At 57.9% G+C, this 115,343-nt stretch carries 94 protein-coding genes, 2 tRNA genes and 1 other RNA gene (1 of these 97 running past the window's edge); 36 read left to right on the forward strand and 61 right to left on the reverse strand.

Annotation, left to right across the window (positions count from 1 at the left end):
- Nucleotides 1–252 precede the first annotated feature (252 nt).
- The 9 genes from msrQ to mrcB all read right to left on the reverse strand — a co-directional run bounded on the left by msrQ (nt 253) and on the right by mrcB (nt 10,084).
- The gene (msrQ, locus tag JQ845_RS19500) at nt 253–867 is read right to left on the reverse strand and encodes a protein-methionine-sulfoxide reductase heme-binding subunit MsrQ (protein WP_003439721.1); all 615 of its coding nucleotides are present in this window, start codon (nt 865–867) and stop codon (nt 253–255) included.
- Nucleotides 867–1,880, reverse strand: coding sequence for a protein-methionine-sulfoxide reductase catalytic subunit MsrP (gene msrP / locus JQ845_RS19505; protein ID WP_203009371.1), 1,014 nt, complete (start codon nt 1,878–1,880; stop codon nt 867–869). The genes msrQ and msrP overlap by 1 nt, the downstream gene beginning before the upstream one ends.
- A gap of 63 nt (nt 1,881–1,943) precedes the next feature.
- Nucleotides 1,944–2,801 carry a CDP-diacylglycerol--serine O-phosphatidyltransferase gene (gene pssA / locus JQ845_RS19510; protein ID WP_003439714.1) on the reverse strand — a complete coding sequence of 286 codons (858 nt, stop codon included), beginning with the start codon at nt 2,799–2,801 and terminating at the stop codon, nt 1,944–1,946.
- Nucleotides 2,802–2,946: 145 nt separating this feature from the next.
- Nucleotides 2,947–3,963 (reverse strand): ketol-acid reductoisomerase, encoded by a 1,017-nt coding sequence (gene ilvC / locus JQ845_RS19515; RefSeq protein ID WP_003439711.1) that lies wholly within the window; start codon nt 3,961–3,963, stop codon nt 2,947–2,949.
- Between the two features lie 50 nt (nt 3,964–4,013).
- A complete protein-coding gene (ilvN, locus tag JQ845_RS19520) occupies nt 4,014–4,505 on the reverse strand; it encodes an acetolactate synthase small subunit (protein ID WP_003439709.1) in 492 nt (163 codons plus the stop codon).
- Nucleotides 4,506–4,507: 2 nt separating this feature from the next.
- Nucleotides 4,508–6,232, reverse strand: a complete 1,725-nt coding sequence (locus tag JQ845_RS19525) for an acetolactate synthase 3 large subunit (RefSeq protein ID WP_010656977.1) — start codon at nt 6,230–6,232, stop codon at nt 4,508–4,510.
- A 432-nt stretch (nt 6,233–6,664) separates the two neighbouring features.
- Complete coding sequence (locus JQ845_RS19530) at nt 6,665–6,994, reverse strand: YqcC family protein (protein WP_010656976.1); 330 nt, start codon at nt 6,992–6,994, stop codon at nt 6,665–6,667.
- On the reverse strand, nt 6,994–7,743 hold the full coding sequence (locus tag JQ845_RS19535; protein WP_003439704.1) for a tetratricopeptide repeat protein: 750 nt from the start codon (nt 7,741–7,743) through the stop codon (nt 6,994–6,996). Before JQ845_RS19535 ends, JQ845_RS19530 begins: the two co-directional genes overlap by 1 nt.
- A 16-nt stretch (nt 7,744–7,759) precedes the next feature.
- Nucleotides 7,760–10,084 carry a penicillin-binding protein 1B gene (gene mrcB / locus JQ845_RS19540; RefSeq protein ID WP_003439701.1) on the reverse strand — a complete coding sequence of 775 codons (2,325 nt, stop codon included), beginning with the start codon at nt 10,082–10,084 and terminating at the stop codon, nt 7,760–7,762.
- 117 nt (nt 10,085–10,201) lie between these two features.
- On the opposite strand from mrcB, the gene JQ845_RS19545 reads away from it, so the two are divergent.
- The 3 genes from JQ845_RS19545 to JQ845_RS19555 all read left to right on the forward strand — a co-directional run bounded on the left by JQ845_RS19545 (nt 10,202) and on the right by JQ845_RS19555 (nt 12,710).
- Entirely contained in the window at nt 10,202–11,758 is a 1,557-nt protein-coding gene (locus JQ845_RS19545) for a bifunctional aminoglycoside phosphotransferase/ATP-binding protein (RefSeq protein ID WP_003439699.1), read from the forward strand.
- Between the two features lie 90 nt (nt 11,759–11,848).
- The gene (locus tag JQ845_RS19550) at nt 11,849–12,190 is read left to right on the forward strand and encodes a pentapeptide repeat-containing protein (RefSeq protein WP_161719559.1); all 342 of its coding nucleotides are present in this window, start codon (nt 11,849–11,851) and stop codon (nt 12,188–12,190) included.
- A 247-nt stretch (nt 12,191–12,437) separates the two neighbouring features.
- Nucleotides 12,438–12,710, forward strand: coding sequence for a TfoX/Sxy family protein (locus JQ845_RS19555; protein ID WP_003439695.1), 273 nt, complete (start codon nt 12,438–12,440; stop codon nt 12,708–12,710).
- 233 nt (nt 12,711–12,943) lie between these two features.
- Here JQ845_RS19555 and JQ845_RS19560 read toward each other — a convergent pair whose 3' ends face one another.
- From JQ845_RS19560 to JQ845_RS19570, 3 genes are read right to left on the reverse strand one after another with little or no spacing between them, the layout of a single operon-like run.
- Nucleotides 12,944–13,828, reverse strand: a complete 885-nt coding sequence (locus tag JQ845_RS19560) for a heme ABC transporter ATP-binding protein (RefSeq protein WP_413242960.1) — start codon at nt 13,826–13,828, stop codon at nt 12,944–12,946.
- Nucleotides 13,711–14,694 carry a FecCD family ABC transporter permease gene (locus JQ845_RS19565; protein ID WP_165439510.1) on the reverse strand — a complete coding sequence of 328 codons (984 nt, stop codon included), beginning with the start codon at nt 14,692–14,694 and terminating at the stop codon, nt 13,711–13,713. The genes JQ845_RS19560 and JQ845_RS19565 overlap by 118 nt, the downstream gene beginning before the upstream one ends.
- A 50-nt stretch (nt 14,695–14,744) precedes the next feature.
- Complete coding sequence (locus JQ845_RS19570; RefSeq protein WP_203009372.1) at nt 14,745–15,620, reverse strand: heme/hemin ABC transporter substrate-binding protein; 876 nt, start codon at nt 15,618–15,620, stop codon at nt 14,745–14,747.
- 175 nt (nt 15,621–15,795) lie between these two features.
- Here JQ845_RS19570 and JQ845_RS19575 point away from each other — a divergent pair, with 175 nt between their 5' ends.
- Nucleotides 15,796–16,134 (forward strand): Rieske (2Fe-2S) protein, encoded by a 339-nt coding sequence (locus JQ845_RS19575; protein WP_003439680.1) that lies wholly within the window; start codon nt 15,796–15,798, stop codon nt 16,132–16,134.
- Here JQ845_RS19575 and sfsA read toward each other — a convergent pair.
- Together sfsA and JQ845_RS19585 are read right to left on the reverse strand one after the other, a co-directional pair.
- The gene (gene sfsA, locus JQ845_RS19580; protein WP_161719563.1) at nt 16,117–16,824 is read right to left on the reverse strand and encodes a DNA/RNA nuclease SfsA; all 708 of its coding nucleotides are present in this window, start codon (nt 16,822–16,824) and stop codon (nt 16,117–16,119) included. The genes JQ845_RS19575 and sfsA overlap by 18 nt on opposite strands.
- A complete protein-coding gene (locus JQ845_RS19585; protein ID WP_003439674.1) occupies nt 16,824–17,996 on the reverse strand; it encodes a pyridoxal phosphate-dependent aminotransferase in 1,173 nt (390 codons plus the stop codon). The genes sfsA and JQ845_RS19585 overlap by 1 nt, the downstream gene beginning before the upstream one ends.
- A 322-nt stretch (nt 17,997–18,318) precedes the next feature.
- Between JQ845_RS19585 and dksA the strand changes: the two genes are divergently transcribed.
- From dksA to JQ845_RS19655, 14 genes are all read left to right on the forward strand, one after another.
- Complete coding sequence (dksA, locus tag JQ845_RS19590) at nt 18,319–18,759, forward strand: RNA polymerase-binding protein DksA (protein ID WP_003439669.1); 441 nt, start codon at nt 18,319–18,321, stop codon at nt 18,757–18,759.
- 174 nt (nt 18,760–18,933) lie between these two features.
- Entirely contained in the window at nt 18,934–19,830 is an 897-nt protein-coding gene (gene gluQRS, locus JQ845_RS19595; RefSeq protein WP_202211029.1) for a tRNA glutamyl-Q(34) synthetase GluQRS, read from the forward strand.
- A gap of 78 nt (nt 19,831–19,908) precedes the next feature.
- A complete protein-coding gene (locus tag JQ845_RS19600) occupies nt 19,909–20,085 on the forward strand; it encodes a hypothetical protein (RefSeq protein ID WP_003176118.1) in 177 nt (58 codons plus the stop codon).
- The gene (locus JQ845_RS19605; RefSeq protein WP_029612818.1) at nt 20,069–23,023 is read left to right on the forward strand and encodes a sensor histidine kinase; all 2,955 of its coding nucleotides are present in this window, start codon (nt 20,069–20,071) and stop codon (nt 23,021–23,023) included. The genes JQ845_RS19600 and JQ845_RS19605 overlap by 17 nt, the downstream gene beginning before the upstream one ends.
- 22 nt (nt 23,024–23,045) lie before the next feature.
- Nucleotides 23,046–24,479: a sigma-54-dependent transcriptional regulator gene (locus JQ845_RS19610; RefSeq protein ID WP_003439663.1), complete on the forward strand. Its 1,434-nt coding sequence runs from the start codon at nt 23,046–23,048 to the stop codon at nt 24,477–24,479.
- Nucleotides 24,480–25,214: 735 nt separating this feature from the next.
- Nucleotides 25,215–26,609, forward strand: coding sequence for a polynucleotide adenylyltransferase PcnB (locus tag JQ845_RS19615; RefSeq protein ID WP_003439661.1), 1,395 nt, complete (start codon nt 25,215–25,217; stop codon nt 26,607–26,609).
- A gap of 3 nt (nt 26,610–26,612) precedes the next feature.
- A complete protein-coding gene (folK, locus tag JQ845_RS19620) occupies nt 26,613–27,098 on the forward strand; it encodes a 2-amino-4-hydroxy-6-hydroxymethyldihydropteridine diphosphokinase (RefSeq protein ID WP_203009373.1) in 486 nt (161 codons plus the stop codon).
- 218 nt (nt 27,099–27,316) lie between these two features.
- Entirely contained in the window at nt 27,317–28,117 is an 801-nt protein-coding gene (gene panB / locus JQ845_RS19625) for a 3-methyl-2-oxobutanoate hydroxymethyltransferase (RefSeq protein ID WP_003439657.1), read from the forward strand.
- Entirely contained in the window at nt 28,114–28,974 is an 861-nt protein-coding gene (panC, locus tag JQ845_RS19630) for a pantoate--beta-alanine ligase (RefSeq protein WP_003439655.1), read from the forward strand. The genes panB and panC overlap by 4 nt, the downstream gene beginning before the upstream one ends.
- 243 nt (nt 28,975–29,217) lie before the next feature.
- Entirely contained in the window at nt 29,218–30,882 is a 1,665-nt protein-coding gene (gene pgi, locus JQ845_RS19635) for a glucose-6-phosphate isomerase (RefSeq protein WP_003439653.1), read from the forward strand.
- A gap of 88 nt (nt 30,883–30,970) precedes the next feature.
- Nucleotides 30,971–31,840, forward strand: coding sequence for an oxygenase MpaB family protein (locus JQ845_RS19640; protein WP_203009374.1), 870 nt, complete (start codon nt 30,971–30,973; stop codon nt 31,838–31,840).
- Between the two features lie 137 nt (nt 31,841–31,977).
- The gene (locus JQ845_RS19645) at nt 31,978–33,159 is read left to right on the forward strand and encodes an acetyl-CoA C-acetyltransferase (RefSeq protein ID WP_203009375.1); all 1,182 of its coding nucleotides are present in this window, start codon (nt 31,978–31,980) and stop codon (nt 33,157–33,159) included.
- 133 nt (nt 33,160–33,292) lie between these two features.
- Nucleotides 33,293–34,306, forward strand: a complete 1,014-nt coding sequence (locus JQ845_RS19650) for a class I SAM-dependent rRNA methyltransferase (protein WP_203009376.1) — start codon at nt 33,293–33,295, stop codon at nt 34,304–34,306.
- 107 nt (nt 34,307–34,413) lie between these two features.
- Nucleotides 34,414–37,338: a DUF748 domain-containing protein gene (locus JQ845_RS19655; protein WP_003439645.1), complete on the forward strand. Its 2,925-nt coding sequence runs from the start codon at nt 34,414–34,416 to the stop codon at nt 37,336–37,338.
- Between the two features lie 256 nt (nt 37,339–37,594).
- Here the strand turns inward: JQ845_RS19655 and JQ845_RS19660 are convergent, their stop codons facing one another.
- The 16 genes from JQ845_RS19660 to rlmE form a co-directional block, all read right to left on the reverse strand.
- A complete protein-coding gene (locus tag JQ845_RS19660; protein ID WP_003439643.1) occupies nt 37,595–37,948 on the reverse strand; it encodes a BON domain-containing protein in 354 nt (117 codons plus the stop codon).
- A 290-nt stretch (nt 37,949–38,238) separates the two neighbouring features.
- A complete protein-coding gene (gene pnp / locus JQ845_RS19665) occupies nt 38,239–40,344 on the reverse strand; it encodes a polyribonucleotide nucleotidyltransferase (protein ID WP_203009377.1) in 2,106 nt (701 codons plus the stop codon).
- A gap of 223 nt (nt 40,345–40,567) precedes the next feature.
- The gene (gene rpsO, locus JQ845_RS19670) at nt 40,568–40,837 is read right to left on the reverse strand and encodes a 30S ribosomal protein S15 (RefSeq protein ID WP_003439639.1); all 270 of its coding nucleotides are present in this window, start codon (nt 40,835–40,837) and stop codon (nt 40,568–40,570) included.
- 162 nt (nt 40,838–40,999) lie between these two features.
- Nucleotides 41,000–41,917 (reverse strand): tRNA pseudouridine(55) synthase TruB, encoded by a 918-nt coding sequence (gene truB, locus JQ845_RS19675; protein WP_003439625.1) that lies wholly within the window; start codon nt 41,915–41,917, stop codon nt 41,000–41,002.
- A gap of 3 nt (nt 41,918–41,920) precedes the next feature.
- Nucleotides 41,921–42,322 carry a 30S ribosome-binding factor RbfA gene (rbfA, locus tag JQ845_RS19680; protein WP_003439623.1) on the reverse strand — a complete coding sequence of 134 codons (402 nt, stop codon included), beginning with the start codon at nt 42,320–42,322 and terminating at the stop codon, nt 41,921–41,923.
- A gap of 158 nt (nt 42,323–42,480) precedes the next feature.
- Complete coding sequence (infB, locus tag JQ845_RS19685) at nt 42,481–44,988, reverse strand: translation initiation factor IF-2 (protein WP_003439621.1); 2,508 nt, start codon at nt 44,986–44,988, stop codon at nt 42,481–42,483.
- Between the two features lie 27 nt (nt 44,989–45,015).
- Nucleotides 45,016–46,497, reverse strand: coding sequence for a transcription termination factor NusA (nusA, locus tag JQ845_RS19690; RefSeq protein ID WP_003439619.1), 1,482 nt, complete (start codon nt 46,495–46,497; stop codon nt 45,016–45,018).
- 47 nt (nt 46,498–46,544) lie between these two features.
- Nucleotides 46,545–47,003, reverse strand: a complete 459-nt coding sequence (gene rimP, locus JQ845_RS19695) for a ribosome maturation factor RimP (RefSeq protein WP_003439616.1) — start codon at nt 47,001–47,003, stop codon at nt 46,545–46,547.
- Between the two features lie 141 nt (nt 47,004–47,144).
- Nucleotides 47,145–47,221: transfer RNA gene (locus JQ845_RS19700), tRNA-Met, on the reverse strand.
- A gap of 96 nt (nt 47,222–47,317) precedes the next feature.
- Nucleotides 47,318–47,403 (reverse strand) — tRNA-Leu (locus tag JQ845_RS19705).
- A gap of 29 nt (nt 47,404–47,432) precedes the next feature.
- Nucleotides 47,433–47,816 carry a preprotein translocase subunit SecG gene (secG, locus tag JQ845_RS19710; RefSeq protein ID WP_003439612.1) on the reverse strand — a complete coding sequence of 128 codons (384 nt, stop codon included), beginning with the start codon at nt 47,814–47,816 and terminating at the stop codon, nt 47,433–47,435.
- Nucleotides 47,817–47,818: 2 nt separating this feature from the next.
- Nucleotides 47,819–48,574 (reverse strand): triose-phosphate isomerase, encoded by a 756-nt coding sequence (gene tpiA, locus JQ845_RS19715; RefSeq protein ID WP_003439609.1) that lies wholly within the window; start codon nt 48,572–48,574, stop codon nt 47,819–47,821.
- A 66-nt stretch (nt 48,575–48,640) separates the two neighbouring features.
- Nucleotides 48,641–49,978 (reverse strand): phosphoglucosamine mutase, encoded by a 1,338-nt coding sequence (gene glmM / locus JQ845_RS19720; RefSeq protein WP_003439606.1) that lies wholly within the window; start codon nt 49,976–49,978, stop codon nt 48,641–48,643.
- Between the two features lie 16 nt (nt 49,979–49,994).
- Nucleotides 49,995–50,846, reverse strand: coding sequence for a dihydropteroate synthase (gene folP, locus JQ845_RS19725; RefSeq protein ID WP_203009378.1), 852 nt, complete (start codon nt 50,844–50,846; stop codon nt 49,995–49,997).
- 8 nt (nt 50,847–50,854) lie between these two features.
- Complete coding sequence (gene ftsH / locus JQ845_RS19730; RefSeq protein WP_003439601.1) at nt 50,855–52,762, reverse strand: ATP-dependent zinc metalloprotease FtsH; 1,908 nt, start codon at nt 52,760–52,762, stop codon at nt 50,855–50,857.
- 191 nt (nt 52,763–52,953) lie between these two features.
- Entirely contained in the window at nt 52,954–53,604 is a 651-nt protein-coding gene (gene rlmE / locus JQ845_RS19735) for a 23S rRNA (uridine(2552)-2'-O)-methyltransferase RlmE (protein WP_003439598.1), read from the reverse strand.
- A 106-nt stretch (nt 53,605–53,710) separates the two neighbouring features.
- On the opposite strand from rlmE, the gene yhbY reads away from it, so the two are divergent.
- Complete coding sequence (gene yhbY / locus JQ845_RS19740) at nt 53,711–54,019, forward strand: ribosome assembly RNA-binding protein YhbY (RefSeq protein WP_003439595.1); 309 nt, start codon at nt 53,711–53,713, stop codon at nt 54,017–54,019.
- 305 nt (nt 54,020–54,324) lie between these two features.
- Here yhbY and greA read toward each other — a convergent pair whose 3' ends face one another.
- From greA to grpE, 7 genes are all read right to left on the reverse strand, one after another.
- Nucleotides 54,325–54,801, reverse strand: a complete 477-nt coding sequence (gene greA, locus JQ845_RS19745; protein ID WP_003439592.1) for a transcription elongation factor GreA — start codon at nt 54,799–54,801, stop codon at nt 54,325–54,327.
- Entirely contained in the window at nt 54,798–58,019 is a 3,222-nt protein-coding gene (gene carB / locus JQ845_RS19750; protein ID WP_003439590.1) for a carbamoyl-phosphate synthase large subunit, read from the reverse strand. Before carB ends, greA begins: the two co-directional genes overlap by 4 nt.
- A 114-nt stretch (nt 58,020–58,133) precedes the next feature.
- Nucleotides 58,134–59,270, reverse strand: a complete 1,137-nt coding sequence (carA, locus tag JQ845_RS19755; protein ID WP_003439586.1) for a glutamine-hydrolyzing carbamoyl-phosphate synthase small subunit — start codon at nt 59,268–59,270, stop codon at nt 58,134–58,136.
- Nucleotides 59,271–59,529: 259 nt separating this feature from the next.
- Nucleotides 59,530–60,336 (reverse strand): 4-hydroxy-tetrahydrodipicolinate reductase, encoded by an 807-nt coding sequence (dapB, locus tag JQ845_RS19760; RefSeq protein ID WP_203009379.1) that lies wholly within the window; start codon nt 60,334–60,336, stop codon nt 59,530–59,532.
- 10 nt (nt 60,337–60,346) lie between these two features.
- Nucleotides 60,347–61,471 carry a molecular chaperone DnaJ gene (gene dnaJ, locus JQ845_RS19765; protein WP_003439584.1) on the reverse strand — a complete coding sequence of 375 codons (1,125 nt, stop codon included), beginning with the start codon at nt 61,469–61,471 and terminating at the stop codon, nt 60,347–60,349.
- Between the two features lie 321 nt (nt 61,472–61,792).
- Nucleotides 61,793–63,706 (reverse strand): molecular chaperone DnaK, encoded by a 1,914-nt coding sequence (dnaK, locus tag JQ845_RS19770; RefSeq protein WP_003439583.1) that lies wholly within the window; start codon nt 63,704–63,706, stop codon nt 61,793–61,795.
- 100 nt (nt 63,707–63,806) lie between these two features.
- The gene (grpE, locus tag JQ845_RS19775; RefSeq protein WP_203009380.1) at nt 63,807–64,373 is read right to left on the reverse strand and encodes a nucleotide exchange factor GrpE; all 567 of its coding nucleotides are present in this window, start codon (nt 64,371–64,373) and stop codon (nt 63,807–63,809) included.
- Nucleotides 64,374–64,626: 253 nt separating this feature from the next.
- Between grpE and recN the strand changes: the two genes are divergently transcribed.
- Complete coding sequence (gene recN, locus JQ845_RS19780; RefSeq protein WP_203009381.1) at nt 64,627–66,309, forward strand: DNA repair protein RecN; 1,683 nt, start codon at nt 64,627–64,629, stop codon at nt 66,307–66,309.
- Between the two features lie 96 nt (nt 66,310–66,405).
- Here the strand turns inward: recN and fur are convergent, their stop codons facing one another.
- Entirely contained in the window at nt 66,406–66,819 is a 414-nt protein-coding gene (gene fur, locus JQ845_RS19785) for a ferric iron uptake transcriptional regulator (protein WP_003439580.1), read from the reverse strand.
- Nucleotides 66,820–66,916: 97 nt separating this feature from the next.
- On the opposite strand from fur, the gene JQ845_RS19790 reads away from it, so the two are divergent.
- Nucleotides 66,917–67,450: an outer membrane protein assembly factor BamE gene (locus JQ845_RS19790; RefSeq protein ID WP_003439579.1), complete on the forward strand. Its 534-nt coding sequence runs from the start codon at nt 66,917–66,919 to the stop codon at nt 67,448–67,450.
- A gap of 56 nt (nt 67,451–67,506) precedes the next feature.
- Here JQ845_RS19790 and JQ845_RS19795 read toward each other — a convergent pair whose 3' ends face one another.
- From JQ845_RS19795 to JQ845_RS19805, 3 genes are read right to left on the reverse strand one after another with little or no spacing between them, the layout of a single operon-like run.
- Nucleotides 67,507–67,812: an RnfH family protein gene (locus tag JQ845_RS19795; RefSeq protein ID WP_003439578.1), complete on the reverse strand. Its 306-nt coding sequence runs from the start codon at nt 67,810–67,812 to the stop codon at nt 67,507–67,509.
- A gap of 5 nt (nt 67,813–67,817) precedes the next feature.
- Nucleotides 67,818–68,252: a type II toxin-antitoxin system RatA family toxin gene (locus tag JQ845_RS19800; RefSeq protein WP_003439577.1), complete on the reverse strand. Its 435-nt coding sequence runs from the start codon at nt 68,250–68,252 to the stop codon at nt 67,818–67,820.
- A 7-nt stretch (nt 68,253–68,259) separates the two neighbouring features.
- Nucleotides 68,260–69,663 (reverse strand): sodium-dependent transporter, encoded by a 1,404-nt coding sequence (locus JQ845_RS19805; protein WP_003439573.1) that lies wholly within the window; start codon nt 69,661–69,663, stop codon nt 68,260–68,262.
- A 140-nt stretch (nt 69,664–69,803) separates the two neighbouring features.
- Between JQ845_RS19805 and smpB the strand changes: the two genes are divergently transcribed.
- Nucleotides 69,804–70,286: an SsrA-binding protein SmpB gene (gene smpB / locus JQ845_RS19810; protein WP_003439570.1), complete on the forward strand. Its 483-nt coding sequence runs from the start codon at nt 69,804–69,806 to the stop codon at nt 70,284–70,286.
- A gap of 60 nt (nt 70,287–70,346) precedes the next feature.
- Here smpB and JQ845_RS19815 read toward each other — a convergent pair whose 3' ends face one another.
- Nucleotides 70,347–71,114, reverse strand: coding sequence for a GntR family transcriptional regulator (locus JQ845_RS19815; RefSeq protein ID WP_003439567.1), 768 nt, complete (start codon nt 71,112–71,114; stop codon nt 70,347–70,349).
- 252 nt (nt 71,115–71,366) lie between these two features.
- On the opposite strand from JQ845_RS19815, the gene JQ845_RS19820 reads away from it, so the two are divergent.
- The 7 genes from JQ845_RS19820 (at nt 71,367) to ssrA (ending at nt 79,949) form a co-directional block, all read left to right on the forward strand.
- Nucleotides 71,367–73,061: a lactate permease LctP family transporter gene (locus JQ845_RS19820; protein ID WP_010656956.1), complete on the forward strand. Its 1,695-nt coding sequence runs from the start codon at nt 71,367–71,369 to the stop codon at nt 73,059–73,061.
- A 139-nt stretch (nt 73,062–73,200) separates the two neighbouring features.
- Nucleotides 73,201–74,025, forward strand: a complete 825-nt coding sequence (locus JQ845_RS19825) for a (Fe-S)-binding protein (protein WP_003439562.1) — start codon at nt 73,201–73,203, stop codon at nt 74,023–74,025.
- A complete protein-coding gene (locus JQ845_RS19830) occupies nt 74,022–75,482 on the forward strand; it encodes a LutB/LldF family L-lactate oxidation iron-sulfur protein (protein WP_003439560.1) in 1,461 nt (486 codons plus the stop codon). The genes JQ845_RS19825 and JQ845_RS19830 overlap by 4 nt, the downstream gene beginning before the upstream one ends.
- Entirely contained in the window at nt 75,479–76,150 is a 672-nt protein-coding gene (locus tag JQ845_RS19835) for a LutC/YkgG family protein (RefSeq protein WP_010656955.1), read from the forward strand. Before JQ845_RS19830 ends, JQ845_RS19835 begins: the two co-directional genes overlap by 4 nt.
- The gene (locus JQ845_RS19840) at nt 76,147–78,951 is read left to right on the forward strand and encodes an FAD-binding and (Fe-S)-binding domain-containing protein (protein ID WP_203009382.1); all 2,805 of its coding nucleotides are present in this window, start codon (nt 76,147–76,149) and stop codon (nt 78,949–78,951) included. Before JQ845_RS19835 ends, JQ845_RS19840 begins: the two co-directional genes overlap by 4 nt.
- A gap of 230 nt (nt 78,952–79,181) precedes the next feature.
- Nucleotides 79,182–79,481: a hypothetical protein gene (locus JQ845_RS19845; protein WP_003439557.1), complete on the forward strand. Its 300-nt coding sequence runs from the start codon at nt 79,182–79,184 to the stop codon at nt 79,479–79,481.
- Nucleotides 79,482–79,557: 76 nt separating this feature from the next.
- Nucleotides 79,558–79,949: a transfer-messenger RNA gene (ssrA, locus tag JQ845_RS19850) on the forward strand.
- 132 nt (nt 79,950–80,081) lie between these two features.
- Here the strand turns inward: ssrA and JQ845_RS19855 are convergent.
- Nucleotides 80,082–80,855, reverse strand: a complete 774-nt coding sequence (locus tag JQ845_RS19855) for an AraC family transcriptional regulator (RefSeq protein ID WP_003439496.1) — start codon at nt 80,853–80,855, stop codon at nt 80,082–80,084.
- Between the two features lie 373 nt (nt 80,856–81,228).
- Here JQ845_RS19855 and JQ845_RS19860 point away from each other — a divergent pair, with 373 nt between their 5' ends.
- The 5 genes from JQ845_RS19860 (at nt 81,229) to JQ845_RS19880 (ending at nt 87,847) form a co-directional block, all read left to right on the forward strand.
- Nucleotides 81,229–82,866 (forward strand): APC family permease, encoded by a 1,638-nt coding sequence (locus JQ845_RS19860; protein ID WP_010656950.1) that lies wholly within the window; start codon nt 81,229–81,231, stop codon nt 82,864–82,866.
- A gap of 43 nt (nt 82,867–82,909) precedes the next feature.
- Complete coding sequence (locus JQ845_RS19865; RefSeq protein WP_003439482.1) at nt 82,910–83,836, forward strand: 4-hydroxyproline epimerase; 927 nt, start codon at nt 82,910–82,912, stop codon at nt 83,834–83,836.
- A gap of 77 nt (nt 83,837–83,913) precedes the next feature.
- Nucleotides 83,914–84,861, forward strand: coding sequence for a dihydrodipicolinate synthase family protein (locus tag JQ845_RS19870; RefSeq protein ID WP_003439474.1), 948 nt, complete (start codon nt 83,914–83,916; stop codon nt 84,859–84,861).
- A 118-nt stretch (nt 84,862–84,979) separates the two neighbouring features.
- Nucleotides 84,980–86,557 carry an aldehyde dehydrogenase (NADP(+)) gene (locus tag JQ845_RS19875; RefSeq protein WP_003439471.1) on the forward strand — a complete coding sequence of 526 codons (1,578 nt, stop codon included), beginning with the start codon at nt 84,980–84,982 and terminating at the stop codon, nt 86,555–86,557.
- Nucleotides 86,558–86,560: 3 nt separating this feature from the next.
- Nucleotides 86,561–87,847, forward strand: coding sequence for an NAD(P)/FAD-dependent oxidoreductase (locus JQ845_RS19880; RefSeq protein WP_003439468.1), 1,287 nt, complete (start codon nt 86,561–86,563; stop codon nt 87,845–87,847).
- 189 nt (nt 87,848–88,036) lie between these two features.
- On the opposite strand, the gene JQ845_RS19885 is transcribed toward JQ845_RS19880, so the two are convergent.
- The 3 genes from JQ845_RS19885 to JQ845_RS19895 form a co-directional block, all read right to left on the reverse strand.
- Nucleotides 88,037–89,344 (reverse strand): OprD family porin, encoded by a 1,308-nt coding sequence (locus tag JQ845_RS19885; protein WP_203009383.1) that lies wholly within the window; start codon nt 89,342–89,344, stop codon nt 88,037–88,039.
- Between the two features lie 248 nt (nt 89,345–89,592).
- Complete coding sequence (locus JQ845_RS19890) at nt 89,593–90,999, reverse strand: YfcC family protein (protein WP_010656946.1); 1,407 nt, start codon at nt 90,997–90,999, stop codon at nt 89,593–89,595.
- Nucleotides 91,000–91,027: 28 nt separating this feature from the next.
- On the reverse strand, nt 91,028–92,152 hold the full coding sequence (locus JQ845_RS19895; RefSeq protein WP_203009384.1) for a M20 family metallopeptidase: 1,125 nt from the start codon (nt 92,150–92,152) through the stop codon (nt 91,028–91,030).
- 123 nt (nt 92,153–92,275) lie between these two features.
- Between JQ845_RS19895 and JQ845_RS19900 the strand changes: the two genes are divergently transcribed.
- The gene (locus JQ845_RS19900; protein ID WP_003439457.1) at nt 92,276–93,199 is read left to right on the forward strand and encodes a LysR family transcriptional regulator; all 924 of its coding nucleotides are present in this window, start codon (nt 92,276–92,278) and stop codon (nt 93,197–93,199) included.
- 179 nt (nt 93,200–93,378) lie between these two features.
- Here the strand turns inward: JQ845_RS19900 and garD are convergent, their stop codons facing one another.
- From garD to JQ845_RS19955, 11 genes are all read right to left on the reverse strand, one after another.
- Entirely contained in the window at nt 93,379–94,932 is a 1,554-nt protein-coding gene (gene garD / locus JQ845_RS19905; protein ID WP_010656944.1) for a galactarate dehydratase, read from the reverse strand.
- An 11-nt stretch (nt 94,933–94,943) separates the two neighbouring features.
- Nucleotides 94,944–96,308 (reverse strand): MFS transporter, encoded by a 1,365-nt coding sequence (locus JQ845_RS19910; RefSeq protein WP_003439453.1) that lies wholly within the window; start codon nt 96,306–96,308, stop codon nt 94,944–94,946.
- A gap of 155 nt (nt 96,309–96,463) precedes the next feature.
- Nucleotides 96,464–97,375, reverse strand: a complete 912-nt coding sequence (gene kdgD, locus JQ845_RS19915) for a 5-dehydro-4-deoxyglucarate dehydratase (protein ID WP_003439451.1) — start codon at nt 97,373–97,375, stop codon at nt 96,464–96,466.
- 375 nt (nt 97,376–97,750) lie between these two features.
- Nucleotides 97,751–98,497: a FadR/GntR family transcriptional regulator gene (locus JQ845_RS19920; protein WP_003439449.1), complete on the reverse strand. Its 747-nt coding sequence runs from the start codon at nt 98,495–98,497 to the stop codon at nt 97,751–97,753.
- A gap of 112 nt (nt 98,498–98,609) precedes the next feature.
- Nucleotides 98,610–99,386, reverse strand: coding sequence for a TorF family putative porin (locus JQ845_RS19925; RefSeq protein ID WP_127196835.1), 777 nt, complete (start codon nt 99,384–99,386; stop codon nt 98,610–98,612).
- A 94-nt stretch (nt 99,387–99,480) separates the two neighbouring features.
- Nucleotides 99,481–101,223, reverse strand: coding sequence for an amidohydrolase (locus JQ845_RS19930; protein ID WP_003439446.1), 1,743 nt, complete (start codon nt 101,221–101,223; stop codon nt 99,481–99,483).
- 77 nt (nt 101,224–101,300) lie between these two features.
- Nucleotides 101,301–102,599: an NAD(P)/FAD-dependent oxidoreductase gene (locus tag JQ845_RS19935; protein ID WP_203009385.1), complete on the reverse strand. Its 1,299-nt coding sequence runs from the start codon at nt 102,597–102,599 to the stop codon at nt 101,301–101,303.
- A gap of 51 nt (nt 102,600–102,650) precedes the next feature.
- A complete protein-coding gene (locus tag JQ845_RS19940) occupies nt 102,651–103,739 on the reverse strand; it encodes a polyamine ABC transporter substrate-binding protein (RefSeq protein WP_003439441.1) in 1,089 nt (362 codons plus the stop codon).
- 53 nt (nt 103,740–103,792) lie between these two features.
- The gene (locus JQ845_RS19945) at nt 103,793–105,151 is read right to left on the reverse strand and encodes a glutamine synthetase family protein (protein WP_010656940.1); all 1,359 of its coding nucleotides are present in this window, start codon (nt 105,149–105,151) and stop codon (nt 103,793–103,795) included.
- A gap of 150 nt (nt 105,152–105,301) precedes the next feature.
- Nucleotides 105,302–106,180 (reverse strand): helix-turn-helix domain-containing protein, encoded by an 879-nt coding sequence (locus tag JQ845_RS19950; RefSeq protein WP_010656939.1) that lies wholly within the window; start codon nt 106,178–106,180, stop codon nt 105,302–105,304.
- A gap of 973 nt (nt 106,181–107,153) precedes the next feature.
- Nucleotides 107,154–107,636: an Lrp/AsnC family transcriptional regulator gene (locus tag JQ845_RS19955; protein WP_010657261.1), complete on the reverse strand. Its 483-nt coding sequence runs from the start codon at nt 107,634–107,636 to the stop codon at nt 107,154–107,156.
- A 136-nt stretch (nt 107,637–107,772) separates the two neighbouring features.
- On the opposite strand from JQ845_RS19955, the gene JQ845_RS19960 reads away from it, so the two are divergent.
- Complete coding sequence (locus JQ845_RS19960; RefSeq protein WP_010657262.1) at nt 107,773–108,399, forward strand: LysE family translocator; 627 nt, start codon at nt 107,773–107,775, stop codon at nt 108,397–108,399.
- Between the two features lie 22 nt (nt 108,400–108,421).
- Here JQ845_RS19960 and JQ845_RS19965 read toward each other — a convergent pair whose 3' ends face one another.
- The 4 genes from JQ845_RS19965 to JQ845_RS19980 all read right to left on the reverse strand — a co-directional run.
- Entirely contained in the window at nt 108,422–113,110 is a 4,689-nt protein-coding gene (locus tag JQ845_RS19965) for an AAA domain-containing protein (RefSeq protein ID WP_203009386.1), read from the reverse strand.
- 242 nt (nt 113,111–113,352) lie between these two features.
- A complete protein-coding gene (locus JQ845_RS19970) occupies nt 113,353–113,931 on the reverse strand; it encodes a TerD family protein (protein WP_003439429.1) in 579 nt (192 codons plus the stop codon).
- Between the two features lie 37 nt (nt 113,932–113,968).
- Entirely contained in the window at nt 113,969–114,544 is a 576-nt protein-coding gene (locus JQ845_RS19975) for a TerD family protein (RefSeq protein WP_003439428.1), read from the reverse strand.
- A 26-nt stretch (nt 114,545–114,570) separates the two neighbouring features.
- On the reverse strand, nt 114,571–115,343 hold the 3' portion of the coding sequence (locus JQ845_RS19980) for a TerC/Alx family metal homeostasis membrane protein (protein ID WP_003439426.1). The gene runs 271 nt beyond the window's last position; only the last 773 of its 1,044 coding nucleotides appear in the window; its start codon lies beyond the right edge, outside the window; its stop codon occupies nt 114,571–114,573.

Consider the following 115,343-nt stretch of genomic DNA (forward strand, 5'->3'; position numbering starts at 1 on the left):
TATTTTCAGATGTTTTCAAAGTTTCCCTTGTAACATCAACCACTTGCGCTTTCGATCTCTCGTTAGCGGGAGGCGAATTCTACAGCGTTACACGCTGCTGTCAACACCTCATTTCCTGCTTCGATGATTTGAAGCTGACACTGCCGAAGAACCATCCAACTCATTGAAACTCAAGGAGTTTTCCGTTTCGACTGCGCCGGAAGTGGGCGAATTATAGGCCGTTGGAATTCTGAGTCAAGGACTAATTCAGATTCAGGCCACCGATACCGGTTTCTTCTTATATAGACGAGGAATTCGACGCATCACTGCAGGTATGCGCAGCAGCAGCAGACATATACCTATAGAGGCATAGATCGACCATTCCTTGAGGTCAGCCCGCACAATCCAGAGCATATGCAGCAAACCAAGCCCCAAAACCACATAGACCAGACGATGGAGCTTCTTCCAGCGCACACCCAAACGCCTCTGGCTGTAGCGATTTGAAGTCACCGCCAATACCAGCAAACACAGAAACCCCAGACTCCCGACAATAATGTAAGGCCGCTTGCGCAATTCCACGCCCAGCTGCGACCAGTCGAACCCCAACACGAAGGTCAAATAGGCACACAGGTGCAAGACTACATACGCAAAACACCACAAACCCAATTGACGGCGCACTGCAATCCAGCCTGCCCAGCCCGTGAGCTTCTGCATCGGCGTCATGCATAGCGTCACCAACAGCAGAATCAGCGTCCCCAATCCAAGCCGATCGACCAGCACCTTCCCCGGATCAGGCCCCAAAGCCAAACTCCAGGCTTCATACAGCCAAAACAGGGGCCAGACAGCAGCAGCAATAAAGACACTTACACGCCACAGACCTAGTCGCATCAATAGTTCTTCCTGAGGTCGAGACCGGTATATAAAGAAGCAACTTCATCGGCATACCCGTTGAACATCCGGGTATCACGCACATTCGGACTAAACAGGCTGCTCGGCAAACGCCGCTCACGCGCCTGAGTCCAGCGCGGATGATCGACTTGCGGATTCACATTGGCATAGAAACCGTATTCATCAGCAGCAATGCTTTGCCATGTGGTCTTTGGCTGCTCTTCGACCAGACTGATCCGCACAATCGACTTAACGCTTTTGAAGCCATACTTCCAGGGCACCACCAAACGCAACGGTGCGCCATTTTGATTGGGCAACTCGCGCCCATACATGCCCACCGCCAGTATCGCCAACGGATTCATCGCCTCATCCAGCCGCAAGCCTTCAACATAGGGCCAGTCAATCAACGCAAATCCCGAGCGCTGCCCCGGCATGACCTTTGGGTCCTGCAAGGTTTCAAAACTTATGTATCTGGCTTTGGAGGTCGGCTCCACTTGCTTGAGCAATGCAGAGATTGGAAAACCGATCCACGGGATCACCATTGACCACGCTTCAACGCAGCGTAATCGGTAAATCCGCTCCTCCAACTGATAAGGCTTCATAAAGTCTTCAAGGGCGTATCGCCCAGGCTTGCCCACCTCGCCATCCACCACCACCGTCCAGGGCTCTGTTTTCAAAGCGCCCGCGTTCTGAGCAGGATCTCCCTTGTCAGTGCCGAACTCGTAAAAGTTGTTGTAGTGGGTTGCATCCTTGAATGGCGTGATCGCCTCGTCCTTGACCGTGATTGCCTGCCACTTGGTCTGCGGCAGCTTCTCGGCAAACCAGCCCGGCGTCTTGCCCGGTTCTACACCGGCATAGCGGCCTGCATCATCTGCATTCGCCCAGCGCGGAATTGCACCCACAGCCAATCCGGCAAGGGAGCTACCCAGTAGTGCACGACGGGACAAATAGAAGGGTTCAGGCGTAACGTCCGACTCTTTGCAGTCGGACGCTTTAGGCAGCTTGATGAGCATGACAACTCCGTAGTATTGGAGGACTGATGCACCAATAGACTACGGAGTTCGGGAGAAATTACATCACTCTGCTGCTTTGTTACGGCGCAGACGCAACAAATACTGGATCGGTCCCGAGGCCGCATAGGCCAGGAAAGCCAGCAACAAGATGCGCGGCGGATCGCTGAACACAACAGCGAATACCAGGACTACAGCCAGGATCGCAACAAAAGGAACGCGCCCTTTCAAATCCAGCTCTTTAAAGCTGTTGTACTTGATGTTACTGACCATCAGCATGCCCGCGGCAGCTACCAGCAAGGCCACCAGGAACGACATTTTCGAACCCTGGATTCCGTAATCGCTGAACGCCCAGACAATACCCGCGACCACACCCGCCGCAGCCGGACTTGCCAGACCAATGAAGTAACGCTTGTCAGCCGTTCCGACCTGCGTGTTGAAACGCGCCAGACGCAACGCGGCACCAGCTACATAGATGAAGGCGACCATCCAGCCGACCTTGCCCATATCCCCCAGCGCCCAACCAAAAGCCAGCAAGGCAGGAGCAACACCAAAGGCAACCATGTCGGACAAGGAGTCGTATTCGGCCCCAAACGCACTTTCGGTATTCGTCATACGGGCCACACGGCCATCAAGACCATCCAGCACCATCGCTACAAAAATCGCGATAGCGGCAAAAGCAAAATACTTGCTGGCACCAGCAGCATCACCTGCACTCATTGCGCTTTGAGCGCTCATGGAGTTGATGATGGAATAAAAGCCGGCGAAAAGGTTCGCCGTAGTGAACAGGTTCGGCAGCAGATAGATACCACGATGCCGGACTTTGCGACCTTCAGCGTCATGCCCTTCTTCGACATGCTCATCGATAGGCAGCAGGCTATCGGCGTCAGAAGCCTGTTTTGGCTCTTCGGGACGTTCGCTCATGGACATTACCTTGCAACGATATGGAAAGTTTCAGTAGAGGCTTGCAGACCGAGACCGACCCGCAAACTATCCTGCTTTATACCAGAAGCCGCCGCTTAAACGAAAAAACGCGGCCTAGGCCGCGTTTTCTCTATAGGTTTTTTGCTTAGTTCTTGTCTTTGTCGACGATTTTGTTCGCGCCGATCCAAGGCATCATCGAGCGCAATTGGCCACCGATGACTTCGATACCATGGGCAGCGTTGTTACGACGCTTGGCGGTCATCGACGGGTAGCCAGTAGCACCCTCGCTGATGAACATCTTGGCATATTCACCATCCTGAATGCGCTTCAGAGCGTTGCGCATTGCCTGACGGGATTCAGCGTTGATGATTTCCGGGCCAGTGACGTACTCGCCGTACTCGGCGTTGTTGGAGATCGAGTAGTTCATGTTGGCGATACCGCCTTCGTACATGAGGTCAACGATCAACTTCAACTCGTGCAAGCACTCGAAGTAAGCCATTTCCGGGGCATAGCCCGCTTCAACCAGGGTTTCAAAGCCGGCTTTGACCAGCTCGACAGTACCGCCACACAGAACCGCCTGCTCACCGAACAGGTCAGTTTCAGTCTCGTCCTTGAAGGTCGTTTCGATGATGCCGGTACGACCGCCACCCACGCCCGCGGCGTAAGACAGTGCAACGTTTTTGGCGTTGCCGGATGCGTCCTGGTAGATCGCGATCAGGTCGGGAATACCGCCGCCCTTGACGAACTCGGAGCGCACAGTATGGCCCGGTGCTTTTGGCGCAATCATGATCACGTCAAGGTCAGCACGCGGAACAACCTGGTTGTAGTGGATCGCGAAGCCGTGGGAGAAGGCCAGTGTTGCGCCCTTCTTGATGTTCGGCTCGATTTCGTCCTTGTACAGCGCCGACTGGAACTCGTCCGGGGTCAGGATCATGACCAGGTCGGCAGCAGCAACAGCGCTGGCAACGTCAGTAACTTTCAGGCCATGAGCTTCGGCCTTGGCCACAGTGGCCGAACCTTTACGCAGACCAACAGTAACGTCTACGCCGGAGTCTTTCAGGTTGCACGCCTGGGCGTGACCCTGGGAGCCGTAACCGATAATGGCTACTTTCTTGCCCTGGATGATCGAAAGGTCGCAGTCTTTGTCGTAATAAACTTTCATGATTTTCCCTTATATCCAGGCCATTCAGGCCATTTACTAATTGTTAGTTATTAGATGCTGAGTACTTTGTCGCCGCGAGCGATGCCCGTGACGCCACTACGAACCGTTTCCAGGATCGACGCGGTACCAATCGACTGAATGAAGCTGTCGAGCTTGTCACTTGTACCGGTCAATTGCACGGTATACACACTGGCGCTGACATCAACGATCTGGCCACGGAAAATATCCGTAGTACGTTTAATCTCTGCGCGCTGTGCACCGGTAGCCTTGATCTTGACCAGCATCAACTCACGCTCGATGTGAGCGCTCTCCGACAGATCGACCAGCTTGACCACTTCGATCAGCTTGTTCAGGTTTTTGGTGATTTGTTCGATGACTTCATCGTGACCGACAGTGGTCAGCGTCAGACGCGACAAGGTCGGGTCTTCAGTCGGCGCCACGGTCAGGCTTTCGATGTTGTAGTTACGTTGCGAGAACAGACCGACAACGCGAGACAGGGCACCGGGTTCGTTTTCAAGAAGCAGGGAAATAATGTGCCGCATGATTAAGTACGCTCCGTCTTGCTCAGCCACATGTCGCGCATGGAGCCGTCTTTGATCTGCATCGGGTAAACGTGCTCACTGGTATCGACCTGGATATCCAGGAACACCAGGCGATCTTTCATGGCGAAGGCTTCTTCCATCTTCGGCTTCAGATCTTTCAGATCAGTGATGCGGATGCCCACATGCCCATACGCTTCAGCCAGCTTGACGAAGTCAGGCAGCGATTCCATATAGGAGTGCGAGTGGCGACTGCCGTAGTTCATGTCCTGCCACTGACGAACCATGCCAAGAACGCCATTGTTCAGGCTGATGATTTTTACTGGCAGGTCATACTGCAGGCAAGTCGACAATTCCTGAATGTTCATCTGAATACTGCCCTCGCCTGTCACGCAAGCAACGTCAGCGTCAGGAAAACTCAGTTTCACACCCATAGCTGCCGGGAAGCCGAACCCCATCGTGCCCAGGCCGCCGGAGTTGATCCAGCGATTAGGCTTGTTGAAGCGGTAATATTGAGCAGCGAACATCTGGTGCTGACCCACATCGGACGTTACATAAGCGTCGCCCTTGGTGACTTCGCAGAGCATTTCGATCACAGCTTGTGGCTTGATCTTGCTGCCGTCGCCCTTGTCATAAGGGAACAAACCTTTATCACCGCGCCACTCGTCGATCTGTTTCCACCAGCTGTTAACCGCTTCAGCATCCGGTTTCTCGCCAATGTCCTTGAGGATCGCGACCATTTCGCTCATCACGCTCTCCACCGGACCTACAATCGGCACGTCTGCCTTGATGGTCTTGGAGATGGATGCCGGATCGATATCCACATGGATGATCTTGGCGTTCGGGCAGAACTTGGAAGGGCCGTTGATAACACGGTCGTCAAAGCGCGCACCCACTGCCAGAATCACGTCAGCGTTATGCATCGCCATGTTGGCCGTGTAGCTGCCATGCATGCCGAGCATGCCGACAAACTGACGATCAGTGCCAGGGTATGCACCCAGGCCCATCAGCGTGTTGGTCACCGGCACGTTGAGCATTTTGGCCAGTTCGGTCAAAGGTGCTGAACCGCCGCCCAGGATAACGCCGCCGCCTGCGTACAGAATCGGACGCTTGGCCGCCAGAAGCATCTCGGCTGCCTTGCGGATTTGCCCCGAGTGCCCGCGCACTGCCGGGCTGTAAGAACGCAATTTGGCTTTTTTCGGGAAAACGTATTCAAACTTTTCAGCCGGATTGGTCATATCTTTAGGGATATCGACCACGACCGGGCCAGGACGGCCGGATTGTGCGAGGTAGAACGCCTTTTTCATGACCTCCGGGATTTCCGAAGCATGCTTGATCATAAAGCTGTGCTTCACGATGGGCCGGGAGATACCGATCATGTCGGTTTCCTGGAAGGCATCGGTTCCGACCATGGTGCTGGGCACCTGACCGGAAATGATCACCATCGGGATGGAGTCCATGTAGGCGGTTGCAATACCGGTAATGGCGTTGGTCGCACCCGGCCCGGAAGTCACCAGTACTACACCGGCTTTACCGGTAGCACGGGCATAGCCGTCAGCCATATGGGTTGCCGCCTGTTCGTGGCGAACCAGGATGTGGGTAACGTCCGGCTCTTTGAACAGCGCGTCGTATACGTGAAGGAGAGCACCGCCCGGGTACCCGTAGATATATTTGACACCTTCGTCGCGCAAAAAGCGGACGAGCATCTCACCGCCAGATAAAAGCTCCACGTTGTTCACCTCTAAAACGCCAGAATACCGTCCACAAAAATGCGAACGGGTCTTAATAGGTTTACTTTTCAGCAGAGCATGAGCGACGGTGGTCGCCGACTACGTCAGCACTGACTGAGCAAGTATTGGGAGCGCCCCAAATGTTGCGGGGTTTTCCCACCCAGCGCGAGGTAACGCGTTGCGGGTGTAACAAGTCGGCGCGGGTGTGCGCCTCATGATCTGCTGAGAGAGCCTGCTTCTGGCAGTCCCTCTACAGCGGACTTTCGATTCTTCTGTTTCAGCCCCCCCAAGTCAAGCAGTAATTGCGCTTTTTTCCATCAAAGCGCATGAGAACGTAGAAGAATCTGGCTTGAGGAGGGATAAAACTCGCCTGAATGGCGCAAAGTGGTAGAAATATGCGCAAGACTGCCGAAAAAGTCGGCAGTCAGGCAATTAACCAGCGCTGACAATCAGTTGGTCGAACTTTTTCAGCGCTGAGCGCAGACCCAGACTCTCTTGCGGCCTGTCGGCATAAACCATCTCGGCCATCTCCAGAATCCCCGACACCTTTGGCAGAGGCAGATCCTGCTCCAGGATTTGTTTCATCCTTGTCAGGAAAATCCACTGCAACCACTGATGAAAGTCCAGGGTATCAACGGAAAATGGCTCAACGCTGCTCAAGGCTTCGGAGCCGGGGGACACTTCATCCCACCAGCCCTGCAAGCGCAATTCACGTTCAATAAGCAGCAACTGGTCGGCAATCGACGCGAAACGTGGATCCATCAGAGACTCACCTTGGCTTTTTGACGGGCCAGTGCCGCGCCAGCCGCGTCGCCCTGCTTCTCACGGGCCTGGGCAATCAAGCCCCACAGGCTTGCCTGCAAGTCCGGACGTCCATTGGCAAAGGTCAGACCGCGACGGGCAAACTGCTCTGCCTGAGCGGCATCGCCCTGGGCCATACGGACCTGGGCCAGACGATAAAGCACCTGCGGTTCACGCGGCGCCACACGTTGCGCCCGCTCCAGACTCGACGAAGCGCCATTGAGGTCACCACTGGCCTGCTGCTGCTGAGCAGTGGTCAGCAGCGCCAATACCGGGCCATCCAGCTGCTCATCGGCAGCCAGTGCGCCACTGCTGGACGGAATGCCGGAAGGAACGCCGCTCGGGATGATCGGTGCCGGGGCACTGTACGCAGTGTTTGGCGTATAGCTGCCAGTACTGATGGGCGCGGCAGCCGGGCCCGGGGTAATAGGCCCCGGAGTAAAGGGCTGGCTGCTGATCGGTGTCGAGACGCTAGCCCCGCCACCCGGGATCATTACCACCACGCCCGAATCCTCGGTAATCGTCCGCGGTTGCGCAGCCCGTTGCGCAGTAGCCTGTGGATAATTATTCGCCGTACGCTGGGACGAAACACGCTCGCTGTTCGATACCGGCACACCGGAGTCGACCACAGGGATCGAACCCTGTGGCACGCTGGCGCAACCATTGAGCAAAGCCAGGGCTGAAACAGCCGGAATCCACCACTTATTCACGTCAAACCCTCTTTGCTTAATTCAACCAGCCTTTGACCCAATCCATCACGGCATCGCCCGTCGCAGGCGCCTGGGCGCCACAACTGGCCCCCGCAGGTGGCTCACTGCCGCGAATATACGGCATCTGCACCGCGCCCGGGCAGCTTGCATCAGAGCCCTGCCCTGTATGCGGATCGATCCAGGCCTGAACAATGTTATCGGGCTGCGGCATGTCCAGCGGCAACGGATCGGCTTTATTCATAAAGCTGGTCCATACCTGCAAGGCGCCAGTGGCTCCGGTGAACGGCGTCTTGCCATTGTCATCGCGCCCCAGCCAGACCACTGCCAGCAAATCCTGGCTAAAGCCTGCAAACCAGCTGTCACGGGAATCGTTACTGGTACCGGTCTTGCCCGCCAGCGCCAGGCTTCGAGGCAGCACGTTATAAACCGAGCGCCCCGTACCTTCGCGCATGACATGTTGCATTGCATTCTGGATCAGGTAGATCGAACCCGGATCGAAGCGCTGCTGGATCTGAAACGGATAGCGTTTGAGCGGCTCACCTTCTGCCGTCAGGACACTGCGGATCCCGCGCATAGGCGTATTGAAGCCGCCGTTGGCCAGCGTCTGATACATCGTTGCCACTTCCATCGGACTCAGCGCGCCAGCCCCCAGCAACATGGACGGGAAAGCCGGAAACTCGCGTTCGACGCCAAGTCGCGCCAGGGTCTTGAGCACATTAGGCACGCCAACTTCCTGACCCAACCGGACTGTGCCCAGGTTGTAGGAGTTCATCATCGACTGATACAGAAAAACCGTCCCGTGAGAGCGACGGTCATAGTTCTGCGGCTTCCATACCTGCCCATCCGCCCCCTTGATCGACAGCGGATCATCCGACAGCCAACTGGTCAGGGTGTACTGGCTAGGGCGCTCAAGGGCAGTGAGGTATACCGCCGGCTTGATTAGCGAGCCAATGGGACGCACAGCATCCAGCGCGCGGTTAAAGCCCGCGTAGCCAGGTACGCGACTGCCAATAAGTGCCTGAACTTCGCCGGTTTCCGGGTTGGTCACCACCATCGCCGCTTCGACTTCATCCGAGCCTTTACGCCCGGTAAGGCGTTTGAAGGTCTCACCGACGGCAGCTTCCGACTTCATTTGCAGGATCGGGTCGAAGCTGGTGAAAATGCGCAGCCCCTCTTCGGTCAAGTCTTCGTCGCGATAATCCTCGCGCAGCTGACGCTTGACCAAATCCAGGAAGCCCGGGAATGAACTGTCTGCAAGGCTGCCGCGCTTGGTCACGCCCAGTGGCATTTTCTTGGCTGCTGCCACCTGTTCAGCTGTCGCCACGCCCTGCTGTTCCAGCAAGTCGAGCACCAGATTGCGCCGCTCCAGCGCACGCTCAGGGTAACGACGCGGGTTATAGGCTGAAGGCCCTTTGACCATCCCCACCAACAAGGCCACTTGATGCAACTTGAGCTCGGCCAGCGGCTGGCTGAAGAAGAACTGACTGGCCAGACCAAAGCCGTGCACTGCGCGCTGTCCGTCCTGACCGACGAATACTTCGTTCAGATACGCTTCCAGAATCTCACGCTTGTCGTAGTGCAACTCCAGCAGCAGCGCCATCATGGCTTCGGTCAGTTTACGACTCAGGCTGCGCTCGTTGGTCAGGTAGAAGTTTTTGACCAGCTGTTGGGTCAGGGTACTGCCGCCCTGACGCATTTGACCGGATGACGTGTTCACCCACATCGCACGGGCGATCGATTTCGGCGACACACCAAAGTGATGATAGAAGTCCCGATCTTCCACGGTTACCAGCGTATCAAGCAGGAACGGTGGCACTTGATCAATATTGATCAGGATACGATCTTCAAGATTCTTCGGATAAAGGCCGCCAATCAGTAATGGTTCAAGGCGCACCACAGGCAACTTGGAACCGTTGGTCGCCGAAAGCCCGGCAACGTAGTCGCCAGAGAACCGCACCCGAACCTGCTGGGCTTGCTCGGTCCCTTCATAAAACTGGAACCCGCGCGTGTTGAGATCAACCGTATTGCCGTTAACCGCAGCAATACCGGGGCCACTGACCGCGCTTTCGCGGCGATAGCCCAGTGCATCGAGCTCTGTGAGGAAGTCGGTCTTGCTCAGCTTCTGGCCGACGAACAGCTCCAGCGGGCGGGCATAAACCTTGGCCGGAATGGTCCAGCGCTTGCCGGAGAACTTCTCCTGCACGACAGCATCGAGGTACATGGCAAAACCTGCCAGCACCACCAGGCCAACCAGACTGAGCTTGAGAGCCCAGCCCAGCCAAGGGCGCAGGCCGCCAGAAGGACGTTTTTTACGGGAACGAGGAGATCGGGTACGAGTCATGGCGCGAGATTATACGCACTTTGTTCATGTTCAACATGCGCAGCCCGGCGGTTTGCACTACCGCTGTCAGCAGCCATAATGGCGACCATTAATTTTCTAAACCTTGAAGGATCAACCGTGAGCCAGAACCTGATTGCCGCCCTGAAGAACCCGGACCTCTACCCGCATGAAGTCGATGGATTTCAGGTTATCGAGACGCACATCTCCTGGGTCATCCTCACCGGACCTTATGCCTACAAGATGAAAAAACCGGTCAATTTCGGCTTTCTTGATTTCACCGAGCTCAGCGCCCGCGAGCACTTCTGTAATGAAGAGTTGCGTCTTAACCAGCGCCTGACTGAAGGCCTGTACCTCGACGTACTGCCGATTACCGGTACCCCTGAAGCCCCCGTCCTGGGAGGCGAAGGTCCGGCGCTGGAATACGTGCTGAAAATGCGCCAGTTCCCGCAAAGCCAGTTGCTCAGCACATTGCAAGCCAATAGCGAACTGACTGCTGCCCATATCGACGAAATGGCCCAACAGATCGCCCGCTTCCACAGCCAGGCGCCTCTGGTTCCCCAGGAACACTACCAGGGCACGCCAGAAGCAGTGATGGATCCGGTTCGCCAGAATTTCGAGCAGATTCGCCCATTCCTTTCAGACAAAGCTGACTTGCTGCAGCTGGACGCGCTACAAGCCTGGGCAGAGGCAAGTTTCACCCGCCTGAAACCGCTCATCGAACAGCGCAAGACCGAAGGCTTTATCCGTGAATGCCACGGTGATATTCACCTGGGCAACGCCACCATCATTGATGGCAAGGTCGTGATCTTCGACTGCATTGAATTCAATGAGCCCTTCCGCTTTACCGATGTGTATGCCGATACCGCTTTTTTGGCGATGGACCTTGAGGACCGTGGCCTGAAGTCCCTGGCTCGACGTTTTGTCAGCCAGTATCTGGAATTGACCGGCGACTACCAGGGGCTTGAGCTGCTGAACTTCTACAAAGCCTACCGCGCACTGGTTCGTGCCAAAGTCAGCCTGTTCAGCATGCCTGCCGAAGCCAGCCCGGTTCAACGTAAAGCCACGTTGCAGCAATATCGCAAGTACGCCAACCTGGCGGAAAGCTACAGCACGATTCCTTCTCGCTTCCTGACTATTACCCACGGCGTATCCGCTGTAGGCAAAAGCTCTGTGGCCATGCGTCTGGTCGAGTCCCTGGGGGCTATTCGTTTACGTTCTGACGTTGTGCGCAAGCAACTGTTCGGCCAGCAAACCGCCGAAAATGCGGTAGGCGACGGTATTTACAACGCAGACGCCAGCGTTGCGACCTACAACAAGCTCCACGAACTGGCCGGGACCGTGCTGCGGGCAGGTTTCCCCGTGGTCATTGACGCCACCTATCTCAAGCGCGAGCAGCGCGATGCCGCCGCCAAAGTGGCAGAGGCCACCGGCGTGCCATGCCTGATCCTCGATTGCACCGCGCCGGACGCAGTGATCGAAGGCTGGCTGGCACATCGTAAAAGCATTGGTACCGACCCCTCCGACGCGACCCTGGAAGTGGTCAAGGCACAACAAGCCAGCCGCGAGGCGTTGAGCGCTGATGAAATTCTGCGCAGCAAGCGGGTTGAAACCCACAACAGCAAAAGCCTCGACACTCTGATTGCTGACATCCGTCAGCGCCTGCCAGGCCTGTAACTGCTCGGGCGTGCCGTGCATCCATAAAGGTTTCACGGCACGCCAGTAGTGGCACTATAGTGTCACTCAATTCCTGCAGGAGGCACCCTGATGAGCCGCCCTACATTGCTGAGTTCGGCGCTCTATGCGCTGCTCCACGAAGACGACATCGACGGCTTCAACCAGCAGCGACCTGCCGGTCCTGTCGACATGCGCGGCGGAGACTTTCGCGGACTGGATTTACGCGAGCTGAATGCCGATACCGTGGATTTTACCGATGGCTACTTCCGTTCAGCCGACCTGCGCGGCCTGGATTTGCGTAACGCCTGTATTGAAGGGGCCAGCCTGGCGCACGCACAAATTTCGGGGGCGTACTTTCCGGTAGAACTGACGGCAGATGAGATTCTGATGTCAGTTAAGCTCGGCACCCGCCTGCGCTATCGCACCAGGTAAAGCAAATACGACACCTGCCTCTGGCCCTATCACAGCTGTCGACCGGGCAAGTCCATTCGATTCAAACGCTCTGCCCTCTGCCTCACAAGTCGGTGCAGACATTCCTTTAGCGCAATCCGTACGCCTCGTCTCTGGCTGCTAGTTCCAAAAACGACTATAGAACGGCGATTTTTCCGCCTAGCGCTACACTCTGTAGGAATCGTTTCGTCCCGTAAACGCTGAGCTCACGCCGTCGCAAGGAGGGCTGATGAACGATGAACTCCAGCATTTGAAAAATCTTGGAAAAACGTCGTCGCAATGGCTACACGCAGTGGGCATTCACAACGCTTCGGATTTGAAGCGCTTGGGTGCTGCCAATGCTTATCGGGCGGTCAAGGCCCGGGGCTTCAGAGCCTCAAAAGTGCTGCTGTACGCAATAGAAGGGGCATTACAGGATGTTCACTGGAACGATATTCCCGCAGAACGCAAAGAGGCGCTGAATCGGCAGGTGGAGCTTTTATCGGCTGGCAACAAAGGCTGAAACGACCATTTACAAAGACTTCCAGAAAAGCCAATAAACAGTTGTTGACATGGAAATGAGAATTGTTATGATTACGCCATCTGGTCGCGAGACCAGTCGATCTTCTGAAAGGCCCTTGGTTCGGACTCTCAGAAAATCTCCTCATCAGGCTAATCACGGTTATTTGACCCGGCTCTTGCCGGGTCTTTTTTTGCCTGTAAAAAAGCGCCTGGCCAGGCTCCTGACGCCCTCTGTCAACGGGCAATAATGACCGGGTGCCCAAGCTCGGGGTGTGGCTGCACAAGCACTTCCAGACCGAATACGGCCTTGAGCAACTCGGGCTGCAACACCACCTGCGGGCAATCCAGCGCACGCGGCCGCCCCTGTTCGAGCAAAAGCAGACGGTCGCAATAACGCGCGGCCAGATTCAAGTCATGCAGGATGATCAACACTGCCGCGCCGCGATCGGCAAAGGCACGAATCGCCTTCAGCGTCGTGTGTTGATGCAAGGGGTCGAGCATTGAGGTCGGCTCATCGAGCAACAGCGTCTGGCCGCTTTGCCCCGGCCATAATTGCGCCAGCACCCGTGCCAGATGTACCCGCTGGCGCTCCCCTCCCGATAACGCCAGATAACTGCGCCCCGTCAAATGCTCAACATCCGCGGCGTGCAAGGCGGCCAGAATAATCTCGGTGTCACGAACGCGCCCGGTCTGATGCGGCAATCGGCCCATGCCCACCACCTCCTCGACACGAAAAGCAAAATCCAGGGTCGAGGTTTGCGGTAACACAGCAAGGCGCTGTGCCCGCTCTGCGCCCTTCCATTGACTCAAGTGCTGCCGGTCCAGCCAGACCTGCCCGGCGGTTGGCGCCAGCTCACCACACAACGCCGCCAGCAATGTGCTTTTACCTGCACCATTGGGCCCTAGCACCCCCAGCACTTCGCCCGGACGCACATCAAGGGTGACATCAGCCAGGACAACTTTTTGAGCGCGATGAATCTGCAAACCTTCTGTGCGCAGCATCAGTGGCGGCCCCGCAGCAGTAGATAAAGAAAGAAAGGAGCCCCGAGAAACGCAGTCACAATCCCGATTGGCAGCTCTGCGGGGGCCATGGCCAGCCGGGCGATCAGGTCGGCGAATAACAGCAGTGTCGCTCCCGCCAGCACGGACGCAGGCAATAGAACCCGATGATCGGGGCCGGCCAGCAATCGCACCAGGTGCGGCACCACCAACCCAATAAAGCCGATCATGCCTGCCGCGGCGACCGCAGCACCGACCCCAAGGGCCGTGCAAAACACCAGTTCGCGCTTCAGGCCTTCAACATTGATCCCCAAATGACTGGCTTCAGACTCGCCAAGCAACAATGCATTGAGCGCACTGGCCCGGCGCGGCAGCCACAAGGCAACCCCCAGGGTGACAAACAATAATGGCCATAGCCGCGTGTAACTGGCGCCATTGAGGCTGCCCAGATTCCAGAATGTCAGCGTACGCAACGTCGCATCATCGGCCAGATAGGTGAACAGCCCTACCGCAGAGCCCGCCAGCGCCGTCAGCGCGATACCCGCCAGCAACATGACCGCAACATTGGTCTGACCGTTGCGCCGTCCCAGCCGGTACACCAGCGCCGTAACCCCCAGACCTCCCAGAAACGCGCACAGCGACAACAGATACGGCGCAAAAAATTCCGGCAGGCCGCCAAAAGCAGCACCACCGACAATCGCGATCGCCGCCCCCAGCGCCGCCCCACTGGAAACACCGACCAAACCGGGATCAGCCAGCGGGTTACGAAACAGCCCCTGCATGGCCACACCCGACAGCGCCAGCACTCCGCCAACCGCCAGCCCCAATAACGTCCGGGGTAGACGGATCTGCCCCAGAATCAACTCGGCCTGCTCCAGCCCCTCGCCTTGAACCGGTAGGCCGACCAATCGCAGTGCGGCCCGTAAAGTGTCAAATAACGGCAGGCTCACAGGCCCCAGCGCCAGCGATAACCAGATCGCCAACAAACACAACGCACTCAGGCCAATGAACAAGGTGCGAGGCTTGACCAGTGTCCTCATGGATTAACTGCACCTTCAGGGTAAAACTCAGCCGTCAGCTGCTTCAAACTGGCCGGCAGACGCGGCCCCAGGCCGCCCACCAGCAGCGTCGGGTCCAACTCGTAGACCCGACCGTTTTTGGCTGCTCGGATCGAAGCCAGAATCGGGTTTTCTTTCATCAGTGCTTTGCGGGCCTGTTCGCCGGTCAGGCTACGGTCTGCGAATACCAGGACCTGCGGATTCAACCCGGCCAGCGCCTCGACCGAAAACGGCTTGTAGCCCGTGTGGGTGGCAAGGTTATGTCCGCCCGCCTGAGTCAGCAGCCAGTCCGCGGCCGTATCCTTGCCGGCGATCAAAGGCTTGCCGCCCGCATTCCCCAACAGCAACAGCACTCCGGGTGCCTCGTGAAGCGCTTTGATCCGGGTGACTTGCTGCTGATGCGTCTGCAGTTGCTGCTGGTAATCCTCGAACAGGTGTGCGGCTTGCGCTTCGTCACCCAACAGGCGCCCCAAGTGCTTGAGCGTAGCCTCCAGGCTTGCCAGGTCGGCCTGCGCCGAGAACATCTCAACCGGCACACCGGCACTGCGTATCTGCGCCAGAACGGGCGGCGGGCCCATTTCGTCGGTGCCTATCAACACATCCGGTTTCAAACTCAGAATCCCTTCTGCCGAGAGCTGACGTTGATAGCCGATGCTGGGGAGCGATTTAAGTGATTCAGGATGTTGGCTGGTGGTATCGACCCCAACCAATTTAGACTCAGCGCCCAATGCACTGACCCACTCAGAGAGTGCACCGCCAGCACTGACCCAGCGTTGTGGCAACTCGCCAGCCATGCCGGCATGACTGATCATCAGGCCTGCACAAAGCGTAATCAGGCGGGTACTCAAGCGCATACAGTGGGGTTCCTTGCTAAAGAGGGCTTAGGGCGGCAACACAATTGCCACACCGTGGAAACAGTAGATCGCAGAGCAAAGGGCTATTTGATAATTGTTTGCATTTGCACGTCAACCTCTAACCCGCTCTAACCCGCGCCATCGACCAATGGTTTAGGTGCGATTAAGGATAGTCATGAAGTTTTTATGCCCCTCGCAGACGCTGACTGAAGGTAGCAGCCGCGGCTTCGAGCACAATGGCACGCGCCTGTTCGCAATTCGCCGCGACGGCCAGGTATATGCCTACAAAAACCGTTGCCCGCATCGCGGTGTGCCTCTGGAATGGCAACCGGACCAATTCCTCGATGCCAGCGCCAGTCTGATCCAGTGCGCCACCCACGCCGCACTGTTTTTGATAGAAACGGGTGAATGCGTTGCCGGGCCTTGCGCCGGGCAATCCTTGACTGCCATTGACTGCCACGAGGACAGTCAGGGCATCTGGATCACCCTGCAGGCCTCAGAGGATGACCTCTAGGCGACGATCAACCACCACGGCATCGGACGTCAGGCTCACACCATAAGCCAGCACCTGTACCCCGGCAGCGACTGCCTCGCGCAATGCGGCTGCGTAGCCCGGGTCGATTTCTTCAGCCGGGCGTACCGCGTCGATTCCCGTGAGATTGACGCAATACAGCTGCACCGCACGTACGCCCTGGCGGGCCAGAGTCGCCAGCTCACGTAAATGCTTGGCGCCACGTTGCGTTACGGCATCCGGAAAAGCCGCTACCGGCGAGTCGTCAAATCCCAGGGTGACACTTTTAACTTCGACAAAGGCATAGCCGTCGGGGTACTCCAGCCGAAAATCAATCCGGCTGTTTTCCTGCCCGTAAGCCACTTCACGCTTGAGCGCGGTGAAGCCATTGAGCTCTGTAATCACCCCCGCCAGCAGTGCTTCCTCGATCAAGCGATTGGCGCGCCCGGTGTTCACGCACGCCAGGCGTCCTTGCGGGGTTTGACTGATTTCCCAGGTCCCGGGAAGCTTGCGCTTGGGATCGTTGGAGCGACTGAACCAGACTTGCCCGCCCTCGACCATGCAATTGAGCATCGAACCGGTATTCGGACAATGGATGGTGATCAACTCGCCCGCAGTCGTTTCGATATCGGCCAGAAAGCGTTTGTATCGCTTGAGCAAACGCCCTTCTTCCAGCGCCGGAGAAAAGCGCATCAGCCTTTCCAGCTCTGCAGGCCACGAGCCAGCCGCTCAACGGCTTCCTGCAAGCGCGGCAGGCTTTGGGTGTAGGCAAAACGGACGTGGTGACCTGACTGGAAACGACCAAAATCCAGGCCCGGAGTAATGGCCACGTGCTCCGTTTCAAGGAAGTGCCGGCAAAATGCGAAGGCATCCCCACCAAACGCGCTGATATCGGCATACAGGTAAAACGCACCTTCCGGCTCTACGGCGATACCGAACCCCAGCTCTCGCAGCGCCGGTAGCAAAAAGTCGCGACGACGCCCGAATTCTGCCCGGCGCTCTTCCAGAATTGCCAGCGTTTGCGGCTCAAAGCAGGCCAGCGCAGCATACTGGGCCATGCTCGGAGCACTGATGTAGAGGTTCTGCGCCAGCTTTTCCAGGTCAGCCACAGCTTCCGGCGGCGCGACCAGCCACCCCAGCCGCCAGCCGGTCATACCGAAATACTTGGAGAAACTGTTGAGCACAAACGCACTGTCATCAACTTCCAGCACGCTGGCCGCATCACAGCCATAGGTCAGGCCGTGATAGATCTCGTCCACCACCAAATGCCCGTTACGCGCCTTGATTGCTGCCGATAACGAGGCCAGCTCATCACGGCTCAAAATCGTGCCGGTGGGGTTCGCCGGGGAAGCCACCAGCGCCCCGACACTGTCCTGGTCCCAATAGCGCTCAACCAAATCGGCTGTCAGTTGATAACGCACCTCCGGACCGACAGGTACGAGTTGCGCCGCCCCTTCAACCAGACGCAGGAAGTGTCGGTTACACGGATAGCCCGGGTCGGCAAGCAGCCAGTGCTTGCCCGGATCCACCAGCAGGCTGCTGGCCAAAAGCAAGGCTCCGGAACCACCAGGGGTAATCAAAATGCGTGAAGAGTCGATGTCCAGACCGTAACGCTGCTGGTAAAACCCGGAAATGGCTTCGCGCAGTTCCGGCAAGCCGCGGGCCGCGGTGTAGCGGGTTTTACCCGCGGCCAGCGCCGCCTGGCCGGCAGCAATGATCGGCTCAGCAGTGGTGAAGTCCGGCTCACCAATTTCCAGGTGAATCACATCGTGCCCCGCCGCCTGCAACTCGTTGGCACGCGCCAGCAATGCCATTACGTGAAACGGTTCGATCGCGCGACTGCGCGCACTGTAAGACTGAGCCATGAGCCTGCCTTCCTGGGTAAGCAAAAGCCCGATTCTACCCAAGCGCCGCCGCAAGGGAGAGTTAAATAGGCTCTTAGATTGCCAGTCAGTAGAACCAATCAGCGCAAGCATCGGTCATAGCTCGGCTAAAATTAATATTCAGCCACTAATCTCAAGCATCACAGGCTCTGCACATGGCCACTGGCAACGGGCTAGACAACCGGGAGTAGCGCGGCCCGATTTGATCTGGTAAGTTCGCCCGCTTGCAGCCGCAGGGCCGGCAGGTGTCGGTGATGTTGCAATCCTGCGCAATGGATTAGAAGAATGAGAGGCGGTCCATTTCATGCCCACACAAGCTAAGCAACAGAATAGTCAACTCAGCGGTTTCGAACCGTACGTTGAAAAGAAGGGCGAAGAGTACATGGGCGAACCCATGCGCAAACACTTCACCAAGATTCTGCAAAAGTGGAAACAGGACTTGATGCAGGAAGTTGACCGCACCGTTGATCATATGAAAGACGAAGCGGCAAACTTTCCTGACCCGGCCGACCGCGCTAGCCAGGAAGAAGAATTCAGCCTGGAACTGCGTGCCCGCGATCGCGAGCGCAAGCTGATCAAGAAAATCGACAAGACGTTGCAGTTGATCGAAGACGAAGAATACGGCTGGTGCGAATCCTGCGGCGTCGAAATCGGCATTCGTCGACTTGAAGCCCGTCCTACTGCCGACATGTGCGTAGACTGCAAGACCTTGGCTGAAATCAAGGAAAAACAAGTCGGCAAGTAATCGCCGGCCTGACCAGATGGGGCGTGCGAACGCCCCATTTTTGTTTCTGTAATTTGCGACTCCATCGCGGGAGCTGGCGCGCCAGCGGTGCGGACGGTTCTGCCTGTCTGCCCCCCCGGTGATACCTTCGCAGGCAAGCCCGCTCCCACAGAGGGTGCGCCCAGGATCCAAGTCATGACTGCCTCCTCGAACCCCTCCTACATCGGGCGCTTCGCCCCGACGCCCAGTGGCCATCTGCATTTTGGCTCACTGGTTGCCGCCCTCGCCTCCTATCTGGATGCCCGTTCTGTGGGCGGACGCTGGCTGCTGCGCATGGAAGACCTCGATCCGCCACGGGAAATGCCCGGCGCCCAGGCGGCGATTCTCGACGCCCTGGAGCGCTACGGCTTTGAGTGGGATGGCGAACTGGTGCGCCAGAGCGAACGTCACGGCGCCTACGCCCAGGTGCTTGATCGACTATTCAGTCAAGGCCTGGCATATGCCTGCACCTGCTCGCGCAAACAACTCGAAGGCTACAACGGGGTTTACCCGGGGTTGTGCCGCAATGCCGGGCACTCCATGGAAAACGCAGCAATACGCTTGCGCGTCCCCGAGCTGGTGTATGGATTTGAAGACCGGGTGCAGGGCTCCTTCGCCCAGCACTTGGGCCGTGAAGTCGGCGATTTTGTGATTCGCCGCCGCGACGGGCTTTATGCTTACCAATTGGCGGTGGTGCTCGATGATGCCTGGCAGGGCGTGACTGACATAGTGCGCGGGGCCGACTTGCTGGACTCCACACCGCGCCAGCTCTACTTGCAGGAATTGTTGGGCTTGTCGCAGCCGCGTTACCTGCATGTGCCGCTGATCGTGCAACCTGATGGCCACAAACTCGGCAAGTCGTATCGCTCGCCGCCCCTGACGGCCAGCCAGGCCACACCGCTGCTGCTTCGCGCATTACGTACCTTGGGCCAGGCCACCGATGATCGCCTCTGCCATGCCAGCCCCCGTGAAGTCCTCGACTGGGCTGTCACGCACTGGAATGCCAGCCTGATCCCGCGCACGCTCACCCTGGCCGAAGCGCAATTACGCTGACAGCCCTTGCAGGTTGCCAGCCATCCGTTACCATCGCCGCACGTTTTTGGGCATGCGGCCTGTAAAAGTGAGGGCGGGATGTATATCTATCGATTGGTCCTGTTGCTGGTTGTCGGGATCTACCTGTTTTCTCCCGCCATCATGGATTGGTGGATCGACGCCACGGGCGCCTGGTACAGGCCTTATCTGCTTTGGCTGATTCTGATCGTTGTGACCTTTATTCTGCAGAGCCAAAAAGATGCCGATGAGCTTTAGCCTGACCCAGATGATCCTCATCAGCGCCGCCTACCTGACGGTACTGTTTGGCGTTGCCTGGATCAGCGAACGCGGCATGATCCCGCGTGCAATCATTCGTCACCCGCTGACCTACACCTTGTCCCTCGGCGTCTACGCCAGCGCATGGGCGTTCTACGGCACCGTCGGGCTGGCTTACGAGTACGGCTACGGCTTTTTATCCAGCTACCTGGGGGTCTCCGGGGCATTTCTGCTGGCGCCGGTGCTGCTTTACCCCATCCTCAAGATTACCCGCACCTACCAACTCTCATCGCTCGCCGACCTGTTTGCGTTCCGCTTCCGCAGCACCTGGGCCGGCGCACTGACCACGATTTTCATGCTGATCGGCGTGTTACCGCTGCTGGCCCTGCAAATTCAAGCCGTGGCCGACACCATCAGCATCCTCACCCGCGAACCGGTGCAGCACCGCGTGGCCCTGAGTTTCTGTGCGCTGATCACCCTCTTCACGATTTTCTTCGGCTCGCGCCACATTGCGACCCGGGAAAAACATGAAGGTCTGGTGTTCGCCATTGCCTTCGAGTCGGTAGTAAAACTGATCGCCATCGGTGGCGTGGGCCTTTACGCGCTGTATGGCGTGTTCGATGGGCCGCAACAACTGGAAGTGTGGCTGCTGCAGAACCAGACGGCCCTCGCAGCCCTGCATACACCGCTGCAGGAAGGCCCGTGGCGCACCCTGCTGCTGGTGTTTTTTGCCTCTGCGATCGTGATGCCGCACATGTATCACATGACCTTCACCGAAAATCTCAACCCTCGCGGACTGGTCAGCGCCAGCTGGGGGCTGCCACTGTTCCTGTTGCTGATGAGCCTGGCTGTACCGCTGATCCTGTGGGCCGGCCTGAAACTGGGGGCTACCACCAACCCCGAATACTTCACCCTCGGCATCGGCATCGCCGCCAACAGCAAACCCCTGGCGTTACTGGCCTATGTGGGAGGGCTGTCAGCCTCAAGCGGCCTGATCATCGTCACCACCCTGGCACTCTCGGGCATGGCCTTGAACCATCTGGTCCTGCCGCTCTACCAGCCGCCCGCCGAAGGCAATATCTATCGCTGGCTGAAATGGACCCGCCGGGCGCTGATCGTGGCCATCATCATGGCCGGTTATGGCTTCTACCTGCTGCTGGGGGCCGAACAGGATCTGGCCAACCTCGGCATCGTGGCCTTTGTTGCCACCTTGCAGTTCCTGCCCGGGGTGCTCTCGGTACTGTATTGGCCGACGGCCAACCGACGCGGATTTATTGCCGGCTTGCTGGCGGGGATTCTGGTGTGGATGGCCAGTATGCTGTTCCCGCTGATCGGCGATTTCCAGGGGTTCTACATCCCGTGGCTGAACATGATCTATGTGCTGGATGACACCAGCTGGCATATGGCAGCCATTGCCTCGCTGGCGGCCAACGTTCTGATGTTTACCCTGATTTCCCTGTTTACCAATGCCAGCCCGGAAGAAGCCAGTGCCGCCGAAGCCTGTGCCGTGGATAACGTGCGACGCCCGCAACGGCGTGAACTGCATGCAGCCTCGCCCCAGGAATTTGCCACTCAACTGGCCAAGCCGCTGGGGGCAAAGGCGGCGCAAAAAGAAGTCGAGCAAGCGCTGCGCGACCTGTTCCTGCCCTTCGATGAACGCCGCCCTTATGCCCTGCGCCGCCTGCGCGACCGGATCGAAGCCAACCTCTCGGGCCTGATGGGCCCCAGCGTGGCCCAGGATATGGTCGAAACCTTCTTGCCCTACAAGTCCGGCGGCGAAAACTATGTCACTGAAGACATTCACTTCATCGAAAGCCGGCTTGAGGATTACCACTCCCGTCTGACCGGCCTGGCCGCCGAGCTTGACGCCCTGCGCCGCTACCACCGACAGACATTGCAAGAGCTGCCGATGGGAGTGTGCTCACTGGCCAAGGACCAGGAAATCCTGATGTGGAACAAGGCCATGGAAGAGCTGACCGGTATTCCGGCACAGCGCGTGGTCGGTTCACGCATGAGTACCCTGGGCGATCCATGGCGCGAGCTGCTGCAAGGGTTCATCAACTTGCCCGACGAGCACTTGCACAAGCAGCATCTGGCCCTCGACGGCCAGACCCGCTGGCTGAATCTGCACAAGGCGGCCATTGATGAACCGCTGGCCCCGGGCAATAGCGGCCTGGTGCTGCTGGTGGAAGACCTGACTGAAACCCAGATGCTCGAAGACAAACTGGTGCACTCCGAGCGGCTGGCCAGCATCGGCCGACTGGCTGCGGGCGTTGCCCACGAAATCGGCAACCCGGTCACGGGTATCGCTTGCCTGGCGCAAAACCTGCGCGAAGAACGCGAGGACGACAGCGAGCTGACCGAGATCAGCAGCCAGATCCTCGAGCAGACCAAGCGCATCTCGCGCATCGTCCAGTCCCTGATGAGCTTTGCCCACGCCGGCAGTCACCAGCACAACGATGAGCCGGTCTGCCTGGCCGAGGTTGCCCAGGATGCAATTGGATTGCTGGCCTTGAACCGGCGTAATTTCGAAGTGCAGTTTTACAACCTGTGCGACCCCGATCACTGGGTCGATGGCGATCCTCAACGGTTGGCCCAAGTGTTGATCAACCTGCTGTCAAACGCCCGTGACGCCTCGCCCGCCGGCAGTGCCGTGCGAGTCAAAAGCGAAGCCAGCGAGCACACGGTCGACCTGATCGTGGAAGACGAAGGCACCGGCATTCCGAAGAACATCATCGATCGATTGTTCGAACCTTTTTTCACCACCAAGGACCCGGGTGAAGGCACAGGTCTGGGCCTTGCACTGGTCTATTCCATCGTTGAAGAGCATTATGGACAAATCACCATCGACAGCCCGGCTGACATTCAAAGCCAACGCGGAACCCGTATCCGGGTGACACTTCCGCGTCATGTCGAAGCGACGTCCGCTGTGAACTGAGACCGTCGAGAGAACCGAATCAATGCCGCATATTTTGATCGTCGAAGATGAAACCATCATCCGTTCCGCATTGCGCCGTTTACTGGAGCGTAACCAGTACCAGGTCAGCGAAGCCGGCTCGGTACAGGAAGCGCAGGAGCGCTTCAGCATTCCCTCGTTCGACTTGATTGTCAGCGACCTGCGCCTGCCAGGCGCTCCGGGCACCGAGTTGATAAAACTCGGGCAAGGCAAGCCGGTGCTCATCATGACCAGCTATGCGAGCCTGCGCTCGGCTGTGGATTCGATGAAAATGGGTGCCGTCGACTATATCGCCAAACCCTTTGATCACGATGAAATGCTGCAAGCTGTTGCGCGCATCCTGCGGGATCGCCAAAACCTCCAGAGCACGTCTGCCGAACGTCCTGCCAAGGCCGGCAGCACGGACAAAGGCACTGTGGATAACAGCAACGGCGAGATTGGCATCATCGGGTCCTGCCCGCCGATGCTGGATATGTACAGCAAGATCCGCAAAGTGGCGCCAACCGACTCCAATGTATTGATTCAGGGTGAGTCCGGTACCGGCAAAGAGCTGGTCGCCCGCGCCCTGCACAACCTGTCCAGGCGAGCCAAGGCACCGATGATTTCGGTGAACTGCGCAGCCATCCCCGAGTCATTGATCGAGTCCGAACTGTTCGGCCACGAAAAAGGCGCCTTCACCGGCGCCAGTGCGGGCCGCGCCGGGCTGGTAGAAGCTGCCGATGGCGGGACACTGTTCCTCGATGAAATCGGCGAGTTGCCCCTCGAAGCCCAGGCCCGCCTGCTGCGGGTACTGCAGGAAGGCGAGATCCGTCGTGTGGGCTCGGTGCAATCGCAAAAAGTGGATGTACGCCTTATCGCCGCGACCCACCGCGACCTCAAGAGCCTGGCCAAAGTCGGCCAGTTCCGCGAAGACCTCTACTACCGCCTGCACGTAATCGCTCTCAAGCTCCCGGCTTTGCGCGAGCGCGGGGCTGACGTCAACGAAATCGCCCACGCGTTTCTCGCCCGCCAAAGCGCTCGCGTCGGCCGCACCGACCTGAAGTTTGCCCCGGATGCCGAACGCGCCATCAGCCATTACTCATGGCCAGGTAACGTTCGCGAACTGGAGAACGCTGTAGAGCGGGCCGTCATTCTGTGCGAAAGCCCGGAAATCTCTGCCGAACTGCTGGGTATCGATATTGAACTGAGCGATTTGCATGACGATGACTTCATCGGCCTGGGCCCGCAGCAGAGCATCAGCAGCGGTAACACCAGCCTTGATCCGACCGAAGATCTGTCACTGGAAGACTACTTTCAGCACTTCGTGCTTGAGCACCAGGATCACATGACCGAGACCGAACTGGCGCGCAAGCTGGGCGTCAGTCGCAAATGCCTGTGGGAACGGCGCCAGCGGCTGGGCATCCCGCGCAGGAAAACCGGCGTCGCCAGTGAGGGGTAACAGGGTCAAAGGTGAAAAAACTGTTACCGCAGTTTAATCACGTAACAAAAGCCGGGTCTTACGGTAACGAAGACCCGGCTTTTTTTTGCCCTGAAAAAAGCAAAAACCCCGAAAACCCCTTATTTTGCTGGCCCGTACAAAAGTTGGCACGACACCTGCTATATGTATCCGTACAAGAACAATAAGAATCACAGCAGCACACAATAAAAATAAGACGTATCGGCTCACGCATAACAAAAACAACACGGCGGAGGCGCAGCTAACTGATTCTTTTGGAGAGGTGTTGTGATTGGGGCTTGCCCCATGGCTAGGCAGAGAACAACAAAAACTGCACTTAAAAAGCAGAGCCTGAACTAGTCGGATCACGGATCACATCAACACAGCGACCAAAGCAATCCGTTTGCTCTTATCTCCCGATTGGGAGGGTTACACAGGCAAGACCTTTGTAACCGGGGCGATCAACAAAAACAAAAAGCCCGCAATCAATAATAAAAATAGAGCACGCAACTACTTCTGGGGGAGCTTCGGCTCCCCTTGTAGTTTCTGCAATTCAGAAAAAACTTCCTCACAGGCTCTACTTCAGGCCTCTTGCAGCTATTTTCACTTGCTGCTTGCAGCTTCCCTCGCAAGAGCGGCTCAGCTTCCTACACCATCCCCTGACTAAATGCTAGAATCCCCGCCCATCATGCGGTCATTCTTCGTTTTGGCCGAACATTCCTTCAAACAGTGCATCCCATGCTGAAGAAGCTGTTCCAGTCACTCCGTTCCCCCAAGCGTCGCACGCAACAACTGCGCAGCACCCCTGAAGTGCTCAACAGCAGCCAGCACTCGCTGCAACGTGCCCAGTTCAGCCGGTACGCGGTCAATATCGTCGAACGCCTGCAGAACGCTGGTTATCAGGCCTATCTGGTCGGTGGTTGCGTACGCGACATGCTGCTCAACATCACGCCAAAAGACTTCGACGTCGCCACCAGCGCGACGCCCGAACAAGTGCGGGCCGAATTTCGCAATGCGCGAATCATCGGTCGCCGCTTTAAATTGGTGCATATCCACTTTGGTCGCGAAATCATCGAGGTCGCCACCTTCCGTGCCAATCACCCGCAAAACGACGAAGAGGAAGACAGCAACCAGTCCTCGCGTAATGAAAGCGGGCGCATTTTGCGCGACAACGTATACGGCACCCTTGAAGAAGACGCCCAGCGTCGTGACTTCACGATCAATGCCCTGTACTACGACCCGGTCAGCGAACGCATTCTCGATTACGCCAACGGCGTACACGATATTCGCAATCGCTTGCTGCGCCTGATTGGCGACCCGCAACAGCGTTACCAGGAAGACCCTGTACGCATGCTGCGAGCCGTGCGGTTTGCCGCAAAGCTCAACTTTGGTATTGAAAAGCATACCGCGGCGCCAATTCGCGAACTGGCACCCATGCTGCGCGAGATCCCGTCGGCACGCCTGTTTGAGGAAGTGCTCAAGCTGTTCCTCTCGGGTAACGCTTGCGACACCTTCGAAATGCTGGTCGACCTTCAGCTGTTCGATCCTTTGTTCCCGGCCAGCGCCGAGGCACTGGAACATAGCCCGACTTACACCCATACCCTGATCAGCGAAGCCCTGCGCAACACTGACCTGCGCATCAAGCAAGGCAAGCCGGTTACCCCGGCATTCCTGTTTGCAGCCCTGCTCTGGCCTGCCCTGCCGGCTCGCGTGGAGTACTTGCAGGAACGTGGCATGCCGCCTATCCCTGCCATGCAGGAAGCCGCACACGAACTGATCGCCGAGCAATGCCAGCGCATCGCCATTCCCAAGCGCTTCACGATCCCGATTCGTGAAATCTGGGACATGCAGGAGCGTCTCCCGCGCCGCAGTGGCAAACGCGCCGACATGCTGCTCGACAACCCGCGCTTCCGTGCGGGCTATGATTTCTTGCTCTTGCGCGAAGTCGCGGGCGAAGAGACCCATGGCCTGGGCGAATGGTGGACCGAGTATCAGGACGCCAATGACAGTGGCCGTCGTGACATGATCCGCGACCTGAGCAACGCCAAGGAAGACGGCACCGGGCCCGCCCCGCGCAAGCGCCGCCGCACCAGCGCAACCAAGCGCAAACGCAGCGGCGCCGCGGACGAGTAAGCGATGGAACGGATCTATATCGGAATGGGCAGCAATCTGGCTGACCCGGCTGAGCAATTGCGCAGCGCCATACAAGCGCTGGCGCAATTGCCTGACTCCCGGTTCGCCGGAGTCTCAGCGTTCTATCAAAGCGACTCGTTGTTACCCGGTCAGCCGCGCTACACCAATGCGGTGGCAGCTATCGACTCTGGACTGGAACCCCTGGAGTTACTCGATGCGCTACAAGCCATAGAGATCGACCAGGGCCGCGAGCGTCACGAACGCTGGGGCCCGCGCACACTGGACCTGGATATCCTGCTGTTCGGCGACCGACTGATCGACACCCCCCGCCTGAAAGTCCCGCACTACCATATGCAGGCCCGTCCTTTCGTGCTCTACCCGCTGGCCGAACTGGCACCCGCCACGCTCACCCTCGCCGATGGCCGTAGCCTCGCCCAACTATTGGCTGAGTGCCCTTTTGTCGGTCTGGAGCGCCTTCCCCATCGCTGAATCGAATCAACCGGCGCGGTAACACTCCGCCAGTAACACCCGGAATTGACTTCCCGTGTGCTCGTCACGACTATAGGCATCCCGCTGCCGTCCACTGGACGGCGCAATGTGAAAAGCAGGCTTAACAAGCACCCTCCATAAAGGTGTACCTGCCTATAACGATGAATCACGCGCGTTACTCGCAGTGGTTATCACACTGCCTGACGAGGATCCTTTTCATGCCAGCTATCACCCTGACCACCCTGCAAAGCCTTAAGCAAAAAGGTGAGAAAATCACCATGCTGACGTGCTATGACGCCACCTTCTCCCACGCCTGCAATCAGGCAGGTGTTGAAGTGTTACTGGTAGGCGATTCCCTGGGCATGGTTCTGCAAGGGCATGACAGCACTCTGCCAGTCACCACGGGCGAAATGGTCTACCACGTGGCTTGCGTCAAGCGCGGTAACCAGGACGCACTGATACTCGCGGACATGCCTTTCATGGCGAACGCGACGCTCGAGCAATCCTTGAACAACAGTGCCCTGCTGATGAAAGCAGGCGCACATATGGTCAAGGTAGAAGGCGCTTTGTGGCTCGCCGAATCGATTCGCGTGATGACCGAGCGCGGGATTCCGGTATGCGCGCACATGGGCCTGACCCCGCAGACAGTGAACGTACTGGGCGGCTACAAGGTCCAGGGCCGCAACGAAAACCAGGCGCGGCAGATGCGGGCCGATGCCATCGCCTTGGAACAGGCAGGAGCGGCCATGCTGCTGCTCGAATGCGTACCCAGTGAGCTGGCAAAAGAAATCACCCTCGCCGTAAAAATCCCGGTGATCGGCATTGGTGCAGGCAGCGACACCGACGGCCAGGTGCTGGTACTGCACGACATGCTGGGCCTGTCCCTGACCGGACGCGTCCCCAAGTTCGTAAAAAACTTCATGACCGGCCAACCCGATATCCAGTCAGCACTTGGCGCTTACGTGACTGAAGTCAAAGCCGTCAGCTTCCCTGGCACCGAGCACGGATTCTCTGCATGAACACTGTTAAAACTGTTCGCGAATTGCGCGCGGCTGTTGCCCGCGCGCGCCGCGAAGGCAAGCAAATCGGCCTGGTTCCAACCATGGGCAACCTGCACAGCGGCCACGCTGCGTTAGTCACCACCGCCGCTCAACAGGCGGACTTTGTAGTGGCGAGCATTTTCGTCAACCCGCTGCAATTCGGTGCCAACGAAGACCTGGATACTTACCCGCGCACCCTGGCCGCCGATCAGGAAAAACTCCTGCAGGCGGGCTGCCATTTGCTGTTTGCCCCAACCGTTGAAGAAATGTACCCCCATGGCATGACCGGGCTGACCCGTGTTACCGCGGCACAGCTGAGCAATGAACTGTGTGGCAGCCGCCGCCCGGGGCATTTCGACGGTGTGACCACAGTGGTCAGCAAGCTGTTCAACATGGTACAGCCCGACCTGGCTATCTTCGGGCAGAAGGACTACCAGCAGCTGGCGGTTATTCGGGCCATGGTCCATGACCTGAACATGCCGCTCCAGATCATTGGCGAGCCCACCGTACGGGCCGACGACGGCCTGGCCCTGTCTTCGCGCAACGGATACCTGAGCCCGGAGCAGCGTGCCATAGCGCCTGAGTTGTATCGCCACCTCAAAGCAATGAGCAAAGCCATCAACGCAGGCGAACGCGACTTTGCAAAGCTGACCGCCCTGCATCGGGAACAAATCGAAGCTGCTGGCTTTCGCATGGACTACCTGGAAGTGCGCCATGGACAAACCTTGCTCCCGGCTCTGGCGACTGACCGCGACCTGGTGATTTTGGTGGCCGCGTTCCTGGGCACCACGCGCCTGATCGACAACGTGCATCTCAATCTCGACAGCGGGCTTTAACGGCACCGATTGTGTGGCCACCACACCACCACTGAAACGTTTCATCTTGTATAACAGAGCGGTGACAAAAGTTACGGCCTGTTGTCAGACAAAACCGAGACAGAAGCGGGCGCTAGGTTTACTGTTATCGCCCGACTTCTGACATAGATGCAGAAACAGACTGACCGAGCACCTCGACATTAACGAAGGTCTCGGTGTTCTCAGTGTCCAAAAGGCAGTTCAAGCAAAAGGATATTCGCAGCGATGGCGTACTACCGCACTCCTCAAGACGTTACCGCTCTGCCTGCCTGGCAAGCGTTGAAACTTCACCGTGCCGACATGCAAAATTTCAGCATGCGCGATGCATTCAATAGCAACCCGAAGCGCTTCGAGGATTTCACCCTCAGCAGCTGCGGTTTGTTTCTGGACTACTCGAAAAACCTGATCACCGATGAAACCCGCGACTTGCTGGTTAACCTGGCCAATGAGGTTGATCTCAAAGGCGCGATCAAGTCGTTGTTTGAAGGCGAAATCGTCAACGCCTCCGAAAACCGGCCTGCCCTGCATACCGCGTTGCGCCGCCCAGTGGCCGACAAACTGTCGGTAAGTGGCGTAAACATCATGCCCCAGGTGCATAAAGTTCTGAATCAAATGACCGAACTGGTCGGCCGGATTCACGATGGCCTATGGCGCGGTTACACCGAAAAGCCGATCACTGATGTGGTGAACATCGGTATCGGAGGCTCGTTCCTCGGCCCGGAACTGGTGTCCGAAGCGCTGCTGTCCTACGCCCAAAAAGGCGTACGCTGCCATTATCTGGCGAATATCGACGGCAGCGAGTTCCATGAACTGACTGCAAAGCTGCGTGCAGAAACCACCCTGTTCATCGTTTCGTCGAAATCCTTCAACACTCTCGAAACCCTGAAGAATGCCCAGGCCGCCCGTGCCTGGTACCTGGCGCAAGGTGGTTCGGAAGCCGAGCTGCACCGTCACTTTATCGCGGTGTCGAGCAACAATGCGGCAGCGGTAGCATTTGGTATTCGTGAAGAAAACATCTTCCCGATGTGGGACTGGGTTGGCGGTCGTTACTCGCTGTGGTCGGCCATTGGTTTGCCGATTGCCCTGGCCATCGGCATGTCCAACTTCAAAGAGCTGCTGTCCGGCGCCTACAGCATGGACCAACACTTCCAGAACGCACCGTTCGAGCAAAACATGCCCGTGCTGATGGCGGCGCTGGGTGTCTGGTATGGCAATTTCTGGGGAGCGCAAAGCCACGCCATCCTTCCCTATGACCATTACCTGCGAAACATCACCAAGCATTTGCAGCAACTGGATATGGAATCCAACGGCAAGAGCGTGCGCCAGGACGGCACTCCCGTGTCGACCGACACCGGCCCGGTAATCTGGGGCGGCGTTGGCTGTAATGGCCAGCACGCCTACCACCAGTTGCTCCATCAGGGCACCTTGTTGATTCCGGCGGACTTTATCGTACCGATCGTCAGCTTCAATCCGGTTTCCGATCACCATCAGTGGCTGTACGCAAACTGTCTGTCGCAAAGCCAGGCGCTGATGCTGGGTAAAACCCGCGAAGAAGCCGAAGCGGAGTTGCGCGACAAGGGCCTGTCCGAAGAAGAGGTGCAAAAACTCGCACCGCACAAGGTGATCCCGGGCAATCGTCCGAGCAACACCATTGTGGTTGAGCGCATCAGCCCTCGTCGTCTGGGCGCACTGGTTGCGCTGTACGAGCACAAAGTCTTCGTGCAGAGCGTGATCTGGGGCATCAACGCCTTCGACCAGTGGGGCGTGGAGCTGGGCAAAGAGCTCGGCAAAGGCGTCTACAACCGCCTGACCGGCAGCCTTGAAGAGCCTGCTGACGATGCATCGACCCAAGGTCTGATCAACTACTTCCGCGGTCGTCACCGCGGTTGATTGATAGCCAGTCTCCCCGACTGGCCAGGGGCTGTTGACACATAGCTATCACGGCGACGTCAACGGCCCCTGGCACCCTCGAGGTATCATGGAATTTATCCGCCGCCCTATCGAACGCCAAATCATGAGCCTGACCGGGCTTTCACTTGGCCAGCTCGACCTCGAAACACCCCCGGGCGACCCCGGCCTGTTTGGCCCCGCTTCCATCAGTTGGCAAGTACATGGTGACTTCACCAGCATGCTGATTGGCGGTATCAGTGCCCTGATGCTTCAAGCCTTGCACCCGCTGGCATTGGCCGGGGTGTGGGACCACTCCAATTTTCGCCAGGACATGCTGGGACGGCTGCGGCGCACCGGGCAGTTTATTTCTGGCACCACGTTTGGCTCCACCAGGGACGCCAACTGGCTGATCGAAAAAGTACGCACCATTCACCTGCAAGTCACAGGCACCGGGCTCGATGGCCGGCCATATGCCGCCAGTGATCCGCAGTTACTGACCTGGGTGCATGTGGCCGAAGTCAGCAACTTCCTTGCGGCCCATATCCGTTACCGCAATCCGCATTTATCCGGCGCGGATCAAGACCAGTACTACGACGAAATTGCCCTGGTTGCCGAGCGCCTGGGGGCGACCAACGTCCCGCGCTCCCGCCAGCAAATTGCCGACTATCTGGAGCGCGTGCGGCCACAGTTGCTGTGCGATGAACGCAGTCACGAGGTGATGCGCCTGCTGCTCAACGCGCCAGCCCCCAGCCTGCTTGCAAAACCCTTTGGTGCACTGATGATGCAAGCAGGGATTGATTTGCTCCCGGACTGGGCCAGTGATCAACTGGGCCTGCAGCAACAGCCCCTGACGCGAAAGCTGGTACGGGCAGGGGTTAGCAGTACTGCGCCGATTCTGCGCTGGGCCGTGCGTAATGGCTCGGTCCAGCGGGCGCGACGGCGTATGGGCCTAGGTTGAATACCATGCAGATCCTGTCTGCTGGCAAACCAGCTCCCACTGGCTGGCTACCGATCTTGTGGGAGCTGGCTTGCCAGCGATAACTAAACCCGCCTGTCTCCAGGCCTGACATTCCAATAATAATGAGGACTCCCGCAATGCAAGACGTCGTAATCGTTGCCGCTACCCGCACTGCCGTCGGCAGCTTCCAGGGCTCGCTGGCCCACGTACCCGCTGTTGATCTGGGCGCCGCAGTGATTCGTCGGCTGCTGGAAAAAACCGGCCTCGACGGCGCCCAGGTCGACGAAGTGATCATGGGCCAGGTACTGACCGCCGGTGCCGGACAAAACCCCGCACGTCAGGCCGCGATCAAGGCCGGACTGCCGTTCGCCGTACCTGCAATGACCCTCAACAAGGTCTGCGGCTCGGGCCTCAAAGCTTTGCATCTGGCGGCGCAGGCCATTCGTTGCGGCGATGCCGAGGTGATCATTGCCGGCGGCCAGGAGAACATGAGCCTGTCCAACTACATCATGCCCGGCGCACGTACCGGTCTGCGCATGGGCCACAGCCAGATCATCGACACCATGATCAGTGACGGCCTGTGGGATGCGTTCAACGATTACCACATGGGCATCACGGCCGAGAACCTTGTGGATAAGTACTGCATCAGCCGTGAAGAGCAGGATGGGTTTGCCGCCCGCTCTCAGCAGAAAGCCATAGAGGCCATCGAAACCGGGCGTTTTGTGGATGAAATCACGCCGATTCTGATCCCACAGCGCAAGGGTGATCCGATTGCCTTCGCCACCGATGAACAGCCACGCGCCGGCACCACCGCCGAGTCGCTGGCCAAGCTCAAGCCGGCCTTCAAAAAAGACGGCTCGGTCACCGCGGGCAACGCCTCCTCCCTCAATGACGGCGCTGCAGCAGTGTTGCTGATGAGCGCAACCAAAGCCAAAGCCCTGGGTTTGCCTGTGCTGGCCAAAATCGCCGCCTACGCCAACGCGGGTGTTGACCCGGCAATCATGGGCATCGGCCCGGTGAGCGCCACTCAACGTTGCCTGAGCAAAGCCGGCTGGAGTCTTGAGCAGCTGGACCTGATCGAGGCCAACGAAGCATTCGCGGCACAGGCACTGTCAGTCGGCAAAGAGCTGAACTGGGATGCAGACAAGGTCAACGTTAACGGTGGCGCAATTGCCATTGGCCACCCGATTGGCGCGTCAGGCTGCCGCATTCTGGTCACCCTGCTCCACGAAATGCTCAAGCGTGACGCTAAAAAAGGGCTCGCCACGCTGTGCATCGGTGGCGGCCAGGGTGTAGCCCTGGCAATCGAACGCGAATAACCAACAGCCTGAATGGGCTCGCGGTGAGCGTTGCCAAGGGTTGCGGTGCAACCCTTGGCTGCCTGCGGCAGCGACTACAAATGCCCGTTCTGTTAAACTGCCGCGCCTTATCTATCCCCCCAAGGCGCTTCGCATGTCTTCCTTGAATCAGGCGCTGCGCGCCGCCCTCGATAACCGTCAGAACTTATTGGCCGAGCTGCATGCTCAGGGCACTGATTGCTATCGCCTGTTCCACGGCAGTCAGGAAGGCGCCGGCGGCTTGACTATTGACCGCTACGGCCCGCAGCTGTTGGTGCAAAGCTTCCACCAGAGTCTTGAGCGCGATGATTTGCTGCAACTGCACGGGGCAATCAACCAGCACCTGGGGCTGGAGTTGCTGCTGGTTTACAACGACCGTTCCCGGGGCAACTCGCGCATCGATCGCGAAGATACCCTGTACCGCGCCGAAGACGCCGCCCTTGCAGATCTGGTGGGCCATGAATGGGGCCTGAACTACCGCGTGCGTGGCCGCCATGCCGGCCAGGACCCGCTGCTGTTTCTCGACCTGCGCAATGCCCGCGGCTGGGTCAAACAACATAGCGCCGGCAAAAGCGTGCTCAACCTGTTCGCCTACACCTGTGGCGTGGGTCTGAGCGCCGCAGCCGGCGGTGCCAGTGAAGTCTGCAATCTGGATTTTGCCGAAGGCAACCTGGCGGTGGGTCGTGAAAATGGCCTGCTGAACCCTGAACTGAAAAAGATGAAGTTCGTCCAGTCCGACTACTTTGCCGCCATCCGCCAACTGGCCGGGTTGCCGATCATTCAGCGCCGTCACAAGCTGCCGTCCTACCCGCGTCTGGATCAGCGGGAATACGACCTGGTGCTACTGGACCCACCAGCCTGGGCCAAGAGCGCTTTCGGTACAGTCGATCTGTTGCGTGACTACCAGAGCCTGCTAAAACCCGCCGTACTGGCCACTGCGCCAGATGGCGTGCTGATCTGCTGCAACAATCTGGCAAAAGTCAGCATGGACGACTGGCGCGAGCAGGTATTGCGCTGTGCCGAAAAAGCCGGCCGCCCGGTACGCGACTGGCAAGTACTGAGCCCGGCCAGCGACTTCCCGTCACTGGACCAGCAGCCGCCGCTCAAAACCCTGATTTTGCAGTTTTAACCAGAACCCAAAAAGCCAGACCCCGCTTAAAATATGGTGCTTGTCTCGGAACCAGAAACGCGTGCCATACTCCAAGGCACCTTGGCCACCAATAGACGAAGCCCCACATGACCAAAGGATTGATCCGCGCCATTGGCGCAGTGCTGGTAGCGATTGCACTCTATAGCCTGCTGGGCTTCCTGATTTTACCCGGTATCGGTCTGCGTATCGTCAACCAGCAACTGGCCAACTACGCCACAGTACCGGCCAGACTCGACCGTCTGGAGTTCAATCCATTTACCCTTGAGCTCACACTGTGGGGGTTGCAAGTCGGCGAGCCGGGCAAGCAGCAAGCCGGGTTTGACCGACTCTATGTCAATCTGCAATCAGACAGCGTATGGACCAAAGCCTTGCACCTGGCCGACGTGCAGCTGGACAAGCCCAAAACCGAGGTGCTGTTCAACAAGGACGGCACGCTCAATCTGAGCCAGCTGTTCAAATTGCCTGCCAGCGAGCCCAAGCCCGACGAGCCGCAAAGCAAACCCTTCCCGCTGCGCATCGACAATATAAAACTGGCTGACGGCTATCTGCACTTCGTCGATATGCGTCCCAGTGAGCCCATAGAGTTTCTCTACGACTCAATGAACTTTGAGTTGAAAAACCTCAGCACCCTACCCGACGACAACGCTGAAATGACACTGGTGGCTGCCGGCCCCGAGGGCGGCAGAGTCGACTGGAGCGGCAAGCTGAGCCTGGTGCCGATTACGTCCCAGGGCAAACTCAAAGTCACCGACGCCAAAATGAAAGCCTGGTGGCCCTATGTCCGCGATTCGGTGCCGCTGGTACTCGAAGACGGCATTCTGAATTTCAGCACCGACTACACCCTGGATCTGGCCAAAGATACCGAGATGGTGTTGAGCAATGCCTCGGCCAGCATCGCGCCGTTCAGGATCAATGCCCCGGATGGCCGCCCGCTGGCGCGTCTGGAGCGACTTGATGTGAGCGACACCACGGTGGACCTGGCTAAACAGAAAGTGGTTGTCGGCAAGATCCAGAGCAAGAACCTGGAAACCTGGGCCGCTCGCGAGAAGGATGGTCAGCTTGACTGGCAAAAACTGTTTGCTGAGCAACCCGCAAAAACCGCACCCAAAACCAGTGACCCTGTCACTGTTGAAGCCCCAAAACCAGGCCCGGCTGCGCCGAGCAAACCATGGCAGGTGCTGCTCAAGGATGTTGAACTGCGCGACTATCGGGTGCACCTGGCCGACAAGCAGCCAAGTACCCCGGTAGCACTGGATATCGGCCCCCTCAACCTGGACCTGAAAAACTTCGACAGCCTGAACCGGTCGCCGTTTAACCTCAGGCTCGACACCGGCGTTGGCAAACAAGGCCAGCTCACTGCCATCGGTGATGTGAACCTGAATCCGGTCAGCGCCGCACTCAAGGTCACCACCAAAGACATCGATCTGCGGGTGGCCCAGGCCTATATCGACCCGTTCATGCGCCTTGAACTGCGTAGCGGCATGCTCGGCAGCGACCTGGCAGTCAACCTCAAAAGCACAGAACCGCTGGCTTTCACCGTTGAGGGTCGTGCCCAGGTCGATCAACTGCACACTCTGGACACCCTGAAAAACCGGGACTTCCTCAAGTGGCAGCGGCTGGTGCTGGAAGATGTCAAATACCGGCACGGCGACAGCCTGTCGATCAGCAAGGTCAATCTGACACAGCCCTATGTGCGCTTCATGATCAACGATGATCGCACCACCAACGTGGACGACCTGTTGATCCCGCAACCGGCCAGCAGTGGCGCGAAAGGCGCTGCCGGGCCCGCGGCGAAACAGGATAAGCCGCTGGGCATCTATGTCGGCGGTATCGCGATCAATGATGGTTCGGCCAATTTCGCCGACTTCAGTCTGACCCCCAACTTCGCCACGGCCATTCAGCAACTCAACGGCCAGATCGGCACCATTGACAGCCGTGATGCCAAACCTGCCAGGGTTGATATCTCGGGCAAGGTTGACCGCTATGCACCGGTTACGATCAAGGGCAGTGTCAATCCATTCGATCCAATGGCCAGCCTGGACATTGCCACCAGCTTCAAACGCGTCGAGCTGACTACGCTGACCCCCTACTCCGGCAAGTTTGCCGGTTACCGGATCCGCAAGGGCCGCCTCAATCTTGATCTGCATTACCTGATCACCAAGGGTCAGCTCAAGGCTGAAAACAAGGTTGTCATCGAGCAATTGCAGCTGGGGGAGAAAGTCGACAGCCCGGATGCGGTGAACCTGCCCCTGAAACTGGCGATTGCCTTGCTCAAGGATTCAGACGGCACCATCTCCATCGAGTTGCCGGTGACCGGAGACCTGAACAACCCGCAATTCAGCGTAATGCCCATAGTCTGGCAAACCTTGCGCAACCTTGTGGTCCGAGCCGCTACAGCGCCCTTCAAGTTCATTGGCGGGCTGGTCAGCGGCGGTGGCGCCGAAGACCTGGGCACGGTGTCATTCGCGCCAGGATCAAGCGAGCTGAGCCCTGAAGCGCAAAAAGCCCTGGACACCCTGGCCCAGGCGCTGAAAAAACGTCCGGGCCTGCGCCTGGAAATTGAAGGCACCGCCGCGCAAAGCAGTGACGGTCCGCATATTGCCCAGGATCGTCTTGAGCGCGAATACCAGTACACCTACTACAAGATTCTCCAGCGCAAGGGAGAAAAGGTGCCGGCTCAGGCTTCGCAGCTCAAGGTCCCGGATGATGAAAAAGGTCCATTACTGGAAGGGATTTACCGGGCCCGCCTGAAACAGCAGCCGCCTGCCGAGTGGGCTGATCTGAGTCGCGATGAACGTGCGGCCAAGATGAGTGCAGCGCTAGTGGACTTCTGGAGCAAAAGTGAAGTTCTGCTCCGCCAACTGGGGCAGGATCGTGCCAGTACCATCAAGGACTATCTGGTGGACCATGGCCAACTGGCGGATGACCGCGTGTACTTTATCGATGCCACCCTGGGTCAGGCAGAGAGTGATGGCCGGGTAATTACCCCGCTGCATCTGGACAGCGAGTAAAGCCCTCACCTGGCTTGCTCGCGATTGCGGCTCTGCGGCCTGGATGAGGTACCGCACAGGCCGGATCGCGGGCAAGCTCGCTCCTGCTAGGTTTGCGCACTATTCCTTCGCCCAAATAGAACAGCCCCCGACGCAAGCGCCGAGGGCTGTAATGACCACATCCGTGTGGTCGTCGCATGAACCTGTATTCAAAGCCAGCAGGTGATCTTTCAATCACCTGCTCCGGCTTTCCCCCGGTTCCACGAATTGGGGTGTCTTACTCAGCTTTCAGGCCATCGGCCGAAACTGCCTGAACACCTTTAACTTTCTTGGCAATCGCAACTGCCATCTCTTTCTGTGCGTCGGTTACCGCTACAGTCGAGGATAGCGAAACCACGCCTTTATTGGTTTCTACTTTGATGTCAGTACCTGGAATGCCTTTTTCAGTCAGCAGGTCAGATTTAACTTTGGTTGTGATCCAGGTGTCAGAAGTAGCTTCTTTGGCTTTAGTCATTTCGCCAGCAGCGACAACCATAGGGGTCTGTGCAGTCGATTGAGCAGCAAATGCGGCGTTGGCCATGGTCAGGGTCAGAGCGGTAGCAGTTGCAGCAGCGATAGCAAACTTCTTCATACGAGTAACTCCTGTCTTCTTTAAAATCTGCGCCATCTCATGGCAGCAGGGTTACCTATACTCTTGCAGGGCTTATGCCAACTTTCTGAAATTAAAAAAGCCTTATAAATCAATAACTTATAATCAATCAAAAATCCAAAGGTCGTGCAGTTTGCATGACTGCCCGTCAATCTGCATGCAAGTTGCGGCTTTTTGCTTAATGGCAGTTGGCCTTGAATCTGCCAGCTTTCTTGCAGGCATAAAAAAAGGATCCCGAAGGATCCTTTTTTCAACGCCGGTTTCGGGGGCTATTAAGCTTCCGAAGCCTTGGCAGCTGCTACGTCCTTGATGGAGAGCTTGATACGGCCGCGGTTGTCCACGTCCAGTACCAGTACTTCCACTTCCTGACCTTCTTTCAGAATGTCAGTCACTTTCTCGACACGAGCATCGCTCAGCATGGAGATGTGCACCAGGCCGTCTTTGCCTGGCAGGATGTTTACGAATGCGCCGAAGTCGACGATGCGCTCAACCTTGCCGGTGTAGATCTTGCCGATTTCGGCTTCTGCGGTGATGCCCAGAACGCGCTGACGCGCCGCTTCTGCTGCTTCCTTGGTTTCGCCGAAGATCTTGATCGAACCGTCGTCTTCGATATCGATCGAAGCCTTGGTTTCTTCGCAGATTGCACGGATGGTCGCGCCGCCTTTACCGATGACATCACGGATTTTGTCGGTGTCGATCTTCATCGCAATCATGGTCGGAGCGTTGGCCGACAATTCGTTGCGCGATACGGCAATGATCTGGTTCATCTGACCCAAGATGTTCAGGCGAGCGTCCAGGGCCTGGCCCAGTGCGATCTCCATGATTTCTTCGGTGATGCCTTTGATCTTGATGTCCATCTGCAGCGCGGTAACACCTTTAGCGGTACCTGCTACTTTGAAGTCCATGTCGCCGAGGTGATCTTCGTCACCCAGGATGTCGGTCAGAACTGCGAATTTCTCGCCTTCTTTAACCAGACCCATGGCGATACCGGCAACCGGTGCTTTCATCGGCACACCAGCGTCCATCAGTGCCAGAGAAGCGCCGCAGACCGAAGCCATGGAGCTGGAACCGTTGGACTCGGTGATTTCCGATACAACACGGATGGTGTACGGGAATACGTCAGCAGCAGGCAGCATGGCCTGAACCGAACGACGGGCCAGACGGCCGTGACCGATTTCGCGACGACCGGCGCCACCCATGCGACCACACTCACCTACCGAGAACGGCGGGAAGTTGTAGTGCAGCATGAACGGGTCTTTCTTCTCGCCTTCCAGGGTGTCCAGCAGTTGTGCATCACGGGCAGTACCCAGAGTTGCAACGACCAGAGCCTGAGTTTCACCACGGGTGAACAGAGCCGAACCGTGGGTCTTTGGCAGAACGCCAACTTCGATGTTCAAAGGGCGAACGGTTTTGGTGTCACGGCCATCGATACGCGGCTTGCCGTTAACGATGTTTTCGCGAACGGTGCGGTATTCGATTTCGCCGAATGCAGCTTTGACTTCAGCAGAAGTCGGCTGGCCTTCTTCACCGGACAGCTTGGCAACAACCTGGTCTTTCAGTTCGCCCAGACGTGCATAACGCTCGTGCTTGACGGTCAGGGTGTAAGCCTGGGAGATCGCTTCGTCGAACTCGGCGCGGATAGCGGCCAGCAGAGCGGTGGCTTCTGGAGCAGGAGCCCAGTCCCAAGTCGGTTTTGCAGCTTCGGCAGCCAGCTCTTTAACAGCCTGGATCACTACCTGGAATTCGTCGTGGGCGAACAGTACCGCGCCCAGCATCTGGTCTTCGGTCAGCTCTTTGGCTTCCGATTCAACCATCAATACAGCTTCCGAAGTACCGGCAACAACCATGTCCAGGCTGGAAGCAGCCAGTTGCTCGTAAGTCGGGTTCAGCAGGTAGCCAGTGCTTTCGTGGTAAGCAACGCGGGCGGCGCCGATCGGACCATCAAAAGGAATACCGGAGATTGCCAGAGCAGCCGAGGTACCGATCATCGCAGCGACGTCCGGATCGGTTTTCTTGCTGGTGGACAGAACGGTGCAGACAACCTGCACTTCGTTCATGAAGCCTTCTGGGAACAGCGGACGGATCGGACGGTCGATCAGACGCGAAGTCAGGGTTTCTTTCTCGGAAGGGCGACCTTCACGCTTGAAGAAACCGCCCGGGATTTTACCCGCGGCGTAGGTTTTTTCTTGGTAGTGAACAGACAGAGGGAAGAAGCCCTTGCCTGGATCAGCTTGCTTGGAGCCGACAACAGTCACCAACACGCTGACGTCGTCGTCAACGGTGACCAATACTGCGCCGGAGGCCTGACGGGCGATACGGCCAGTCTCGAGGGTGACGGTCGACTGACCGAACTGGAATTTTTTGATAACCGGGTTCACGGTGTCCTACCTTCTTTGTGGCTCTTGGGGAACGGGTTTCTTGCGAAATACTGACGCAATGTCGGGTATTGACCCGACTCAGATGCTTACGAAAGCGGACGGCACGGTGAGCTTTCGTAAGAATCCGGCTGGTCCAGATAAAACTTGAGGCTGGAAGCCTGCCGTACACCTGCGGGAAACCCGCAGATACACGACAAACGACCAGCCTCTAGCAACATCGCTATTAGCGACGCAGACCCAGGCGAGCGATCAGCGTTTTGTAACGCTCAACGTTCTTGCCTTTGAGGTAGTCCAGCAGCTTGCGACGCTGGTTTACCATGCGGATCAGACCACGACGGGAGTGGTGGTCTTTTTTGTTTTCTTTGAAGTGACCTTGCAGCGTGTTGATGTTAAAGGTCAGCAGTGCAACCTGCACTTCTGGAGAACCTGTATCACCTGGAGCTTGCTGGTAGTCAGCTACGATTTCTGCTTTATGTTCGATTGTCAGTGCCATGGGGCATTTCCTTTCATTAGGGTTCTGCTTGCGAACAAGACAGATCCAATAGGCCGAGGACAAATCCTCGTATTTATAAGTGAGGAGTGACCGTGCCTAATAACAGCCACCCTCGTTCCAGTCTGGCCAAAGAGTATTACATCTCGAGCCAGCCTGTTCCGGTCATTCTGACCGAATCAGTCGACGCGGCGCGATGCGCCCGTCTTCGCTCACTTCACCGATACCGATAAAGCGACCGTTGTGATCTTGTACCCGCACCATGCCGAACTTCGGAGCATCCGGAGCGCGTACCGGTTGGCCATTAAGCCAATAGAATGCGCTGTGTTCCGAGAAGTGCAGCAAAGGCCAGTCCAGCAAACCGCTGTCCGATGGCATCAGGAAGCGGTCAACCGCTTCGTTTCCGCCTTCGGCATGCACAGCTTCCAACTCTTCCAGAGTGACCGTTTGGGCCAGGCTGAAAGGTCCGGCGTGTGTACGACGCAGCTCTGCAACGTATGCACCGCAACCCAGTTGCTCACCAATATCTTCCACCAGGGTACGGATATAGGTGCCTTTGGTGCAGTCGACGGACAAGCGCGCAGTGTCGCCTTCGCTGGCCAGTAATTCGAGGCGGGTAATAGTAACAGAACGCGGTTCGCGCTCCACCACTTCGCCTGCACGAGCCAACTTGTAAAGCGGCTGGCCGTCACGCTTGAGTGCAGAGTACATCGGCGGTATCTGACTGATTTGCCCACGGAATTTGGGTAAAACAGCTTCAATATCGGCGCGACCAACGGTCACCGGACGCGTCAGCAAAACATCGCCTTCGGCATCCGCTGTGGTCGTGGTCTTGCCCAATTGCATCAGGGTTTCATAACCCTTGTCGGAATCGAGCAGGTATTGCGAAAACTTGGTGGCTTCGCCAAAGCACAGCGGCAATACGCCACTGGCCAATGGATCGAGGCTACCGGTGTGCCCTGCCTTCTCGGCATTGAGCAGCCAGCGGACTTTCTGCAGGGCCGCGTTGGAGGTGAATCCAAGCGGCTTGTCGAGCAGGATGATACCGCTGACGTTACGACGGATACGCTTGACCTGAGCCACCGGTTACTCCTTGGTGTCTTCGGGAGCGGTGCCTTCAGGATGCTGATTGTCTTCAGCCACTGCACGCTCAATCAAGGCGGACAGGTGCGCACCACGCACGACACTTTCATCGTAGTGGAAGTGCAGTTGCGGAACGCTGCGCAGTTTCATTTCACGCGCCAGTTGCATGCGCAGGAAACCCGCTGCCGAGTTCAGCACCTTGACGGTCTGGGCGATGTCTTCAGCGTTGTCCTGGCCCATCACGGTGATGAAGATCTTGGCGTGACCGACGTCACGGCTGACTTCAACAGCGGTAATTGTAACCAGACCCACGCGCGGATCTTTGACTTCACGACGGATCAGCTGTGCCAGCTCGCGCTGCATCTGATCGCCAATACGTTGGGTACGGCTATATTCTTTTGCCATGTCTTGTTACCTGTTACTCACCCATGGGAAACCCATGCGGTCTGAAAGCGGCAAACGCCCGGCCAGACAGAAGCCGGACCGGGCGTTGCGTTTAGAGTCCAGGCCGGGCACAAGGCATTTGCATGCCCTGGCTCGTCCTCGCTCTTGAGGCTCGCGATTTAGAGGCTGCGAGCAACCTGGACCTTCTCGAACACTTCGATCTTGTCACCGACTTTAACGTCGTTGTAGCTCTTGACGCCGATACCGCATTCCATGCCGGCACGTACTTCGGCAGCGTCATCCTTGAAGCGGCGCAGGGATTCCAGCTCGCCTTCGAAGATAACGATGTCATCACGCAGTACGCGGATTGGACGGTTACGGTGAACAACACCTTCCAGCACCATACAACCTGCGATAGCACCGAACTTAGGCGAACGGAATACGTCACGCACTTCAGCGATACCCAGGATGTTCTCGCGAACGTCGCTGCCAAGCATGCCGGTAAGGGCTTTCTTGACGTCTTCGATGATGTCGTAGATGACGTTGTAGTAACGCATGTCCAGGCCTTCTTGCTCGACAATCTTGCGCGCGCCAGCATCAGCACGAACGTTAAAGCCGAACAGTACAGCGTTGGATGCCAGTGCCAGGTTAGCGTCGCTCTCGGTGATACCACCGACACCGCCGCCCACTACGCGCACTTGCACTTCGTCGTTACCCAGGCCGCTCAGAGCGCCCTGCAGAGCTTCCAACGAACCACGGACGTCAGATTTGAGGACGATGTTAAGCGTCTTCTTCTCTTCCTGGCCCATGTTCTCGAAGATGTTTTCCAGCTTGCCTGCGTGAGCACGAGCCAGTTTCACTTCGCGGAACTTGCCTTGACGGAACAGGGCAACTTCACGCGCCTTCTTCTCGTCAGTCATTACGCTCATCTCGTCGCCAGCATCTGGCGTACCGTCCAGGCCGAGAATCTCGACAGGGATGGATGGACCGGCTTCCTTGATGGATTTGCCGTTCTCGTCGAGCATGGCGCGGATGCGGCCGTAGTTGGAACCGACCAGAACCATGTCGCCTTGGCGCAGGGTACCGTCTTGAACCAGAACAGTCGCAACCGGACCGCGGCCTTTGTCCAGACGGGACTCAACTACTACGCCACGGCCAGGAGCCGATGGAGTTGCCTTGAGTTCCAGGACTTCAGCTTGCAGCAATACGGCTTCGAGCAGGTCGTCAACGCCGGTACCCATTTTCGCCGAAACCGAAACAAACGGAGTGTCGCCACCCCATTCTTCCGACGTTACGCCGTGAACGGACAACTCGCTGCGGATGCGATCGAGATCAGCGCCCGGCTTGTCGATTTTGTTCACTGCAACAACCAGCGGCACGCCAGCAGCTTTCGCATGCTGAACAGCTTCGATGGTCTGCGGCATTACGCCGTCATCTGCAGCAACAACCAGAATCACGATGTCAGTCGCCTTGGCACCACGAGCACGCATTGCGGTAAACGCAGCGTGACCCGGGGTATCGAGGAACGTGACCATGCCGCGTTCGGTTTCAACGTGGTATGCACCGATGTGCTGAGTAATACCACCGGCTTCGCCAGCAGCTACCTTGGCACGACGGATGTAGTCGAGCAGGGACGTTTTACCGTGGTCAACGTGACCCATTACGGTCACAACCGGAGCACGGGAGAACGACTCGCCTTCGAACTTCAGGGACTCAGCCAGGGAATCTTCCAGGGCGTTGTCACTTACCAGAGTCACTTTGTGGCCCAGTTCTTCAGCAACCAGTTGAGCAGTTTCCTGATCAAGTACCTGGTTGATGGTTGCCGGAGTACCCAGCTTGAACATGAACTTGATGACTTCAGCAGCCTTGACCGACATCTGTGCAGCCAAATCGCCGACAGTGATGGTCTCGCCAATCTGTACGTCACGAACTACAGGGCCGGTTGGGCTCTGGAAACCGTGAGCGTTACGCTTCTTCAGCTTGCCCTTGCCACGACCACCGCGACGGAAGCTATCGCTTTCTTCATCGGAAGAGCGCGGAGCAACACGTGGAGTCGGTGCTTTTTCTTTAACCGATGCGCGATGCGGTGCGTTCTTGCGATCGCCGTCACCACTGCCGCGACGATTGTTATCGTCTGCGCGTGGTTTGTCCGGGCGACGCTGTTCGTCACGTTTACGTGCATCAGCGGCTGGCGCAGGTGCTGCAGCCGGTGCAGCCTGCACAGGTGCAGGAGCAGCGACAGCCGGAGCTGCTGCAGGAGCAGAGGTAGATGCAGGCTGACGGCGCGCGTCTTCTTCGGCGCGACGCTTGGATTCTTCTTCAGCCTTCTGACGTGCGGCATTTTCTACTGCACGACGCTCATCCATCTCACGCTTGCGCTCGGCTTCGATTTCTTCCGGGCTGCGTTGTACGAAAACTTTCTTCTTGCGTACTTCAACACTAATGCTTTTGCTGCCAGCTACACGCAGGGTACTGGTGGTTTTACGCTGCAAAGTGATCTTGCGCGGTTCTTCCACTTTAGCCTTGTGGCTGCTTTTCAGGTGAGTCAGCAGAGCCTGCTTCTCACTGTCGGTCACATTCTGCTCGGCGGCGTTGTGCGGCAGACCTGCCTCACGCATCTGCTGCAACAGGCGCTCAACCGGTGTTTTGACCTCATCGGCCAGTTGTTTCACCGTGACTTGCGTCATGCATTTCTCTCCTCAGGCCGCGCCTAATTACTCGAACCAATGGGCTCGGGCGGCCATGATCAACTTGCCGGCACGATCAGAGTCAATGCCGTCGATGTCGAGCAGGTCGTCAATAGACTGCTCGGCCAGGTCTTCGCGGGTAATTACGCCGCGCACCGCCAGTTCCATCGCCAAATCCTTGTCCATACCCTCAAGTGAGAGCAGGTCTTCGGCCGGATGGGCGTCTGCCAGCTTTTCCTCAGTAGCGATGGCTTTAGTCAACAAACGATCCTTGGCTCGAGCGCGAAGCTCGTTGACGGTATCTTCGTCAAAGCCATCGATGTTGAGCATTTCCTCCACCGGTACGTAGGCAATCTCTTCCAGGCTAGTAAAGCCTTCATCTACCAGTACCTGCGCCAGGTCTTCATCAACTTCAAGCTCTTCGATGAAGTTGCGCAGGATGTCGCCGGTTTCTGCTTGCTGCTTAGCCTGGATGTCCGATTCGGTCATCACGTTCAGGGTCCAGCCGGTCAACTGGCTGGCCAAACGTACGTTCTGACCGCCGCGACCAATCGCCTGGGCCAGATTGTCTGCGCCAACGGCGATGTCCATGGCATGGGCATCTTCGTCGACGATAATCGCCGCTACTTCTGCTGGCGACATTGCGTTGATCACGAACTGCGCCGGGTTGTCATCCCAAAGGACGATATCCACTCGCTCTCCGCCCAATTCGCCGGACACTGCCTGGACGCGCGAACCGCGCATACCGATGCAGGCACCTTGCGGATCAATGCGTTTGTCTTTGGAGCGAACGGCTATTTTAGCGCGAGATCCAGGATCGCGGGAGGCCGCCATCACTTCGATCAGGCCTTCGGAGATTTCTGGAACTTCAATACGGAACAGCTCGATCAACATCTCCGGCGCGGTTCGCGACAGGATCAGTTGAGGACCGCGGTTCTCGGTACGAATTTCTTTCAGCAGTGCGCGAAGGCGTACGCCAACACGGAAAGTTTCACGCGAGATGATGTCTTCACGAGCCAGCAACGCTTCTGCGTTGTTACCCAGATCGACGATCACATTGTCACGTGTCACCTTTTTAACGGTACCCGAAATAATTTCGCCCAGACGCTCACGATAGGCATCGACTACTTGAGCACGCTCGGCTTCGCGGACTTTCTGCACGATTACCTGTTTGGCAGTCTGTGCAGCAATCCGACCGAATTCGATAGAATCGATTTTTTCTTCGATAATATCGCCGGCTACAGCGCCTGGCTGTTTCGCCTGGGCCTGGTCTACCGCCAACTCGATTGCTGGATCATCCAGATCTTCGTCTTCGACCACAGTCCAGCGACGGAAAGTCTCATAATTACCGGTGTGGCGATTGATTTCCACACGCAGATCGACTTCGTCTTCAAAACGCTTTTTAGTAGCGGTGGCCAGAGCCAGCTCCAGCGCTTCAAAAATAACGTTTGCCGGTACGCCCTTTTCATTGGACACCGACTCAACAACCAGCAGTACTTCTTTGCTCATCGTACGCCTCGCCTTTCGCAAGCCATTGGATCCGCGGGATCCGCGTCTCAGTCAAAACTGGGAATAATGTTGGCCTTGTCGATCATATCGATCGGCAACAGGAATTCATGGTCTTCAACTTGCACCACGATGTCCTGCTCCTCTACGCCGCGCAGAAGGCCCTGAAAGTTACGTCGCCCTTCAAAAGGCGAGCGCAGCTTGATCTTCACTTGCTCACCGACATATTTCGCGAACTGTTCAAGAGTGAACAGCGGGCGTTCCATGCCAGGAGAAGAGACTTCAAGGGTGTATTCAACAGCGATAGGATCTTCGACATCCAGAACACCGCTGATCTGACGACTGACAATTGCACAGTCATCCACCAATACGCCGCCTTCCTTGTCGATATACACACGCAACATTGAATGGCGGCCTTGAGCCGAAAATTCAATACCCCAGCATTCATAGCCAAGGGCCACGATCACCGGGGCCAGCAAGGCCTGCAACTCTTCTAGCTTGCTCGACACTTGAACCCCCTAGTGCATGTTTGTGCATGCTGTGCAAAATGAAAAAATGGGCGAAGCGCCCATCTCTGAAACGTCGTTGAATACCGACGCTATAAAGTGTCCAGTTAACAAAAAGCCCCTAATAAGGGGCTCCGCTAAAACTGGTTGCGGGAGCCGGATTTGAACCGACGACCTTCGGGTTATGAGCCCGACGAGCTACCAGACTGCTCCATCCCGCGACAAAGCTGGAGCGGAAGTATACGGTTGATCCTTTTCAGGGTCAATCCAACCTTCCACATACAAGAAAGCCCGCTACTGCGGGCATTCTTGATAATTGGTACCGAGAAGGGGACTCGAACCCCTACACCCTATGGGCACAACCACCTCAAGGTTGCGTGTCTACCAATTCCACCACCTCGGCAATACTACAGTTACATCATGAAACCCGTTTTACTTTTGCTCTTGAGCTGGAGGTACGTCAGTCGCAGGAGTTGCCGACTTTTGCTCTTGAAGCACCGGAACATCATCTGAAGCCGGCTTTTGCACTGGAACTTCCAAAACCGCTGGATTTGGCAAACCTACTTGAGTCAGCTGTTCAGCTTTCTCTTTAGCAAAGTAACCTAACCCCAAGCTGGTTATGAAAAAACCTGCGGCAAGTATAGCAGTAAACTTACTAAGAAAGGTAGAGGAACCTTGGCTTCCGAACACAGTATTTGATGCACCTGCGCCAAAAGAAGCTCCAGCATCCGCTCCCTTACCCTGTTGCAGCAAAACCAGGGCAATTACACCCAAAGCTGTCAGCAGATGAAAAACAGTTACGACGTTATCCAGCATTTTCAGTTTCCTGCGGCACGAATAATCGCACCGAACTCATCTGCATTCAGGGAAGCCCCGCCAATGAGTCCCCCATCGATATCCGGCATGCTGAACAGTTCGACCGCATTGGCCGCCTTCACGCTGCCGCCGTATAGAAGCCGCACACCTTGCGCGACTTCAGAATTCTTTTGCGCCAACTGTGCGCGAATGGCCGCATGCACATCTTGCGCTTGCTGCGGTGATGCAGTCAGCCCGGTACCAATGGCCCAGACCGGCTCATATGCAATCACTGCATTTACAAAAGCCTCAATACCAAATGCGTCAATCACGACATCCAGTTGACGCCCTACCACTTCAAGGGTTTGCCCGGCTTCGCGCTGCTCCAGGGTTTCCCCTATACACAACACCGGCGTCAGACCAGAAGCCTGAACTGCTGCAAACTTGCGATTGAGGGTCTCATCCGACTCACCCAGAATCAGGCGACGCTCAGAGTGACCTACAAGCACCAATGCGCAACCCGCATCCTGCAACTGACTCGAAGAAATCTCCCCGGTCAGAGCGCCCTGCTTTGCTTCAACCGCAGCATTCTGAGCACCAACCGAAATTGGCGCGCCTTGTAAGCCTTTGATCACACGATCAATGAACAGGTCAGGCGGGAATACTGCAACATCAACACTGCCAGGCAAGGACAGATCACGCAGACCAACGATCAGCTCAGCGACGCTGGCGCAGGTACCGTGCATCTTCCAGTTACCAGCTACCATCATGCGACGCATGCTTTACCTCGTCGGTCAAAGTGGGCGCAGATGTTACCCAACCACATCCGCGCTGGCAAGTCGAATTCAGGCACAAACTTCACTTACTAGTTTTGCCAGCTCATCGGCATAGCCGCGAACCATATTTTCATCGTCACCTTCGACCATTACGCGCACCAGAGGCTCGGTACCCGACTTGCGCAGCAATACACGCCCACGCCCTTTCATGGCTTCAGTGACTCGTGCGCAGGCCTCTTTGACGGCAGGGTGCTCGACCGGGTCAACACCACCACCAAACCGCACATTTACCAGCACCTGCGGACATTTACGCAACGCCTGACGCGCCTGGGCCAGACTGTCGCCACGTCGACGCAACGCCAGCAGCACCTGCAGGGCAGCGATAATGGCATCACCGGTGGTCGTATGCTGGAAGCACACGATATGCCCCGAGTTCTCACCACCCACCTGCCAGTCGCGCTCTTGCAGGCCTGCAATCACATAGCGATCCCCGACATTGGCCCGAACGAAGGGAATGCCCAGGTCATCCAGCGCCAATTCAAGCCCGAGATTACTCATCAGCGTGCCGACGACACCACCTTGCAATTTGCCACGCTCATGCAAGTCGCGGGCAATGATGAACAGCAACTCATCACCATCAACAATCGCGCCCGTGTGATCAACCATCAGCACCCGGTCACCGTCGCCATCAAACGCGATACCCAGGTCCGCGCCCTCAGCCAGGACCGCAGCCTGCAACTGCCCCATATGGGTCGAGCCGCAATCATGATTGATGTTCAAACCATTAGGCTGAGCCGACAACACAGTGACTTGTGCACCCAGCTCCTTGAAAACACTTGGCGCAACCTTGTAGGTCGCACCATGGGCGCAATCAATAACGATCTTCAGATCGCTGAAGTTGGTACTGCTCGGCACACTGCTCTTGCAGAATTCGATATAGCGACCCGGCGCATCATTGATACGCGACACCTTACCCAGCTTGTCGGAGTCAACGACGGTCATCGGAGTGTCCAGCAACTCCTCAATCATCAACTCGACGTCATCAGGCAACTTGGTGCCATCCCCCGAGAAGAACTTGATACCGTTATCGTCGTGGGGATTGTGCGAAGCACTGATCACAATGCCCGCTTCCGCATGGAAGGTGCGCGTCAGATAAGCAATGGCCGGAGTAGGCATTGGCCCCAACAGCATCACATCGGCACCGGCCGCAGACAGACCGGCCTCTAGCGCGGACTCGAACATATAACCGGAAATGCGCGTGTCCTTGCCTACCAGGATGCGACATGCACCCTTGCTGCGGAACGCCATACCCGCCGCCCAACCCAGCTTGAGCATGAAGTCAGGGGTAATTGGATAAACGCCGACCCGACCACGAATACCGTCGGTGCCAAAATATTTCTTAGTCATAAGTGCTCCATCATTCTTAGTCGGCGGACTCTACCGCTGCGATCATCCGTACCACATCAACTGTTTCGGCAACGTCATGGACACGCAATATTCGCGCACCCTTGGTCACGGCCAGCGCTGCCAGAGCCAAACTGCCATACAGTCGCTCTGTAACCGGCCGATTCAGCGCCTGCCCAATCATGCTTTTACGCGAAACACCTACCAGCAATGGTCGACCCAGTGCATGCAGGGCCTCCATGTGCTTAAACAAACTCAGGTTGTGCTGCATCGTCTTGGCGAAACCAAATCCCGGATCCAGCACTATGCGCTCAGACGCAATCCCGGCAGCGGCGCATTGCGCCATGCGTTCAGCAAGAAATGCCGACACCTCACCGACCAGATCAGTGTAATGCGGGTTGTCCTGCATATCCCCGGGCTCGCCGAGCATATGCATCAGGCATACCGGAAGACCTGTGGCTGCAGCAGCCTGCAGGGCACCTTCGCGGCGCAATGAGCGCACATCATTAATCAGGCCGGCGCCAAGGCGCGCAACCTCAGTCATGACGATGGGCGCGGAGGTATCGACCGAAATGATGACATCAAGTTCACGACTGATGCGCTCGACAACAGGCGCCACCCGATCAAGCTCTTCCTGTGGCGAAACCACCGGAGCACCGGGGCGAGTTGACTCACCGCCGACATCAATCAGGGTTGCCCCCGCAAGAACCATTGCCTGCGCATGGCGCATTGCCGCATCCACCGCAGCGAAGCGACCGCCATCAGAAAAGGAATCAGGGGTGACATTGAGAATGCCCATCACGTGCGGATGGGCCAAATCAAGAACCCGGTTGCCGCAAGGCAACCGGGTTGAGGGCTGAACAAAAGTCATTTCAAGCCTTATTGATCAGCAGCTGGGCCGCCGATAGGTGTTTCCGGGCGCTCGGTCTTGTCCAGGGTTGGAGCAGTCGGGGTACCCGAGCCACCACCTTCCCAGTCACGCGGCTCCCGTGGCGGGCGCCCCGCCATGATGTCGTCGATCTGATCGGCATCGATCGTTTCGTACTTCATCAAGGCATCAGCCATGGCTTCCAGCTTGTCACGATTGTCGGTCAGGATCTGCTTGGCAGTGCCATAGCACTGATCAATGATGCTGCGCACTTCGGAGTCGATCAGCTTGGCTGTCTCGCCTGAAACGCTCGAGCTCTGACCACCGCCACGCCCCAGATACGACTCTTCGTCTTCGGCATACATCAGCGGGCCCAATTTCTCGGACAGGCCCCATTTGGTGACCATGTTCCGGGCAATCTGGCTCGCACGCATGATGTCGTTGGACGCACCGGTAGTCACGCCGTCAAAGCCCAGGGTCATCTCTTCAGCAATACGGCCGCCATAGAGCGAGCAGATCTGGCTGATCAGAGCACGCTTGGACAGGCTATAACGATCCTCTTCCGGCAGGAACATGGTGACGCCCAGGGCGCGACCACGAGGAATGATCGAAACCTTGTAAACCGGATCGTGCTCAGGCACAACGCGACCAACAATGGCATGACCCGCTTCGTGATAAGCCGTGTTGCGCTTTTCTTTGTCCGACATGACCATCGATTTGCGCTCTGCGCCCATCATGATCTTGTCTTTAGCCAGCTCGAATTCTTTCATTTCCACAACACGCTTACCGGTGCGCGCTGCAAACAGGGAAGCTTCGTTCACCAGGTTGGCCAGGTCAGCACCCGAGAAGCCCGGAGTACCACGCGCAATCACGCCTGGCTGGACATCATCGCCCATCGGAACTTTGCGCATGTGCACCTTGAGAATCTGCTCACGGCCACGAATGTCCGGCAAGCCAACCACGACCTGACGGTCAAAGCGGCCTGGACGCAACAGCGCAGGGTCGAGCACGTCCGGACGGTTGGTGGCGGCAATCACAATGATACCGTCATTCATCTCAAAGCCGTCCATCTCAACCAGCAACTGGTTAAGGGTTTGCTCACGCTCATCATGACCGCCGCCCATACCGTTACCACGGTGACGGCCGACAGCATCGATTTCATCGATAAAGATGATGCAAGGTGCGTGCTTTTTCGCCTGTTCGAACATGTCACGAACACGGCTGGCACCAACACCGACGAACATTTCAACGAAGTCCGAACCGGAAATCGTGAAGAACGGCACCTTGGCTTCGCCAGCAATCGCCTTGGCGATCAAGGTTTTACCGGTACCCGGCGGGCCAACCATCAGCACACCACGGGGAATTCGACCGCCCAGACGCTGGAACTTGCCCGGGTCGCGAAGGAATTCGACCAGCTCGCCTACTTCTTCTTTCGCTTCGTCACAACCGGCTACGTCAGCCAGGGTCGTTTTGACCTGGTCTTCCGATAGCAGCCGTGCCTTGCTCTTGCCAAAGCTCATCGGCCCGCCTTTACCGCCGGCACCGCCCTGCATCTGACGCATGAAGAACATGAAGACAGCGATGATCACCAGAATCGGGAAGCTCGCAACGAGCAATTGAGTCCAGATGCTTTGCTGCTCAGGCAGCTTGCCCTCAACGGTCACATGGTTATCAACCAGATCACCGATCAAACCGTTGTCCTGAATAGCCGGACGGATGGTTTTGAAGGAATCGCCATCGCTGCGTTTGCCGGTAATCACGTAGCCGTCCACGGCAACGCGTTCGACCTTGCCATCCTTAACTTGCTGGATGAAGTCGGAATAGTTGAGGGTTTGTGGCTCGTTTGGACTGGAGAAGTTGTTCATCACTGTCACCAGGACAGCTGCGATGATCAACCACAGGATCAGATTCTTTGCCATATCGTTCAATTAGCTACCCTCTGAAGCAAGCCCCGCTACTGAAGCGTGCTTCGCATGATATTCACCGGCATAACTTACTACATTGCCTACAACCCTTGCAGGCTCCGTCTGTAACCCTTTGTGAAACTTTGACTACACAATATTCTTTATGTGGGATCTGTAAAGCGATACAAAAAAACCTATCACCCGATTCAGAGACGCTCATCACTGGCAGATCCGGCGATTCCACGAAAGCCGCGGCCCAGCAAATATTGCTCACGGGACCTGTCTCGCGAAGAAGACGGCTTGCGCATCTGCACCTTATCAAACAGCTTGCGAATGTCTTTGTGGTATTCGTCGAAGCCTTCACCCTGGAAGACCTTGATCAAAAAATCACCACCGGGCCGCAAGACACGTCCGGCAAGATCCAGTGCCAATTCGCACAAGAACATCGCCCGAGGCATGTCAACAGCTGCCAATCCACTCATATTGGGGGCCATATCCGAAATCACAAGGTCTACCTGCGTATTTCCGACAGCTTCAAGAATCTGGGCAAGTACGTGATCTTCGGTAAAGTCCCCCTGGATAAAGGTCACATCAGGAATGCTGTCCATCTCCAGGATGTCCGAAGCGATCAGTCGCCCCTGACCGCCGATCAGACGACTGGTGACCTGCGACCAGCCACCCGGGGCGGCCCCCAGGTCAATAACAGTCATGCCCGGGCGAATAATGCGGTCACGTTCCTGGATCTCCAGCAACTTGTAGCTGGCACGCGAACGATACCCGTCTTTTTGCGCCATTTTGACGTATGGGTCGTTGAAATGCTCTTTCAGCCAGTTAAGGCTAGTCTTGGAACGGGCCACGGGCCACCTCAAAAAAATAAACGGGTCGTGATTAACTGGGCGGTCCCGGACTCCCTCGGGTAAACTGGCCGCCGCTTTTTACAAGATCAGACACAGGGGTCAGATTATGCCGCTCACTCAAGAGCAGAAGAAACAGTACAAATCCATTGGCCACCATCTGAAACCAGTATTGACTGTGGCTGATAATGGTTTGACTGAGGGTGTTTTAGCCGAACTCGAACGCGCATTGGGCGATCACGAGTTGATTAAAATCAAAGTCAACATCCTGGATCGCGAATCCCGCCTGGAGGCCATTGCAGAACTGTGCAAGGCAGGCAAAGCGGAATTGGTGCAGGTTATCGGCAAAATGGCGCTTCTTTACCGCAAGAACGTCAATGTTAACAAGCAACTGTCGAACATCCATCGTTTCAAGTGATGCCGACAAGGGTCAAGGGTGCGCTTTGCGCGCCCTGACACTCTTGCCTGGCCAATAGCAAAAACTGCCCGCGCAACGCATCAGGCAGCCAGAACCAGCCATCGCAACACATCCCGCCAGCAGACTGCATCAAATAGTGCTCGCCGCTTATCGGCCACACTACGCGATACATTGATCAACAGCGACACCACAGCATACAGCCCGGCACCGCCAAAAAATTCTGTGTGCAACAAGCATCAGCCGCCAACCCGGATATCCGGGCCGGCCGCCAAAGCAGTGCGCCCGCACGAAGCGGGCGCCTTTTCTCAGATGTGACGTACTTCGACAATCTCGTACTCAATGACGCCGCCCGGTGTTTTCACCGCAACCACATCACCTTCTTCCTTGGCAATCAAGGCACGAGCAAGTGGCGAACCTACGGAGATTTTTCCGAGTTTGAAGTCAGCCTCATCCTCACCAACGATCTGATAAGTCACGCGCTCGTCAGTTTCAACGTTCGCGATCTCGACCGTCGTGCCGAAAATCACCTTGCCGGTATGAGGAATCGCCGCCACATCAATAACCACTGCGTTCTGCAGACGGCCCTCGATATCACGGATACGCGCCTCAGACATACCTTGCAGCTCACGAGCGGCATGGTACTCAGCATTTTCCTTGAGGTCGCCCAGTTCGCGCGCCGTACCGATTTCCTTGCTCAGCTTTGGCCGAACAACCTTGGTCAGGTGTGCAAGCTCTTCTTCCAGGGCTTTATGGCCCTGGACCGTCATTGGGTATTTGATCATGCCTTCAATCCTGCGTGTAGATCCTGCAAGCTGCGTACGGTTTTTTCAGGACCGAATTTAAGCGCTTCGCAGATCGCTTCGCCAGCAGCAATAGTCGTGGTGCAGTAGATTTTGTGCTGCAGAGCGTTGCGGCGAATGGAGTAAGAGTCAGCAATCGACTGACGACCTTCGGTCGTATTGATGATCAGGCTGACTTCATCATTTTTGATCATATCGACAACGTGCGGACGACCTTCGGTCACCTTGTTCACCCGGCGCACTTTCAGACCCGCCGCCTCGATGAACTTGGCAGTGCCAACGGTCGAAACAATCTCGAAGCCCAGGCTGATCAGATCACGTGCAACACCCGCCACCAAAGGCTTGTCGTCGTCACGTACGCTGATGAACGCAGTACCGCCGGTAGGCAGAACCTCGCTGGCACCCATTTGAGCCTTGGCAAAAGCTTCACCGAAGGTATCGCCCACGCCCATCACTTCACCGGTGGACTTCATCTCAGGGCCGAGAATCGGGTCAACACCAGGGAATTTGGCGAACGGGAAGACCGCCTCTTTCACGCTGTAGAAGTTTGGAATGATTTCTTTAGTGAAACCGATTTCCTTCAGGGTTTTACCAGCCATCACCCGAGCCGCGATCATCGCCAGGGAAACACCGATGCACTTGGATACGAAAGGAACTGTACGCGAAGCACGCGGGTTCACTTCGATCACATAGATATCTTCGCCCTGCAGAGCAAGCTGCACGTTCATCAGGCCGACAACGCCCAACTCCAGAGCCATTTTCTTGACCTGTTCACGCATCTCGTCCTGGATATGCAACGGCAGCGAGTACGGTGGCAGCGAGCATGCGGAGTCACCGGAGTGAACACCTGCCTGCTCAATGTGCTGCATGATCGCGCCGATCACTACGTCAGTTCCGTCGCAGACGGCATCAACGTCCATTTCGATTGCACAGTTCAGGAAGTGATCCAGCAGCACCGGGCTGTCGTTGGACACTTTCACCGCATCGCGCAGGTAACGCTTGAGCTCGTCTTCTTCGTAAACGATTTCCATCGCCCGGCCGCCCAACACGTAGGAAGGACGAACCACCAGCGGGTAACCGATTTTGGAGGCAGCACGAATAGCTTCGTCTTCGCTGCGCACAGTGGCGTTTGGCGGCTGACGCAGGTTCAGACGCTCAACCATTTGCTGGAAGCGCTCACGGTCTTCTGCACGGTCGATAGCATCAGGGCTGGTACCAATGATCGGCACGCCTGCTTCTTCCAGCGCACGGGCCAGTTTCAACGGGGTCTGGCCGCCGTACTGGACGATCACGCCCTTCGGCTTCTCGACACGTACGATTTCCAGCACGTCTTCCAGGGTCACGGATTCGAAGTACAGACGATCCGAGGTGTCGTAGTCAGTGGAAACAGTTTCCGGGTTGCAGTTGACCATGATGGTTTCGTAACCATCGGCACGCAACGCCAGAGCCGCGTGAACGCAGCAGTAGTCGAACTCGATACCCTGACCGATACGGTTCGGACCACCACCCAGAATCATGATCTTGTCACGATCCGAAGGGTTGGCCTCGCACTCTTCCTCATAGGTCGAGTACATGTAAGCCGTGTCGGTCGCAAACTCGGCTGCGCAGGTGTCAACGCGCTTGTAAACCGGGAACACTTCCAGCTTGTGACGATGGCGACGCAGGTTCTTCTCGGTCACACCCAGCAGTACAGCCAGACGTGCGTCAGAGAAGCCTTTGCGCTTGAGGCGATACATGGCATCGCGATCAATCGAAGACAGCGCCATGGTCTTGATCTTCTCTTCGTCCTTGATCAGATCTTCGATCTGCACCAGGAACCAAGGGTCAATCATGTTCATGCCGAAGATGTCTTCTACGGTCATGCCGGCACGGAATGCGTCGGCCACGTACCAGATACGCTCGGCACCCGGCACAGTCAGCTCGCGCTTGAGCACCGCCATGCTTTCCGGGTTGCTCAGGTCCAGCTTTGGATCAAGACCGCTGACACCCACTTCCAGACCGCGAAGGGCTTTCTGCAAGGATTCCTGGAAAGTCCGGCCAATGGCCATGACTTCACCAACCGACTTCATCTGAGTTGTCAGGCGCGCATCGGCTTTAGGGAATTTTTCGAAAGCAAAGCGCGGCAGCTTGGTCACGACGTAGTCGATGGACGGCTCGAAGGACGCCGGAGTAGCGCCACCGGTGATTTCGTTCTGCAACTCGTCCAGGGTGTAACCGATCGCCAGCTTGGCAGCGATACGCGCAATCGGGAAACCGGTGGCTTTCGAAGCCAGCGCCGAAGAACGCGAAACACGCGGGTTCATCTCGATCACAACCATACGGCCAGTGTCCGGGCAAATGCCGAACTGCACGTTGGAACCACCGGTCTCAACGCCGATCTCACGCAGTACCGCCAGCGAGGCGTTACGCATGATCTGGTATTCCTTGTCCGTCAGGGTCTGTGCCGGAGCAACAGTGATCGAGTCACCGGTGTGCACGCCCATCGGGTCAAAGTTTTCGATCGAGCAAACGATGATGCAGTTGTCCTTTTTGTCGCGGACAACCTCCATTTCGTACTCTTTCCAGCCGATCAGGGATTCGTCGATCAGCAGCTCTTTGGTCGGCGACAGGTCCAGACCACGAGCGCAGATTTCTTCGAACTCTTCACGGTTGTAAGCGATACCGCCACCGGTGCCGCCCATGGTGAACGATGGACGGATGATGCACGGGAAGCCCAGCTTTTCGAGGACCGCATTGGCCTCTTCCATGCTGTGGGCGATACCGGAGCGCGGGCAATCCAGACCGATGGACTTCATCGCCTTGTCAAAACGCGAACGGTCTTCAGCCTTGTCGATGGTGTCGGCATTGGCGCCGATCATTTCTACGCCGAACTTCTCCAGAACGCCTTCACGCTCCAGATCCAGTGCGCAGTTCAGAGCAGTCTGGCCGCCCATGGTCGGCAACAGAGCGTCCGGACGCTCTTTTTCGATGATCTTGGCAACAGTCTGCCACTTGATCGGCTCGATGTACGTTGCGTCGGCCATGTCCGGGTCGGTCATGATGGTGGCCGGGTTGGAGTTCACCAGGATGACGCGATAGCCTTCCTCGCGCAGAGCTTTACAAGCCTGGGCGCCGGAGTAGTCGAATTCACAGGCCTGGCCGATAACGATCGGGCCAGCGCCGAGAATCAGGATGCTTTTAATGTCTGTACGTTTTGGCATGGGTTTGTCACTCAAATCCGCAGGTCAGTCGGCAAGCCGTCGATCAAGTCTGTGAAGCACCCAAGGGGCCGCCGGAGTCCGGGGCCGGCACTGGGCACTGGCACAAGGGTATGATCAGCGGCGCTTGGCCATCTCATTGATGAAACGATCGAACAGCGGCGCTACGTCGTTCGGGCCAGGGCTTGCTTCAGGGTGACCCTGGAAGCTGAAAGCGCTCTTGTCGGTCAGCTCGATACCTTGCAAGGTGCCGTCAAACAGCGACTTGTGGATTGCGCGCACGTTGGCCGGCAAAGTCGCTTCATCAACCGCAAAACCGTGGTTCTGACTGGTGATCATCACAACGCCCGTGTCCAGATCCTGAACCGGGTGGTTCGCACCGTGGTGGCCGTGACCCATTTTCACCGTCTTGGCGCCGGACGCCAGAGCCAGCAACTGGTGTCCCAGGCAGATACCGAACACCGGAATTTCGGTTTTCAGCACTTCCTGAATAGCCGTGATTGCGTAGTCGCATGGCTCCGGATCACCCGGGCCGTTGGACAGGAACACACCATCCGGATTCAGTGCCAGTACGTCGCTGGCCGGAGTTTGTGCCGGCACAACAGTGACGCGGCAGCCACGCTCAACCAGCATGCGCAGGATGTTCCACTTTACGCCGTAGTCGTAGGCAACTACGTGATAAGGCAGCTCGGACGCTTCAATTGTCGGATGGCTATCGGTGGCCAGGTTCCAGACACTGGAGCGCCACTCGTAAGCCTTCTCGGTGCTGACAACTTTCGCCAGATCCATGCCTTTCAGGCCCGGGAAGCCGCGCGCAGCAGCAATGGCAGCTTCGTCAGAAATGTTGTCGCCGGCCATGATGCAGCCGTTCTGTGCACCTTTCTCACGCAAAATGCGGGTCAGGCGACGGGTATCGATACCTGCGATAGCGACAACATTGTTGGCTTTCAGGTAATCGGAAAGCGACATCGTGTTGCGCCAGTTGCTGGCAACCAGTGGCAGATCACGAATAACCAGACCTGCGGACCAGACACGATCAGACTCGGCATCTTCCGGCGTAGTACCGGTATTGCCAACATGCGGGTAAGTCAGGGTAACGATTTGCTGAGCGTAGGATGGATCCGTCAAGATCTCCTGGTAGCCAGTCATTGCGGTGTTAAACACCACCTCTCCAACGGTCTGACCGTCGGCTCCAATGGCTTCGCCGCGAAAAATGCTGCCATCAGCGAGGGCGAGTATGGCTTGCTTAGTCAAGAAGACCTCCCGTAAATAAAGCCTGAAAGGGCGATCGCAGGTTGTAAAAAAGCGGAGTGACGTATGGACACGTCACCCCGCTTCTTCATCGAATTATCTGCGCGCTTTTAGTGGACACACTAAAGCTGTAGCTTACAGAAAAAGGCTTTTTTGGTCTACCGCTAAAGAGCCTAAAAGGCAGAGGAATGCGACAGAACATCGCTTAGCGGTTAAAAGTCAGGCTGCCGGCGCGCCAACAGCCTGATTTTACAGAGACAACTCAACGCAGGTCGAGCACATCCTGCATGTCATACAGCCCGGGCTCACGCCCGTCGAGCCACAGCGCAGCACGAACGGCACCCTTGGCGAAGGTCATGCGGCTGGATGCCTTGTGGGTGATCTCAAGACGCTCGCCCTCGGTCGCAAACAGAACCGTATGATCCCCCACCACATCACCGCCCCGAACTGTCGCAAAACCGATGGTTTCGCGCTCGCGGGCGCCGGTGTGCCCTTCGCGACCATAGACCGCCACCTGCTGCAGGTCACGCCCCAATGCACTGGCAATGACCTCACCCATGCGCATCGCGGTTCCCGAAGGCGCGTCGACCTTGTGCCGGTGATGGGCTTCGATGATTTCGATATCAGCATCTTCACCCATCACCCGTGCCGCCATATCCAGCAGCTTGAACGACAGGTTGACGCCCACACTGAAGTTGGAGGCAAAAACAATCGCAATATCCTGGCCGGCTTCGACCAGTAACTGCTTTTGTTCGGCATTCAACCCCGTAGTACCGATCACCATGGCCTTGCCCAACTGGCGACACACGACCAGGTTGGCCAGCATCACCTCAGGCAGGGTGAAATCGATCAGCACGTCGAAATCAGCCGCGACCGCTTGCAGGTTTTCCGACAACGGCACACCGATACGCCCGATAGAGGCCAGCTCACCGGCATCCGCCCCCACCAGGGAGCTGCCCGGGCGCACGATGGCCGCCGTCAGCCCGCACACTGGTGAGCGCTGCTGCACCGCATCGACCAAGGTCTTACCCATGCGCCCAGCAGCGCCCATCACAGCCATACGTCGCATGTCCCGCTCCTTACAAATCGCCGAAGAAGCGCTTCACGCCTTCGAACCAGCCGGTTGCGTTCGGCGAATGACTACTATCGCCTTCGAGTGTCGAACGGAACTCTTCCATCAGCTCACGCTGACGACGGCTCAGTTTCACCGGCGTCTCGATCACCACACGGCACATCAAGTCACCAGCGCCGCCGCCACGTACCGGAGCAACACCCTTGCCACGCAGACGGAACTGCTTGCCGGTTTGCGTGCCTTCCGGAATCTTCAGCTTGACCCGGCCATCCAGGGTCGGCACTTCAATCTCGGCACCCAGCGAAGCATCGGCAAAGTTGATCGGCACTTCACAGAACAGATGCTTGCCGTCGCGCTGGAAGATCGCGTGCTCACGCACCTCGATCACCACGTACAGATCGCCGGTCGGCCCGCCCTGCACACCCGCCTCGCCTTCGCCCGAAAGACGAATCCGGTCGCCCGTATCTACGCCCGCAGGCACTTTTACGGAAAGGGTTTTGTATTCTTCTACGCGGCCTTCGCCACGGCAGCTGTCGCACGGATCAGAAATGATCTTGCCCTGACCGTGGCAACGCGGACAGGTCTGCTGCACAGCAAAAAAGCCCTGCTGCATGCGCACCTGGCCAATACCGCCACAGGTCGTACAGGTAACCGGCGAAGAACCTTTCTTGGCACCCGAACCATCGCATGGTTTGCAGTTGACCAGCGTCGGCACACGAATATTGACCGTGGTACCGCGTACGGCTTCTTCCAGATCCAGCTCCAGCGTATAGCGCAAATCGCTACCCCGCTGAGCGCCGCCCCGGGAGCCACCGCGACCACCGCCGAAGAAATCACTGAACACATCGCCGAAAATATCGGAGAAGTTCTGCCCGCCAAAACCGGCACCGCCGCCACCCATTTGCGGATCAACACCGGCATGGCCGTATTGATCATAGGCGGCACGCTTACTGGAGTCCGACAGAACTTCGTAAGCCTCGTTGGCTTCCTTGAACAACTCTTCGGAAGCCTTGTCATCCGGATTGCGATCCGGGTGATGCTTCATTGCGAGGCGACGATATGCCTTCTTCAACTCCACTTCAGTGGTAGTACGTTCAACACCCAATATTTCGTAATAATCGCGCTTTGCCATAATTCTTTGCACTCTCAAGGACGTTCGGCAAAACCCTCCCGAGCCTCACCAAACCCGCCGGACCCCAGTAAAGACCAAGCCCGACTCACGTCTTTTTCAACGATATTGGTTTCTGATTAACAGCCAATGCATCGGCCAACAGGAGCGGTTACAGCCAAGCGGAAACAAAAAAGATCCGGACCCAACCGCAAGCATTCGACCATGTCGCATGCTGTAAAAATTCCTCTACTCCAGACACGCCAACGCGGGAGCAAGCTCCCGCGCGGCGACATCCTACCAGTCACCGCTAATGCACGGTCAACCGGCCGACCAACAAGCTAATTACTTGTTGTCTTTTACTTCTTCGAACTCGGCGTCGACAACGTCGTCAGCCTTGGCTTCTTCAGCAGGCTTGGCCGCTGCGTCTGCCGGGTTCGCTTGCTCGGCGTACATTTTCTGTGCGACCGGAGCAGACACCTTGGACAGCTCTTCAACCTTGGCTTCGATAGCAGCCTTGTCATCGCCTTTAACAGCGGCTTCAAGTGCAACTACTGCAGCTTCGATTGCAACTTTCTCTTCTGCGGTCACTTTATCGCCAGCATCAGCGATCATTTTACGAGTCGAGTGAACCAGTGCGTCGCCCTGGTTACGTGCAGCTGCCAGCTCTTCGAACTTGCGGTCTTCTTCAGCGTTGACTTCAGCGTCACGAACCATCTGAGCAATTTCTTCCTCGGACAGACCCGAGTTAGCCTTGATCACGATGGACTGAGACTTGCCAGTCGCCTTGTCTTTTGCACTTACGTGCAGGATGCCGTTGGCATCGATGTCGAAGGTTACTTCGATCTGAGGCACGCCACGTGGAGCTGGTGGAATGTCAGCCAGGTCGAACTTGCCCAACGACTTGTTCTGAGCGGCTTGCTTGCGCTCGCCTTGCAGCACGTGAATAGTCACTGCGCCCTGATTATCGTCAGCAGTCGAGAACACTTGCGATTTCTTGGTAGGAATCGTGGTGTTTTTCTCGATCAGGGCAGTCATTACGCCACCCATGGTTTCGATACCCAAAGTCAGCGGGCTCACGTCCAGCAACAGAACATCTTTCACATCACCGGCCAATACTGCGCCCTGGATAGCAGCACCCATTGCAACAGCTTCGTCCGGGTTCACGTCTTTACGTGCTTCCTTGCCGAAGAACTCGGTTACCAGCTTCTGTACCAGCGGCATGCGAGTCTGACCACCGACCAGGATCACGTCGTTGATCGCGCCAACGTCGATACCAGCGTCTTTCAGTGCAGTGCGGCAAGGCTCGATGGTGCGCTGAACCAGGTCTTCAACCAGCGATTCCAGCTTGGCGCGGGAAATCTTCACGTTCAAGTGCTTAGGACCGGTGGCATCTGCAGTGATGTACGGCAGATTCACGTCGGTCGACTGGCTCGAAGACAGTTCGATCTTGGCTTTTTCAGCAGCTTCTTTCAGACGCTGCATCGCCAGCGGGTCACCTTTAAGGTTCATGCCGCTTTCTTTCTTGAACTCGTCAACCAGGTAGTCGATCAGACGGATGTCAAAGTCTTCACCACCCAGGAACGTGTCACCGTTGGTCGCCAGCACTTCAAACTGGTGCTCGCCATCCACTTCGGCAATTTCAATTACCGACACGTCGAAAGTACCGCCACCCAGGTCATAAACGATGACAGTGTGGTCGCCTTTCGCTTTGTCCATACCGTAAGCCAGAGCAGCAGCGGTTGGTTCGTTGATGATGCGTTTTACGTCCAGACCCGCGATACGGCCGGCGTCTTTGGTCGCCTGACGCTGGCTGTCGTTGAAGTAGGCCGGAACGGTGATAACCGCTTCAGTCACTGGCTCGCCGAGGTAGTCTTCGGCGGTTTTCTTCATTTTCTTCAGAATTTCAGCCGAGATTTGTGGCGGAGCCATTTTCTGGCCGTTCACTTCAACCCAAGCGTCGCCGTTGTCAGCCTTGGCGATCTTGTACGGAACCATCTGAATGTCTTTCTGCACAACTTCTTCGTCAAAACGACGACCGATCAGACGCTTCACCGCGTACAGGGTGTTATGCGGATTGGTCACTGCCTGACGCTTGGCCGACTGGCCAACCAGAATTTCGCCATCGTTGGCATACGCAACGATCGACGGCGTGGTACGCGCGCCTTCAGCGTTTTCGATAACTTTTGCTTTACCGTTTTCAAGAACCGAAACACACGAGTTGGTGGTCCCGAGGTCAATACCGATAATTCTGCCCATGTTAACTCTCCCTAAATTTGAATTTTTTTGCCGCAGCAGTAATGACCAACTGCGGCATTACTTAACGCTTGACTTCTAAATGGGGGCCTTGCGGCCGATTTCAAGCCTGCTCGTCAATCGATGGCGAAACCGGCGCTGGAGCCTTGCTGACTACGACCATAGCCGGGCGCAGCAAGCGACCATTGAGCTGATAACCTTTTTGAAACACCTTGAGCACACTGTTTGGCTCCAGGTCAGCGCTTTCCTGCATTGCCATCGCCTGGTGATGCTCGGCATTGAAGGGCTCGCCGTGTGGATCGATAGCTTCCAGGTGATAACGCTTCAGGGTGTCCTGGAACATTTTCAGGGTCAGCTCGATCCCTTCACGCATTGGACGAATGCTTTCGTCGTCCGGGTTCGACAGCTCAAGGCCGCGTTCCAGACTGTCGATTACCGGCAACAGGTCGCCAGCAAATTTTTCCAGTGCAAATTTGTGTGCTTTTTCAACGTCCTGTTCTGCACGGCGGCGAACGTTCTGTAGATCGGCAGCTACGCGCAAAGCCTGATCATTAGCGGCCGCCAGCTGCTCTTCAAGCACTTGCACGCGGGATACCAGATCTTCGCTTCCTGCATCAGCGGCCTGATTAGCGCCTTGATTCTGCGTATCCATAGTCTGTTCGTCTGCCATAGATTTCTCCTTTCAAACTTTGTCCGCGAGCTCGACTCGCGCTTCTGCCAAGGTATATGGGGTCGCAATTTTCAGGTTCAAGAGCCAAAAAGCAGTAAGTGTGGTCTTTCCCCTCGAGCAAAAGCCCCGGCTGGACAATCGAAACGACCTAAAAAAGCAAAACGACCAAGCAAATCGAACTAAACGAAGGCATTGTCAGCACGAAACAAAACACTGTATAAATAACCAGACATTACGTTTTGGAGCAGCTCCTATGCTGGTGCACCTGTCCGTACATAACTACGCCATCGTTGAACATCTCGATCTTGAACTGGATCGCGGGATGAGTGTAATCACTGGCGAGACCGGTGCCGGTAAATCGATCATGCTCGATGCGCTAGGCCTTACCCTGGGTGACCGCGCCGACAGTGGCGTAGTTCGCCCCGGGGCCGAAAAGGCCGACATCCTGGCCACCTTCGACCTGCAGGATATCCCCGAAGCCCGGGCATGGCTTGCCGCACGCGATCTCGAGGCAGAAGGCCCGTGCATCCTGCGCCGAGTGATCACCGCCGAAGGACGCTCACGCGGCTACATCAATGGCACACCCTGCCCTCAAGGCGACCTGAAAGCCCTGGGCGAGTTGTTGATCGATATCCACAGCCAGCACGAACACCAGTCGCTGCTCAAACCCGACACCCATCGCCGCTTGCTGGACGAGTATGCGGGAGCCACCGATCTGGCCCGCCAGGTCCATCTGGCAGCACAACGCTGGCGCCAGACCCGCCAGGAACTCGAGCACCTGTCCAACTCGGGTGACGAGCAGCGCGCACGCCACCAACTGCTGAGCTACCAGCTCGAAGAACTCGAAACCCTCTCGCTGGGCGAAAACGAACTGGAAGAGCTGGAGCAGGAACACAAGAACCTGACCAACGCCGAAACCCTGCTGACTATCTGCCGCCAGGTGGTTGAACAGTGCAGCGAAAACGATTCCGGCAACGTACTCAACGCGCTGACCGTGAGCCTGAATCGCCTGTCGAGCATCAACAACAACTCCGGCTCGCTGAGCGAAGCAACCGACCTGCTGGCCAGCGCACAAATTCAAGTCGAAGAGGCCGTGGGCGAACTTAACCGTTTCCTCGATCATTTTGATGCTGACCCGAGCCGCCTGCAGTACCTCGAAGAGCGACTGGACACCATCTACACCCTGGCACGCAAACACCGCGTCCAGCCAAATGACGTTGCCGCCCTGCAGCAACGGCTACTGGAAGAGATCGAAACCCTCAACGCCAACGATGAGTCCATTGAGCGCCTGAACAATGAACTGACCGCGTACACCCGTCACTATCAGGAGTGCGCACGCGAACTCAGCGGTTTGCGTGCCCATGCGGCAACACAGCTGAGCAGTGCAGTAGAAGAAGAAATCCAGCGCCTGGGCATGCCTGGTGGCCGCTTCGTCATCGAGTTGCGCCCACAAAACAGCACCGACCCGATGCCCCACGGTCTGGAGCAAGTTGAACTGCTGGTCAGCGCCAACCCCGGCCAGCCTCTTAAAGCCCTGGCCAAGGTGGCCTCTGGCGGCGAACTGTCACGCATCAGCCTGGCCATCCAGGTCATCACCGCACAAACCTCACGCGTACCCACCCTGGTATTCGACGAAGTCGACGTGGGCATCGGCGGTCCAACTGCTGAAATCGTTGGCCAGTTGCTGCGCAGGCTTGGCGAGCGCGGCCAGGTGCTGACGGTCACCCACCTGCCGCAAGTGGCAGCGCAATGCCACCAGCACCTTTTCGTACACAAGGTTCGCGAGAGCGAAACCACACGCACCGCCGTGTCGAAACTCAGTCAAAAAGAGCGAGTAGAAGAAGTCGCGCGCATGCTCGGCGGTATCGATCTGACCAAAGAATCATTGGCTCATGCCAAGAAAATGGTGGTCACAGCAAAAAACCTGGCAGCTTAACGACGAACGGTCAACAAACACCAAGATTCAGACAGCACGAAGGCGACCCTGGGGTCGCCTTCGTTGGTTTCGCGAACCGGGGTTCGCGCGACATGCTTATTTAGTTTTCTTGCGTACGTACAGCACCAGATTGTGATCTACCAGCTCGACGCCATGTTTGGCGGCGATGGCATGTTGCAGTTTTTCGATGTCTTCGTCGAAAAACTCGATCACTTCACCACTGTCCACGTTGACCATGTGGTCGTGGTGTCCGCCGTCGGCATCGGCCAATTCAAAGACTGCATGACCGCCATCAAAATTATGGCGAATCACCAGCCCTGCGGACTCAAACTGCGTCAGTACACGGTAGACCGTGGCCAGACCGACGTCTTCGCCAGCTTGCATCAATGCCTTGTAAACATCCTCGGCACTCATGTGACGCTGCTCGGCAGAGTCAAGCATTTGTAGAATCTTGACTCGTGGCAGAGTCACCTTAAGTCCGGCCTTACGTAGTTCGCTATTTTCAACCATGGTTAGCTTTCTCGCGGAAGCGCTTCGCAGCTTCTCTTAATACGGGTATGATCGGCGTTTACGTTGTCCCAGCCAAGATAGTGGAAGTCGCCCACCGATGCAAAACACCAAGCTCTTGCTAACCAGTTTCACCTTTGTGGGACTGCTCGCACTCGCCGGTTGTTCATTCCCCGGGGTTTACAAAATCGACATCCAGCAGGGCAATGTCGTCACGCAGGACATGATAAACCAGTTACGCCCGGGAATGACCCGCCGGCAAGTGCGGTTTATCATGGGCAACGCCCTGCTGACCGATACATTCCATCCGGATCGTTGGGATTATTTGTATAGCCTGCAACCCGGTGGCGGTGAACGCCAACAAGAACGCGTGAGCGTGTTCTTCAACGAAAACGACCAGCTCATCAGCTTGTCAGGCGATTTCAAGCCTGGCGTGAGCCGCGACGAGGCAATTCTCGGCAAAGACACTGCCCCGGGTGAAACCGCCCCGCCAGTGCCTGAGACTGCCCCGAGCGAGAATAGCGATGAGCCACCTAAACCTGGCTCGCTGCTCGATCAGATCCAGAAAGACGTCGATGGAGTCAAAGCGGTACCTGTACCGACTCCAGCGCCTCTGGATACAACCGAACAATAAAGGTTCGGCACAAAAAAGCCCGGCATGCCGGGCTTTTTGTTGTCTGTCTAAAGTGCTTACAGCTGGCTCAGGCGCTTGGCTTCAGCCGCTTTCGCTGCACGCTGGCGCCGGATTTCTTTAGGGTCGGCCAGCAAAGGACGATAAATTTCAACCCGATCACCGGCCTGCAATACATGGCTGTCTGGCGCTGCGACCTGCTTGCCGAAAATCCCCACAGGGCAATTCAGCAGATCCAGCTCCGCAAACTCGCTATCCATACCCGACGCCAGCACCGCCGCCCGTACAGTAGTGCCTTGCGGCACCGCCAAAACCAGCAAGCGCTGACGATCGACAGCCGCGTAGACAACCTCAACATCAATCATCAGAGTCAGCCATACAACTGCTTGGCGCGCTGGCAAAACGCATCTACCAGCGTATTGGCGGCCTGATTGAACAACGGCCCCAAGGTCGCCTTCACAATCGCCCCAGCGTAATCAAACGTCATATCCAGACTGATCTTGCAGGCTTTCTCGCCCAATGGCTTGAACACCCAGAGGCCGTGCAACTTGGTGAATGGCCCCTCTTCCAGATTCATCTCAATGGATTGCCCCGGCACCAGCGTGTTACGCGTCACAAAGTGCTGGCTCAAACCGCCCTTGGCCACACCCAGGCTGGCGCGCATCAGCACCTCGGTGCTTTCAAGAATTTCGGCCGATGAACACCACGGCAAGAACTCCGGATAACTCGCAACATCGTTAACCAGGTCATAAAGAGCCTGCGCCGGATAAGGCAGCAAGGCGGAGCGTTGGATATGGGTAGTCATGTCAGCGTTACTTCCACAGCTGGGCGGCAAACACAATCAGAATGCCGAGTGGCGCCACATAGCGCATCAAGAAAAGAGTCAGGGTGAACATCGCCGGGCTGCGCATCGACAACTCGTCGCGTACCGCGCCACGCCCCATGATCCAGCCTGCAAAGACCACAAAGCACAGCCCGCCTAAAGGCAGCATGATACGCGAGGTGAAGAAATCAACGACACCAAAGAAGTCCAGACCGCTGGCAGCCCCCCATTGGTACAGGTGAAAACCTGATTCTTCGCTCACGAAAAACTTGGCCTGCTTCCAGATATTGAACGAAAACACCGTACCCAGACCGACAAACCAGCAGGTAAAGGCCAGCCAGAACGTGACCCAAAGGCGCCTGACCCGGGTCCGCTCAACGAGGTAAGCCACCATCGGCTCAAGCAGTGAGATAGCCGAACTCCAGGCTGCCACGGCCACCAGAACAAAGAACACCACCCCCATCAACTGACCGAACGCTACGTTGCCAAAGGCAAACGGCAAGGTCACAAACATCAGCCCTGGGCCTTCGCTCGGGTTCAAACCCGAAGCGAATACAATTGGAAACAATGCCAGTCCGGCCAGCAATGAGACAAAGGTATCGATCAGCGCCACACCGACAACCGTCCCGGAAATCGATGCGTTTTTCGGCATATATGCACCGTAGATCATGATAGAACCCACGCCAACACTGAGCGAAAAGAACGCATGCCCCATTGCCGCCAGCAAGCCGTCGAGCACCCGGTCGGGGTTGAAGTCGAACATGAAATGCACGCCCTCCATGAAGTGCCCCGTGGTCATGCTGTAACCCAGCAGCACCAGCAACAGTACAAACAGAATAGGCATCATGATCCGCAAACTGCGCTCAAGACCCGCTACCACACCCCTGGCGATCACAAACGCTGACAGAAGCATGAACGCTGTATGCCAGAACGTAAGGCGCCATGGGTCGGCTATCACGCCACCGAAGTAAGCACCCACCTGATCAGCCGTCGCGCCCTGAAAATCGCCCTTGCCCATATTGATGATGTAATCCAGCGACCAGCCGCCGACCACACTATAAAAAGACAGGATCAGCAGTGCCGTGATCATCCCGGCAAAAGCCCCCCAGGACCAACGCCCGGAATGCCCGGCCTCCACCGCCAATACCTTCAAGGCATTTGCCGGACTCAGTCGCGCCCGCCGACCGATCAGGGTTTCAGCCAGCATCACCGGCACACCAATCAGCGCGATACAGGCCAGAAACACCAATACAAAAGCACCGCCACCGTAGACGCCCACCATGTAAGGGAATTTCCAGATACTGCCCAGACCCACGGCAGAACCGGTCGCGGCGAAAATAAAGACCCAACGGCTTGCCCAACTGCCGTGGACAGAAACCTTGTCTGTCGACATCGTTACTACGCCCAACCACTAAAAAAAGAGGGCGCATTGTCCGGGAATCACCCTACGCGCTCAAGCACGCAGTCCTGCACGCACAAACTCGCAGGTTGGCCGTAGCCGACACGCTAGCAACTGCCTATAATGCCGGCCCTATGGCTAAACAGAAGAAACACCCCACAGGGACCATCGCGCAGAATAAAAAAGCGCGACACGATTACTTCATCGAACATCGGTTCGAGGCTGGTCTGGTCCTGGCCGGCTGGGAAGTAAAAAGTCTGCGTGCAGGCAAGGCACAGCTGGTCGACAGCTATGTGCTACTCAAGGACGGTGAAGCCTGGCTGCTTGGCAGCCATATTGCCCCCCTGACGACAGCCAGCACCCACGTTATTGCCGACCCGACGCGCAGCCGCAAACTGCTGCTTAACCAGCGCGAGCTGGAAAAGCTGTTTGCCGCGGTGCAGCAGAAGGGTTACGCCTGCGTCTGCCTCTCGCTTTACTGGAGCAAGCACTTGATCAAGTGCGAAATTGCCCTGGGTAAAGGCAAGAAGGAATACGACAAGCGTCATACCGAGCGTGAGCGCGACTCCGATCGCGAGCTGCAGCGTGCAGTGCGCAACAAGGGCAAGGAAGACTAAACCTCCCTGCCCCTATCATCTGCAGGAGCGAGCTTGCCTCGCCCCTGCAGGTTTGGCCCCTTACAACCCGTTACGCCGCTCAGCCCGCGCCATGCGCTGAACTTCCTGACGCACTTCTTCCAGCACTTCCTGCACGTACACCAGGTGCCGGCTCGCTACTTCCCGGGCATCCTCTGCACGCCCCTCGATAATCGCCAGATACAACTCGCGATGCTGACTGATCAGCATGTCGCGCGTTTCACTGCGCTGCTTGTACATACCCCCGATGTTGGTCACCACGTTGCGCTTGAGCAGGTCGAACAAGCCCCGAATGGTGTGCAGCAACACTGCGTTATGACTGGCTTCGGCGATAGCCAGATGGAAGTTGGCATCCGCCTCGCCCTCCTCTGCGCGGCTCACCTCATCGACCCGTGCATAACAATCCTGCAACTGCTCAAAGGCCAGGCGCAGACGCTCGCGATCCATCTCGGTGGCGCGCGATGCCGCGTAAAAGGCACATGAAGCCTCAAGGGTATGGCGAAACTCAAGTAAATCGCGCTGCGCTTCGGGATTGCTCTCCAGCAATTGCAACAACGGATCACTAAAGGTCGAACCCAGCGCAGTCGCCACATAATTGCCGCCGCCCTGGCGACTGACCAGCAAACCTTTGGCCGACAGCTTTTGAATGGCCTCGCGCAACGACGGGCGCGACACACCAAACTGCTCCGCCAGCGCACGCTCAGCCGGCAAGCGCTCGCCTGACTTCAACGTTCCCTCAAGGATCATGCCCTCAAGCTGCTCGACAATATCGTCCGACAAACGGCGCTGACGAATTTGATCAAACCCCATAACTGCTCTCCACCCTCCCGACCGAGCGCCGGGGGCCGCTATTCTCGCCGATTGGCGCAATCCGCACACTCATCAGAAGCGCCGCTCCGGCCCCCATCAGATGCACTGAACACGAACATCCCGACAAAAGATTTAAGAGCGGCAAATTGACACATACCGCATAAGGCTTTTACCCTAGCCGGTAGCGGTTGTAAATTGGTAATACCAATTATCCAAGCACGCTCGACCAATAACAATTAGGGGCCACCCCATATGCAAACCTGGCAACAGCTCTATAGCCCGCTCGGCAGCCTCGGCCTGTCCGCTCTCGCGGCTGTCATTCCGATCGTGTTTTTCTTCCTGGCTCTGGCCGTGTTCCGTCTCAAAGGACACGTCGCCGGGAGCATTACCCTTGCCCTGTCCATTGTGGTGGCCATCTTTGCCTTCCAGATGCCTGTCGACATGGCCTTCGCAGCTGCCGGCTATGGATTTGCCTATGGCCTCTGGCCAATTGCCTGGATCATCGTTGCCGCGGTGTTCCTCTACAAACTGACGGTTAAAAGTGGTCAGTTCGAAATCATCCGCAGTTCGGTACTGTCGATCACCGATGACCAGCGCCTGCAAGTGCTGCTGATTGGCTTCTGCTTCGGTGCCTTCCTCGAAGGTGCAGCCGGTTTCGGCGCGCCGGTAGCCATTACTGCCGCACTGCTCGTAGGCCTGGGCTTCAACCCGCTGTACGCGGCGGGCCTGTGCCTGATTGCCAACACCGCCCCCGTAGCGTTCGGCGCACTGGGCATTCCGATCATCGTGGCGGGCCAGGTGACGGGCATCGACTCGTTCAAGATCGGCGCCATGGCCGGCCGTCAGTTGCCATTGCTGTCGCTGTTCGTACCCTTCTGGCTGGTATTCATGATGGACGGCCTGCGCGGCGTGCGTGAAACCTGGCCGGCAGCCCTGGTGGCCGGCTTGAGCTTCGCCGTCACCCAGTACTTCACCTCGAACTTCATTGGCCCTGAGCTGCCGGACATTACCTCGGCCCTCGCCAGCCTGGTCAGCCTGACCTTGTTCCTGAAAGTCTGGCAGCCAAAACGGACTGCAGGCGCACAGATAGCAGGCGTTTCCTCTGACGTAATCGTGACAGCCAGCGCAGGAGGTTTCGGCAAACCGAGCAACCTCATGGCTTCGCCTTACAGCCTGATGCAGATTCTCAAAGCCTGGTCGCCGTTCCTGATCCTCACCGTTCTGGTCACCATCTGGACCCTCAAACCGTTCAAGGCCCTGTTCTCACCGGGCGGCGAGATGTATGGCTGGGTGTTCAACTTCGCCATTCCGCACCTTGATCAACTAGTGATCAAAACCGCACCCATCGTAAACGCACCGACCGCCATTGCTGCCGTGTTCAAACTGGACCCGATTTCAGCAACCGGCACAGCGATTTTCTTCTCTGCATTGATCTCGATGCTGATCCTGAAAATTGACATCAAGACTGGTCTTACCACTTTCAAAGAGACCCTCTACGAACTGCGCTGGCCGATCCTGTCCATCGGCATGGTGCTGGCCTTTGCCTTCGTCACCAACTACTCGGGCATGTCTTCCACCATGGCTCTGGTGCTGGCGGGGACTGGCGCGGCGTTCCCGTTCTTCTCGCCGTTCCTCGGCTGGCTGGGCGTATTCCTGACCGGTTCCGACACCTCCTCGAACGCGCTGTTCAGCTCGCTGCAAGCCACCACCGCGCACCAGATCGGCGTCAGCGACGTGTTGATGGTTGCGGCCAATACCAGCGGCGGCGTGACCGGCAAAATGATTTCCCCGCAATCAATCGCCGTAGCCTGTGCGGCCACCGGCCTGGTGGGCAAAGAGTCCGACCTGTTCCGCTTCACCCTCAAGCACAGCCTGTTCTTCGCCACCATCGTTGGCCTGATCACACTGGCACAGGCCTACTGGTTCACCGGCATGCTGGTGCACTAATAAGACTATGGTTACTGCACGATAAAAGGCGCCGGCCTGCACGCCGGCGTCATTCATTCCAAACCCGGTCTGCCTGGCGGCTGAAGACGGTTTCAGCTGCTGACGCGGACACATAACCGGGACCACCCGGAGACGCCTGATGAGCGAGCTTTTTTACAACGCCGTGCCGAATGCGACCCGCGTCGCCCCGCCCCTCCCGACACCTCGTCAATACCCCTCGCACAAGCCACGCAAGGTCTATCTGTTTGGCACCTGCGTAGTGGACCTGTTCTTCCCCGAAGCCGGAATGGACGCCATTCACCTGATCGAACGCGAAGGTATCGCAGTCGACTACCCCCAGGGCCAAAGCTGCTGCGGACAACCGGCCTATACCTCCGGCTACACCGATCAGGCCCGCGAAGTCGCACGGTCGCAGTTGGCATTGTTCGCCGAAGACTATCCCGTGGTCGTGCCGTCCGGCTCTTGCGCCGGGATGCTGCGCGAGCACTACGAAGACCTGTTCAAGGACGAACCCGAAACCCTGCTCAAGGTCCACGCCCTGGCCGAACGCACCTTCGAACTCACCGAATTCCTGCTGTTTGTGTGCAAGGTGCAATTCAAGGACAGCGGTGCTCCGGTCAAAGTAGCGCTGCACACCTCATGCTCCGCACGGCGCGAAATGAACACCCACCTGCATGGCCGCGAAATGCTCGCGCAACTGAGTAATGTCGAACGTATCGACCACAGCCACGAAAGTGAATGCTGCGGTTTTGGTGGGACATTCAGCGTACGCATGCCGGATATTTCCGGGGCCATGGTCGCCGACAAGACCCGCTCCTTGATTGAAACCGGCGCCCATCAGGTACTGACTGCCGACTGCGGCTGCCTGATGAATATCAATGGCTCGCTGGAAAAACAGAAGCAGGCCCTGCGCGGCCAGCATCTTGCCAGCTTCTTGTGGCAGCGCACCGGAGGCCAGCAATGAGCGCCAGCACACTGATCCCCACCGTCGCGATTGAAGAAGACTTTCGCGAGCGCGCCCACGAAGCCTTGGCCGACACGCAACTGCGAAACAACTTTCGCAGTGCCATGGACTCTTTGATGACCAAACGTGCGGCGTCCTTCAGCGACGCCCATGAACGCGAACACTTGCGAGCCCTGGGCAATGCAGTGCGCGCACGCGCCTTGTCCAAACTGCCCGACCTGCTGCAACAACTGGAAGCCAACCTGACTCGCAACGGCGTGCAGGTGCATTGGGCCGAAACCGTCGACCAGGCCAATGAAATCGTGATGTCCATTGCTCGCCGGCGCTCAGCCAGGCAAGTGATCAAAGGCAAGTCCATGGTCAGCGAAGAGATGGAGATGAACCACGTGCTCGGCGCCCAGGGCATTGAATGCCTTGAGTCCGACATGGGCGAGTACATCGTTCAACTCGACAACGAGAAGCCGTCCCACATCATCATGCCGGCGATCCACAAGAATGCCGGGCAAGTGGCTGACTTGTTCCACGAAAAACTCGGTGTGGACTACACCAAAGACGTCGACCAGCTGATCCAGATCGGCCGACGCGTGCTGCGCCAGAAATTCTTTGAAGCTGACATCGGCGTGTCCGGCGTCAACTTCGCAGTCGCCGAAACCGGCACCCTGTTGCTGGTGGAAAACGAAGGCAATGGCCGCATGTCCACCACAGTGCCGCCGGTGCATATCGCCGTCACCGGTATCGAAAAAGTCGTCGAAAACCTGCGCGATGTGGTGCCACTGCTGTCACTGCTGACCCGCTCGGCCCTCGGCCAGCCGATCACCACCTACGTCAATATGATCTCCGGCCCGCGCAAACCCGGCGAACTGGACGGCCCCGAAGAAGTGCATCTGGTACTGCTCGACAATGGCCGCAGCCAGGCATTTGCCGACAGCGAGTTACGCCAGACTCTTAACTGCATCCGCTGTGGTGCCTGCATGAACCACTGCCCGGTATACACGCGCATCGGCGGCCATGCCTACGGCGAGGTTTACCCGGGGCCGATTGGTGCAATCATCACGCCGCACATGGTGGGCCTGGCCAAAGTTCCGGATCACCCCAGCGCGTCGTCGCTGTGCGGTGCCTGCGGCGAAGTGTGCCCGGTAAAAATTCCGATCCCGGCCCTGCTGCGCCGCCTGCGCGAAGAGAACGTCAAAGCGCCGGATGCTTCGCCCCGAATCATGCGCGGCCAGGGCAGCAAGTACTCGCGCAAAGAGCGCCTGGTCTGGAACATGTGGGCCAGACTCAATAGCTCTCCCACCCTCTACCGCGTGTTCCTCAAGGCTGCCACCCGCCTGCGCGGGCTCACGCCGAGCAATGTCGGGCCGTGGACGCAAAACCACAGTGCCCCCAAACCCGCAGCCCGCTCCCTGCACGATATGGCCCGCGAGCACCTGGCGAAAAAATCGGGAGACCCGCGATGAGCGCTAGACAAAACATCCTCAACAAACTGCGTAACAGTCTGACAGGGACCACACCGGTGCCTGACAACTTCGACGAAGTGCTGGTGACACAACCCTGGACTTATACCCCGGAGCAACGCATCCCTCAGCTGCGCAAACTGATGGAAGCGGTGCACACCGAAATCCACCTCAGCACCGAACAGGACTGGCCCGCACTGTTGGCGCAATTGGTCACCGACCGTCAACTGCCGAGCCTGCTGATTGCCCCGACCACGGCCCACGGGCAAAAAGTGACGGCGCACTGGGAGCGAAATCCCGGGTTGGCGCCGCTCAAGGCCTACAACCGCCCGGTGGAAGAATGGAAAGCCGAACTGTTCAATGACACCCCGGCCAGCCTGACCACGACCCTGGGCGCGATTGCCGCCACCGGCAGCCTGATCATGTGGCCAACCCCTGAAGAACCGCGCCTGATGAGCCTGGTACCGCCGGTGCATTTCGCCCTGCTCAAGGCCAGCGAAATCCGCGACAACTTCTATCAGGTGCAGCAAGAGATGAACTGGGCCGCCGGGATGCCAACCAACGCATTACTGGTATCCGGCCCGTCGAAAACCGCCGATATCGAGCAAGTGCTGGCCTACGGCGCCCACGGCCCGAAAGACCTGGTGGTGTTGATCCTGGAGGATGCATGAGCCTGCCCGCTGCCTTTGTGCGTGATGTCGAACAACTGATCGCGCAGGACCGCCGTTTCAGCGACCCGCTGTCCACCCTGGCCTTTGGCACTGACGCCAGCTTCTATCGGCTGATCCCCAAGCTGGTGATCCGCGTCGAGTCCGAAGACGAAGTGGTCGAACTGCTGCGCCTCGCCCGTCGCGATCAGGTGCCGGTGACTTTTCGCGCCGCCGGCACCAGCCTGTCGGGGCAGGCCATCAGCGACTCGGTGCTGATCGTGCTTGGGGATAACTGGAACGCCAAGGAAATACGCGGCCAGGGCACACAAATCCGCCTGCAACCCGGGGTTATCGGCGCCCAGGCCAACGCCTGGCTGGCACCGTTCGGTCGTAAGATCGGCCCTGACCCGGCCTCGATCAACGCCTGCAAAATCGGCGGCATCGTCGCCAACAATGCCAGCGGCATGTGTTGCGGCACCGCGCAAAACACCTACCACACCCTGGCTGGCCTGCGCGTGGTGCTGGCCGACGGTACCCGGGTCGATACCGAAGACGCCAACAACGTCGCCGCTTTCCGCCAAAGCCATGCTCCTTTGCTCGAACAGCTGGCGACATTGGCCCGCGAGACCCGCGCCAATTCCGAACTGGCTGCCAAAATTCGCCATAAATACCGTCTGAAAAATACCACAGGCCTGTCGCTCAACGCCCTGGTGGATTTCGATGACCCGCTGGATATCCTCAGCCACTTGCTGGTGGGCAGCGAAGGCACGCTGGGCTTCATCAGCTCGGTGACCTACGACACGGTAATCGACCATCCGAACAAAGCCTCGGCGCTGATCGTGTTCCCCGACGTTGAAACCTGTTGCAACGCAGTCACCGTACTGAAAAGCCAACCTGTGTCCGCCGTGGAGCTACTGGATCGTCGCAGCCTGCGCTCGGTACAGGACAAGCCCGGCATGCCGGCTTTCGTACAACAGCTGTCGGCCAATGCCTGCGCCCTGTTGATCGAGTCCCGTGCCGCAACCTCGACCTTACTGCACGAACAACTGGCGCAAATCATGGCGTCGATGGCGGCGTTCCCGGTCGAGAAACAAGTCGACTTCACCGAGGACCCGGTGGAAAACGCAAAACTGTGGGCGATCCGCAAAGACACCTTCCCTGCAGTCGGCGCCGTGCGCAAAACCGGGACCACGGTCATCATCGAAGACGTGACCTTCCCGGTCGAACAACTGGCCATCGGCGTCAATCGCCTGATCGAGCTGTTCGACAAACACCACTACGACGAAGCGATCCTGTTTGGCCATGCCCTGGAGGGCAACCTGCACTTCGTCTTCACCCAGGGTTTCAACAACCCCGAAGAAGTGGCGCGTTACCAGGCATTTATGGATGACGTGGCGCAACTGGTGGCCGTGGAATTTGGCGGCTCGCTCAAAGCCGAGCACGGCACCGGGCGCAACATGGCGCCTTTCGTAGAACTGGAATGGGGCAGCGATGCCTACCAGTTGATGTGGCAGCTCAAGCGTTTGCTGGACCCCCAGGGCATTCTCAACCCGGACGTGGTCCTCAGCGAAGACCCGCACATCCATCTAAAGCATCTGAAACCGATGCCCGCCGCTGACGAGATTGTGGATAAGTGCATCGAGTGCGGCTTCTGCGAGCCGGTATGCCCATCAAAAGGCCTGACCCTCAGCCCGCGCCAGCGGATTGTGATCTGGCGCGACATTCAGGCCAAAAAGCGCGCAGGTATCGACACCCTAGAACTGGAAAAAGCCTACGCCTACCAGGGCATCGACACCTGCGCCGCTACCGGCTTATGCGCACAGCGTTGCCCGGTGGGTATCAACACCGGCGAGCTGGTGAAAAAACTCCGGGCCCGCAGCGCCCACAGCGTGAAAACCGCCGACTGGCTGGGAAATCACTTTACAACCACGCTGCAAGGCGCCCGCTTCATGCTGCACGCCGCCAATGGCGCACGCATGCTGCTGGGTGCGCCGCGGCTGGGCAAAATCTCGGCCGCGCTGACCCGGGCAAGCAAAGGCCGGGTACCCTTGTGGACCAACGCCATGCCGCAACCTGAACGGCCGATTCGTTTCAGCCCGCCGGTCAATGATGCACGGCCGCGCGTGGTGTATCTGGCCGCGTGCGTTTCACGGGTGATGGGGCCGGCGGCAGGCGACAGCGAGCAAATGTCGCTTCTGGATAAAACCCGCGGCCTGCTGGAAAAAGCCGGTTACCAGGTAGTGTTCCCCGACAACATGGACAGCCTGTGTTGCGGCCAGCCGTTTGCCTCCAAAGGCTATGCCGAACAGGCCGAACACAAACGCCAGGAACTCATCGGCGCCCTGCTGCATGCCAGCCGTGGCGGGCTTGATCCGATCTACTGCGACACCAGCCCTTGTACCTTGCGCCTGGTGCAGAACCTGAACCAGTCGCGCCTGGACCTGTACGACCCGGTGCGTTTTATCCGCACCCACCTTGTGCACAAGTTGAACTTCACCCCGCAGACCGCGCCGATTGCCGTGCATGTCACTTGCAGCACCCAGCACCTGGGCGAAAGCCAGGCGCTGATCGACATTGCACGGCTGTGCAGCACCCAGGTAGTGATTCCCGAAGGGATTCATTGCTGCGGATTTGCCGGCGACAAAGGCTTCACCACACCGGAGCTGAACGCCCACTCGCTGCGCACCCTGAAAGACGCCGTGCAGCATTGCAGTGAAGGGATATCCACCAGTCGCACCTGCGAAATCGGCCTGAGCCAACATGGCGGAATCGATTACCACGGGCTGGTGTATCTGGTGGACCGGGTGACCACCACCCTGTAGGAGCGAGCTTTTTACGTCGACGGCATGCAGGCTGACTCGCCCCGGACGCCCTGCCGAACACTCAAAAAAACGCCCCACTTTTGGGCATAAAAAAACTCATTCCATGGCGGCCAAATACAGGCAGAACTCCTGAGCACAGCTATAGTCAATTGGCTTAAGGCCCCAATGTTTGGGGCATATAACCGAGTCCGGAGACACCGGGCCTACCCTGTACACAAGGAGTTTTCCCCATGAAGCGTACCGCTCTTGCTGGTCTGTTTATTTCCGCTGTGATGTTGGCCTCTCCGGTGTTTGCGGCTGAAACCGTTCCTGCAAAGGATGATTTGTGCGCCATCAACCTGCAAAGCATTGAAAACGCCATGGCTACTTCTGGCCAGACAAGTGAAAACACCGCCGACGACATCAAGGCTGGTTACGAAAAGGCCAAGAAAGAACAGGCCAGCGGCGATGACAAAGCCTGCATTTCAACCACCACTCAATTGCTCCAGCGTATCCAGGATAACAACAAAGGTGGTGATGACGGCAAGTAAGCCCTTGATGGGGTTGGCCTTCTGCGCCGCAAAGGCGTACACTCCGCTAGCTTGCTGGTAATACACAGCAAGCATCGGGGCCGTTTAGGATTCGACGCCGGTTGCGAAACTCTAGGTGCATGCCGAGTTGGTAACAGAACTCGTAAATCCACTGTTGCAACTACTTATAGTTGCCAATGACGAAACCTACGAGGGTCAAGCTCTCGCAGCGTAAGCTGCCTTAGCCATCCTCCTGGTACCTTCGGGTCCAGCAATCACTAGGGGATGCCTGTAAACCTGAAGTGATTGTCATATAGAACAGGATCGCCGTGCAGTACGTTGTGGACGAATCGGCTAAAACTTACACAACTCGCCCAAAGCACCCTGCCCTTCGGGTCGCTGAGGGTTAACTTAATAGATACGGCTAAGCATGTAGTACCGACAGCGGAGTACTGGCGGACGGGGGTTCAAATCCCCCCGGCTCCACCAACTCAACAAAAAAAGACGTCCTCGGACGTCTTTTTTTGTGCCTGGAATTCAGGGCTTTCAGCGCCGCTGACGGGGGGTGATCCATGACATTGCGCAGGAAAACGCCTCAGGTGCTGCCTGTCACCTCGGCCCTCAATGCCCGGTAGCCTGCCGATACTGACGCGGGGTAAAGCCGGTCAATGCCTTGAACTGTCGGGTGAAAGCGCTGTGGTCGGTATAGCCGCACTGCAACGCCACTTCGGTGATGGGCATGTCGGTATGCAGCAGGCGATGGGCGTGCTCCAGGCGAACCTTCTGGATCATCTGCCGCGGCGTCAGGTGGAACACTCGCTTGCAGTATCTTTCCAGCTGAGCCACGGAAATGCCGGCGATTCGCGTCAGCTCGCCCAAGGTGACGCGGCGATTGAAATGCGCGCGTATGTATTCGTCGACCGCGGCCAGGCGCTGGTAGGCCGGGTGCGTGTCGGCGGCCGATTGCAGGTCAACCGAAATCCCCGCCAGGCCGATGATTTCTCCGTTGCGGTTATATAGCGGCCGTTTGTGGGTCAGGCACCAGCCGGGCTCCCGGCTGCCGTATAAATGCAGCTCCAGTTGGTCTTCCAGGACCAGGCCCTGTTCCAGAACCCGGCGGTCCTGTTCGGTGTAACCGGGGCCCAGTTGCGCGGGGAATACTTCGGCACTGGTTTTGCCAAGCAAAGGTTGCAACTGTTTCAACCCGCAGCGCTGAACCAGGGTGCGGTTGGCCATCACGTAGCGCGCGTGGATATCTTTGATAAAGATCGCGGCATTCGGAATCACATCCAGCAGCGGCAACAGCAACGCCACCCCCGCCAGTAGTTCATCGAGGCTGTCAGGGCGGCTCCGGTCGCTGCCCTGCCCCAGGATCGCAAACGCGCTTAGCGGCATGACTCTCACTCTCTCAGGGTTCGGACAGGCAAAAGTCTACCCGTGCCGCACCTCGTCGGCAATTTGGAATTGTGCTGATTTCGTCATCGACCCAAGTGAAAAACATCAATCGAGCAACCGCTGAAAAGTCCACTCTAGAGCCATTGCATGCCCCTTGAAAAACTCTGACGGATCGGCAAGCAAGCGTCAGCCCGCATCCAGGAAGGTATAGGCGATTACACGGCACGACCTATGGAAGTGAAGGATTCCTGAACCCGGTTTTTATAAGTGCGCGGTTGTTAGCAGCCGCAACGTTATCTACGGCGATCCCGAGCATAACGTTTTCAAATGACATCACTCCTGCCTATCCAATAACTCACAAGAAGGCACCGCCATGTCAGGCAAAGGTAAGTTCAAAAAGCAACTTTCATTGATAGACCTTACGTTTATCGGGCTGGGAGCCATCTTCGGTTCTGGCTGGCTGTTTGCCGCCAGCCACGTTTCCGCCATTGCGGGCCCCGCAGGCATCTTTTCCTGGCTGCTGGGCGGGTTTGCCGTGCTGCTGCTGGGCATCGTTTACTGTGAACTGGGGGCAGCACTGCCGCGGGCCGGCGGTGTGGTTCGCTACCCGGTGTACTCCCACGGCCCGTTGCTCGGCTACTTGATGGGCTTTATCACCCTGATCGCCTTCTCCAGCCTGGTGGCAATCGAAGTGGTTGCCTCTCGCCAGTATGCTGCCGCCTGGTTCCCCGGGCTGACCCAGGCCGGCTCCAACTCCCCTACGGTGATTGGCTGGCTGATGCAGTTCGGTCTGCTCTGCCTGTTCTTCATGCTCAACTATCGCAGTGTGAAGACCTTCGCCAAGTTCAATAACCTGGTCAGCGTATTCAAGTTCATCGTTCCGCTGCTGGTGATCGGGGTGCTGTTCACCTTCTTCAAACCGGCAAACTTCGAGGTCCATGGCTTCGCGCCATTCGGCATGGCGGGCATCGAGATGGCCGTTTCCGCTGGCGGCGTGATCTTCGCTTTCCTGGGGCTGACCCCCATCATCTCGGTGGCCAGCGAAGTACAGAACCCGCAACGCACCATTCCGATTGCACTGATCCTGTCGGTGCTGCTGTCCACCGCCATTTATGTGCTGTTGCAGACGGCCTTTCTCGGCGGTGTGCCCACCGAGATGCTGGTCAACGGCTGGACCAGTGTGTCCAAGGAACTGGCGCTGCCTTATCGCGACATCGCCCTGGCCCTGGGTGTGGGCTGGCTGGCCTACCTGGTGGTGGCTGATGCGGTGATCTCGCCCAGCGGTTGCGGCAACATCTATATGAACGCTACCCCGCGGGTGGTCTACGGCTGGGCAAAGACCGGTACCTTCTTCAAGATCTTCACCCGCATTGACGAAAAGTCCGGCATCCCGCGCCCTGCGCTGTGGCTGACCTTCGCCTTGTCGGTGTTCTGGACCATGCCCTTCCCTTCCTGGGAAGCCCTGATCAACGTCGTCTCCGCAGCACTGGTGCTCAGCTACGCCGTGGCTCCGGTGTCCGTGGCCGCACTGCGCCGCAACGCCCCCGACATGCCTCGCCCGTTCCGGGTCAAGTGGATGGCGGTACTGGGCCCGCTGTCATTCGTCATCGCGGCACTGATTGTCTACTGGTCAGGCTGGAACACCGTGTCCTGGTTGCTTGGCCTGCAGATCGCGATGTTCGTGGTGTACCTGATGTGTGGTCGCTTTGTACCCACCTGGCACCTGAATCTGGCCCAGCAAGTTCGCTCTTCCATGTGGTTGATCGGCTTCTATGCCGTGACCATCGTGCTCTCCAAGCTCGGCAGTTTCGGTGGCATGGGCGTGCTCACTCACCCCTTCGACAACCTGGTGGTGGCGACCTGCGCCCTGGGCATCTACTACTGGGGCGCGGCCACCGGTGTACCGGCGCATCTGGTGCGCCTGGAAGATGAGGACGAAGACGATGAACAGGTAGTCCATCAGGCAGCAGCCCACTCTGCGCATCCCGCCGGGGCATACGCCGGGGCTTGATCCCGGGATTCCAGGCCTCTTTGCGCGTCTAAAGGACAGGTATATGAAACAAGTACATATCATTGATTCCCACACCGGCGGCGAACCCACGCGCCTGGTCATGAAAGGCTTTCCGCAACTGGCCGGCAACACCATGGCCGAGAAGCTCAATGCCCTGCGCGACCAGCATGACCAATGGCGTCGTGCCTGCCTGCTGGAGCCCCGCGGCAACGATGTGCTGGTAGGCGCCCTGTACTGCGAGCCGGTCTCGCCGGATGCCACCTGTGGCGTGATCTTCTTCAACAATGCCGGCTACCTCGGCATGTGTGGTCACGGCACCATCGGCCTGGTGGCCTCGTTGCATCATCTGGGGCACATCAGCCCGGGCGTGCACAAAATCGATACGCCAGTGGGTCCGGTCAGCGCCACGCTGCATGAAGATGGCGCTGTGACCCTGCGCAACGTACCCGCCTACCGCTACCGCAAACAGGTGCCGGTGGACGTCCCCGGCCACGGCCTTGTGTACGGCGATATCGCCTGGGGTGGCAACTGGTTCTTCCTGGTTTCCGATCACGGCAAAGCATTGCAACTCGACAACGTCGAAGCCCTCACCGAGTACACCTGGGCGATGCTCAAAGCTCTGGAAGCCCAAGGCATCCACGGCGAAGACGGCGCCCTGATCGACCATGTCGAGCTGTTTGCCGAGGACCCCCAGGCCAACAGCCGCAACTTCGTCATGTGCCCGGGCAAAGCCTACGACCGCTCACCCTGCGGCACCGGCACCTGCGCCAAGCTGGCTTGCCTGGCAGCCGATGAAAAACTGGCCGCAGGCGAGCGCTGGGTCCAGGCCAGCATCACTGGCAGCCAGTTCATCGGCAGCTACGAATGGGAAGGCGAGCGTATCCGCCCTTCCATTACTGGCCGCGCCTACATGACCGCCGACAGCACGCTGCTGATCGACGAACAGGATCCCTTCGCGTGGGGCATTTGAGCCACCCCGCCGGATGCCGTTCAGACGGCCCCTTATAGCTTCAATAGACAACAATAAATTTTCCAGGAGTTACAGCAATGACCGATAACATTTTCACTGGCTGCATGCCGGCCCTGATGACCCCTTGCACCGCTGACCGCCAGCCGGATTTTGACGCGCTGGTAGCCAAGGGCCAGGAACTGATCGATATCGGCATGAGCGCCGTGGTGTACTGCGGCTCCATGGGCGACTGGCCACTGCTGACCGAAGCCCAGCGCCAGGAAGGCGTCGCGCGCCTGGTGGCCGCAGGCATTCCGACCATCGTCGGTACCGGTGCGGTCAACAGCCGTGAAGCGGTTTCCCACGCAGCCCATGCAGCCAAAGTTGGCGCCCAGGGCCTGATGGTTATCCCGCGCGTGATGTCCCGTGGCGCCTCTGCCGCCGCGCAAAAAGCTCACTTCGCCGCGATCCTGGAAGCCGCTCCGGGTTTGCCGGCAGTCATCTACAACAGCCCTTACTACGGCTTTGCCACCCGCGCCGACCTGTTCTTCGAACTGCGTCGCGAGTACCCGAACCTGATCGGCTTCAAGGAGTTCGGTGGTGCTGCAGACATGCGCTACGCCGCCGAGAACATCACCTCCAAGGACGATGACGTGACCCTGATGGTCGGTGTCGACACCCAGGTGGTGCATGGCTTCGTCAACTGCAACGCCACCGGCGCCATCACCGGCATCGGCAACGCCCTGCCGCGCGAAGTGCTGCAACTGGTAGCCCTGAGCAAAAAAGCCGCCAAAGGCGACGCCAAGGCTCGCCGCCTGGCCCGCGAACTGGAAGCTGCTCTGGCCGTGCTCTCGTCCTTCGACGAAGGCTGCGATCTGGTGCTGTACTACAAGCACCTGATGGTGCTCAACGGTGACAAGGAATACACCCTGCACTTCAACGAGACTGATGTGCTCAGCGATGCCCAGCGCAATTACGCCGAGAACCAGTACACGTTGTTCCGCCAGTGGTACGCCAACTGGTCGGCAGAGCAGAACGTCGCCTGACGTTTCGCCCACCACCTGCCTGCACGGCGGCGCCCCGATGCGCGCCGCCCTCTATTTATGCCCGGCTGCCAAGCCCCGTGTTTGGCAGCCGGACTCCCCTACTGCTCCAGGAACCGCCATGACTCTGACAGGCCAAATGCTGATCGGCACCCACGCCATTACCGGCAGCCGCGAAGCGATCCGGGCGATCAATCCCGCCACCGACCAACCGCTCGAACCGGCCTATCCCGGCGGTACCGCTGAGCATGTAGAACAGGCCTGCGCCCTGGCATGGGCAGCCCTGGACCGCTATCGCGAGACATCACTGGCGGCACGCGCCGAATTCCTCGAAACCATTGCCGATGAAATCGAAGCCCTTGGTGATGAACTGATCGACCGTGCCACGGCCGAGAGCGGCCTGCCACGCCCGCGTATCCAGGGTGAACGTGGCCGCACCTGCCACCAGCTGCGCACCTTTGCCCGCACTGTACGTGCCGGCGAATGGCTGGATGTACGGGTCGACCCGGCACTACCGGAACGTCAACCTCTGCCCCGCTCTGACCTGCGCCAACGTCAGGTGCCGCTGGGTCCGGTGGCCGTGTTCGGCGCCAGCAATTTCCCCCTGGCCTTCTCCGTTGCCGGCGGCGATACCGCCTCGGCCCTGGCTGCCGGTTGCCCGGTCGTCGTCAAGGCCCACAGCGCGCACCCGGGCACCAGCGAACTGGTAGGCCGCGCAATTGGCCGCGCCGTGGAAAAATGCGCTCTGCCTGAAGGCGTGTTCTCGCTGTTGTTCGGCTCGGGTCGCGAAGTGGGGATCGCCCTGGTCAGCGACTGGCGGATCAAGGCCGTCGGCTTCACCGGCTCGCGCAGTGGCGGCATGGCCTTGTGCAAGGCGGCCCAGGCACGCCCGGAGCCGATCCCGGTGTATGCGGAAATGAGCTCGATCAACCCGGTACTGCTTTTCCCGGCGGCACTGCACAATCGTGGCGAAGCGCTGGCACAAGGCTTTGTCGCTTCCCTGACCCAGGGCGCCGGCCAGTTTTGCACCAACCCGGGCCTGGTAATTGCCCGTCAAGGCCCGGCCCTGGACAGTTTCATCCGCGTGGCAGCGGACTTCGTGCAGCGCAGCCCGGCGCAGACCATGCTCACCCCCGGCATCTTCAGCGCCTATCAAGCCGGTGTCGGCGCTCTGGCCGAAAACCCCCACGCCCGGGCAGCGGCTGCCGGCCTGCAGGGCGAAACCCCGAACCAGTGCCAGGCCCGACTGTTCGTCACCCGGGCAGAGGATTTCCTCGCCGACCCGTCCCTGCAAGGCGAAGTGTTCGGTGCCGCGTCGCTGATCGTGCAATGTGCCAATGACGACGAAATCCGCCAGGTCACCGAGCACCTGGAAGGCCAGCTAACCATCACCCTGCACCTGGATGACGCCGACCTGGAAAGCGCCAGGGCGCTGCTGCCGATCCTGGAGCGCAAGGCCGGTCGCCTGCTGGTCAACGGCTGGCCAACCGGTGTTGAAGTGTGCGATGCCATGGTCCATGGCGGTCCTTTCCCGGCCACCTCCGACACGCGCACAACCTCGGTCGGCACCGCCGCCATCCTGCGTTTCCTGCGGCCGGTCTGCTACCAGGACTTCCCCGATACCTTGTTGCCAGCCGCGCTCAAGCACAGCAACCCGCTGCTGCTGCGCCGCCTGTTCGACGGCCAGAGAGAAGCCTAGGAAATGTCGAACCCCTTCAATTCCAGCAACCCTGACGACAGCGTTGACATTGCCGTGGTCGGCGCCGGGATCATCGGCGTTGCCTGTGCCCTGCAACTGGCACGCCAGGGCCAGCGCGTAGTGGTTATCGACCAGCAGGACCCCGGCCACGGCGCCTCATTCGGCAACGCCGGGCATCTGGCGACCGAGCAGGTGTTTCCCATCGCCGATGTGTCGATCCTCAAGCGCTTGCCCGCCATGCTCATGGACCCCATGGGCCCGCTGCGCCTGGACTGGAAATACCTGCCCCGTGCCATGCCCTGGTTCACGCGCTTGTTGTTGAACCTGCGACCGGCGCCTTACCAGCGCACCGTGGCCGGCATACGTGCGCTCAACGAAAGCAGCCTGGGTGCCTGGCACCGGCTGCTGGAGTCGATCGAACGGCCGAACCTGATGAAGGAAGACGGCTCGTTGCTGGTGTTCGAACGCGCCGAGTCGCGCCAGGCGATCGAAGCGCTACAGGCACGCATGCGTCAACAAGCAGTACCGGTCGATATGTGGCAGGCCCAGGCCATCCGCGACGTCGCCCCGCAATTGAGCGAGCAGATCCAGGGCGGGTTGTTCTTCCCCAGCACAGGGCATTTTCTGGACCCCTACCAGGTGGTCTGCGAACTGGTCGAGGCCGCCAAGGCCTGCGGTGTGCGCTTCATCAAGCAACGGGTGCAGGACGGACACCTGCATCAGAACGGCGTCTCGCTGCACACCGACCAGGGCAGTTTGACTGCCCGCCAGGTACTGATCGCCTGTGGCGCCCACTCAGCCAGGCTCACCGCAAAGCTGACGGGCAAGAAGGTCCCCCTGGATACCGAGCGCGGTTATCACCTGATGCTGCCCCATGAACACGAGCGGCTGCCTTTCGCAGTCACCTCGCTGGAACGCAAGTTCATCATGACCCCCATGACCGATGGGCTACGGTTGGCCGGCACTGTCGAGTTCGCCGGCCTTGAGCGCCCCCCGACCATGGAGCGCGCCTGGCAGTTGCACCGGTTGAGCAAAGGTCTGTTCCGCCAGGACTTGAGCGCCGAGGGTGCCACGCCCTGGATGGGTTTCCGCCCGTCCTTGCCGGACTCTCTGCCGATCATCGACCGGGTATGCAACGGCAAGGTACTGCTTGCCTTCGGCCACCAGCACCTGGGCCTGACACAGGCCGCAGTCACTGCCGAGCTGATTGCGCGGATGGTTGCACCGGCGACCGCGACCCCGTCTCATCCGTTGCCGGGGCTCGAACCGTACCGGCTGGATCGCTTCTGAGGCAATCGCGGGAAATGGCTGGCTGCGGGCCCGACGCCGGCAGGCCATGCCCCTGCGGGAGCAACGATTCACAATAGAAGCTTCAGGCAAAAAAACGGGCTGCCAGGTATCACCTGGCAGCCCGCTGGCCTTGGGAGAAAAGGCTCGATGCGCCTGTTCAGCGCACTTGAGGGCTAGTGCCCAGCGGCCTTAGAAAAGCGCAATGCTGTAGCTCAGAAACACCCGGTTCTGATCTTGATTGCGGGCTGCCTGGCTATGGGACTTACCATTGCGCCAACCCAGCCCCACACCTTTAAGCGCTCCGGATTGCACGACGTAATCCAGGCTTAAATCCCGCTCCCATTCCTTCAGTCTGTCGCCGCTGACAGTCTTGATATTGTCCCCCCGCAGGTACATCACCGAGGCTTTCAGGCCTGGCACGCCGAGGGCAGTAAAGTCATAGGCATACTGGCCAAATGCTGTGCGCTCCCCGGCCCGGGTGAAACTTTGGGTCAGGCGGTCGGTGTACAGGTACAAGCTCGCGCCGCCAGCACCTTTGCCTTCCAGCCCGCCCTGATTGAGCTGAGTGAAATTACTGCCGTCGGAAACACTTTGATAGCCGACGGTGACCCCATGGCTGCCAATGCTGTAAATAAATGCAGCACTCCAGGTACGGTTGTCGATCTCGCCATCGCCCTCTTTGGTGTAACCACTGATGCGGTAGCCCGCAGCTCCCGAACTGTTTTTACCCGAAGATTCAGTTCGAAAATAACGCAGGTCGGTTTTTAAAGACTGGTCATTCGAAAACTCAAGGGTGTGAACCAATCCAAAAAACTGCTGGCTGTAATAGTCTTCAAGGTGACCGTAGTAATACTGTGCGAGCAGGTCCCTGGAAACTCTCCAGTCAGCCCCGGCAAAATTGAACTGGTTGCTTTCGCGCTGACCACCCACAGCGGCCAGACCAGTCCGGTCCGTTGATCCACGGCCAGTTGCATGCTCAATCCGCCCGCCATTGAAGGTCACATTAGCCAACTCCCGTGAGACTACCTGGCCCCCCTCGAAGGTTTGGGGAAGCAGCCGTCCATCGTTGGCAACCAGCACCGGAAGTCTGGGCAGAAGTGTTCCGTAGCGAAGTTCGGTCCTGGAAACTTTGACTTTCCCCGTCAGCCCCAGGCGCCCCCACTGACTGACGGGCCTGTCGTCACTGCCGACTGGAATCATGCTGCTACCCACAGACCGCCCCTTGCCGCCATCCAGGGTCACACCCAGCAACCCCAAGGCATCGACCCCAAAGCCGAAAACGCCGTCGGTATAGCCCGACTTGTAATCCAGCATAAAGCCCTGCGCCCACTCTTCGGTTTTTGAAGGCTTCGCGGCGCCCTCACGACTGTCATTGTTGAAGTAGAAGTTCTTCAACCCCAGCGTGGCTTTACCGTCACGCAGAAAATCAGCCTGTGCCTGAGTACTCAGGGCAATACCGCCCAGAAGAAAAGTTGCAGCTATATTGTTTACGGTCACTTACAGCGCTCCGATTTATTATTTTAATTTGCTCAATCCACAGGCAAACCCGCCCGCTGCCCCAAGGCTGTTTACTTGAACCATTGCTATCGCAACTGCAGGCACGAGCTTGTCTCGCGATGGTTTAGAGAGCGCCGTGTTTAAACTGTAATCACGGGTTATCGCTAACAAACATCCCAAGACAAGTTCGCGCCTGCTACATCAGGGTTTAATGACTTGATCACTACAGCCAGGGCGGGATGAGAACTTCAAAACGGGCCCCACTTCATTTCTACGCCAACAATCAGTACAACCACACAAATCACCATCCATACGGCAATCAGCGGCGCTACAAACTTCACCCACTTGCCGAAAGGAATACCGGCCACGGCAAGAACGCCCATCAAGACACCGGAGGTCGGGTTAATACAGTTAACGATACCTTCGCCAAACAATACGGCATGCACCACTACTTGCCGTGTCAGCCCGATCATGTCGCCGATAGGCACATAGATGGGTATCAGCAATGCCGATTCACCGGAACCGGAAGAAATAGCAAAGTGCATCAGCGCTGCACTCACGTACATACCGATGGCGGCCATGGCGGGATGCAGCGGCGCCAGCAAGTCAGCCAGATGCCCGACAATCGGATCAAGGATATGACCGTTATCCAGAACGATTGATATTGCCCGGGCCATGCCGACAATCAGTGCCCCGGAGACAATCCGGGAACAACCACCCAGAAAACTGTTGGCAATTTCAGACGCCGACAGTTTGCCAATCATGCCTGCGACTATCGCCATGAACACAAACATGGCGGTCATCTCGAGCTCTCCCCACTTCATGGTCATGGCGCCATAAATGAAGGTCACCAGAGTGCCGGAAGCGAACGCCAGAATCAGCCAGTGGCGGGTTGTTGCCTTTTCGTCTGCCGCGATGGAATCAGTCAGTTCAGGACGTTTTTCACCATTTTTGCGGCATTTGCGCATGTAAATCATCAAAAAAGCGATACAGGCCAATATGAACAGTGCTGAGGTAATGCCGCGCAACCCGAAGCCGGAAAATAATGGCAGTTGGGCCAGTCTCTGAGTAAGCCCGGTAGTCACCGGGTTAGTGAGCGCCACATTGAAACCGGACGCGCACGTCAAATACACCAGCGAGACCCCGAAGAAAGGGTTCAACCCCAGAGACCTGGCAACCAGCAAACCAATCGGAACGAAAGCAACAACCGCATTGACCACAACGCCCGTGGTTCCAAGCACTCCAAAGATCAGACCAAAGATTGCCACGACCACGTAATCATTAAGCTTTGTACTGCGTGCAATGCCATTGAGTGCCTGGTGAATGGCTCCGGTACTTTCCAGTACCGCTAAAGCGCCGCCGGTAAAGAGGATCAGAAAGATGATAGGTGCAGAACTCTGCAACCCGGAAGCAATCGCCGTAAAAACCCCTAGCGGATGCACGCCATTTTGCGGAACGGCATGAAGACTGCCATTCACGACAAATGAGATGCCATCGCGCATTTCACGATCAAACACACCCGCGGGAATAATCCATGTAGCGGCCGCCGCAATCAGCAAGATAATAAAAAGAAAAACATAGGGACTTTTGATTTCTTGCTTTGAAGATTTAGAGGCCGTACTTACGCCCTCAGAAGCCGATTTTATATTTATCATAGCTTTTACCTCAGGTTTCTCAGCCGGTTTAAAGTCTCTGGATCAGTTCAGCCAGAAGTGCGGCCCGTACTGGTAAATCCGAGATAATGATGTGTTCATGGGTAGAGTGCGGCCCTACCCCCGTAGCCCCAAGTCCGTCCAGGGTCGGGATACCGATGGCAGAGGTGAAGTTGCCGTCACTTCCTCCTCCCACCGAGGCACCTTTGATTTGAATGCCCAGTGCCTCTGCAGCCTCCTGGGCTACGGCAAAAAGTTTCTGGTTTAACGGGGTGTATTCAAGGGGAGGACGCACCAGACCACCGCTGACAGCGATCTGCGCGCCAGCCAGGCATGGTTTCATGTCTTTGACGATGGATTCAATCCGCCGGGCCTCTGCCAAACTGCTGACACGCAGGTCAACACTCAACTCTGCACTGTCGGCGATCACATTGGTACGCTGGCCGCCGTTGGCAATCCCGACATTAATGGTTGTGCCCAATTCAGGCGCATTCAGTCCATGGAGGAAAAGAATCTGCTCAGCCATTTCATGTACTGCGCTGATTCCGTCTTCGGGGTTGTTACCTGCGTGAGCTGCCCGACCTTTGATCTTGATATCGAAACGGCCTGTGCCTTTGCGCTCGATCTTCAGTTCATTGGTATGCGAGGTGGCCGGCTCAACCACCAGCACTTGTTCGCACAGACGCGCTTCACTTTCAATCCACTCACGAGAACTCGGGCTGCCGATTTCTTCATCACTGGAACATAAAAAGCGGATTTGCCGATCCCCCAGCAAGCCAAGGTCAATCAGGGCCTTGGTAGCCCAAATGGCCTGAATGAGCCCACCCTTCATATCCAGAATGCCCGGGCCGTAAAGTTTGCCTTCTTCGACCCGCAGTGAAAGACGGCCGATGTCCCAAACGGTATCAAAATGCCCGAGCACAGCCGTGCGCTTTGGCCCTTTACCCACCGTGAACATCAGATGATTTCCGTACTCCTCGCGCGCGACAACCTCCACGGTAGCGCCGATGCGCTGCGCCATGATGTCTTGCAGCACTTCACCACAGGCATCAACAGCCCGCTTGTCTGTAGAGGGGGACTCGGCAAGTACCAGTCGCTTTAAATCGGCGAGCAGAACATCGGAGTGCAGGCGAAGGTATTCTTGTACGGCGCTCATATTTTGGGCCTGTCCTGGAGGAGTAGGCCCCGAGTATGGAATGCTCTTGTGGGTTGAAAAATACGAGGGTGAACACTAGATTGTTGCCCACAGAGCAACAGTTGACGACCAGAAGGCTAAGAGATGGAGAACAGTTTCCAGGAAAAGCGCCTTGGCTACCTGCACGAAGTCGGGTTTCAAGGTGGCATTCGCAAAGCAGCCGACGTACTTGACGTAAACCCCTCCGTCATCAGCCGACAGATCGCCCTCCTCGAGCGCAGCCTGCATTTACCCTTGCTTGAACGTCGCGGACGCAATGTAGTGCTGACTGAAGCAGGCAAACTCCTGTCTGATCATTTCAGTGAAACGCAAAAACGTCGGGAAGTCCTGAGCAAACAATTGAATGACCTGCGATATATGCGCGGCGGAACCGTCTCCCTGAGAATCGGACCCGGGATGGTTGCCGACTTTGTCGCCAACGAATTGCGTGAATTCTCCAAAGTCTATCCCGACGTTTTTGTGGACATCAGTTCCGGGGATATGAGCGCCACACTGATGATGCTGGTACGCGGAGAGGTCGATATGGCGCTGTCATTCGGCCCCATCGACAACGTATCGCTGCAGCGTCGCAGTTTCACCAGAGGCCCTATTTGCGCAATTGTTCCTGAAGATCATCCCTTAAAAGAATTCACTGTCATTGCTGTCAGTGAACTGGCCAACCACAGGTTGATTGGCCTGTCTAACGCCTATGGCGTACAGCGCTATATCAATAAAATATTCGAGTCTGAAAATCAGGTATTCACCCCCGCCTATCGCTGCAACCAACAGTCTGTGGCGATCACCCTGTGCCAGGCAGGTCTTGGCGTAGCGTTCATGACCGCTCAGTCTCTGGGGCAACAGGGCAAAGATTCAAAACTGCTGGCCATCCCCCTGGATCACCCCATAGCAAGGGCCTCGCAGTGTCATATTCTGCGCAGCTCCGATCGACGACTACACCCGGCGTCAGAGCATTTATGGTGGCTGCTGGTGAATTACCTGGAAAGAACCCAGACCGAAGAAACCCTGTAAAGCCCGGGCAGCGCAGGACAATTTATTGATTCAGCACCTCTGCGGCGCACTGCCCCGAGATGTGCGTGCAGGGATCAGCAAACTGTCACTGCTGACCGCGAACTGGCCGATGCCGGCCTTCGGCGGGCTGCCCAATGGACTTAACTCTTGAGACATGCGCCTGGATTGAACAGGGAACCTCAGGTAATGGGCGCCGGGTTGAACAAGGTAATGTCGTTGTGCAATTTGTGCTGTTCGGCCCAGGTATGTTTTTTGCCGCTGGCCACATCCAGGTAGTAGTGGAACAGCTCCCAGCCCAGCTCTTCTATGGTCGCGCGGCCGGTGGCAATGCGCCCGGCGTCGATATCGATCAGGTCCGGCCAGCGCTGCGCCAGCTCGGTACGGGTCGAGACCTTGACCACCGGTGCCATGGCCAGACCATAAGGGGTGCCGCGCCCCGTGGTGAACACGTGCAGGTTCATCCCCGCGGCCAGTTGCAAGGTGCCGCAGACAAAATCGCTGGCCGGTGTTGCACAGAAAATCAGCCCTTTGCCCGTGAAACGCTCACCAGGGCCGAGCACAGCATTGATCGCGCTGCTGCCGGACTTGACGATGGAACCTAGGGATTTTTCGACGATGTTCGACAGCCCGCCTTTCTTGTTGCCCGGTGTGGTATTGGCGCTGCGATCCGCTTCGCCTTTGGCCAGATAGCGGTCGTACCAGTCCATTTCCCGCACCAGTTCCTGGGCGACGCTGCGGCTTTCGGCACGGGAGGTCAGCAGGTAGATGGCATCGCGCACTTCAGTGACTTCAGAAAACATCACCGTCGCTCCGGCCCTGAGCAGCAAGTCCGAGGCATAGCCCAGCGCCGGGTTGGCGGTGATCCCGGAAAACGCATCGCTGCCGCCGCACTGCATGCCCAGAATCAGCTCGGACGCGGGTACGGTTTCACGGCGGCGCAGATCGAGTTTCTTCAGACGGGTCTCTGCCAGCGCCATGATCTGTTCGACCATTTCGCCGAAGCCGTGGCTGGAATCCTGCAAGCGGTACAACCACGGTTCGCTGAGGTCCACCGAACTGTCGTTGTCGTGCATCACCTGGCCGGCCTGAAGTTTTTCACAGCCCAGGCTGATGACCAGCGCTTCGCCGCCCAGGTTGGGGTTGCGTGCCAGATTACGCACCGTGCGGATCGGGATGTAGGCATCGGTGGCGCTGATGGCCACGCCGCAGCCGTAGCTGTGGGTTAACGCGACCACATCATCGACATGGGGGTATCGGGGCAACAGTTCATCACGGATACGCTTGACCGCGTGGTTCAACACCCCGGTCACGCACTGCACAGTGGTGGTAATCCCCAGAATGTTACGCGTGCCGACGGTGCCGTCGGCATTGCGATAACCCTCGAAGGTGAAGCCTTCAAGAGGCGCCTGGGCCACCGGCACCTCGGTGGCCAGCGGCAGGCTGTCCAGGGGTGGCGCAGTGGGCATGCGCAGTTGGTCTTCATTGACCCAGCTGCCGCGGGCGATGGCCTGCAAGGCGTAGCCGATGGTCTGGCCGTATCGAATGACTGCGCCGCCCCGGGCAATGTCCACCAGCGTGACCTTGTGGCTCTGCGGCACAAAATCCAGGGTCACCAGGCCATCGGCAAGCTCGGTCCCGGCCGGTACGCCCTGGTCGTTGACCACCACCGCGACGTTGTCCAGTGCATGCAGACGGATAGTGCGCGGCGAGTCGGAGTGTTCAATCAAAGTCATGGCGCCGCCCTTCAAGGATGTGCTGAAACAAGTTTGGTCAGTTGTGGCCCGCTTACCGGTGGCTCTTTGAGCACCACCCGTTTGATCGGGCCAACGATAACCAGATAGCTGAACACCGCCACCAGCGCATTGCAGCCGACAAACACCAGTGCCCACTTGAACGAGCCAGTGGTGCTGATGATGTAGCCGATGACGATCGGCGTGGTGATCGAGGCAATGTTGCCGAACATGTTGAACAGACCGCCACTCAGACCGGCGATTTGTTTCGGCGAGGTGTCAGACACCACCGCCCAACCCAGAGCGCCAACGCCTTTGCCGAAGAAGGCCAAGGCCATGAAGCCCACCACCATCCATTCAATATCGACATAGTTGCAGGCCACGATGCTGGTGGACAGCAACAGGCCGCCAATGATCGGGGCCTTGCGGGCGAAGGTCAGGGAGTGGCCTTTACGCAGCAGGTAATCGGAAATCACACCGCCCAGCACACCCCCGATAAAGCCGCAGATCGCCGGAAGAGAGGCAATGAAGCCGGCTTTGAGAATGGTCATGCCGCGCTCCTGGACCAGATACACCGGGAACCAGGTCAGGAAGAAATAGGTAATGCCGTTGATGCAGTACTGGCCCAGGTACACGCCGAGCATCATGCGGTTGGTCAGCAACTGGCGGATGTAATCCCACTTCGGACCGTCGACTTTTTTACCTGTGCCCTTGTCCTGATCCATGTCCACCAGCCCGCCGTTGTCGGCGATATGCCTGAACTCGGCCTCGTTGATCATTGGATGCTGGCGCGGGCTGTGGATAACTTTGAGCCAGATCAGCGAGAACACAATGCCGATGCCGCCCATCACGATAAACACGTGCTGCCAGCCGAAGGTGTAAACGATCCAGCCCATCAGCGGAGCAAAAATCACCGTGGCGAAGTACTGCGCCGAATTGAAGATCGCAGACGCGGTGCCGCGTTCGGCGGTGGGAAACCACGCGGCGACAATACGGGCATTACCGGGAAAGGAAGGCGCTTCCGCCAGGCCCACCAGAAAACGCAGCATAAACAGCGCCACCACGGCGGTGGAGATGCCGAATTCCCCGACATAGCCTTGCAGCACGGTGAACAGCGACCAGGTGAAGATGCTCAGGGCATAGACTTTTTTCGAGCCGAAACGGTCGAGCAGCCAGCCGCCGGGGATTTGTCCGGCCACGTAGGCCCAGCCAAAAGCAGAAAAAATAAAACCCAGAGTAACGGCGTCGATACCGAGGTCTTTTTGCAGGCTTGAACCTGCGATAGCGATGGTGGCGCGGTCGGCATAATTGATCGTGGTCACCACAAACAGCATGAGCAGAATCAAATAACGGACATGCGTCGGCTTGGTCGCTGGCATGTAGATGTACTCCCACTGATTATTTTTATGCGCGGGTAACTATTTTTCATCCTGCAGGCGCGAGCTTTTAAACCCGGACAGCTCGCTCCTACAGGGTGGATCGGTGTGTCTACAACGCAAAAGGCCGCTGATTTCTCAGCGGCCTTGATTATGGGTTACTGCGGACCTTGCTTGTCGATCAAGGCGGCCAGTGCTTCGTATTCTTCCGGCAACAAATCGGTCAGTGGCGTACGCACCGGACCTGCGGTGTAACCGGAAATGGTGGCGCCGGCCTTGACGATGCTCACTGCGTAACCGGCCTTGCGGTTACGGATATCCAGGTACGGCAAGAAGAAGTCATCAATGATCTTGCCCACGGTGGTGTGATCTTCACGGGCGATGGCGTGGTAGAAATCCATCGCGGTCTTGGGAATGAAGTTGAACACTGCCGAGGAGTAAACCGGCACGCCCAGCGCCTTGTAGGCGGCGGCATAGACTTCTGCGGTTGGCAGGCCACCGAGGTAGCTGAAGCGATCGCCCAGACGGCGGCGGATCGAAACCATCAACTCGATATCACCCAGGCCATCTTTGTAACCGATCAGGTTCGGGCAGCGCTCGGCCAGACGCTCCAGCAGCGGCGCGGTCAGGCGGCAGACGTTACGGTTATAAACGATCACCCCGATCTTGACCGACTTGCACACGGCTTCAACGTGGGCGGCAACCCCGTCCTGGCTGGCTTCAGTCAGGTAGTGCGGCAGCAGCAGCAAACCTTTGGCCCCCAGACGCTCGGCTTCTTGTGCGTATTCGATGGCCTGACGGGTCGAGCCGCCGACACCGGCGAGAATCGGCACGCTGTTGGCACAGGTATCGACTGCGGTTTTGATCACTTGCGAATATTCGCTGGCCGCCAGGGAGAAGAACTCACCGGTGCCGCCTGCGGCGAACAAAGCAGAAGCGCCATACGGGGCCAGCCATTCCAGACGCTTGATGTAGCCCTCACGGTGGAAATCACCCTGGGCATTGAAATCGGTAATCGGGAAAGACAGCAGACCGGAAGAGAGGATGGACTTCAGTTCTTGTGGATTCATTATTCGAACACCCTGGGAGCTTGTAGTAATGATAAAAACGGCAGCGCTTTCGCCGTGTCGTACGTCATCGTACAACTATAAATATAATCGTCAATCCAAATTCTTCAAATTGCCTGCACAGGGGTTCCGTTGCCGAGCCACAAACCAGAGCAAAGGCCCGTGGTACAAGGGTTTCTGAAGGTTGGCGGCTGGATGAAAATTAATTCAAGGACGGATGCAGGTTGTACGAGAAGACGCCACAACCGCAACCATAGTCGCTGACGAGGCACCAGGCTGCGAGCTTTTCGAGGGAAGCCCTGCTTCCAGGCTACGACTGCTTCGCAGCCGATCGCAGCCCCGTGCCTCGTCAGCGACTAGGGGTTCGCGGGGGTTCGATCAACCCCTTGCTTCGGCTTCTTCGTGGGCATGGCGCAGTCGTTCGCGACTGTTGGTCAGGTGCAGGCGCATGGCGGCCCGGGCGGCGTCCGAGTCCTGGCGGGCAATGGCGGTGTAGATTTCTTCGTGCTCCCGGCTCAGGCGATGCATGTACTGCTGCTGGTCATCATGGGCCAGGTGCGCAGAGTTGAGCCGGGTACGGGGAATGATGCTGGTACCCAGGTGAGTCATGATATCGGTGAAGTAGCGGTTGCCCGTCGACAACGCAATCTGTAGATGAAACTGGAAATCCGAAGCCACCGCATCACCGTCACGGGCGGTATTTTCGTTCAACGCATCCAGTGCCGCCCGCATCGCGGCCAGTTGCTCGTCGCTGCGCCGCTGGGCGGCCAGCCCGGCAGACTCGACTTCGAGGCTGATACGCAGTTCAAGAATCGCCAACACATCACGCAAAGTGACCACGGTGGCCGGGTCGATGCGAAAACCGCTCGGGCTCGGTGTGTCCAGCACAAAAGTGCCGATGCCATGCCGGGTCTCGACCTGGCCTGCTGCCTGCAAACGAGAAATCGCCTCACGTACCACCGTGCGGCTGACCCCGTGCGCTTCCATGATCGCGGACTCGGTGGGTAGTTTGTCACCTCGTTTGAGCAAGCCGTCACGAATCTGTTCGGACAGCACCGTCACCAACTCCTGCGCGAGGCTGCGGCGTTTGCGCGGAAGGCGGGGGACGTCGTTTGGGTTTTCCATGGTGAAAATCTTTCTCGGATTCAAGGGCATCGGGGCAAAACATCCACGCATGATAGCTCAAGCGGGTTGTACGATCACATGCTGAGCTTGCCGACACCCTTGCAACCCCGGTTTAGAAGGTTTTGCTGGCGCTGGCCAGCAGGGTCGCACCACACACATCGTCATAACCGGTGTAGCTCTGGCACTCGGCTTTCGACAGGCTGGTGTCGATGTAACTCAAGCCCCAGCTGACGCCGACAAAGTCGCGAGTAAGCTTGATTTCCCAATCGGTGTAGTCCGCCCGCCCCTTGCCGCTGTCGCTGAAAAAAACCTTGTCCTTGTAGTCCACATATTCATAACGCAGCTCTAAACCGAACTCTGCAGGCAACAGCGTGCGGTAGCCGACAAAAAACGTCGACAAGTCCTCGTCTTTTTTACCTTCATGAAATTCGCCGTTCTCGTCCTCGTATTCCGGACCCTGCATGTTGGTGACATATTTGCCCCCCAGTAATACACCGTACACATCCAGCACGGTCTGCACGTCGCTCTGGTTGTAGCCGCTTTCACGGGGATATTCATAACGGGTGTAGAAAGTATCCAGGCTGATGTTGTCGTTGATTTGCCAGGCATAGCCGGCGTAGTACTCGATTTCCTGGCGCGCTTTTGAGCCATAGCCGAAATTGACATTGGAGGTCCAGATACCGGCGTACAAACCACTGGCGTGGCTGAGTGTGACGGCCAGTTGCGCGGCAGGATCGCCCTTGGTTTGTGAAAGCCCGTTGGCCCGGTAATCACTGACCAGCGTGGGGGTGATCAGCAGGGAAAACTGATCATTGAGTTCCACCGCCTGGGCGCTGAGCAATGGCGACAGGGCGAGACCGGCAAGCATGAAGACTGAGGCTGCGTTCATAGGGTTTCTCTTGTTTTTATAGAGCTGCATGGAAACTCACCCACGGCTGCGCCGGACGCCACGGGGTCGTGGCGCCAGAGGCAGGGTTTTTCAATCAGGCTTCGGGGGCGTTTACCGGCTTACCGGCGAAGTAGGTTTTCAGCACTTTGGTATCGTACAACTCGTGGTCGCCGACGTTGAACACATCACGATCGAGGATGATCAGGTCAGCCTGCTTGCCCGGTGCCAGGGAACCGATCTGTTCAGCAAGCCCCAGGGTTTTGGCAGCGTTGATGGTGTAGGCGTAAAACATGGTCTGGCGATCGACTCGTTCTTTGGCATTGAGCACGCCCATGGGGCCATCGCGAGTAACGGCCTGGCCGATGGCGTTCCACGGGTTAGGGCTCGATACCGGCCAGTCACTGGCACCCGAAATCATCGCACCCGCGTCCTGCAGGGATTTGGCCGGGTACTGATAGCCATAAGCGAAGGCACTGATATAAGGCTTGACCAGGTCAATGGTGTAGCTCTCCTCGATGGCCCACAGCAGTTGCATCGAGGCAATCACACCGAGCTGGGCAAAGCGTGGAAACTCTTTGGGATTGACCAGTTGCAGGTGGCTGATGCTATGGGCCACCGGGGTCGGATTGAGCTTGCGCGCATACTCAAAACCGTTGAGTGACTCACGTACCGCGCGGTCACCGACTGCGTGCATGTGCACGATCCAGCCGCGCTTTTCTGCCGCGACCACCAGCTCACCGAAGTGCGCCGGGTCGATCAACAGCTCGCCATTTTTGTTGCTGTTTTTATACGGCACGATCACCGCTGCGGTTTGCCCCGGGTACTCCAGAATGCCGTCGGCAAACACCTTGATCCCGGGGAATGTGAGGTTGGGCACGCCTTCGAACTGCTTCATGACCCGGGCCAGCACTTCAAGATCGGCAGGCTTGCTTTGGGAGTTGGTGAGCATCAGCGCCGCGACGTGGGCGGTGAGCTCGCCATTTTCTGCAAGCTGGCGATAAAGCGGCAGCACCCCCAGGGTTTGCTCGGTAGCCGTGAAATCAAACAGCGCGTCACCGGGGCCAGCGTTGGAGGCCGCGTCCATCCAGGCCGTCACCCCGTATTGATTATTGACCTTTACCGCTTCGCGGGCAGCTTTGAGCATGACCTCAGGACTTGCCGGAGGAATCTGGCCCCGGACCTGGTCCCAGCGCGACTCGGCAAAAAAACCGGTTGGAGTGAAGTCTGCTTCGTGGCCCACATAGCCCTGCTCGTTGGCTGGCAGGCTTTTGACCAAGGCGGCATCAATTTTCGCACGCTTGAGCATCGCGTTATTGGCCCAGCCGGTGTGCCCGTCGATGCCGCTCAATACCAACGGCTGATCGGCCCAGCGGCCCTGATTGAAAATTTTCCCCAGCTCCCGCGCCTGCTCCCAATAAGCAGAACTGACCCCGGCAATATTGATCACGTCGCCCGACCGCGCGGTGCCCGCCTTGTCCTGCTCGATGATCCATTGCTCAAGTTCGGGCAGCGGTTTTTCTTCGTCGAGCAAATTCGCCCCCAGACTGTTCAGACCGGCGCTCACCGGATGACTGTGGGTATCAATCATCCCGGGCATCAGCACCTTGCCTGCCAGGTCGACACGCTGGGTGCCGCTGTCGGCCAGTGCCTGGATTTCGGCATCACTGCCCACCTTGCTGATTTTGCCGTTTTCCACCGCCACGGCGCTGACCAAGGGCTGACCCGGCACGCCGGTGAATACCTTGCCATTGATGAACACCAGGTCGGCAGCGGCCAGAGCTGGCAAAGACGGCAACGCGAACAGCGCGGCCAGCACACAGGGGGTAAATCGCTTCATGTGAAGGTCCTTAGAGGATTTTCTTGTTGTTGTCAGACACACCCTTCGGGAGCTGGCAACCAGCTCCCGAAGGGTGATTAATGCCCTGCTATTTCCTTGAGCCGGTACCACAACATGCCCAGCGCCAGCAGCGGTGAACGCAGGTGCTTGCCCCCCGGGAATGTCATGTGTGGCACGCGGCTGAACAGTTCGAAACCATTGCTCTGTTCAAGGCTGATCGCTTGCGCGACCAGGCGCGCCGCCATATGCGTGGTGTTGATCCCGTGCCCGGCATACGCCTGGGCATAAAACACGTTGGGATGGGCCTGCAACCGGCCGATCTGCGGCAGCCGGTTGGCACCGATGCCGATCATGCCGCTCCACTGGAAGTCGATGCGCTTGCCCGCCAGCTGCGGGAAGACCTCCAGCATTTTCGGGCGCATGTAACCGGCGATGTCCTGCAAGGTGCGCCCCGAGTAATGGCACGCGCCCCCGAACAACAGGCGTCGGTCAGCCGACAACCGATAGTAATCAAGCCCTACCCGCTGATCGCACAAAGCGCGATTGTCCGGAATCAGCGCACTGGCCAGCTCCTCGCTCAAGGGTTCGGTGGCGATGACATAGCTGGCAGCGGCCAGCACCTTGCCACTGAGTGCCGGCTCCAGCTCGCCCAGATGGGCATTGCCGGCGAGTACCAGGGTTTTGGCCCTGACCACGCCGCTGGCGGTATGGACCCGGATCTGCGGGCCATATTCGATACGGGTGGCGGCACTGTTCTGGTACAACCTGACGCCCAGTTGCTGAGCTACCCGGGCTTCGCCCAGTGCCAGATTGAGCGGATGCAAGTGCCCCGAGCCTTCATCAGTCAGCCCGCCGAGGTAGCGATCGGAACCCACCACCCGGTGCATGTCAGTGCGCCCGATCAGCTCGACCTTGTGCCTGTAGCCCAGCCTGTGCAGCGACTCTTGCTCGGCGATCAGGTTTTCAACATGGCGCGGGGTATTGGCCAGCTCGCAGAACCCCCAGCGCAAGTCGCAGTCGATGGCATGTTTTTCGATGCGCTGACGCACCAGATCCACTGCGTCCAGGCCCAGATGTTCCAGCACTCTGACGCCTTCACGGCCGATGGTTTTTTCGTGCGCATCCAGATCGTGACCCACCCCGCGAATCAACTGCCCGCCGTTACGGCCACTGGCACCCCAGGCGACTTGATGCGCCTCGAGCACGATCACCGAATGGCCGCGCTCCGCCAGTTCAATTGCGGTATTCAACCCGGTAAAACCCGCGCCGATGATGCACACGTCCGCCTCGGCCTGCCCCTCAAGTACCGGGCAAGTGAGCTGCTGATTGCGGGTGGCGCTGTAATAGGTATGCGGTAAAGACAGCATGGACGTCATAAAGAATTTGCCTGCTCAGTGACCGGGCACCCCTGGGTGCCCGGCACAGGATTAACGACCGGACTTGAACTTGTTCCACGAGCGCGTCATCCAGCGCATAAGGTCAGGTGGCAGCTCCGATGACACATAGAGCTTGGCCTGCACCGACTCGGGCGGGTAGATCGACGGGTTGTGGGTAATTTCATCACTCATCAGGGCCGTGGCCTGGGTGTTGGCATTGGCATACCCCACGTACTCGCTGATTTTGGCAATCACCTCGGGTTGCAGCAGGTAATTGATAAACGCGTGGGCCTGCTTGGGGTTCTTGGCATCGGCCGGGATGGTCAGCATGTCGAACCACAGGTTGCCCCCCTCTTTGGGCACCACGTAGGCAATGTTCACCCCGTTGCCCGCCTCTTGCGCACGATGGATGGCCTGGTACACGTCTCCGGAATAACCGAAGGCGATACAAATGTCGCCGTTGGCCAGGTCGGTCACGTATTTGGAGGAATGGAAGTAGCTGATGTAAGGCCGCAGTGGCTGCAGTTTTTTCTCGGCGACCTTGTAGTCCTCAGGCTTCAGGCTGCGGGCGTCGAGCCCCAGATAGTTGAGCATCGACGGCATCACTTCGTCGGCGGAGTCCATAAAGGCAACACCGCAGCTTTTGAGTTTCTTCAGGTTTTCAGGCTCGAACAGCACGCTCCAGGAGTCTATTTTGTCGATGCCAAGCACCTGCTTGACCTTGTCGACGTTGTAGCCAATGCCATTGGTGCCCCACAGATAAGGCACCGCGTACTCATTGCCCGGGTCGTTGGCTTCCAGGCGCGCCAGCAACACCGGGTCAAGATTCTTCCAGTTGGGAATCTGGGACTTGTCGAGTTTCTGGAACACCCCGGCCTTGATCTGACGCCCCAGGAAGTGGTTGCTCGGCACGACCACGTCGTAGCCGGTGCGCCCGGCCAGCAACTTGCCTTCCAGGGTTTCGTTGGAGTCAAACACGTCATAAACCGGCTTGATCCCGGTCTGATGCTCAAAGTTCACCAACGTGTCTTCGGCAATGTAGTCCGTCCAGTTATAGATATTGACCACGTCTTGCGCCGACGCCTGGCCAGCAAGGCCGCAAAGTGCCGCGAGCGTCAGTTTCAGGGCGATACGTTTCATCCACATGTCCTTTCTCTGAGTACATTTTGCAATGCTTTGGCCGCAGGTACGGCCTACACGCTGAACAGCAGGAACTCGCGTTCCCAGGAACTGATGACCTGTTTGTAGTTCTCGTGCTCGACGCGCTTGACCGCGACAAAGCCCTTGGTGAAACGCTCACCCAGATATTTTTTCGCCATGTCCGACTGCTCCATGCATTCCAGCGCAGCTTCCAGGGTCAGCGGCAGGCGCAGGTTGCGCCGTTCATAGCCGCGGCCGACCACCGGCGCGCTCGGTTCGATACCCTCGACCATACCTGCATAACCGCAGAGCAGACTGGCGGCCAGGGCCAGATAGGGGTTGGCATCGGCACCGGCCAGGCGGTTTTCCACGCGGCGGTTCTGCGGATCGGAGTCCGGCACGCGCAGGCCGACGGTACGGTTTTCTTCGCCCCATTCCACGTTCACCGGGGCCGAGGTATCGGGCAGGAAGCGGCGGAACGAGTTCACGTTGGGGGCGAACAGCGGCAGGGTTTCAGGGATGTATTTTTGCAGGCCGCCAATGTGATGCATGAACAGCTCGCTCATGCTGCCATCGGGATTGGAGAACACCGAAACTCCGGTCTCCAGATCGACCACGCTCTGGTGGACATGCATGGCGCTGCCCGGTTCACCGGTCATCGGCTTGGCCATGAAGGTGGCGCTGACGTCATGTTTGAGCGCCGCTTCACGCATGGTTCTTTTGAAAATAATGATCTGGTCGGCCAGGGACAGCGCGCCACCGTGACGGAAGTTGATTTCCATCTGAGCAGTGCCTTCCTCGTGAATCAGGGTGTCCAGATCCAGCCCCTGGGCTTCGCTCCAGTCATACATGTCTTCAAACAGCGGATCGAATTCGTTGGTAGCCTCGATTGAATATGACTGGCGCCCGGTCTCCTGGCGGCCCGAACGGCCGACCGGGGGTTTCAACGGATAGTCCGGGTCAGGGCTGCGCTGGGTCAGGTAGAACTCCATTTCCGGCGCCACGATCGGCTTCCAGCCACGGGCGGTATAGAGGCTCAGGACTTTTTTCAGCAGGTTGCGCGGCGACAGCTCGATGGCGTTGCCCTGCTTGTCATAGGTGTCGTGAATCACCTGGGCGGTGGGCTCGGAGGCCCAGGGCACGATAAACACGGCGTCCTGATCCGGACGGCAATGCATGTCGATATCTGCGGCATCCAGCAACTCGTAGTAAATATCGTCTTCGACGTAATCCCCGGTAACGGTCTGCAACAGAACGCTCTCCGGCAGGCGCATGCCCTGCTCGTTGAGGAACTTGTTGGTCGGCGATATTTTGCCCCGTGCGATGCCGCTTAAATCAGAGATGAGGCACTCAACTTCGGTGATTTTGTTTTCTTTTAGCCAATGGCTGAGTCGATCCAGATTGCCTTTCATAACGCCTCTTACAGGAATTTGACTGGGCGCCACATGACGACCCGGTTCCATGCTGCAAGGCGATAGTGCAATCGTGGGCAGGAGGGCTTCTATCCGATTTGCGCTTTTATTAACGCCCCATTTTGGGGCGTCAGAGGAACTCAGGCGGCGTCAGCGAGGGCGCAGCAAGGTCTGGCTGGGCAGTTCGCCAAACAGGCTGCGGTAGGTCTGGGAGAAACGCCCCAGGTGCCAGAATGACCAGCGCATGGCGATTTCCGCCACCCGGGTATCGCCGGGGGTGCAGCGCAGCAAATCCCGGCGGGCAAAATTCAACCGCCGCAAGCGCTGCCACTGGCTCGGCGAAACCCCGGCGAAAGAAGTGAAGCTGTGCTGCAACTGGCGAACGGAAACGCCGACCCCCTTGGCCAGGTGCAATACATCCAGGTGTTCCTGGGGGCTGGCCATGACCAGATCAAATACTCGCTGTATCAGCCGCCGATCATGGGCAAGGTGTTTCTGGCTGGTGCGGTCCGGCGCCTGGCTGGGGCAGTCGAGGATATACAGGCAATCGTCGACCAGTTGCTGCGCCAGGCTTTCCTCGATCAGGGGCGAGTGCTGGGTGGCCAGCTGCTGCAATGTACGGCTCAGCCAGCGGCCAAAAACCTGGCTTTGCTGAGACACCAGCTGCGTCAGGAACAGGCCGTCCATGTTGCTCAGGTTATCGAGCCGGCTTAAATAGCGGGGGCCGATCACGACTCCGACTTCCTGATAGTTCTCGGGGGTGATCCAGGTGTTTTGCGTGTCTTCATTGAGCAGATACAGGGAGCCGTTACGCGTATCGAAACTGAAGACCAGTGAGTCTGCCGGCGCTTGAAAATGCTGCTCGATGCGCGTGTTCATGCGTTCTTCATAGGCTTCAATGCCATTGAGCTGCATGTGCACCACTGCACCGTGGAAACAGCCCGCGGACATTTGCTGGTAATGCTCATGCCAGCCCGCGATGACTAATTGCTGATCCACATCCGCCGTGTCATGGGATTGAATCTGCATACGGCTGCCCTTCCTTGTGCCCGGGTCCAAGCCAACGGGACACTGCCAGTAATAATTATTATTGGCGCACCTTAGCCTAATGCCCACCAGTAAAGAAACACCCAAAAGGGTCATGGGCGGGTCTGGCTTGCCCGGGATTGCCTGTACGGAGCCAAGAGTAAAACCGCGTCGCCTGCATCGCTGGCAAGCCAGCTCCCACAGAGGGGCTTGTGAAGCTGAGAGCTTCTTGTGGGAGCTGGCTTGCCAGGGATTGGCTGTGTGGGCATGCCTTCTCCCACAGGGGGCTTGTGAAGCTGAAAGCTTCTTGTAGGAGCTGGCTTGCCAGCGATTGGCTGTGTGGGCATGCCTTATCCCACAGAGGGCTTGTGGAGCTGAAAGCTTTTTGTAGGAGCTGGCTTGCCAGCGATTGGCTGTGTGGGCATACCTTCTCCCACAGGGACTTGTGAAACTGAAAGCTTCTTGTGGGAGCTGGCTTGCCAGCGATTGGCTGTGTGGGCATGCCTTCTCCCACAGGGGGCTTGTGAGGCTGAGAGCTTCTTGTGGGAGCTGGCTTGCCAGCGATTGGCTGTGTGGGCATGCCTTCTCCCACAGGGGGACTTGTGAAGCTGAAAGATTCTTGTGGGAGCTGGCTTGCCAGGGATTGGCTGTGTGGCCATGCCTTCTCCCACAGGGAGACTTGTGAAGCTGAAAGCTTTTTGTGGGAGCTGGCTTGCCAGCGATTGGCTGTGCGGGCATGCCTTCTCCCACAGGGGGCTTGTGGGGCTGAAAGCTTCTTGTGGGAGCTGGCTTGCCAGCGATTGGCTGTGTGGGCATGCCTTATCCCACAGAGGGCTTGTGGAGCTGAAAGCTTTTTGTAGGAGCTGGCTTGCCAGCGATTGGCTGTGCGGGCATGCCTTCTCCCACAGGGGGCTTGTGGGGCTGAAAGCTTTTTGTGGGAGCTGGCTTGCCAGCGATTGGCTCGCCGGCATTGCGGTCAGGCTTTTGGGCCTTTGACCGGCCAGGCCACGAACGGCTTGATTTCCTTGAGTACAAACATGCTCTGCATCTCTTTGATCCCTGTCAGGCGCCGGATCACCGACATGGCAAAGTCGGCAAAGGTGTCCAGGTCCCGCGAGACCACTTGCAACAGAAAGTCCGCGTCGCCACCAATGCTGTAGCAAGCCACCACGTCTTCGAGGGCCATGACTTCCTGCTCGAACTTGCGGGCTTCGACTTCGCTGTGACGATCAATGGTGACCCGCACAAACACCAGCACCCCCAGCCCGATCTTGCGGCGGTCCAGTACCGCGCGATAACCCTGAATCACTTTGTGCTCTTCAAGCTGACGCACCCGGCGCCAGCAAGGCGAGGCCGACATGCCGATGCCATCGGCCAGGGTCTGGTTGGTCGTGCGCCCATCCTGCTGCAAGGCCGCGAGAATTCTGGCGTCGATTGCGCTTAAAGCCTGCTCGGTCATAAATACCTTCCCATGGTTTGTTCAGGGTAAATCTGACCCAAAATTCAGCAGCCTACAACTTGAATAGACCAATTTATCCTGGGTCCGGGAGATATGCTTATTTGCACAAACTCTCTCCCAAGGATGCCTTCGAATCATGCTGGAATTTTCTCAGGTACTCACGTACACCGCCGCCCTCGCTGTTGCCGCGGCTATCCCCGGGCCCGGCATGGCGGCACTGGTGGCCCGCAGCGTGAGCGGCGGTGCCTTGCCCGGCTTCAGTTTGCTGCTTGGCTTGATTCTGGGGGATTTGATTTATTTATCGTTCGCAGTATTTGGCCTGAGCCTGGTCGCCCAACACTTCGATACCTTGTTTGTACTGGTACGAATATGTGCTGCGCTGTATCTGGCTTATCTGGCCTGGCAGTTCTGGAGGGCGCAACCCCAGCCCGTCAACGTGGGCAAGCCGCTGAACAGACAAGAGCTTTTCAGTGCCTGGCTCTCAGGCCTGACCATCACCCTGGGCAACCCGAAAACCATTGCCTTCTATCTGGCGCTACTGCCGCTGGTGATCAACCTGGAGTCGGTGTCCCTGCAAGTCTGGGGCGTCATGCTGGTGCCGCTGACCATTGCTGTTTTATTTATGGTCGGCGGCCTGTTTGTGCTGGGCGCGGTGCGCATCCGCCATGTGCTCGCCAGCCCCCGGGCCCAACGGGGGCTGTTCAGGGGGGCGGCGATCATCATGCTCGGCGCCGCAGCGGCCATGCTGGTTCAGGCCGCCTGACGCCGGGCGCGCACCGCTTCGCTCAGGCCATCTGCGGGGCAGACAAGTCCGGTTGGGGATCACTGGTTGCCGGGCCATCCGGCACCCAGAACAGGAACGGGTCTTTGGCCGGACGATGGTCGTAAGGGCGCACTGCACCCTCCCCGCCGGCGCGCTTGAATCCATACACCTGACGCCGCTCGACATGAATGCTCGGGGCCGCGCCTTCACCACTGCACGGTTCGATATTCATGGCCTTCAAGGTGCTTAGCAGGTCGTCAATAATCAGCTGCCGATTGAGGGTGAAGGCCGATGCAAAACAGCGCCAGAAACGCCACCCGGCACGTTCCAGAATGCGCTGGCGGCGCATGTCGCTGTCCCAGCGGTCGGGGCCGTGGAAGCGGTCGCCGTCACACTCGATTGCCAGGCGACTGTCGTTGTCGCCTTCGACCACCATGTCTATGCGGTAAGCGCCTACGCCGACCTGCGGAATCACCCGGTAGCCGCGCCGGGTCAGTTCATCGTACATGTCACGTTCAAAACCGGACTCGCACAACTCGCGCAAATCGCTGACCTGTTCGGCATCCTGAGTAAAGGGGGTTTCGAAGTGCTCAATCAGACCACGGCGCAAAGTATCGACTGCGCTGAGGTCGGTGAGCTCGACACTGCGCACCAGGTACATGCGGTCCCGCGCCCGGGACGCCGCCACGTTGAAGCGCTGGGCAATCGAGTCGCGGCTGTTGGCAAAGCAGTCGCCGGGGGAAGCGACCAGCGAAAGGAACATCACGTCGCGCTCCTTGCCCTGGAAAGTGCGTGCATCGCCACAGCTGATCTGGAACCGGGTGATGACTTCTTCGCCCAGTTCCCGGGTCAGGATTTGCATGATGGTTTGCGCTTGCTCGGCCCCCAGTAGCGAGACCACGCCGATGCTGCGCCCGGCGATCTGCGGCAGTGCGATCAAACGGCGGATCTCCTCGACAATCACATTGGCTTCACCGAGGTTCAACTTGCCCTTTTTCACCCCGTCCATGACCAGCAGATCAATGAGCGGCGGGTCCAGACGCTCGGTCATCAGCGGCAGGCGCAGAGGTTTGAGTTCGTGGTTATAGAACTCGCGCTTGGAGTACTCGATGATCGGCGCCACGCAGCGAAAGTGCTCGCGCAACATGGTGCCGCTCTTGGCAAACACCACTTTGAACAGGTCGTACAATGAGCGCTCGGGTGACATCAACGGTCGGTAGAGCCCGACTTGATTGCCCAGAAAGCGCGTCATCATGTTCTGCACCCGCTCCTCTTCCATGCCGATACCGTCGGGGGAAACCTGCTTGTCGTCGCCCACCACCAGCACTTTCCTGGCCCGCAACAAGGCCGGTAGCGCGCTCAGGTCGGATTGCGAAGCTTCGTCGATAATCACCAGGTCGAACGCGCCATACTGCGCTGGCAGGCTCTCGCAGATCCGGTAGTGCGGCATGATCCAGCAAGGAATCGCCGAAATGGCCACATCGGCAGCCAGTCGCGCATCCTGTCGATAACGTCCGGCCCGGACGCCGGTGCCCTTGCCAATTTTGCGAATTGCCGTGCGGTACAGCTCCAGCGCGGCCCGGACACTCGGGGTAGCGTTTTCTGACAGTCGCAGCCAGGTCCGCTTGACCACCGCATCCTGATACAGGCGCGACAGGCTCAGCTCCAGCTCGGCGCGCAATTTAAACAGCCGCTTGAGATCTTCGCGCCCGTCGATGCTGTCCAGGTAACTGGCCAGCCGGCTCAGGCGCCATATCTCCAGGCAGTTGTCCGGGAGCAAGGCATCCACCGGCCCGGTGCACGGCTCTTCACGTAACCGGGCCGCCCAGATCAGGCCACCGCTTTGGGCAATAACCGTGGTCACCTGCTGCACCGTATCGAGGGCGTCCGTGAGCGCCAGGACGCCGCGCAACTGGTCCATCAATTCCGACCACTGCACCTGTATCTCAGCCACCTGTACGTCCGGCTGGCCGAGGCTCAGGTCCAGGAACCCTTGCAAGCGTTCGCTCACGGCACCGCCACAACCGGCCAGTGCCTTGTTAAAGGTTTCCTTGATTACCCAGGTGGCTGCCAGCCGCTGGCGCATCAGGTGATGACGCAAAATGCTTTCACCCTGGCCCAGTACCGCCTCGTCAGTGCGCAGGTTGTTCACCTGTGGCCACTCCGGGAGCAGCTGGCGCAGTTCGGTCTGAGCACGGGTCTCCCAACGTTCGGCGCGCACAATATCGTCAAACTGCTCAATCGCCCGGGCAGCCGCCGGCAGTTGCTCGGCATCGGCCTCGAACAGCGGAAGCGGCATTTCGGCGGCCAGCGCATTCCAGCGCAGCAGCAAGGTGCGACTGTGCTGCTGAAAGTGCACGAACCCTTGCACATGGGCCCAGTCCTGATCGCTTTGCGGCTTGCTGCCGAGCACCACAATGGTGTCCAGCAACTGCTTTTGGCTGCCCTTGCCGATCAGACCGGACAACCCGAACGGACGGCGCCCCTGGGCCAGGTTATCGATGGCGGCCAGTACCTCAGGCTGCGTGTGCAGCTCGAACGGCAGGCTCACCGGCCGTGCCACAAATGCTTTGCGCCCCGCGAGGGTGTCCTCGATTTCGACCTTCAGGCTGTCGAAAAGCGCCAGCACATCATTGTTGCCGTTGCGCATCAACCAGGCCTGCATGGTTGGCACCCAGCCCTGTTGCGCAGCCGTGATAGTGGTGCGCAAGGCCTGCAAGTGGCCGATGTGTTCGAGCAAGGCCTGCGCCTGCTCCAGGGTCGGCCCACTGCTGTCCAGCAGTCGCGGCACTTCGCCGATGCTTTCCTTGTGTTGCAGCTGGCTTTCCTGCGCCAGATCCTGATGGACCTGAATCAATGTCTGCGCATCCGGGAAATCGGCCAGTTGCGGCACCTTGTGCCCCAGATAAGACAGCCCGTCCTTGAGCTCAAGCCGCGCCTCGCGCACGGCGATGATGTCTTGCAGGGTGAACAGCGCACGATGTTCTGCGCCAATGCCGAGCCGGTCAGCAAAGCTGTTTATTTGGTCCTGGGCAGCGGCCACCTGTAACGCGGCGTGGGTGGGGCTCAGCCGTTCACCGTCGATTTCCAGCTCTGAAAGATTACGCTCGGCCCACTGGGTGATCTCACGATCAACGGCGGATATCTGACCGTGGAGCGTGTTGATTTCATCATCAATCTGGCCAATTTCGCGTTTGTACAGCGCGCGGTCAATTCGTTGCACCTCAGCCGAAATCTTCTGGATCGCGAACTCGAACTGCTTCATGCCGTCCGCTTCGCTGCTCAGCAAGCTGATCGCCAGCGGACGAATGTCTTCGGGGAGTTTCTCCTGCAACACGGCCAGCGCCGGATCCTTCATGGACGTCACCAGTACCCGCTTGCCATTGGCCAGGTAATGACTGATGACGTTGGCGATGGTGTGGGTCTTGCCGGTGCCGGGCGGCCCTTGCACCACAACCCCGTCGTGCACCTCCAGCAACTGGATGATTTGCACTTGCTCGTCGTTGTAAGGCTTGGGGAAGTACAGCTCGTGCACTTTTGACGCGCCAGCGTCCGCACCCTGGGTGCCGCTGACATAGGACAAGCCGCGAAACGGCGGCAGAACCACATCTTCAAGCACGTTTGAAGGCTCGGTCAAAATCGCCTGCAATGCCGGCGGCAAATGCTCCAGGTCCTCGATCCCGGCGTCAAAGCGGCCCAGGTCCTCAATAAACATATTGCTGTCGCGGGCGCGGGCAAACAGGGTCCAGGTATCAGTGACGCACAAGTGCTCGGCAGCCTTGGGCACAGAGCGGTCCCCGTCGGCAATCGTCACCGGCAGGAACTGCCCCTGGGCATCGAGCAATGACGATGCCGAACGTATCACCGGGTCGTAGCTGGAAGAATTGAACGGGCTGATTCCCGCCTGATCCTTCTTGAAGAAATCCTTGGCCAGCTTGTCCAGGGCACCGACACCGGCGATATCCGCGGCCACATAGGCGTCCACTTCCAGACGCGGCTCGGCGACCCGCGGGCGCACTTCGAGGGCCATGCTGTCCGGGTTGATATCGATCTCGACCAGTTGACTGATCAGCGGGTAGTGGATGACGCCGATCTCGGGATGCTCCCACGTCGAAACGCCCATACCCCACACCAGTTCCAGCTGTGCGTCTCCCAGGTTGCCCTGCATCTGCTGCACCAGCAAAAACAGCTCGGCGTAGAGCTCGATACTTTTGCGCCGCTGCTTTTCCTCTTGCGCCCACAGTCGCCAGGCAGTCTGGCTGTAGGACTTGAGCTGAGCCTTGATTTCACCGGCATCCAGGCAGTCTTCCAGATTGACCCACTCATCCTCGGCGGACTCTTCACTGCCGGGGGTGGCGGTGAGCGATGCCGGTTCGGTCAGGACGCCACTGGCGCGCAACGCCTCGCGTGCTACCCGCTGCTTGAGCCCGGGCTCGATTTGCGGCGTGCCCTTGAGCTCGATCCACAGCCCCAGCAACGGGCTGAGCGGCACAGGTGGCCGGGTCTCGTGCAAACGCTCGAGCCGAAGCCAGATTTCATCTTCATCGCCCACGTGAACATCCAGGCTGACACCCGGTAGTGAGCGCAGTTTTTCTTCGCTGGCACTGAATGTGTTGTGCTGGCTGACGGTTAACGCGGGGCGCTTTTGCATGAGCGCGGTCTGTTTGACGAACTCAATCAGACTGGCGAGACGTGCACGTACTGTATCCATGTCGGGGCTGAACCACTTCGATAAGAGGGCGCGGTAGTGACTGAAAAAACCTGAAGGCGCCGAAAAAGGTGAAAAACTTACAAGTGCCGACACGATACAGAGGTTCAGGTTGTATTCAGATACATCATTTTGTAAAAACCGGCAGGAGCGAGCTTTGTTAACTAGCTCGCTCCTGCAGGATCAGGCAGGCATAAAAAAGGCCCTCCCCGTTACCGGGGAGGGCCTTTTGTGTAACGCCGGGCTTAGCCCAGGTTAACCCCAAAGTTCGATGCCAACGGTGCCAGACCGCCTGCAAAGCCCTGGCCGATTGCCTTGAACTTCCACTCTTCGCCGTTGCGATACAGCTCGCCGAAGACCATGGCGGTCTCGGTGGATGCGTCTTCGCTCAGGTCAAAACGTGCCAGCTCTTTGTTATCCGCTTTGTTCAGTACGCGGATGTAAGCGTTCGACACCTGGCCGAAGTTCTGCTTGCGGCCATCAGCGTCGTGGATGGTCACGGCGAAAGCCAGTTTCTTCGCTTCTTGTGCCAGACCAGCCAGGTTGACGTTGATTTGCTCGTCGTCGCCTTCGCCAGCGCCCGAACGGTTGTCGCCCTGGTGCACGACGTTGCCGTCCGGTGAGGTTTTATTGTTGTAGAACACAAAGCTGCCGTCGTTCAGCACTTTGCCGCTCTCGCCAACAATAAATACCGAGGCGTCCAGGTCGAACTCGGTGCCGTCGGTGACACGTGGATCCCAACCCAGGCCAACAATTACTTCTGTCAGGCCAGGTGCTTCTTTGGTCAGGGAGACGTTGCCGCCCTTGCTCAGACTTACTGCCATGTTCGTGAACCCTTATATAGAAAGATGGATGGGTCGATTAAAACTTCAGACCGAAGCTTTCAGCCAATGGCTTGAGGCCACCGTTGAAGCCCTGGCCTACAGCGCGGAATTTCCATTCGGCGCCATTGCGATACAGCTCGGCAAAGATCATTGCGGTTTCGGTGCTGGCATCTTCCGCGAGGTCATAGCGAACAACTTCGTTGTTGTTGTCCTGGTTGACCAGACGGATGAAGGCATTGCGCACCTGACCGAAGTTCTGCTTGCGGGCGTCAGCTTCGTGGATGGTCACAGTGATCGCGATCTTGTCGATCTCGGCAGGGACTTTGGACAGGTCGATCTTGATCGCCTCGTCGTCGCCGTCGCCTTCACCGGTACGGTTATCGCCGGTGTGCTCAACCGAGCCGTCGGTGCTTTTGAGCTGGTTGTAAAAAATGAAATCGGAGTCAGCGCGTACTTTGCCGTCAGCCTTGAGCAAGAAAGCGCTCGCATCCAGGTCGAAGTCTTGACCATCGGTGGAACGAGCGTCCCAGCCCAGGCCCACGAGGACTTTAGTCATCCCCGGAGCTTCTTTGGACAGGGACAGGTTGCCGCCTTTGGAAAGGGAAAGTGCCATGTGTAATTCTCCTTAGTAATGTGCGATCAAGCGTTCGTATCGTTTTTAACGTCGGACTGCTCTTCTTTACCGGGAAACATGATGCTGGCCACAACACCGATGGCCAGTACCACCAACACCACGATCAGGCTGGTGTTTGGATCAATTTCATAACCATGGCCAAACAGGTGATCGGTTGCGTTCAAGGCCAGCTTGCCGGCGATAAAGAACAACAGCGCGATAACCGATTTCTCCAGGTGAACCAGGTAGCGCTTCAGCGCTTCGAGGACAAAGTACATGGTCCGCAGGCCAAGAATGGCGAACATCATGGCCGAGTACACGATCAACGGTTCACGGCTCACTGCGATCACTGCAGGTACGGAGTCGAAGGCGAACAAAATGTCCGAAACCTCGACCACTACCACACACAGAAACAGCGGTGTCGCGAACAAGGTGCCTTTGGCAGCCAGGGTCATTCCCTTGTTCTGCGGCTTCGTGATCTCTTTTTCAAGCTCTTTGCGCGAAACAAAGAAATTATGTCCGTGCAGCTTCGGCCAGACCGGGAACAGTTTTTGCGCAAAGCGGTAGGCCATGTGCTTGGAGTAATCCTCCTCCTCATCCTCTTCCTTGCTGCGCAGCATCATGATTGCGGTCCAGGCCACAACCACCGCGAACAGCACTTCGACCCAGGGACCGAACGCCAGCAGGCCGGTACCGATTGCCACAAAGATCAGGCGGAAGACGATGGCACCGATGATGCCCCAGTACAGAACGCGGTGACGCAGCGCGTCAGGCACCTTGAACCAGGCAAAGATGGCCA

Origin of the sequence: Pseudomonas paraversuta (assembly GCF_904063065.1) — a bacterium.
GTDB classification, from domain to species: domain Bacteria; phylum Pseudomonadota; class Gammaproteobacteria; order Pseudomonadales; family Pseudomonadaceae; genus Aquipseudomonas; species Aquipseudomonas paraversuta.

What these genes read in the sequence shown, in the direction of transcription:
- JQ845_RS19830 (WP_003439560.1), top strand. Translation starts at nt 74,022, where the DNA reads ATGAGCGCCAGCACACTGATCCCCACCGTCGCGATTGAAGAAGACTTT.
- JQ845_RS19645 (WP_203009375.1), top strand. Translation starts at nt 31,978, where the DNA reads ATGCAAGACGTCGTAATCGTTGCCGCTACCCGCACTGCCGTCGGCAGC.
- greA (WP_003439592.1), bottom strand. Translation starts at nt 54,801, where the DNA reads ATGATCAAATACCCAATGACGGTCCAGGGCCATAAAGCCCTGGAAGAA.
- dnaJ (WP_003439584.1), bottom strand. Translation starts at nt 61,471, where the DNA reads ATGGCAAAGCGCGATTATTACGAAATATTGGGTGTTGAACGTACTACC.
- JQ845_RS19960 (WP_010657262.1), top strand. Translation starts at nt 107,773, where the DNA reads ATGCTGGAATTTTCTCAGGTACTCACGTACACCGCCGCCCTCGCTGTT.
- infB (WP_003439621.1), bottom strand. Translation starts at nt 44,988, where the DNA reads ATGACGCAAGTCACGGTGAAACAACTGGCCGATGAGGTCAAAACACCG.
- JQ845_RS19615 (WP_003439661.1), top strand. Translation starts at nt 25,215, where the DNA reads ATGCTGAAGAAGCTGTTCCAGTCACTCCGTTCCCCCAAGCGTCGCACG.
- JQ845_RS19800 (WP_003439577.1), bottom strand. Translation starts at nt 68,252, where the DNA reads ATGACTACCCATATCCAACGCTCCGCCTTGCTGCCTTATCCGGCGCAG.
- mrcB (WP_003439701.1), bottom strand. Translation starts at nt 10,084, where the DNA reads ATGACTCGTACCCGATCTCCTCGTTCCCGTAAAAAACGTCCTTCTGGC.
- yhbY (WP_003439595.1), top strand. Translation starts at nt 53,711, where the DNA reads ATGCCGCTCACTCAAGAGCAGAAGAAACAGTACAAATCCATTGGCCAC.
- JQ845_RS19575 (WP_003439680.1), top strand. Translation starts at nt 15,796, where the DNA reads ATGAAGTTTTTATGCCCCTCGCAGACGCTGACTGAAGGTAGCAGCCGC.
- JQ845_RS19865 (WP_003439482.1), top strand. Translation starts at nt 82,910, where the DNA reads ATGAAACAAGTACATATCATTGATTCCCACACCGGCGGCGAACCCACG.
- JQ845_RS19930 (WP_003439446.1), bottom strand. Translation starts at nt 101,223, where the DNA reads ATGAAGCGATTTACCCCCTGTGTGCTGGCCGCGCTGTTCGCGTTGCCG.
- JQ845_RS19975 (WP_003439428.1), bottom strand. Translation starts at nt 114,544, where the DNA reads ATGGCACTTTCCCTTTCCAAAGGCGGCAACCTGTCCCTGTCCAAAGAA.
- kdgD (WP_003439451.1), bottom strand. Translation starts at nt 97,375, where the DNA reads ATGAATCCACAAGAACTGAAGTCCATCCTCTCTTCCGGTCTGCTGTCT.
- ftsH (WP_003439601.1), bottom strand. Translation starts at nt 52,762, where the DNA reads ATGGCAAAGAATCTGATCCTGTGGTTGATCATCGCAGCTGTCCTGGTG.
- rbfA (WP_003439623.1), bottom strand. Translation starts at nt 42,322, where the DNA reads ATGGCAAAAGAATATAGCCGTACCCAACGTATTGGCGATCAGATGCAG.
- JQ845_RS19640 (WP_203009374.1), top strand. Translation starts at nt 30,971, where the DNA reads ATGGAATTTATCCGCCGCCCTATCGAACGCCAAATCATGAGCCTGACC.
- grpE (WP_203009380.1), bottom strand. Translation starts at nt 64,373, where the DNA reads ATGGCAGACGAACAGACTATGGATACGCAGAATCAAGGCGCTAATCAG.
- JQ845_RS19940 (WP_003439441.1), bottom strand. Translation starts at nt 103,739, where the DNA reads ATGAAACGTATCGCCCTGAAACTGACGCTCGCGGCACTTTGCGGCCTT.
- panB (WP_003439657.1), top strand. Translation starts at nt 27,317, where the DNA reads ATGCCAGCTATCACCCTGACCACCCTGCAAAGCCTTAAGCAAAAAGGT.
- JQ845_RS19650 (WP_203009376.1), top strand. Translation starts at nt 33,293, where the DNA reads ATGTCTTCCTTGAATCAGGCGCTGCGCGCCGCCCTCGATAACCGTCAG.
- JQ845_RS19550 (WP_161719559.1), top strand. Translation starts at nt 11,849, where the DNA reads ATGAGCCGCCCTACATTGCTGAGTTCGGCGCTCTATGCGCTGCTCCAC.
- nusA (WP_003439619.1), bottom strand. Translation starts at nt 46,497, where the DNA reads ATGAGCAAAGAAGTACTGCTGGTTGTTGAGTCGGTGTCCAATGAAAAG.
- JQ845_RS19920 (WP_003439449.1), bottom strand. Translation starts at nt 98,497, where the DNA reads ATGGAAAACCCAAACGACGTCCCCCGCCTTCCGCGCAAACGCCGCAGC.
- gluQRS (WP_202211029.1), top strand. Translation starts at nt 18,934, where the DNA reads ATGACTGCCTCCTCGAACCCCTCCTACATCGGGCGCTTCGCCCCGACG.
- JQ845_RS19945 (WP_010656940.1), bottom strand. Translation starts at nt 105,151, where the DNA reads ATGAAAGGCAATCTGGATCGACTCAGCCATTGGCTAAAAGAAAACAAA.
- folK (WP_203009373.1), top strand. Translation starts at nt 26,613, where the DNA reads ATGGAACGGATCTATATCGGAATGGGCAGCAATCTGGCTGACCCGGCT.
- JQ845_RS19875 (WP_003439471.1), top strand. Translation starts at nt 84,980, where the DNA reads ATGACTCTGACAGGCCAAATGCTGATCGGCACCCACGCCATTACCGGC.
- JQ845_RS19895 (WP_203009384.1), bottom strand. Translation starts at nt 92,152, where the DNA reads ATGAGCGCCGTACAAGAATACCTTCGCCTGCACTCCGATGTTCTGCTC.
- tpiA (WP_003439609.1), bottom strand. Translation starts at nt 48,574, where the DNA reads ATGCGTCGCATGATGGTAGCTGGTAACTGGAAGATGCACGGTACCTGC.
- JQ845_RS19860 (WP_010656950.1), top strand. Translation starts at nt 81,229, where the DNA reads ATGTCAGGCAAAGGTAAGTTCAAAAAGCAACTTTCATTGATAGACCTT.
- JQ845_RS19820 (WP_010656956.1), top strand. Translation starts at nt 71,367, where the DNA reads ATGCAAACCTGGCAACAGCTCTATAGCCCGCTCGGCAGCCTCGGCCTG.
- smpB (WP_003439570.1), top strand. Translation starts at nt 69,804, where the DNA reads ATGGCTAAACAGAAGAAACACCCCACAGGGACCATCGCGCAGAATAAA.
- JQ845_RS19965 (WP_203009386.1), bottom strand. Translation starts at nt 113,110, where the DNA reads ATGGATACAGTACGTGCACGTCTCGCCAGTCTGATTGAGTTCGTCAAA.
- JQ845_RS19840 (WP_203009382.1), top strand. Translation starts at nt 76,147, where the DNA reads ATGAGCCTGCCCGCTGCCTTTGTGCGTGATGTCGAACAACTGATCGCG.
- msrP (WP_203009371.1), bottom strand. Translation starts at nt 1,880, where the DNA reads ATGCTCATCAAGCTGCCTAAAGCGTCCGACTGCAAAGAGTCGGACGTT.
- JQ845_RS19585 (WP_003439674.1), bottom strand. Translation starts at nt 17,996, where the DNA reads ATGGCTCAGTCTTACAGTGCGCGCAGTCGCGCGATCGAACCGTTTCAC.
- JQ845_RS19610 (WP_003439663.1), top strand. Translation starts at nt 23,046, where the DNA reads ATGCCGCATATTTTGATCGTCGAAGATGAAACCATCATCCGTTCCGCA.
- JQ845_RS19970 (WP_003439429.1), bottom strand. Translation starts at nt 113,931, where the DNA reads ATGGCAGTAAGTCTGAGCAAGGGCGGCAACGTCTCCCTGACCAAAGAA.
- pssA (WP_003439714.1), bottom strand. Translation starts at nt 2,801, where the DNA reads ATGAGCGAACGTCCCGAAGAGCCAAAACAGGCTTCTGACGCCGATAGC.
- ilvC (WP_003439711.1), bottom strand. Translation starts at nt 3,963, where the DNA reads ATGAAAGTTTATTACGACAAAGACTGCGACCTTTCGATCATCCAGGGC.
- JQ845_RS19910 (WP_003439453.1), bottom strand. Translation starts at nt 96,308, where the DNA reads ATGCCAGCGACCAAGCCGACGCATGTCCGTTATTTGATTCTGCTCATG.
- JQ845_RS19900 (WP_003439457.1), top strand. Translation starts at nt 92,276, where the DNA reads ATGGAGAACAGTTTCCAGGAAAAGCGCCTTGGCTACCTGCACGAAGTC.
- ilvN (WP_003439709.1), bottom strand. Translation starts at nt 4,505, where the DNA reads ATGCGGCACATTATTTCCCTGCTTCTTGAAAACGAACCCGGTGCCCTG.
- dnaK (WP_003439583.1), bottom strand. Translation starts at nt 63,706, where the DNA reads ATGGGCAGAATTATCGGTATTGACCTCGGGACCACCAACTCGTGTGTT.
- JQ845_RS19570 (WP_203009372.1), bottom strand. Translation starts at nt 15,620, where the DNA reads ATGCGCTTGAGTACCCGCCTGATTACGCTTTGTGCAGGCCTGATGATC.
- sfsA (WP_161719563.1), bottom strand. Translation starts at nt 16,824, where the DNA reads ATGCGCTTTTCTCCGGCGCTGGAAGAAGGGCGTTTGCTCAAGCGATAC.
- JQ845_RS19935 (WP_203009385.1), bottom strand. Translation starts at nt 102,599, where the DNA reads ATGACGTCCATGCTGTCTTTACCGCATACCTATTACAGCGCCACCCGC.
- JQ845_RS19825 (WP_003439562.1), top strand. Translation starts at nt 73,201, where the DNA reads ATGAGCGAGCTTTTTTACAACGCCGTGCCGAATGCGACCCGCGTCGCC.
- JQ845_RS19870 (WP_003439474.1), top strand. Translation starts at nt 83,914, where the DNA reads ATGACCGATAACATTTTCACTGGCTGCATGCCGGCCCTGATGACCCCT.
- pgi (WP_003439653.1), top strand. Translation starts at nt 29,218, where the DNA reads ATGGCGTACTACCGCACTCCTCAAGACGTTACCGCTCTGCCTGCCTGG.
- dapB (WP_203009379.1), bottom strand. Translation starts at nt 60,336, where the DNA reads ATGCGACGTATGGCTGTGATGGGCGCTGCTGGGCGCATGGGTAAGACC.
- garD (WP_010656944.1), bottom strand. Translation starts at nt 94,932, where the DNA reads ATGACTTTGATTGAACACTCCGACTCGCCGCGCACTATCCGTCTGCAT.
- JQ845_RS19555 (WP_003439695.1), top strand. Translation starts at nt 12,438, where the DNA reads ATGAACGATGAACTCCAGCATTTGAAAAATCTTGGAAAAACGTCGTCG.
- JQ845_RS19795 (WP_003439578.1), bottom strand. Translation starts at nt 67,812, where the DNA reads ATGATTGATGTTGAGGTTGTCTACGCGGCTGTCGATCGTCAGCGCTTG.
- secG (WP_003439612.1), bottom strand. Translation starts at nt 47,816, where the DNA reads ATGCTGGATAACGTCGTAACTGTTTTTCATCTGCTGACAGCTTTGGGT.
- JQ845_RS19950 (WP_010656939.1), bottom strand. Translation starts at nt 106,180, where the DNA reads ATGCAGATTCAATCCCATGACACGGCGGATGTGGATCAGCAATTAGTC.
- JQ845_RS19605 (WP_029612818.1), top strand. Translation starts at nt 20,069, where the DNA reads ATGCCGATGAGCTTTAGCCTGACCCAGATGATCCTCATCAGCGCCGCC.
- JQ845_RS19855 (WP_003439496.1), bottom strand. Translation starts at nt 80,855, where the DNA reads ATGCCGCTAAGCGCGTTTGCGATCCTGGGGCAGGGCAGCGACCGGAGC.
- rpsO (WP_003439639.1), bottom strand. Translation starts at nt 40,837, where the DNA reads ATGGCACTGACAATCGAACATAAAGCAGAAATCGTAGCTGACTACCAG.
- panC (WP_003439655.1), top strand. Translation starts at nt 28,114, where the DNA reads ATGAACACTGTTAAAACTGTTCGCGAATTGCGCGCGGCTGTTGCCCGC.
- JQ845_RS19925 (WP_127196835.1), bottom strand. Translation starts at nt 99,386, where the DNA reads ATGAACGCAGCCTCAGTCTTCATGCTTGCCGGTCTCGCCCTGTCGCCA.
- JQ845_RS19530 (WP_010656976.1), bottom strand. Translation starts at nt 6,994, where the DNA reads ATGGATCCACGTTTCGCGTCGATTGCCGACCAGTTGCTGCTTATTGAA.
- msrQ (WP_003439721.1), bottom strand. Translation starts at nt 867, where the DNA reads ATGCGACTAGGTCTGTGGCGTGTAAGTGTCTTTATTGCTGCTGCTGTC.
- JQ845_RS19815 (WP_003439567.1), bottom strand. Translation starts at nt 71,114, where the DNA reads ATGGGGTTTGATCAAATTCGTCAGCGCCGTTTGTCGGACGATATTGTC.
- recN (WP_203009381.1), top strand. Translation starts at nt 64,627, where the DNA reads ATGCTGGTGCACCTGTCCGTACATAACTACGCCATCGTTGAACATCTC.
- fur (WP_003439580.1), bottom strand. Translation starts at nt 66,819, where the DNA reads ATGGTTGAAAATAGCGAACTACGTAAGGCCGGACTTAAGGTGACTCTG.
- JQ845_RS19660 (WP_003439643.1), bottom strand. Translation starts at nt 37,948, where the DNA reads ATGAAGAAGTTTGCTATCGCTGCTGCAACTGCTACCGCTCTGACCCTG.
- JQ845_RS19845 (WP_003439557.1), top strand. Translation starts at nt 79,182, where the DNA reads ATGAAGCGTACCGCTCTTGCTGGTCTGTTTATTTCCGCTGTGATGTTG.
- carB (WP_003439590.1), bottom strand. Translation starts at nt 58,019, where the DNA reads ATGCCAAAACGTACAGACATTAAAAGCATCCTGATTCTCGGCGCTGGC.
- glmM (WP_003439606.1), bottom strand. Translation starts at nt 49,978, where the DNA reads ATGACTAAGAAATATTTTGGCACCGACGGTATTCGTGGTCGGGTCGGC.
- JQ845_RS19890 (WP_010656946.1), bottom strand. Translation starts at nt 90,999, where the DNA reads ATGATAAATATAAAATCGGCTTCTGAGGGCGTAAGTACGGCCTCTAAA.
- dksA (WP_003439669.1), top strand. Translation starts at nt 18,319, where the DNA reads ATGCCCACACAAGCTAAGCAACAGAATAGTCAACTCAGCGGTTTCGAA.
- JQ845_RS19790 (WP_003439579.1), top strand. Translation starts at nt 66,917, where the DNA reads ATGCAAAACACCAAGCTCTTGCTAACCAGTTTCACCTTTGTGGGACTG.
- JQ845_RS19655 (WP_003439645.1), top strand. Translation starts at nt 34,414, where the DNA reads ATGACCAAAGGATTGATCCGCGCCATTGGCGCAGTGCTGGTAGCGATT.
- JQ845_RS19955 (WP_010657261.1), bottom strand. Translation starts at nt 107,636, where the DNA reads ATGACCGAGCAGGCTTTAAGCGCAATCGACGCCAGAATTCTCGCGGCC.
- folP (WP_203009378.1), bottom strand. Translation starts at nt 50,846, where the DNA reads ATGACTTTTGTTCAGCCCTCAACCCGGTTGCCTTGCGGCAACCGGGTT.
- JQ845_RS19880 (WP_003439468.1), top strand. Translation starts at nt 86,561, where the DNA reads ATGTCGAACCCCTTCAATTCCAGCAACCCTGACGACAGCGTTGACATT.
- JQ845_RS19835 (WP_010656955.1), top strand. Translation starts at nt 75,479, where the DNA reads ATGAGCGCTAGACAAAACATCCTCAACAAACTGCGTAACAGTCTGACA.
- JQ845_RS19600 (WP_003176118.1), top strand. Translation starts at nt 19,909, where the DNA reads ATGTATATCTATCGATTGGTCCTGTTGCTGGTTGTCGGGATCTACCTG.
- JQ845_RS19805 (WP_003439573.1), bottom strand. Translation starts at nt 69,663, where the DNA reads ATGTCGACAGACAAGGTTTCTGTCCACGGCAGTTGGGCAAGCCGTTGG.